Origin of the sequence: Rhizobium sp. SL42 (assembly GCF_021729845.1) — a bacterium.
Classification (GTDB): domain Bacteria; phylum Pseudomonadota; class Alphaproteobacteria; order Rhizobiales; family Rhizobiaceae; genus Allorhizobium.
Genome location: NZ_CP063397.1, coordinates 7,501 through 122,843, shown reverse-complemented (window position 1 = coordinate 122,843; position 115,343 = coordinate 7,501). Strand labels below are relative to the sequence as shown.

98 protein-coding genes (2 of these 98 only partly in view) are annotated in these 115,343 nt (G+C 61.2%); 26 read left to right on the top strand and 72 right to left on the bottom strand.

Annotated elements, in window-relative coordinates; all coding sequences use genetic code 11:
• Both IM739_RS00525 and IM739_RS00520 read right to left on the bottom strand, forming a co-directional pair.
• Nucleotides 1–329 carry the beginning of an ABC transporter substrate-binding protein gene (locus IM739_RS00525; protein WP_237369345.1) on the bottom strand. It extends 1,573 nt beyond the left edge of the window, so 329 of the gene's 1,902 nt are visible here — the first part of the coding sequence; its start codon is at nt 327–329; its stop codon lies beyond the left edge, outside the window.
• A complete protein-coding gene (locus tag IM739_RS00520) occupies nt 326–2,227 on the bottom strand; it encodes an ABC transporter ATP-binding protein (RefSeq protein ID WP_237369344.1) in 1,902 nt (633 codons plus the stop codon). Before IM739_RS00520 ends, IM739_RS00525 begins: the two co-directional genes overlap by 4 nt.
• A 204-nt stretch (nt 2,228–2,431) precedes the next feature.
• On the opposite strand from IM739_RS00520, the gene IM739_RS00515 reads away from it, so the two are divergent.
• A complete protein-coding gene (locus IM739_RS00515) occupies nt 2,432–3,394 on the top strand; it encodes a glycosyltransferase family 32 protein (RefSeq protein WP_237369343.1) in 963 nt (320 codons plus the stop codon).
• A 92-nt stretch (nt 3,395–3,486) separates the two neighbouring features.
• Nucleotides 3,487–5,346: a DNA helicase RecQ gene (gene recQ, locus IM739_RS00510; protein ID WP_237369342.1), complete on the top strand. Its 1,860-nt coding sequence runs from the start codon at nt 3,487–3,489 to the stop codon at nt 5,344–5,346.
• A 41-nt stretch (nt 5,347–5,387) separates the two neighbouring features.
• On the opposite strand, the gene IM739_RS00505 is transcribed toward recQ, so the two are convergent.
• The gene (locus tag IM739_RS00505) at nt 5,388–5,789 is read right to left on the bottom strand and encodes a (R)-mandelonitrile lyase (protein ID WP_237369341.1); all 402 of its coding nucleotides are present in this window, start codon (nt 5,787–5,789) and stop codon (nt 5,388–5,390) included.
• A 173-nt stretch (nt 5,790–5,962) separates the two neighbouring features.
• Between IM739_RS00505 and IM739_RS00500 the strand changes: the two genes are divergently transcribed.
• Both IM739_RS00500 and IM739_RS00495 read left to right on the top strand, forming a co-directional pair.
• On the top strand, nt 5,963–6,895 hold the full coding sequence (locus IM739_RS00500; protein ID WP_237369340.1) for an alpha/beta hydrolase: 933 nt from the start codon (nt 5,963–5,965) through the stop codon (nt 6,893–6,895).
• Nucleotides 6,892–7,302 (top strand): ACT domain-containing protein, encoded by a 411-nt coding sequence (locus tag IM739_RS00495; protein ID WP_237369339.1) that lies wholly within the window; start codon nt 6,892–6,894, stop codon nt 7,300–7,302. The genes IM739_RS00500 and IM739_RS00495 overlap by 4 nt, the downstream gene beginning before the upstream one ends.
• Here the strand turns inward: IM739_RS00495 and IM739_RS00490 are convergent.
• The 10 genes from IM739_RS00490 to IM739_RS00445 form a co-directional block, all read right to left on the bottom strand.
• Complete coding sequence (locus tag IM739_RS00490) at nt 7,295–9,298, bottom strand: CocE/NonD family hydrolase (RefSeq protein ID WP_237369338.1); 2,004 nt, start codon at nt 9,296–9,298, stop codon at nt 7,295–7,297. The two genes, IM739_RS00495 and IM739_RS00490, sit on opposite strands and share 8 nt — an antisense overlap.
• Before the next feature lie 115 nt (nt 9,299–9,413).
• The gene (locus IM739_RS00485) at nt 9,414–11,045 is read right to left on the bottom strand and encodes an ABC transporter ATP-binding protein (RefSeq protein ID WP_237369337.1); all 1,632 of its coding nucleotides are present in this window, start codon (nt 11,043–11,045) and stop codon (nt 9,414–9,416) included.
• Nucleotides 11,038–11,865, bottom strand: a complete 828-nt coding sequence (locus tag IM739_RS00480) for an ABC transporter permease (protein ID WP_237370925.1) — start codon at nt 11,863–11,865, stop codon at nt 11,038–11,040. The genes IM739_RS00485 and IM739_RS00480 overlap by 8 nt, the downstream gene beginning before the upstream one ends.
• Entirely contained in the window at nt 11,865–12,971 is a 1,107-nt protein-coding gene (locus IM739_RS00475; protein WP_442981074.1) for an ABC transporter permease, read from the bottom strand. The genes IM739_RS00480 and IM739_RS00475 overlap by 1 nt, the downstream gene beginning before the upstream one ends.
• Entirely contained in the window at nt 12,971–14,560 is a 1,590-nt protein-coding gene (locus tag IM739_RS00470) for an ABC transporter substrate-binding protein (protein WP_237369336.1), read from the bottom strand. The genes IM739_RS00475 and IM739_RS00470 overlap by 1 nt, the downstream gene beginning before the upstream one ends.
• A 124-nt stretch (nt 14,561–14,684) precedes the next feature.
• On the bottom strand, nt 14,685–15,467 hold the full coding sequence (locus IM739_RS00465) for a carnitinyl-CoA dehydratase (RefSeq protein ID WP_237369335.1): 783 nt from the start codon (nt 15,465–15,467) through the stop codon (nt 14,685–14,687).
• Between the two features lie 6 nt (nt 15,468–15,473).
• Nucleotides 15,474–17,528, bottom strand: coding sequence for an acetate--CoA ligase family protein (locus IM739_RS00460; RefSeq protein ID WP_237369334.1), 2,055 nt, complete (start codon nt 17,526–17,528; stop codon nt 15,474–15,476).
• A 268-nt stretch (nt 17,529–17,796) separates the two neighbouring features.
• Nucleotides 17,797–18,957, bottom strand: a complete 1,161-nt coding sequence (locus IM739_RS00455) for an acyl-CoA dehydrogenase family protein (protein ID WP_237369333.1) — start codon at nt 18,955–18,957, stop codon at nt 17,797–17,799.
• A complete protein-coding gene (locus IM739_RS00450) occupies nt 18,954–20,441 on the bottom strand; it encodes a carnitine 3-dehydrogenase (protein ID WP_237369332.1) in 1,488 nt (495 codons plus the stop codon). The genes IM739_RS00455 and IM739_RS00450 overlap by 4 nt, the downstream gene beginning before the upstream one ends.
• 68 nt (nt 20,442–20,509) lie before the next feature.
• The gene (locus tag IM739_RS00445) at nt 20,510–21,412 is read right to left on the bottom strand and encodes a 3-keto-5-aminohexanoate cleavage protein (RefSeq protein ID WP_237369331.1); all 903 of its coding nucleotides are present in this window, start codon (nt 21,410–21,412) and stop codon (nt 20,510–20,512) included.
• A gap of 103 nt (nt 21,413–21,515) precedes the next feature.
• On the opposite strand from IM739_RS00445, the gene IM739_RS00440 reads away from it, so the two are divergent.
• The 4 genes from IM739_RS00440 (at nt 21,516) to IM739_RS00425 (ending at nt 25,334) form a co-directional block, all read left to right on the top strand.
• Complete coding sequence (locus IM739_RS00440; protein WP_237369330.1) at nt 21,516–22,487, top strand: GlxA family transcriptional regulator; 972 nt, start codon at nt 21,516–21,518, stop codon at nt 22,485–22,487.
• Between the two features lie 415 nt (nt 22,488–22,902).
• Nucleotides 22,903–23,109, top strand: coding sequence for a hypothetical protein (locus IM739_RS00435; RefSeq protein ID WP_237369329.1), 207 nt, complete (start codon nt 22,903–22,905; stop codon nt 23,107–23,109).
• A 227-nt stretch (nt 23,110–23,336) separates the two neighbouring features.
• A complete protein-coding gene (locus IM739_RS00430; RefSeq protein WP_237369328.1) occupies nt 23,337–23,996 on the top strand; it encodes a peroxiredoxin in 660 nt (219 codons plus the stop codon).
• Nucleotides 23,997–24,110: 114 nt separating this feature from the next.
• On the top strand, nt 24,111–25,334 hold the full coding sequence (locus tag IM739_RS00425) for a M24 family metallopeptidase (protein ID WP_237369327.1): 1,224 nt from the start codon (nt 24,111–24,113) through the stop codon (nt 25,332–25,334).
• Here IM739_RS00425 and IM739_RS00420 read toward each other — a convergent pair whose 3' ends face one another.
• Genes IM739_RS00420 through IM739_RS00385 form a run of 8 tightly spaced genes read right to left on the bottom strand, consistent with a single transcriptional unit; the run spans nt 25,335 to nt 32,856 of the window.
• On the bottom strand, nt 25,335–25,682 hold the full coding sequence (locus IM739_RS00420) for a cupin domain-containing protein (RefSeq protein WP_237369326.1): 348 nt from the start codon (nt 25,680–25,682) through the stop codon (nt 25,335–25,337). It abuts the gene before it with no gap.
• A complete protein-coding gene (locus IM739_RS00415; RefSeq protein WP_237369325.1) occupies nt 25,675–26,343 on the bottom strand; it encodes a cysteine hydrolase family protein in 669 nt (222 codons plus the stop codon). The genes IM739_RS00420 and IM739_RS00415 overlap by 8 nt, the downstream gene beginning before the upstream one ends.
• Nucleotides 26,343–27,890: an ABC transporter ATP-binding protein gene (locus IM739_RS00410; RefSeq protein WP_237369324.1), complete on the bottom strand. Its 1,548-nt coding sequence runs from the start codon at nt 27,888–27,890 to the stop codon at nt 26,343–26,345. Before IM739_RS00410 ends, IM739_RS00415 begins: the two co-directional genes overlap by 1 nt.
• Nucleotides 27,887–28,588, bottom strand: coding sequence for a biuret amidohydrolase (gene biuH / locus IM739_RS00405; protein WP_237369323.1), 702 nt, complete (start codon nt 28,586–28,588; stop codon nt 27,887–27,889). Before biuH ends, IM739_RS00410 begins: the two co-directional genes overlap by 4 nt.
• 10 nt (nt 28,589–28,598) lie before the next feature.
• Nucleotides 28,599–29,615, bottom strand: coding sequence for a formamidase (locus tag IM739_RS00400; protein ID WP_237369322.1), 1,017 nt, complete (start codon nt 29,613–29,615; stop codon nt 28,599–28,601).
• Nucleotides 29,616–29,637: 22 nt separating this feature from the next.
• Nucleotides 29,638–30,564, bottom strand: a complete 927-nt coding sequence (locus IM739_RS00395) for an ABC transporter permease (protein WP_237369321.1) — start codon at nt 30,562–30,564, stop codon at nt 29,638–29,640.
• Complete coding sequence (locus IM739_RS00390; RefSeq protein WP_237369320.1) at nt 30,564–31,712, bottom strand: ABC transporter permease; 1,149 nt, start codon at nt 31,710–31,712, stop codon at nt 30,564–30,566. Before IM739_RS00390 ends, IM739_RS00395 begins: the two co-directional genes overlap by 1 nt.
• 19 nt (nt 31,713–31,731) lie before the next feature.
• On the bottom strand, nt 31,732–32,856 hold the full coding sequence (locus tag IM739_RS00385; RefSeq protein WP_237369319.1) for a BMP family ABC transporter substrate-binding protein: 1,125 nt from the start codon (nt 32,854–32,856) through the stop codon (nt 31,732–31,734).
• Between the two features lie 371 nt (nt 32,857–33,227).
• On the opposite strand from IM739_RS00385, the gene IM739_RS00380 reads away from it, so the two are divergent.
• Nucleotides 33,228–33,854: a GntR family transcriptional regulator gene (locus IM739_RS00380; protein ID WP_442981110.1), complete on the top strand. Its 627-nt coding sequence runs from the start codon at nt 33,228–33,230 to the stop codon at nt 33,852–33,854.
• Here the strand turns inward: IM739_RS00380 and cysG are convergent.
• From cysG to IM739_RS00300, 16 genes are all read right to left on the bottom strand, one after another.
• Nucleotides 33,851–35,353: a siroheme synthase CysG gene (gene cysG / locus IM739_RS00375; protein ID WP_237369317.1), complete on the bottom strand. Its 1,503-nt coding sequence runs from the start codon at nt 35,351–35,353 to the stop codon at nt 33,851–33,853. The genes IM739_RS00380 and cysG overlap by 4 nt on opposite strands.
• The gene (locus IM739_RS00370) at nt 35,325–37,985 is read right to left on the bottom strand and encodes a nitrate reductase (protein WP_237369316.1); all 2,661 of its coding nucleotides are present in this window, start codon (nt 37,983–37,985) and stop codon (nt 35,325–35,327) included. Before IM739_RS00370 ends, cysG begins: the two co-directional genes overlap by 29 nt.
• Nucleotides 37,986–38,001: 16 nt before the next feature.
• Nucleotides 38,002–38,331: a nitrite reductase small subunit NirD gene (gene nirD, locus IM739_RS00365; protein WP_136600248.1), complete on the bottom strand. Its 330-nt coding sequence runs from the start codon at nt 38,329–38,331 to the stop codon at nt 38,002–38,004.
• Nucleotides 38,332–38,491: 160 nt separating this feature from the next.
• Complete coding sequence (nirB, locus tag IM739_RS00360; RefSeq protein WP_237369315.1) at nt 38,492–40,939, bottom strand: nitrite reductase large subunit NirB; 2,448 nt, start codon at nt 40,937–40,939, stop codon at nt 38,492–38,494.
• Between the two features lie 5 nt (nt 40,940–40,944).
• On the bottom strand, nt 40,945–41,742 hold the full coding sequence (locus IM739_RS00355) for an ABC transporter ATP-binding protein (RefSeq protein ID WP_237369314.1): 798 nt from the start codon (nt 41,740–41,742) through the stop codon (nt 40,945–40,947).
• A 13-nt stretch (nt 41,743–41,755) separates the two neighbouring features.
• Nucleotides 41,756–42,667: a nitrate ABC transporter permease gene (gene ntrB, locus IM739_RS00350; protein ID WP_237369313.1), complete on the bottom strand. Its 912-nt coding sequence runs from the start codon at nt 42,665–42,667 to the stop codon at nt 41,756–41,758.
• 173 nt (nt 42,668–42,840) lie between these two features.
• The gene (locus tag IM739_RS00345) at nt 42,841–44,139 is read right to left on the bottom strand and encodes a CmpA/NrtA family ABC transporter substrate-binding protein (RefSeq protein ID WP_237369312.1); all 1,299 of its coding nucleotides are present in this window, start codon (nt 44,137–44,139) and stop codon (nt 42,841–42,843) included.
• 349 nt (nt 44,140–44,488) lie between these two features.
• The gene (locus IM739_RS00340) at nt 44,489–45,763 is read right to left on the bottom strand and encodes a CmpA/NrtA family ABC transporter substrate-binding protein (RefSeq protein ID WP_237369311.1); all 1,275 of its coding nucleotides are present in this window, start codon (nt 45,761–45,763) and stop codon (nt 44,489–44,491) included.
• 42 nt (nt 45,764–45,805) lie between these two features.
• The gene (locus IM739_RS00335; RefSeq protein WP_237370923.1) at nt 45,806–46,420 is read right to left on the bottom strand and encodes an ANTAR domain-containing response regulator; all 615 of its coding nucleotides are present in this window, start codon (nt 46,418–46,420) and stop codon (nt 45,806–45,808) included.
• Nucleotides 46,421–46,473: 53 nt separating this feature from the next.
• Nucleotides 46,474–47,874 (bottom strand): FGGY-family carbohydrate kinase, encoded by a 1,401-nt coding sequence (locus IM739_RS00330; RefSeq protein ID WP_237369310.1) that lies wholly within the window; start codon nt 47,872–47,874, stop codon nt 46,474–46,476.
• A complete protein-coding gene (rhaM, locus tag IM739_RS00325; protein ID WP_237369309.1) occupies nt 47,871–48,194 on the bottom strand; it encodes an L-rhamnose mutarotase in 324 nt (107 codons plus the stop codon). Before rhaM ends, IM739_RS00330 begins: the two co-directional genes overlap by 4 nt.
• Nucleotides 48,194–49,207: an ABC transporter permease gene (locus tag IM739_RS00320; protein ID WP_237369308.1), complete on the bottom strand. Its 1,014-nt coding sequence runs from the start codon at nt 49,205–49,207 to the stop codon at nt 48,194–48,196. Before IM739_RS00320 ends, rhaM begins: the two co-directional genes overlap by 1 nt.
• Entirely contained in the window at nt 49,204–50,196 is a 993-nt protein-coding gene (locus tag IM739_RS00315) for an ABC transporter permease (protein ID WP_237369307.1), read from the bottom strand. Before IM739_RS00315 ends, IM739_RS00320 begins: the two co-directional genes overlap by 4 nt.
• A 10-nt stretch (nt 50,197–50,206) precedes the next feature.
• Nucleotides 50,207–51,742 (bottom strand): sugar ABC transporter ATP-binding protein, encoded by a 1,536-nt coding sequence (locus IM739_RS00310; protein WP_237369306.1) that lies wholly within the window; start codon nt 51,740–51,742, stop codon nt 50,207–50,209.
• Between the two features lie 66 nt (nt 51,743–51,808).
• Nucleotides 51,809–52,804 carry a rhamnose ABC transporter substrate-binding protein gene (gene rhaS, locus IM739_RS00305; RefSeq protein WP_237369305.1) on the bottom strand — a complete coding sequence of 332 codons (996 nt, stop codon included), beginning with the start codon at nt 52,802–52,804 and terminating at the stop codon, nt 51,809–51,811.
• A 57-nt stretch (nt 52,805–52,861) separates the two neighbouring features.
• Nucleotides 52,862–53,674: a DeoR/GlpR family DNA-binding transcription regulator gene (locus IM739_RS00300; RefSeq protein ID WP_237369304.1), complete on the bottom strand. Its 813-nt coding sequence runs from the start codon at nt 53,672–53,674 to the stop codon at nt 52,862–52,864.
• Nucleotides 53,675–53,876: 202 nt separating this feature from the next.
• Here IM739_RS00300 and IM739_RS00295 point away from each other — a divergent pair, with 202 nt between their 5' ends.
• A complete protein-coding gene (locus IM739_RS00295) occupies nt 53,877–55,973 on the top strand; it encodes a bifunctional rhamnulose-1-phosphate aldolase/short-chain dehydrogenase (RefSeq protein ID WP_237369303.1) in 2,097 nt (698 codons plus the stop codon).
• A gap of 50 nt (nt 55,974–56,023) precedes the next feature.
• Here IM739_RS00295 and IM739_RS00290 read toward each other — a convergent pair whose 3' ends face one another.
• The gene (locus IM739_RS00290; RefSeq protein ID WP_237369302.1) at nt 56,024–56,182 is read right to left on the bottom strand and encodes a YqaE/Pmp3 family membrane protein; all 159 of its coding nucleotides are present in this window, start codon (nt 56,180–56,182) and stop codon (nt 56,024–56,026) included.
• Nucleotides 56,183–56,257: 75 nt separating this feature from the next.
• Between IM739_RS00290 and rhaI the strand changes: the two genes are divergently transcribed.
• A complete protein-coding gene (gene rhaI / locus IM739_RS00285; RefSeq protein ID WP_237369301.1) occupies nt 56,258–57,550 on the top strand; it encodes an L-rhamnose catabolism isomerase in 1,293 nt (430 codons plus the stop codon).
• A gap of 95 nt (nt 57,551–57,645) precedes the next feature.
• Here the strand turns inward: rhaI and IM739_RS00280 are convergent, their stop codons facing one another.
• The 4 genes from IM739_RS00280 to IM739_RS00265 form a co-directional block, all read right to left on the bottom strand.
• Entirely contained in the window at nt 57,646–58,365 is a 720-nt protein-coding gene (locus tag IM739_RS00280; RefSeq protein WP_007596635.1) for a Bax inhibitor-1/YccA family protein, read from the bottom strand.
• Between the two features lie 23 nt (nt 58,366–58,388).
• On the bottom strand, nt 58,389–59,162 hold the full coding sequence (locus tag IM739_RS00275; RefSeq protein ID WP_237369300.1) for an anti-sigma factor family protein: 774 nt from the start codon (nt 59,160–59,162) through the stop codon (nt 58,389–58,391).
• Complete coding sequence (locus IM739_RS00270; RefSeq protein WP_237369299.1) at nt 59,149–59,694, bottom strand: sigma-70 family RNA polymerase sigma factor; 546 nt, start codon at nt 59,692–59,694, stop codon at nt 59,149–59,151. The genes IM739_RS00275 and IM739_RS00270 overlap by 14 nt, the downstream gene beginning before the upstream one ends.
• A gap of 69 nt (nt 59,695–59,763) precedes the next feature.
• A complete protein-coding gene (locus tag IM739_RS00265; RefSeq protein ID WP_237369298.1) occupies nt 59,764–60,399 on the bottom strand; it encodes an exopolysaccharide biosynthesis protein in 636 nt (211 codons plus the stop codon).
• A gap of 206 nt (nt 60,400–60,605) precedes the next feature.
• Between IM739_RS00265 and IM739_RS00260 the strand changes: the two genes are divergently transcribed.
• Nucleotides 60,606–60,896, top strand: a complete 291-nt coding sequence (locus IM739_RS00260) for a hypothetical protein (protein WP_237369297.1) — start codon at nt 60,606–60,608, stop codon at nt 60,894–60,896.
• Nucleotides 60,897–60,978: 82 nt separating this feature from the next.
• On the opposite strand, the gene IM739_RS00255 is transcribed toward IM739_RS00260, so the two are convergent.
• Nucleotides 60,979–62,085 (bottom strand): DUF475 domain-containing protein, encoded by a 1,107-nt coding sequence (locus IM739_RS00255; RefSeq protein WP_237369296.1) that lies wholly within the window; start codon nt 62,083–62,085, stop codon nt 60,979–60,981.
• A 378-nt stretch (nt 62,086–62,463) separates the two neighbouring features.
• Here IM739_RS00255 and IM739_RS00250 point away from each other — a divergent pair, with 378 nt between their 5' ends.
• On the top strand, nt 62,464–62,901 hold the full coding sequence (locus IM739_RS00250) for a DUF1810 domain-containing protein (RefSeq protein ID WP_237369295.1): 438 nt from the start codon (nt 62,464–62,466) through the stop codon (nt 62,899–62,901).
• A 99-nt stretch (nt 62,902–63,000) separates the two neighbouring features.
• Here the strand turns inward: IM739_RS00250 and IM739_RS00245 are convergent, their stop codons facing one another.
• The 5 genes from IM739_RS00245 to IM739_RS00225 form a co-directional block, all read right to left on the bottom strand.
• On the bottom strand, nt 63,001–63,417 hold the full coding sequence (locus IM739_RS00245) for an OsmC family protein (RefSeq protein WP_237369294.1): 417 nt from the start codon (nt 63,415–63,417) through the stop codon (nt 63,001–63,003).
• An 84-nt stretch (nt 63,418–63,501) separates the two neighbouring features.
• On the bottom strand, nt 63,502–63,876 hold the full coding sequence (locus IM739_RS00240; RefSeq protein ID WP_442981073.1) for a hypothetical protein: 375 nt from the start codon (nt 63,874–63,876) through the stop codon (nt 63,502–63,504).
• A gap of 96 nt (nt 63,877–63,972) precedes the next feature.
• Nucleotides 63,973–66,060 (bottom strand): penicillin-binding protein 1C, encoded by a 2,088-nt coding sequence (pbpC, locus tag IM739_RS00235; protein WP_442981072.1) that lies wholly within the window; start codon nt 66,058–66,060, stop codon nt 63,973–63,975.
• Entirely contained in the window at nt 66,060–71,513 is a 5,454-nt protein-coding gene (locus tag IM739_RS00230; protein ID WP_237369291.1) for an alpha-2-macroglobulin family protein, read from the bottom strand. Before IM739_RS00230 ends, pbpC begins: the two co-directional genes overlap by 1 nt.
• A gap of 110 nt (nt 71,514–71,623) precedes the next feature.
• Complete coding sequence (locus tag IM739_RS00225; RefSeq protein WP_237369290.1) at nt 71,624–72,550, bottom strand: LysR family transcriptional regulator; 927 nt, start codon at nt 72,548–72,550, stop codon at nt 71,624–71,626.
• Between the two features lie 98 nt (nt 72,551–72,648).
• On the opposite strand from IM739_RS00225, the gene IM739_RS00220 reads away from it, so the two are divergent.
• A complete protein-coding gene (locus IM739_RS00220; RefSeq protein ID WP_237369289.1) occupies nt 72,649–73,836 on the top strand; it encodes an acyl-CoA dehydrogenase in 1,188 nt (395 codons plus the stop codon).
• 265 nt (nt 73,837–74,101) lie between these two features.
• Nucleotides 74,102–75,109, top strand: a complete 1,008-nt coding sequence (locus IM739_RS00215; protein WP_237369288.1) for a diguanylate cyclase — start codon at nt 74,102–74,104, stop codon at nt 75,107–75,109.
• A gap of 21 nt (nt 75,110–75,130) precedes the next feature.
• Here IM739_RS00215 and glgX read toward each other — a convergent pair whose 3' ends face one another.
• Nucleotides 75,131–77,209, bottom strand: coding sequence for a glycogen debranching protein GlgX (glgX, locus tag IM739_RS00210; protein ID WP_237369287.1), 2,079 nt, complete (start codon nt 77,207–77,209; stop codon nt 75,131–75,133).
• Between the two features lie 157 nt (nt 77,210–77,366).
• On the opposite strand from glgX, the gene IM739_RS00205 reads away from it, so the two are divergent.
• Both IM739_RS00205 and IM739_RS00200 read left to right on the top strand, forming a co-directional pair.
• Nucleotides 77,367–77,555, top strand: a complete 189-nt coding sequence (locus IM739_RS00205) for a DUF3008 family protein (RefSeq protein ID WP_237369286.1) — start codon at nt 77,367–77,369, stop codon at nt 77,553–77,555.
• Nucleotides 77,555–78,346, top strand: coding sequence for an SDR family oxidoreductase (locus tag IM739_RS00200; protein ID WP_237369285.1), 792 nt, complete (start codon nt 77,555–77,557; stop codon nt 78,344–78,346). The genes IM739_RS00205 and IM739_RS00200 overlap by 1 nt, the downstream gene beginning before the upstream one ends.
• 7 nt (nt 78,347–78,353) lie before the next feature.
• Here the strand turns inward: IM739_RS00200 and IM739_RS00195 are convergent, their stop codons facing one another.
• Complete coding sequence (locus IM739_RS00195; protein ID WP_237369284.1) at nt 78,354–78,839, bottom strand: MgtC/SapB family protein; 486 nt, start codon at nt 78,837–78,839, stop codon at nt 78,354–78,356.
• A 56-nt stretch (nt 78,840–78,895) separates the two neighbouring features.
• Complete coding sequence (locus tag IM739_RS00190; protein WP_237369283.1) at nt 78,896–79,297, bottom strand: hypothetical protein; 402 nt, start codon at nt 79,295–79,297, stop codon at nt 78,896–78,898.
• A 215-nt stretch (nt 79,298–79,512) separates the two neighbouring features.
• Between IM739_RS00190 and IM739_RS00185 the strand changes: the two genes are divergently transcribed.
• Nucleotides 79,513–79,920 carry a response regulator gene (locus tag IM739_RS00185; RefSeq protein WP_237369282.1) on the top strand — a complete coding sequence of 136 codons (408 nt, stop codon included), beginning with the start codon at nt 79,513–79,515 and terminating at the stop codon, nt 79,918–79,920.
• A 12-nt stretch (nt 79,921–79,932) separates the two neighbouring features.
• Here IM739_RS00185 and IM739_RS00180 read toward each other — a convergent pair whose 3' ends face one another.
• Nucleotides 79,933–80,553 carry a riboflavin synthase subunit alpha gene (locus IM739_RS00180; protein ID WP_237369281.1) on the bottom strand — a complete coding sequence of 207 codons (621 nt, stop codon included), beginning with the start codon at nt 80,551–80,553 and terminating at the stop codon, nt 79,933–79,935.
• A 233-nt stretch (nt 80,554–80,786) separates the two neighbouring features.
• Between IM739_RS00180 and IM739_RS00175 the strand changes: the two genes are divergently transcribed.
• The 5 genes from IM739_RS00175 to IM739_RS00155 all read left to right on the top strand — a co-directional run bounded on the left by IM739_RS00175 (nt 80,787) and on the right by IM739_RS00155 (nt 85,012).
• A complete protein-coding gene (locus IM739_RS00175; protein WP_237369280.1) occupies nt 80,787–81,710 on the top strand; it encodes a 1-phosphofructokinase family hexose kinase in 924 nt (307 codons plus the stop codon).
• Nucleotides 81,711–81,871: 161 nt separating this feature from the next.
• On the top strand, nt 81,872–83,068 hold the full coding sequence (gene exbB / locus IM739_RS00170) for a tonB-system energizer ExbB (RefSeq protein WP_237369279.1): 1,197 nt from the start codon (nt 81,872–81,874) through the stop codon (nt 83,066–83,068).
• Nucleotides 83,069–83,072: 4 nt separating this feature from the next.
• Nucleotides 83,073–83,546: a TonB system transport protein ExbD gene (gene exbD, locus IM739_RS00165; RefSeq protein ID WP_237369278.1), complete on the top strand. Its 474-nt coding sequence runs from the start codon at nt 83,073–83,075 to the stop codon at nt 83,544–83,546.
• Nucleotides 83,543–84,478: an energy transducer TonB gene (locus tag IM739_RS00160; protein WP_237369277.1), complete on the top strand. Its 936-nt coding sequence runs from the start codon at nt 83,543–83,545 to the stop codon at nt 84,476–84,478. Before exbD ends, IM739_RS00160 begins: the two co-directional genes overlap by 4 nt.
• 75 nt (nt 84,479–84,553) lie before the next feature.
• Nucleotides 84,554–85,012: a hypothetical protein gene (locus IM739_RS00155; RefSeq protein WP_237369276.1), complete on the top strand. Its 459-nt coding sequence runs from the start codon at nt 84,554–84,556 to the stop codon at nt 85,010–85,012.
• Here IM739_RS00155 and IM739_RS00150 read toward each other — a convergent pair.
• From IM739_RS00150 to IM739_RS00140, 3 genes are all read right to left on the bottom strand, one after another.
• Entirely contained in the window at nt 85,009–86,550 is a 1,542-nt protein-coding gene (locus IM739_RS00150; protein ID WP_237369274.1) for a bifunctional aminoglycoside phosphotransferase/ATP-binding protein, read from the bottom strand. The two genes, IM739_RS00155 and IM739_RS00150, sit on opposite strands and share 4 nt — an antisense overlap.
• 134 nt (nt 86,551–86,684) lie before the next feature.
• Nucleotides 86,685–88,226, bottom strand: a complete 1,542-nt coding sequence (gene amaB, locus IM739_RS00145) for an L-piperidine-6-carboxylate dehydrogenase (protein ID WP_237369273.1) — start codon at nt 88,224–88,226, stop codon at nt 86,685–86,687.
• A 38-nt stretch (nt 88,227–88,264) separates the two neighbouring features.
• Nucleotides 88,265–89,560 (bottom strand): NAD(P)/FAD-dependent oxidoreductase, encoded by a 1,296-nt coding sequence (locus IM739_RS00140; RefSeq protein WP_237369272.1) that lies wholly within the window; start codon nt 89,558–89,560, stop codon nt 88,265–88,267.
• 186 nt (nt 89,561–89,746) lie between these two features.
• Between IM739_RS00140 and IM739_RS00135 the strand changes: the two genes are divergently transcribed.
• Nucleotides 89,747–90,646, top strand: a complete 900-nt coding sequence (locus IM739_RS00135) for a LysR family transcriptional regulator (protein ID WP_237369271.1) — start codon at nt 89,747–89,749, stop codon at nt 90,644–90,646.
• 21 nt (nt 90,647–90,667) lie between these two features.
• On the opposite strand, the gene IM739_RS00130 is transcribed toward IM739_RS00135, so the two are convergent.
• The 10 genes from IM739_RS00130 to epmA form a co-directional block, all read right to left on the bottom strand.
• Nucleotides 90,668–91,084, bottom strand: a complete 417-nt coding sequence (locus IM739_RS00130; protein WP_237369269.1) for a DUF3307 domain-containing protein — start codon at nt 91,082–91,084, stop codon at nt 90,668–90,670.
• 172 nt (nt 91,085–91,256) lie between these two features.
• Complete coding sequence (locus tag IM739_RS00125; RefSeq protein ID WP_237369267.1) at nt 91,257–94,184, bottom strand: aminotransferase; 2,928 nt, start codon at nt 94,182–94,184, stop codon at nt 91,257–91,259.
• A gap of 155 nt (nt 94,185–94,339) precedes the next feature.
• A complete protein-coding gene (gene purU / locus IM739_RS00120) occupies nt 94,340–95,224 on the bottom strand; it encodes a formyltetrahydrofolate deformylase (RefSeq protein WP_237369265.1) in 885 nt (294 codons plus the stop codon).
• Between the two features lie 205 nt (nt 95,225–95,429).
• On the bottom strand, nt 95,430–97,904 hold the full coding sequence (locus tag IM739_RS00115) for a glycoside hydrolase family 2 protein (protein ID WP_237369264.1): 2,475 nt from the start codon (nt 97,902–97,904) through the stop codon (nt 95,430–95,432).
• Nucleotides 97,905–97,914: 10 nt separating this feature from the next.
• Nucleotides 97,915–98,880 (bottom strand): DUF1839 family protein, encoded by a 966-nt coding sequence (locus tag IM739_RS00110; protein ID WP_237369263.1) that lies wholly within the window; start codon nt 98,878–98,880, stop codon nt 97,915–97,917.
• 7 nt (nt 98,881–98,887) lie between these two features.
• Nucleotides 98,888–99,796, bottom strand: coding sequence for an amino acid--[acyl-carrier-protein] ligase (locus tag IM739_RS00105; RefSeq protein ID WP_237369262.1), 909 nt, complete (start codon nt 99,794–99,796; stop codon nt 98,888–98,890).
• 5 nt (nt 99,797–99,801) lie between these two features.
• Entirely contained in the window at nt 99,802–100,983 is a 1,182-nt protein-coding gene (locus tag IM739_RS00100; RefSeq protein WP_237369261.1) for an acyl-CoA dehydrogenase family protein, read from the bottom strand.
• Complete coding sequence (locus IM739_RS00095; RefSeq protein WP_237369260.1) at nt 100,983–101,234, bottom strand: acyl carrier protein; 252 nt, start codon at nt 101,232–101,234, stop codon at nt 100,983–100,985. The genes IM739_RS00100 and IM739_RS00095 overlap by 1 nt, the downstream gene beginning before the upstream one ends.
• A 153-nt stretch (nt 101,235–101,387) precedes the next feature.
• Nucleotides 101,388–102,434, bottom strand: coding sequence for a lysine-2,3-aminomutase-like protein (locus IM739_RS00090; protein WP_237369259.1), 1,047 nt, complete (start codon nt 102,432–102,434; stop codon nt 101,388–101,390).
• Entirely contained in the window at nt 102,427–103,494 is a 1,068-nt protein-coding gene (epmA, locus tag IM739_RS00085) for an EF-P lysine aminoacylase EpmA (RefSeq protein ID WP_237369258.1), read from the bottom strand. The genes IM739_RS00090 and epmA overlap by 8 nt, the downstream gene beginning before the upstream one ends.
• A gap of 141 nt (nt 103,495–103,635) precedes the next feature.
• Here epmA and efp point away from each other — a divergent pair, with 141 nt between their 5' ends.
• Nucleotides 103,636–104,205 carry an elongation factor P gene (gene efp, locus IM739_RS00080; RefSeq protein WP_237369257.1) on the top strand — a complete coding sequence of 190 codons (570 nt, stop codon included), beginning with the start codon at nt 103,636–103,638 and terminating at the stop codon, nt 104,203–104,205.
• Nucleotides 104,206–104,306: 101 nt separating this feature from the next.
• Here the strand turns inward: efp and IM739_RS00075 are convergent, their stop codons facing one another.
• Nucleotides 104,307–105,791, bottom strand: a complete 1,485-nt coding sequence (locus tag IM739_RS00075) for an NAD-dependent succinate-semialdehyde dehydrogenase (protein ID WP_237369255.1) — start codon at nt 105,789–105,791, stop codon at nt 104,307–104,309.
• Nucleotides 105,788–107,074 (bottom strand): 4-aminobutyrate--2-oxoglutarate transaminase, encoded by a 1,287-nt coding sequence (locus IM739_RS00070; RefSeq protein ID WP_237369254.1) that lies wholly within the window; start codon nt 107,072–107,074, stop codon nt 105,788–105,790. Before IM739_RS00070 ends, IM739_RS00075 begins: the two co-directional genes overlap by 4 nt.
• A 152-nt stretch (nt 107,075–107,226) precedes the next feature.
• On the opposite strand from IM739_RS00070, the gene IM739_RS00065 reads away from it, so the two are divergent.
• Entirely contained in the window at nt 107,227–108,057 is an 831-nt protein-coding gene (locus tag IM739_RS00065; RefSeq protein ID WP_237369253.1) for a MerR family transcriptional regulator, read from the top strand.
• A gap of 82 nt (nt 108,058–108,139) precedes the next feature.
• Here IM739_RS00065 and IM739_RS00060 read toward each other — a convergent pair whose 3' ends face one another.
• The 5 genes from IM739_RS00060 to IM739_RS00040 form a co-directional block, all read right to left on the bottom strand.
• The gene (locus IM739_RS00060) at nt 108,140–109,558 is read right to left on the bottom strand and encodes an efflux transporter outer membrane subunit (RefSeq protein ID WP_237370922.1); all 1,419 of its coding nucleotides are present in this window, start codon (nt 109,556–109,558) and stop codon (nt 108,140–108,142) included.
• Between the two features lie 145 nt (nt 109,559–109,703).
• Nucleotides 109,704–112,820: an efflux RND transporter permease subunit gene (locus IM739_RS00055; RefSeq protein ID WP_237369252.1), complete on the bottom strand. Its 3,117-nt coding sequence runs from the start codon at nt 112,818–112,820 to the stop codon at nt 109,704–109,706.
• 41 nt (nt 112,821–112,861) lie between these two features.
• Nucleotides 112,862–114,070, bottom strand: coding sequence for an efflux RND transporter periplasmic adaptor subunit (locus IM739_RS00050; protein ID WP_237369251.1), 1,209 nt, complete (start codon nt 114,068–114,070; stop codon nt 112,862–112,864).
• Between the two features lie 148 nt (nt 114,071–114,218).
• Nucleotides 114,219–114,770 carry a TetR/AcrR family transcriptional regulator gene (locus IM739_RS00045; RefSeq protein ID WP_237369250.1) on the bottom strand — a complete coding sequence of 184 codons (552 nt, stop codon included), beginning with the start codon at nt 114,768–114,770 and terminating at the stop codon, nt 114,219–114,221.
• A gap of 126 nt (nt 114,771–114,896) precedes the next feature.
• Nucleotides 114,897–115,343, bottom strand: the final stretch of a protein-coding gene (locus IM739_RS00040; RefSeq protein ID WP_237369249.1) for a phosphoribosylaminoimidazolesuccinocarboxamide synthase. The gene runs 504 nt beyond the window's last position; the window shows 447 of its 951 coding nt (coding positions 505–951); the start codon falls outside the window, past its right edge — the gene reads right to left on this strand; it ends in the stop codon at nt 114,897–114,899.

The following is a 115,343-nucleotide window of genomic DNA, read 5'->3' as shown; positions in this document are numbered from 1 at the left end:
TCGACCGTGAAGGATTGGAGAATGTCGGCCTGCAGCTGGAGATGCTCGTCATATCCGACGAGACGGGAATACCCGTTGATCGGAATCAGCCGCACGTCTCGCTGGCCGCCGATCAACATGCGGGCCGCGCCACCATGCGCGCCCGGTACGCGACCCATGGAATGCAGGTCGACGACGCGAGGCTGTTTCGGCAGGCGCTCGGCAACGGCTGGAAGTCGCCCGGCCTCGACGGCGGCGGTCAGGTATTCGGACTGGCTGTAGGCCGCGCGGGCCACGCCCGGCAGAATTGCGGAAGCCAGCATACCGAGGGCGGTTCGGCGCGTGATCACAGAGCCAGTTCCCGTATGTCCACATTCTTGCGGGCGAGGACGAAATGACCACCGCCAAGATCTGCCGGCGCCATGACATCTCCTTCATCGCCGTCGCAGAATGCTTTTGCCCAAGTGCTGCGCGACACGGAACTGGTCTTGCCAGCCGTGGCGAAGTTCAGAGGGCGATCAAGATCGGGGAAGGCGACTGCATCCAGCAACGCCTTCGTATAGGGGTGGACAGGTGCGGTCATGATCACTTCCCGAGGTGCAAGTTCGACGATGCGGCCGGCCCACATGACGGCGACCCGATCCGCCATGTAGTCGACGACGGCTAGGTTGTGGGAAATGAACAGGTATGTCAGGCCGAGGTCCTTCTGCAAGTCTTTCAGCAGGTTGAGGATCTGTGCCTGGACAGAGACATCGAGCGCAGAAACCGGTTCGTCGCAAATGATGAGGCTCGGCCCAAGAGCCAATGCCCGCGCAATGCCAATTCTCTGTCGCTGGCCCCCGGAGAAGCTGTGCGGGTAGCGGTTCAGGGACGCTTCGTCGAGCCCGATCGCCTTGATCAGCGCCTTGACCGCCATCTTGCGCTTGGCAACGTCGCCATGGCCGTGAATGTCGAGCGGTTCGCTGAGAATGTCACCGATCGTCATGCGCGGCGACAGCGAGGACAGCGGGTCCTGGAAGACCATCTGGATCTTGGTGCGCAGGGTGCGCAATTGCGATCCCTTGGCGTTCAGCACATCGATCGGGCCGTCGCCATCGTCGAAGATGACGGAGCCGGTATCGGGTTCGACAGCGCGCATGAGGATCTTGCTGACGGTGGTCTTGCCGCAGCCGCTTTCGCCGACCAGCCCCAGACATTCGCCTCTTCTGATGTCAAAGCCGACACCATCGACCGCAGGTGGGGTCTTCGGCTTTTCGCGGGCAAAGCCGGGAAGCTTCCAGTTGTCCTTGCGGGTCTCGAATGTCTTGCTGAGATTGTCGACCTTGAGAATGATGTCGGGGCCCGAGCGGGCCTGGAATGCCTTGCCGAGCAGGTTTTGCTGATTGACATGGATTTCCCGCAAGGGCTTGAGCCGGTCGCCCCGCTTCATGCCGAAATGGGGAATGGCCGCCATCAGGCCTTTCAAATACGGATGTTCGGGGCGGCGGAAGATCGTGTCGACAGGCCCGGCTTCCATGATCTCGCCCTGATAGATGACGACGACTTCGTCGGCGATATTGGCCACAACACCGAGATCGTGGGTCACAAGAAGGATGGCCATGTCCATTTCGGCCTGGAGATCGCGCAGAAGTTTCAGGATCTGGGCCTGGATGGTCACGTCGAGCGCGGTCGTCGGTTCGTCGGCAATCAAAAGCGCAGGGCCGCAGATCAGCGCCATTGCGATCATCGCCCGCTGACGCATGCCACCCGACAGCTCGAAGGAATACATGTCGAAGACCTTGCGCGGATCGGTGAAGCCGACGCGCGAAAGCATGTGCTCGCAGCGCTCGCGCACCTCCGCGCCCTTGAGGCCACTGTGGATATGAAGCGCTTCGCCGATCTGGTTGCCAATGGTGTGCAATGGCGAGAAGGAGGTCATCGGCTCCTGGAAGATCATGCCCATGCGGCCTCCGCGGATCGAGCGGATCTTCTGGCCATCATGGGGAAGGGGAAGGATATCGATCTGGCCACTGTCCGACAGGGAGTCGTCAAACAGGATCTTGCCCGATACGGTTGCCGTCGGCGCCTGAAGTCCCATGACGGTCTGGCTGATGACGGATTTGCCGGAGCCCGATTCCCCGACCAGCGCAGTCACCTTGCCCGGCAGTACCCGCAGGTTCGCATTTCTGACAGCGGTAATGCTTGCGCCCATGATCGAAAACGATACGTGCAGGTTTTCAATTCGCAACAGGTCCTTTGATGGGCGCATTTCGCTTGGACTCATATTTGCCTTCTCGCCCCTTGGATGCTTCTGCATTCCGCTTATAATGTTGCTTGATGAAGAGATTAGCGTGTGCTTCGTTTCTGTCCATGCCTTTCTTTTGTGCCACTTTTGTCCTTCGGGGCAAAGTGCGCAGGACGGGCGCCCAAGGTACCGCGCACCGATCACGGCCGATATCTTGAGGATTGCAACATGCCAGCCAAGCAAAGACTGAACGCTGTCCTGGAAAAGGCAGCGACGCTTCGTGACGCCGGGGCGTTCGACGCGGCGCGGGAACTGCTCGATGCGCTGACGTCGGATCCGGATCATGCCGCGATGGGACCGAAGACGTCGCTTGGCCTGCCACGGCGCCTGCATTCGGCGATGCTGAAACTTGCCAAGGCCGAGGGCGATGCGATCAAGCGTATCGGCTATCAGTTCCATCTGGTGCCGGCCCCCGAGCTTCTGGCGGCTCATGCGCGTTTCAGCACCGCAGAACGGCGCGAATTCGCCGAGGCCAACCGGCAGGCAATCCCGCCGATCATTCATCAGATCTGGATCGGTCCGAACGCGCTGCCGCCGTCCACGGCTGCCTGGGAAAAACACGCGGCGCAGCATGGCTACGGCTATTGTCTCTGGCGGGAGCAGGAACTCGAGGCCGCCGGAATTGCCGACAATCCGGCCTACCGGACGATGCTGCGAGACGGCGACTATCCGGGGGCGGTGGACGTGGCACGCTATATCCTGTTGGAGCAGGAGGGGGGCATCTATCTAGATTGCGACTGGTATCCGGCGCGATCCGATATCAGTTTCCACGACCTGTTGCCGATGACGGGATTGACGGCGATGCCGGAAGATATCCCCCGCAATACCGGGCGCGGCAGCGTGTTGCTGGCGAATTCCTTCATCGCAACGCCACCGCATCACCCGGCCCTGGTTCGACTGAACACGGTACTGTCGTCGATCGTCGAAAGTATGCACGGTGCGCCGGCCTGGTGGTCTACCGGACCATTGATCTTCACGTTGATCGGTCGCGGCGGTTCGATCGCGCTGGCCGATTCCGGTTTTGTCGCGGCCAACCTGAAAAGGGGCGCTGCATTCGAGGACGTCGAGGCTGCCTGCCGGGCGGCCGAAGCGGAGGATGGCGGCCTGCTTCTGGCGTGGAAATCCTGGTGACGGTTGCGCCCTGATGGTCGCAACGCCTGCGCTCGGCTCGAAAAGCGATGAAATCTGTGGCATGGTCGCCGCCCAGCCGAGAAAGCGATTCCATGCCGCAGAATGAAAGTCATACCGTTGCCCTGTTTGAAAACGAGGGAATGGACAGTCCCGTTTCGGTTCTGAAGCGGGTCTATGGCTATCCTGCTTTTCGGGGCAAGCAGGCTGCGGTTGTCGATCGGGTGGTATCGGGCGGCGATGCCGTCGTGCTGTTTCCCACCGGTGCCGGCAAATCGTTGTGTTTCCAGATACCGGCTCTCTGCCGCAGCGGGCTCGGCGTGGTGGTCTCGCCGTTGATCGCGCTGATGCGCGACCAGGTCGAGGCGCTGAAGCAGCTGGGCGTGCGGGCCGCAGCGCTGAATTCGTCGTTGTCGCGGGAGGAATTCGGCGACGTGCGCCGGGCGATCGCCCGAGGCGAACTCGACCTGCTCTATGTCACTCCGGAGCGTATCGTGACGGCGGCCTTCAAGGAAACGATCGGCAACGCCAAGATCGCGTTGTTTGCGATCGACGAGGCACATTGCGTATCGCAGTGGGGCCATGATTTCCGGCCGGAATATCGCGAACTCGGACGGTTGGCGGAAGATTATCCGGGCGTGCCGCGCATGGCGCTGACCGCGACGGCCGATCCGCATACCCGCGATGACATCATCGACAAGCTTCAGCTTCAATCGGCGGAAGTCTTCACCACATCCTTCGACAGGCCGAACATTGCCTACGAAATCGTTGAGCGTGACCAGCCACGCCAGCAGCTGCTCCGGTTTCTCGGGCGCCACAAGGGTTCGAGCGGGATCGTCTATTGCCTGTCGCGCGCCAAGGTCGAGGACACGGCAGAATGGCTGAACGCGCAGGGCATCCATGCGCTTGGCTATCACGCTGGTATGGATCGCGCGGTTCGTGACGCCAATCAGGATGCCTTCCTGAAGGAGGAGGATCTTTGCCTGGTCGCGACCGTTGCCTTTGGTATGGGCATCGACAAGCCCAACGTGCGCTATGTCGCGCATCTCGATCTGCCGGGTTCCGTCGAGGCGTATTACCAGGAAACCGGCCGCGCTGGTCGTGACGGGCTGCCGTCGGATGTGTGGATGGCTTACGGCATGGCCGATGTCATCCAGCGCGGGCGGATGATCGACGAGGGTTCGTCCGGCAATGACATCAAGCGGGTCGAACGCGCCAAGCTCAATGCATTGCTCGCCATCTGCGAGACTGCCGGCTGCCGGCGCCAGGCGATCCTCAAGCATTTCGGTGAAGCCCATGGCGGCCAATGCGGCAATTGTGACACCTGCCTCAAGCCGGTCGAGACCTGGGACGGAACCGAGGCTGCGATCAAGGCGCTGGCGGCGATCTACCGCACCGGCGAGCGCTTCGGTACGGGGCATCTGATCGACGTCCTGCTCGGCAACGAGAACGAAAAGACCAGCCGTTTCGGCCATGTCGACATGCCGGTCTTCGGTGCCGGCAAGGAGCTTGCGTCGAAGACCTGGCAATCGGTCTATCGCCAGCTTCTGGCCGCTGGCCTCGTCAGTGTCGACCATTCGGCCTTCGGCGCGTTGAAGCTGGAACCCGAGGCCCGGTCAGTCTTCAAGCGCGAGCGCGAGGTGCATTTCCGCAAGGATCGCCCGACGACCGGCAAGGCGTCGCGATCGACCTCCGTCAGTTCGGCCAATGCCAAGGCGGGGCTGGAAGGTGCGGATATGGAACTTTTCCAGGCGCTGAGGGCAAAGCGCATGGAGATCGCCAAGGATCTCGGCGTCCCGCCTTATGTCGTTTTCCCCGATACGACACTGGTTGCATTCGCCACCGAGCGGCCGTCGGATGAAGACGAGATGCTCGATATTTCCGGTGTCGGGCAATCGAAGCTGGAGCGCTATGGCGAGGCGTTTCTCGATGTCATCCTCGCGCATTCCCGCTAACTGGGTCGATTATCGGAGAAAGCGTCGCACGGATTGCCGTGTCAGCCCGCCGGCTGGTATTCGGCATCCGTGACATGCTCCAGCCAGTCCACCGATTTCCCATCCAACGCTTCATGAATAGCGATATGCGTCATCGCGACATTGGGCGAGGCGCCATGCCAATGTTTTTCTCCGGGGGCGAACCAGACGATGTCGCCGGGGCGAATTTCCTCGATCGGGGCGCCTTCGCGCTGGGCAAGGCCGATGCCCGAGACCACGATCAAGGTCTGGCCGAGCGGGTGGGTATGCCATGCCGTGCGGGCGCCCGGCTCGAAGGTGACAGTGGCCGTGCCCACCCGTGCCGGGTTCTCGGTCTGGGTGCGGGCATCAATGCGGACCGTTCCGGTAAAATATTCGGCCGGGCCTTTTGCCGAGGCGATGGAGCCTGCCTTGGTAATCTTCATGTCATTTTCTCCTGTCGTCGCCGTTCGGCACAGTGGATCTGGGAACCATAGAGCCGTCGGCTGCGATGCGCATCATCAATTGCCGAATGCGGTGGTTGCGAGTTGCTTCGTCGGCAAAAGCGCCTAGCATCATACGGACATTTCAAGACCGTTTGCCAAGATAGGCCGCATCCATGGATCTTCATCACAAGTCATTCCATCCGTCACGTCCAAGCGAGGCGGGGATCCTGGAGTTCCTGGAAATCTGCGACGGATTCTATCCGCCGGATGCGGTCGAGGCTTCGATCGCCCAGCAGCGCGCCTGGTATGATGCTCTGTGTGCCCGTTTCGACCGGCCGCTGCCGAAAGGCATGGCGACGGAAGACGGCCGGATCGGGGCGGTTGCGATCCGGCGATACATGCCGGCTGCAATTCGCACAGCGACCGTGCTCTACTATATTCATGGCGGCGGTTTTGTTGTCGGCTCGCTGGAAAGCCACCATGCGATCTGCGCCGAGATTGCCGATCGTGCCGGCGCCGAACTCGTGTCCGTGGATTACCGCCTTGCACCGGAGCATGTCTGGCCGGCGCAGACGGATGACTGCTTTGCCGTGCTGACGCATCTGCTGGCCGACGGACACGAGGTCGTTCTGATCGGCGACAGTGCCGGCGGCAATCTTGCCGCAGGGCTGGCGATCCGGGCGCGGGATGCCGGACTGTCCGGGATCGTCGGTCAGGCGCTGATCTATCCGGCACTCGGCGGCGACCTGGTGTCAGGTTCCTATGCGGAAATGGCCGAGGCGCCGGGCCTGACGACCGCGGATGTGGCCTACTACCGAGCGGTGCTCCAGGCGCCGGCGGATGATGTGGTGGCCTATCCGCTTCTGTCGGCATCGCTTGCCGGTCTGCCGCCTGCCTATATCACGGTGGCACATTTCGATCCGCTGCGGGACGACGGCTGGCACTATGCAGAGAGATTGAGACAGGCCGGCGTGGAGGCAACATTCCGCGACGAACCGCAGATGGTACATGCCTGGCTGAGGGCCCGGCACATGAGCGAGGGCGCGCGCCGCGGGTTTGATGCGCTTTGCGAAGCGATTACCGGCATGGCGGATGTTTCCGGATGAGCCGGGGGATCAGCGATCTTTCCGCGCTTCTGGCAGGCCTGGAGCCGATGCTGGTTGATGGCGAATTCGTCTATGCGACCGTATCCCCGGACATGCTTGCCGATTGTCTTGCCATGCAGCCGATCGGCCTGTTTCACGAGGCGGAAGGGTTGACGCTGATCCTGCCGAGGGAAGCTGCCGATGCGGTGAACCTTGAGGCGAGCGCCCCGCTTCGCTGCATCACGATCACGGTGCACTCGTCGCTGGAGGCCGTCGGCATGACCGCTGCACTGGCAACGGCACTGACCAGGGAAGGCATCAGTGCCAATGTGGTCGCGGCCTACTACCACGACCATATCTTCGTGCCGGTTGCGGATGCACACCGGGCCATTGAAGCGATCCGGGCGCTGTCGGTCTCGGCTACATGAGATCGCGGCGGATCGCCTTTTGCGGGAAGGTCTTTTCGAAAACCTGGGTTTCTCCCTCGTAAGCGACAACCGACGCACTGATCAGCCATTCCGTCTCGGTGCAGGCTATGCGCGAGGTCGATACCGTGCGCACCGACCAGCCGGGTCGCTGCATGTCGCAGGTCCAGACGGATGTTCCTGTCATCGACAAAGGATCTCCTGGCGAGATCGACCAGGTCTCGTCGCGCAGCTGGCGGGTCGAAAGCCCGGTGTCCGGATGCTCGAACAGGCCGGTATCCTCGTAGATCATATAGTCCGTGCGGTTGGCGGACATGTCACGGACGACCTTTCGCTCGGTCTTGCCCGGTGCATGCTCGATATAGGTTGGCAGCGGATTGGGATTGTCCGGCTGTTTCATCTCGAACGTTTCATGGATCCCGAGTTTCGGCATTGCGAGGCCGAGCGAGGCGATGTCGAGGGTGAGGCCGGCATCGGTCGGAGACGGCAGCACCATCGGCCAGTAGGCCGTCGAGAGCGACAGGCGGATGCGATGGCCTGGCTTGAATCGGTAGCCGCAGGCGTCCAGCAGCAGGCGGATCTGCGTCCGCATGCCGGGCTGCATCGGCTGCGGATCGCCATTGCCGTCGCGGTGGGTGAGGTTGAGCACGCCGAAGGCGACGCGCGTCGCCGAGCCGTCGGGATGGATGTCGACGATGCGGGCAATCAGGTTGGCCACAGGCGCGTCGCTGCTGAGGGTTATGGTAAGCTCCGGGCGACCAAAGAAATCATGTGCGGCCGATAGTGGTCCGGTCTGGAAGGTCAGCGAACCGGCGTCGTCGACACGCTGGTCGCCAGCGAGTTCCGCGTCGGGCTTCAGGGTGAACCATTCGCCGGCGGCGGTGCCGGTATCGAGCGGCGATTTCAGATAGACGTCATGGACCGGTGCATGCGGGATCGGCAGGCCTTCGGTAAGTGTGCCGAAGGCTTCGACGTAGAAGCATTGCATTTCAGGCCGCTGCCAGGTGTCCTTGGAGATCCAGAAGCCGGGATCGACATCGCGGCGCGGCGCAGGCTTGGGTCCTTCGAGGATATAGGCACGGGCTTGCGGCAGGTTTTCCACGCCGTTTTCCTCGCCGCGCAGCCAGCGATTCCAGAAGGCTATGGCCTCGCCGTGGAAGTCGGCGCGGGGCTTGGGCCAGGCAAAATGCGGATATTTGTGGACCCACGGGCCGATCAGGGCCTTGGCACGGTCGCTCATGCCTTCGACGGCCAGAAGGGGCGTGTTTCGATAGCCGTCGGCCCAGCCGGCGATCACCAGCGAAGGCACCTCGACAGCGCAGAAATTCTCGCCGATCGAGCCGTGTTTCCAGAATCCGTCACGGCGTTGGTGGGTGAGCCATTCCTCCATGAAGAAGGGCTCATTTTCCAGCCGTTCCCTCCACATGTCGCGCCAGCGATCACCGACGATCTCGGGGTCGGGCGCGCGTGACTGATAGGCGAGCATGGTTCCGGCCCAGGAGAGCTGGGCCGACAGATGCGTGCCGTTCTTGTAGTGAATGTCGTCATTGTAGCGGTCGGTGGTCGAGGCGATCGAGATGACGGCCTTCAATGCCGGAGGCCCGAGGGCCGCGACCTGCAGGCAGTTGAAGCCACCCCAGGAGATGCCCATCATGCCAACCGAGCCGTTCGACCAGGGCTGGTCCGCGATCCAGGCGATCAGTTCGCAGGCATTGGCGAGTTCCAGCTCGGTATATTCGCCGTCGATCACGCCGTCGGATTCCCCGGAGCCGCGGATATCGACGCGGACACCCGCGATGCCGGCAGCGGCAAAAACCGGATAGGTGGATTCGTCGCGCGGGCTGGTTCCGTCACGCTTGCGATAGGGCAGGAATTCGAAGACGGCGGGGACGGGGTCGGCGTCCGCACCATCCGGCATCCAAATGCGGGCGGCAAGCCGGGTGCCGTCGGCAAGAGTGATCCATTGGTTTTCGATGACGGTGAAGGGGCGGGCGGTCATGGAGTTGGGGACGTCTTTCTGAACTGGAACAGTCTATCGAGGCGGCAATCCGCCTCATGCCTTGATCCTCTTCCCGCGGGCGGGAAGAGGCGATTTGGTGGAGACGGCGGCAATCTCAGTTGCCGGCACTTGCCATCCTGCGGGTCGCCAGCACCTTTTCCAGCCAGCCGATTTCCATCTCCGGGACGGATTTCAGCAGCAGGTCGGTGTAGTCGTCGAAGGGTGGTGTGAGCACTTTCGATTTCGGACCGAAACGGACCAGATTGCCGCGATGCATGACGGCGACGGAATCGGCGATGGCACGGACGATGCCGATGTCATGGGTGATGAAGACGTAGGAAAGCTGTTCTTCCTGCTGCAGCCGCAGCAGCAGCTTCAGGATGCCTTCGGCAACCAGCGGGTCGAGCGCCGATGTCGGTTCGTCGCAGAGGATGAGTTCCGGCTTGGCAGCGAGCGCCCTTGCGATTGCCACGCGTTGCTTCTGGCCACCGGACAGTTCCGCCGGATATCGATCGACGAAGCCGGAGCCCATTTCAATCTGGTCGAGCAGTTCCTTTACCCGGGCGGTCTTCGCAGCGCCTCGCAGGCCGTAGTAGAAGGTCAGAGGTCGGCCGATGATGTCGCGCACCGTCTGGCGCGGGTTCATTGCCGTATCCGCCATCTGGTAGATCAGTTGGATGCGGCGCAGGTCCTCACGCAAACGGCTCTTCAGGGCCGGGGTCATCTGCATTCCGTCGAAGGTGACGCTACCTTCGGTATGCGGCAGGAGACCGGTGATGACGCGGGCAAGTGTCGATTTTCCCGAACCGGATTCGCCGACGATCGCCAGGGTCTGGCCTTTCGGCAGGTGCAGAGAAACATCGTGTAGCACCTTGAAGCCGTTCGAATACTGGGCGCTGACATGCTCGACCTTGAGCAGGGTGTTCGTCTGGTCGGGGGCTTCGTCGCGTGCCGTCTGGCGGACATTGACCAGCGCGCGCGTGTAGTCTTCCTTCGGCTGCTCGATGATCTGCTGCACCGGCCCGTATTCGACGGTCTTGCCGTGGCGCAGGACCATGATGTCGTCGGATATCTGGGCAACGACGGCGAGGTCATGGGTGATGTAAAGAGCGGCGGTCTGGGTTTCCTCGATCGCATGCTTGATGGCGGCCAGCACGTCGATCTGAGTTGTGACGTCAAGCGCAGTTGTCGGTTCGTCGAAGACGATCAGTTCCGGGTTCGAGCAGAGCGCCATGGCGGTCATGGCGCGCTGCAACTGGCCGCCGGAGACCTGGTGCGGGAAACGGTCGCCGAAGGTCTCGGGACTGGGCAGGCCGAGCACCTGAAACAGGTAGAGGGCGCGCTTGCGGGCTTCCTCGCGGCTCATCAGGCCGTGCATGACCGTTGCCTCGATGACCTGGTTGCCGAGCTTGTGGGCGGGGTTGAATGCGGCAGCCGCAGACTGCGCGACATAACAGACGCGGGCGCCTCGGATCTTGCGGATGCCATTCTTTCCCAGAGGCAGGATGTCGATGCCATCGAGGATGACCTGACCGCCGGTGATTTCCGCACCGCCCCGGCCATAGGCGAGTGCCGAGAGACCGATGGTCGATTTGCCGGCGCCGGATTCGCCGATGAGGCCGAGCACCCTGCCCTTGGCCAGATCGAATGAAACGCCGTCGACCAACGTCACGCGTCTGGGTGGTGCGCCGGGGGGATAGCTGGTTGCCTCGATCTTGAGGTTCCTGACGGATAGAAGTTCACGCATCTCCACGTCCTCCTTTCAGGCTGGACGTGCGCTTGAGCAGCCAGTCGACGACCAGATTGACACAGACCGCCAGGGCGGCGATCGCCCCGCCGGGAACGAGGGCTGCGGAAATGCCGAAAATGATGCCGTCCTTGTTGTCCTTGACCATGCCACCCCAATCGGCGGCCGGCGGCTGGATGCCGAGGCCGAGGAAGGAGAGGGTGGAGAGGAACAGGATCGAGAATGCGAAACGCAGGCCGAACTCGGCGAGCAGCGGCGAGAGCGTATTGGGCAGGATTTCGCGGAAGATGATCCAGATCTTGCCTTCGCCACGCAGCTTGGCTGCCTCGACAAATTCCATAACAGCCACATCGAGCGCCACGGCACGGCCCAGGCGGTAGACACGGGTCGAGTCGATCACCGCCATGACGGTGATCAGGATGAAAATGTTCTGCGGCAGGACGGCTAGGATAACAAGCGCCAGGATCAGGGCCGGCACCGACATCATCAGGTCGTTGAGACGTGACAGGATCTGGTCGACCACGCCGCCGGTGACTGCGGCGGTGAAGCTGAGGATCATGCCGAGCGAGAAACACAGGATGCTGGCTGCCAGCGCCACACTGATCGTCGTGCGGGCGCCGAAGATCAGGCGCGAAAGGAGATCGCGTCCGAGATTGTCGGTGCCCAGAAGGAAGTCGCCACCCATGGGCAGCCAGATCTCGCCGACAATTTCGCGTTCGCCGTAGGGTGCGATGAGATCGGCGAAGATGGCGGCGAATACGGCGATGGCGATGCCGAGAATGCCGATCCAGGCGCTGAGGGGGATTGCGCGAAATCTCATCATCTTGGATGCCTCAGCCGGGGGTTGGCAAGAATGGCGAGGATATCGGCTGCCATGTTGAGCAGGATATAGAAGGCGGCGAAGATCAGGCCGCAGGCCTGCACCACCGGCATGTCGCGCACCGTCACGGCATCGACCATGTACTGGCCCATGCCGGGATAGACGAAGACCACCTCGACCACGACGACGCCGACCACCAGATAGGCAAGGTTGAGTGCAACGACGGTGATGACGGGGGCAATCGCGTTTGGTGCTGCATGGCGGGCGATGATGCGCAGGCTCGACAGGCCCTTCAACTCGGCGGTTTCGACATAGGCGGATGACATGACACTGAGAATGGCCGCGCGGGTCATGCGCATCATGTGGGCGAGCACGACCAGAACCAACGTGGTGACCGGGAGCGCGATCGCCTTCAGCCTCTCGACGAAGGTCATGCTGTCATAGACGGTGGACGGGAAGGTCGCGATGCCGAGATTGACGGCGAAGAACAGGATCAGCAGGTAGCCGATGAAGAATTCCGGCAGGGAGATCGCCGCCAGCGAGACGATGTTGATGATGCGATCGGGCAGGCGGTTGCGGTATTGCACGGCGAGCATGCCAAGGCCGATCGCCAGTGGAACGGAGACGATGGCGGCAAAGAAGGCGAGGAAGAGAGAATTGCCGAGCCGCTTGCCGATCTGTTCGCTGACCGAATTTCGGCTGGCCCAGGACGTGCCGAAATCGCCCTGCACAGCCCCGCTCAGCCAGGTGACGTAGCGCTCGGTCAGCGGCTTGTCGAGGCCGAGATCCTTGCGGATGTTGTCAACCGCCTGGGGCGTTGCCGACTGGCCGAGATATGTCGTGGCGAAATCGCCTGGAAGGGCTTCGACACCGCCGAATATCAATATGGAGACGGCAAACAGCAACGCCACGCTGAGGGCGAGGCGTTGTAAGATCAGCGATGCGAGCGGGCTGCGCAGGAGCCGGATACCGCCAGCGGTGGCGCCCTTTGCTCCGCTCCCCGTCAGAAGTGCCGGTCCACCCGCAATGATCGCGACCCGGGGCTCTTCAGCCCCGGGCGCATCATTCGGCGTGGCCGGACCGTTTGTCGGTCCAGCGCCCGTCATCAGGCGTCGAGCCAGACGCGGGTTGCGACATAGCCATTCGACATGTCGTTGCCGATGTCGTGCACATAACCCTTCACCTGCTTGGAGGCGGCGTTCACGAAGTCGTTGAACATCGGCAGGATCAGGCCGCCTTCGTCGCGGACCATCATCGCCATGTCGCGATACATTTCCTTGCGCTTGGCCTCGTCGAGTTCCGAGCGGGCTTCCAGCAGGATCTTGTCGAAGTCGGGACGCAGGAAACGGGTGTCGTTCCAGTCAGCGGTCGAAAGATAGGCCGTGGAATACATCTGGTCCTGGGTCGGGCGACCGCCCCAATAGGAGGTGGAATAAGGTTGCACGTTCCAGACGTTGGACCAGTAGCCATCGCCCGGCTCGCGCTTGACCTCGATCTCGATGCCGGCCTTCTTGGCGCTTTCCTGGTAAAGAACAGCTGCATCGACAGCGCCGGGGAAGGCGACGTCGGAGGTGCGCAGCAGGACGGGGCCGCTGTGGCCGGACTTCTTGTAGTGGAAGGCGGCCTTGTCCGGATCATAGGCGCGCTGCTCGATGCCTTCGGGGAAGAGCGCATAGGTCTCGTTGATCGGGAAGTCGTTGCCGACTTTACCATAGCCGCCGAGGATCTTCTCGACCATGGTTTCGCGGTCCATCGAGTATTTCAACGCCATGCGCAGGTCGTTGTTGTCGAACGGCGCGGTGTTGCAATGCATGATGAAGACGTAGTGGCCGCGGCCCGAAGTCGAGAGAATTTCAACGGTCGGGGCGCGCTTCAACAGTGATACGGTCTTCGGATCGACGCGGTTGATATAGTGAACTTGGCCGGAGGACAGCGCCGCGATACGGGCGGTGGCGTCGTTGATGCCGATGATCTCGATCGAATCGACGAAGCCGCGATCGGTGCGCCAGTCTTCCTTGTTGCGCTCGAACGTGGCGCGGACGCCGGGCTCGAAGCTGGTCATCTTGTACGGACCGGTGCCGTTTGCCGAGCTTGGGTCGTCGTAGCCGCCGTTCGGCTGGATGACGAGGTGGTAGTCGGTCAACAGCAGCGGCAGGTCGGCATTGCCTTCAGTCAGGGTCAGCACGAGATTGTCGCCGTCGGCCTTGATTTCCTTGATCGACTTCATGACACCAAGCGCGCCGGATTCCGACTTTTCGTCGGTGTGGCGCTGCAAGGTCTTCACGACGTCTTCGATCGTCAGATCCTTGCCGTCGTGGAACTTGACGCCCTTGCGGATCTTGAAGGTCCAGGTCGATGCGTCGGCCGAAGGCTCCCAGCTTTCGGCCAGCGCCGGCACCGGCTGGCCGGTCAGAGGCTCGGATTCGACCAGCATGTCGCCCCAGCAACGGCCGATGCAGAACATCACCTGCGAGAGAAACTTGGCCGGGTCGTTGCTGTCAGTGGCCGAGCCGCCTTCGAGGCCGAGCTTGAGATGGCCGCCGCGCTTCGGCTCCTGGGCCTGGGCGCTGTCTGCGAAGAGCTGGCTTGCGACGGTCAAGGATACGCCGGCGGCAAGCGCACGACCCATGAATTCGCGGCGGCTAATGCCGCCGGTGGTGGCGCCCTTGGCGAGATATTTCAGATAGTCAGTCATTCCCCTGTTCCTTCGTTATTGTGCGTTGACAGAACTTTTTCGATCTTCCGCAGGGCAGGTTTCCTCTTCCGTCCGTGCGTCGTCGTTTTCATGCGGGAAAATGGTGCGGTTGCAGCCGCCCTTTTCACTTTCCTTTCCAGATCGGGTCGCGTTTCTCGGCGAAGGCCCTTGCACCTTCCTTCTGATCCTCGCTGCCGTAAAGCACATCGACCGTTGCCAGCTGCCTCCTGGTGACTTTGTTCATCACAGCCTGGAACGGTTCGCCCTCTGCCTCGCGGACGATTTCCTTGATTGCGGCATAGACAAGCGGCGGGCCGCTTTCGAGCAGGCGCGCCAGTTGCCAGGCGCGGTCCATGAGCTGGTCTGCCGCAACGATCTCGTTAACAAAGCCCCAGCGGTGGGCCTCGGCGCAATCGAGCCAGCGGCCGGTCAAAAGCATGTCCATGGCGATGTGATAGGGTATGCGCTTCGGCAGCTTGATCGAAGCGGCGTCGGCCACAGTGCCCGAGCGGATTTCCGGAAGTGCGAAAGTCGCATGGGCGGCGGCAATGATCAGGTCTGCCGACAGCGCGATTTCCAGTCCGCCGCCGCAGCAGATACCGTTGACGGCGCAGATGACCGGCTTGTTCAGGTGCCGCAGTTCCTGCAATCCGCCAAAGCCGCCAACGCCATAGTCGCCATCGACCGCATCGCCGTCGGCAGCCGCCTTCAGATCCCAGCCGGCACAGAAGAACTTCTCGCCGGTGGCAGTCAGGATCGCCACGCGCAGATCCGGGTCGTCCCGGAAGCGCTGGAAGATCAGGCCCATCTCACGGCTGGTCGCAAGGTCAATGGCATTGGCCTTCGGACGGTCGATCACGACCTCGAAGATGCCACCGTCGCGCCGGGTGCGGATCGGACTGTTCAACCTATGCTACCTCCTTCGCCGAACGAGGGCATCTGCCGCAACGGCACCTTGCCCATTCTTGAGGATCATCAATGGATTAAGGTCGAGTTCTTCCAGGGTTGCAGCGTTCTTTACGACATAATCTGCTGTCGCAGCGACGGTTTTCACTGTGGCGCCGAGATCGCCACCGGTTGTGTTGCGATAGCCATCGATCAGTTTTTTGATCTTCAGGGACGATAACGCTTCCAGAATGGCGTCTTCTGTCGTCGGAAGTGTCACAATCGCTGAATCCTGAAGCAATTCAACCAAAATTCCGCCCGCGCCAAGGGTAAGGACCAATCCGGCCAGGGGGTCGCGAATGGCGCCGACGATAAGTTCTGCAACTGGCCGTTCGACCATTGTCTCGATGAGAAAACGTGCTGTGATGGGGGCCATGCTATTGGCTGCCTCTTCAACCTGCTTATGATCGCAAAGGTTGAGAAACACCGCGCCTGCCTCGCTCTTGTGATCGATGCCGAGACCCTTGACGGCAACCGGGAAGCCGAGTTGAGCGGCACAAGCTGCCGCCTGTCCGGGGGAGTCGGCCACCATGCCGCGGGGCACTGGAACACCATAGCTGGCAAGTTCGATCTTGGCCTCGAACTCGTTCAATGTCTCGAGTTCGCCAGCGATCGGGCGTATGTCGAGCAGGGGGGCTGCCATCGGCTTTTGCCAAGCAGCGCCGATGGCACTTGCCACCGAAGCCGCGGTGATGGTCTCGTCTATTCCGCAGAACGGAACGATGCCCGCGGCCGAAAGTCGAAGCGCGATAAGCTCCGGCATGTTTTCCGGCAGTGTCGCGACGATACCGGCCAGCGCGCCGGTGTCGCCTGCCGCAGCCGCCACGGCATCAATTGTGGTGATCCAGTCGGCACCATCGCAGCGATCATCGCGCGGCAGGTCGAGAATCAGCAGATTGAGGGCGAAATCGCCCGCGAACATGGCCGAGAAAGCCTGTCTCTGACGCTCGAAGTCACCCCAGACGAAGGTGTGGTAGTCGAGCGGATTGGAGAGCGTGACCATATCGCCAAGGCTGTGACGCAGGGCTTTGAGCTGTTCGGAGTTCAGCGGTGGAAAAACGATTGCGCTGTCGCAGGCCGCATCGGCGACCAGCGAGGCTTCCCCGCCGGAGCAACTCATCGATGACAGCCGGTTGCTTGAAAGAGGACCGGCAATATGCAGCAGCTTCAGCGTTTCGATCAGTTGCGGCAGGGTGGAGACGCGGCCGATGCCGAGGCGGGCGAATACGGCCGAAGCGACGGCATCGCCACCTGCCAGCGAGGCGGTGTGCGAGACAGTTGCCCGGCGAGCCTGCTCCGACTTGCCGACCTTGAGAACCACGACCGGCTTGTTCAGGGCACGGGCGCGGTTTGCCAGTGCCTGGAGGGAGGTGAGGCTGTCGAAGCCTTCGACATGCAGGCCGACTGCCGTGACGCGCGGGTCTTCGAGGGCGGCCAGCGCCATGTCGCAGAGCCCGGTCTGCGCCTGATTGCCGGCGGTCATCAGATAGGCGATCGGCAGGCCACGGCGCTGCATGGAGAGGTTTATCGCAATGTTGGAAGACTGGGTGAGGATCGCCACGCCCTTTTCGACGCGGACGATGCCGTGCTGGTCCGGCCAGAGCAAAGCGCCGTCGAGGCCGTTGATCAGGCCATAGCAGTTGGGGCCGATGATCGGCATGGATCCTGCCGCCTCGACGAGGGCCGCCTGAAGATCGATGGCATCGGCGAGTTCGCCGGCGGCCTCGCTGAAGCCGGAGGCGTAACAGACTGCGCCGCCCGCCCCGGCGGAGGCTAGGGTTCGCACGATCTCGACGGTCGATATACGATTGACGCCAACAAATGCGGCATCGGGGGCTGCGGGCAGGTCGGCGACGGAGCGAAAGCAACGGCGCCCCGCGATTTCGTCGAGCTTGGGATGGACCGGCCAGATTTCGCCGGCAAACCCCATCCTGTCGCATTGCTCGATGACACGGCGCGCTTCGCGGCCTCCGAAGACGGCGATCGTGCGCGGGCGGATGAGGCGATCGAGGGAACGGGTCATAGGAGTGTCGTCCAAGGTACCCCGCTCTGGCCTGCCGACCATCTCCCCCTCAAGGGAGGAGGTCGATGGGGGCGCGATCTTTTTGCCACGGACAGGTCCGTGTTTGCAGAAGGAGCCGCGAATTCGCCTCGGCCGACGCATATGTTCGCGTTGGGAAATTTGGATGACGAGAAACGTCGGACGGTGGCGACCAACCGATCTTCCTCCTTGAGGGGGAGAGGGTCGGCAGGGCAGAGGGGGGTAGGTTCCAGCAATCCCAATTTTTCCATCAGGCCCCCATTGGCCGCAGCAGGTCGCGGCTGATGATGTGTCGCTGGATTTCAGATGTTCCGTCCCAGATGCGCTCGACACGGGCGTCACGCCAGAAACGGCCGATCGGCAGGTCATCCATCAGGCCCATGCCGCCAAAGATCTGGATGGCCTCGTCGGTCACCCTCGCCAGCATTTCCGAGGCATAGAGCTTGGCGGAGGCAATTTCTCGGTTGGCGCTCAGGCCCTCCTTCAGGCGCCAGGCGGCAGAGAGCGTCAGGAGGTCTGCGGCGTCGATCTCGGTGATCATGTCGGCGAGCTTGAAGGAGACACCCTGGTTGGCGCCGATCGGCTTGCCGAATTGCTTGCGTTCGGCGGCATAGGGCAGCGCCATGTCGAAGACGCGGCGGGCGCGGCCGACACAGGTGGCGGCCACCGTCAGGCGCGTGCCGGACAGCCATTCGTTGGCGATGTCGAAGCCGCGGTCCAGCTCGCCCAGAACCTGGGTTGCCGGAAGGCGGCAATCTGTGAAGGTCAGGATGCTGTTGTGGTAACCGCGATGGGAGAGTGAACTGTAGCCGGTGCGGATCTCGAAGCCCGGCGTGTCGCGATCGACGAGAAAGGCGGTGATCTTTTTCTTCGGACCTTTCGGCGTCTCCTCCTCGCCGGTGGCGGCGAAGACGATGACAAAATCGGCAAGGTCGGCATGGGAGATGAAGTGTTTGGTGCCGTTGAGGATGAAATCGCTGCCGTCACGGCGGGCCGAACATTTCATGCCGCGGACGTCCGAGCCTGCATCGGGTTCGGTCATGGCGAGGGCGTCGACCTTCTCGCCACGAATGGCCGGCAGCAGGTATCGCTCGCGCTGTTCGCCTTCGCAGGCCATCAGGATGCCGGAAGGGCGGCCGAAAAAGACGGTCAGGGCCATGGAGCCCCGGCCGAGTTCTCGCTCGACCAGGGTGAACATGACGGGGTCCAGGCCCGCTCCACCGAGTTCTTCGGGGAAGTTGCAGGCATAGAAGCCGAGATCGAGGCATTTGCGCTTGATATCGGCACCCAGGTCAGACGGGACTTCGCCCGTTCGCTCGACGAGATCTTCATGCGGATAGATTTCGCGTTCGACGAAATCGCGCACGGTCTTGACGATCAATTCCTGTTCCTGGGTCAGGCCGAAGTTCATTTTCTCTGTCCCACATGACGGCCGGCTCCATCTGGGGCGGGCAGGTTGGCATGGGCTGCCGCGATCGGCAGCAGCCTGGCGAGGATTTCAGCCGGCGCCGGCACGGTCTTGCCTGCTGCCGAGTTCACATGCAGCAGCATCTGCTCTGCCGTGGCAATCGGCATCCCGCTTGCGGTATCATGGAGGGTGTGAAAGACGTGCAGCCGCTTGTCGTCGGTCGAAAGCACCTGGCAGGTTGCATGGATCGCCTGGCCAAGTTTCGCTTCGCCAAGATGGCGGATATGGGTCTCGACCGTGTAATAGCTGTGCCCTGCCTCGACATAAGCAAGATCGGCGCCGATCAGTCGCAGGAGGGCATCGGTGGTATCGCCGAAGACCTGCAGATAGCGGTGCTCGGTCATGTGGCCGTTATAGTCGACCCAGGCAGGGTTCACCTTGGTTTCGACGAGGCGGAGCGGTTTTGCGAAATCCGGTTCGGTCTTGGAGCCGCCTTTCGCCCAGAGGCCCTGTTCGAATTCCTTGAGCAGCTTGCCGGCACCCCAGCCCTCGCCTCCGTTGCCGCCTTTCAGCGATTGCAGGATGCCGACCAGGTTTTCGTCACGGATGCGCTCCAGTTCGCGGATGGACAGGCCGTCCGCCTGTTGGTCCGATTGCTGGCCGATCTTTTCGACCAGGGTATCGTCGAGATCGACAACGTCGGTCAACTTGGTCCAGGGCCATTGCAGGCAAGGGCCGAACTGGGCGAGGAAATGGCGCATGCCGGCTTCGCCGCCGGCGATACGATAGGTCTGGAACAAACCCATCTGGGCCCAGCGCAGGCCGAAGGAATAACGGATGACATCGTCCAGCGTCTCGACGGTGCAGATGTCGTCCTTGATCAGCCAGAGTGCCTCGCGCCAGAGTGCCTCGAGAAGACGATCGCCGACAAAAGCTTCTATCTCGCGGGCGATATGCACACCCTTCATGCCGATGGGCGCAAGGCGGTCCATGGCAGCCCTGATCGTCTCGGCCGAGGTCTTTTCGCCGCCGACGATTTCGACCAGCGGCAACAGATAGACCGGATTGTAGGGATGAGCGACGAACAGGCGTTCGGGATGCTGCATGTCGCGCTGCAGGTCGGTTGGCAGCAGGCCGGAGGTGGAGGAGCCGATCAGGGCGTCGGGCCTGGCGGCAGCATCGATACTGGTCAGGACCCCCCGTTTCAGGTCAAGGCGCTCGGGCACGCTTTCCTGGATCCAGTCGGCGTCGGCGACGGCCTCTTGCAGGGAGGCGCAGAAGGTGAGCGTACCGCGTGGCGGCAGCGGCGCGCCGGTCAGCATGGCATAGGCGCGTTCGGCATTGGCGAGTACCTCGGCGACGATGCGCTTGGCTTCCGGATGCGGATCGAAGACCGCGACATCGATGCCGGCCAGCAGGAAGCGGGCGATCCAGCCGCCGCCGATGACGCCACCGCCTATGCAGGCTGCCTTGTTGATCTTGGTCATTATCGTGATCCCCGCTTGCATTTGTGAGGGTTCCTTCTCCCCGGAGGAGGGGTGAAGGTTAGTCGCGGTTATCGCTTTGTCAGCTTCAGCTTGTCGCGGACCTCGGCCGGCCCGATGATGCGGGCGCCCATGCCTTCGATGACAGTTACCGCTTTTTCGACGAGTTGCGCATTGGTCGCGAGCTGGCCCTTGCCGGCATATAGATTGTCCTCCAGCCCAACCCGGACATTGCCGCCGGCGAGCACGGCCGCTGCCGGATAGGCGAGTGCGTTGCGGCCGATCGAAAATGCGGAGAAGGTCCAGCTGGCCGGTACGTTGTTGACCATGGCCATGAAGGTGTTGAGGTCGTCAGGCGCGCCCCACGGGATGCCCATGCAGAGCTGGATGAGGACAGGGTCCTCGATCAGGCCTTCCTCGACAAGCTGCTTGGCGAACCAGAGATGGCCGGTGTCGAAGGCCTCGATCTCGGGGCGGACGCCAAGGGCGGTCATCTGGCGGGCCATTTCGCGCAGCATCGACGGTGTGTTGGTCATGACGTAGTCGCCGAGCGAAAAATTCATTGTGCCGCAATCGAGCGTGCAGATTTCCGGCAGGCATTCGGCGACGTGGGAAACGCGCTCCGTGGCACCGGCCATATCCGTGGCCTTCTCGTTGAGCGGGAACGGAGCCTCGACATTGCCGAAGACGAGGTCGCCGCCCATGCCGGCGGTAAGGTTGAGCACGACATCGACATCGGCGGCGCGAATGCGGTCGGTCACTTCCTTGTAGAGATCGTTGCGGCGGCTGGCAGCGCCGGTTTCGGGATCACGGACATGGCAATGCACGACCGCAGCGCCGGCCTTGGCGGCATCGATCGCGCTGTCGGCGATCTGCTTCGGGGTGATCGGAACGTGGCTGGATCTTGAGACCGTGTCGCCGGCGCCGGTCACGGCGCAGGTGATGAAAACATCGCGGTTCATCGCAAGAGGCATTGTTGTTCTCCCTCGTAGTTGAGGGCATTACGCAACAAGATTTCGATAGATGCTTTGCATTCTCAGAGGTATTTGATACATTCTCGGAGGATTGGAGGTCGTCTTGCTTCACCCTACTATCGACCGTCTCGACATCGATCTTCTGGTCCTTCCCGATACAAACCTGATCCTGATCGCCTCGGTGATAGAACCCTTGCGTGGCGCCAACCGCATTTCTGGCAGCGAACTCTATCGCTGGCGGGTGCTCACGCCCGATGGAGAGGCGGCAATGACGACGAGCCATGTACCGATGCCGGCCGATGGGGTTTTCCAGCAAGGCACCGAGACCGCGCCGCTTTTCGTGCTGGCAAGCTACAACTGGCGCAACGCCGCGACGGCTTCCCTGAAGCGGACACTGTCGCAAAGCGCACGTCACAGGTCGATCATCGCGGGCATCGAATCCGGCACATGGCTGATGGCCGAGGCGAGCCTGCTCGACAATTGCTCGGCAACCGCCCACTGGGAGGATTTCGAGGATTTTTCGCTGGCCTATCCGCAGGTTCGCGCCGTCAAGGACCGATTCGTCATCGATGGAAAGCGGATCACGACCGGTGGTTCGCTGCCGACCATGGACCTGATGCTGGACATCATCCGCCGGCGGCAGGGCTACACGCTTGCGCTCGAGGTCAGCCGGCTTTTCAGCTATGAACAGGGTGGTTTCCACAGCGAGACGCAGCATACACCCTCGACCATGGGTCTGAAGATGCGCGACCCGCGGGTGGCGCATGCCGTGCGGCTGATGGAAGAACATGTCGAACAGCCTCTGACCCTTGTCCGGCTGGCGCGTCGGGTCGGCATCAGTGCGCGCCATCTCCAGGTCCTGTTCCAGGATGATCTGGGCGCTGCGCCACATGTGCATTATCTGGCGCTCCGGCTGAACGCGGCACGCAGGAAAGTCATCGAGACCAAGGCGTCTTTTGCCGAGATCGCCGCCGAGACGGGCTTCAATTCGGCTTCGGCCTTTTCCCGCAGCTACCGTGCGAATTTCTCCGAAAGCCCTTCGGAAACGCGCCGCCGCTTGCGCCGGCGTTCATAGGAGGCGGGTCATCGGTGCCTGCCTTGTTGATCATTTTCCGGATTTTTCCAGGCGCAAGCTGCATGTGGTGAAGCCGATTGGGGATGAAGCCACGCGTTCGGGCTTCGGCCTGACCCACGTTTACTCGCTCGTTTCACCGGAACTCCCAAGGCGAGTTATGCATTCTGCATATACGGCGAAAGTTAGAATACCAATTTGGTAGTGATTGTTGACTCGGGGCCAAAATGTGACGAAACTGTGACTGTGAGTTCATGATGAACGCGATGGATGGAGGGATCGGCAATGCCCCATAGTGTGGAAACGCTTTCCTTCGATCTTTTCGGTCTCGCACGGCGGCTGGTTCCCTCGAGTAACAGGGTAGAGCGGGGTCGGGAGCCGAAACGACCGTCTGTTGCGACGCATGATGATGACACCGATGACGCCGATTGCAGGCGCCATGAGATCTTTTTCTGGGGCATGTTCCCAATCCTCTAGACCGGAGTCGATGATGGCGTTTGCAACCTGCCAGAATGAGCATCAGAAAACAGTGCGCCGGAGTGCAAAAATCTGGTCCGACAAATGCGCCCTGCTGGTGGCGTTTCTCTCGATCGGATTTATCGCCGGCCTGCTCTTCGTCTTGTAAATTACAAGCAAGACTGATTAGTTGTTCAAAGGCCTCCGGAGGGGGCCTTTTTCACGATTGGGTCCGATGCCGAACGTTCCGCCGCGCGGCGCTTTGAACGCGCGGGCAAAGGAGACGCAGACTGTGACGCTGGCCTAGGTAGCATCGGCCAATCACCAAGCGTCTTGCCTGTTTGCAGCATTCAACCCTGACTATACCGATCAACAGATATTTCACTGGAGCTGGACATGACACTTCGTATCAACCAAGCTGCGCCTGATTTTACTGCCGACACCACTCAGGGAGCCATCAGCTTCCATGACTGGATTGGCGACAGCTGGGCGGTTCTTTTCTCGCATCCGAAGAATTTCACCCCGGTTTGCACGACCGAACTTGGCGCGATGGCCGGACTTGATGGCGAATTCCGCAAGCGCAATGTCAAAGTCATCGGCATTTCCGTCGATCCGGTCGACAGCCACGTCAAGTGGAAGCAGGACATCAAGACCGCGACCGGTTTCGAGGTCGCCTATCCGCTGATCGGCGACAAGGATCTCAAGGTCGCAAAGCTCTACGACATGCTGCCGGATGATGCCGGCGACAGTTCGGAGGGCCGCACGCCTGCCGACAACGCGACCGTGCGTTCGGTCTATGTCATCGGCCCGGACAAGAAGATCAAGCTGATCCTTACCTATCCGATGACCACGGGCCGCAACTTCGACGAGATCCTGCGCACGATCGATTCGATCCAGCTGACCGCCAAGCACCAGGTGGCGACGCCGGCGAACTGGAAGCAGGGCGACGACGTCATCATTACGGCAGCTGTTTCCAACGAAGATGCGATCACCCGCTTCGGTTCGTTCGACACGGTTCTGCCCTATCTGCGCAAGACCAAGCAGCCGCAAGGCTGATCGACTTTTACAAGACGGAAGATAGTTGTGAAATCGCCCGGTCTCCGGGCGATTTTGCGTTTCAGCGGTCGCGGCAACATCGCTACAGTCCGGCAGATCAACAGGATGGATGACGTGAGCAATCTCGATCGCAAACGGGCCCAGCGACTACTTGAGGCCGAAGCCGCCGATGCGCTGGCCCTTTTTCAACCCGAGGCGTTCCGCTACGCGACAGGCGCCGCTGCCGGCGTGGCGACGATGTGGGGACGGGCCGGCTCGGCGATCGCGCTGGTGCCCGCGGATCCAGGTTTGCCGATTGCAGCGGTCGTCAGCGATCATGCCGCGGGCGCCGTGCGCCGAAGCATGCCGCAGGCGGATATCCGCAGCCATCGGATCTGGATCGACGGAGTTCATGTTGAGAGTGAATGCGATCTCGCCGGTATCAACGCCGCCTATCGGCGGGCTGGCAATGTCGGCCCAAGGCCGGAAACCTTCGACCGGGATGCCTGTTTCCATCTGCTCGGTGATCTGATTTCGGAACGGGGCCTTGCCGGCGCGCGGATCGCCGTCGATCTGGAATTCATGCCGGCGGCAGATTTCCTGGCGTTGAAGGCCATCTTGCCGGATGTGCACTGGATCGATGGCTCTCCACTCCTGAGACGGCTTCGCTCGGTCAAGACGCCTGCCGAAATCACCTGGCTGAGGCAGGCTTCACGAGCGGCTGAAGCCGGACTTTCCCGGATGCAGGATGCGATCGCGCCGGGCGTGCCGCTTTCGGCTCTGTCCGCAGCATGGCTCGAGGGTGCCCGTTCCGAGGCCGCCATCCATGGCTACGGGCTGAGCGGCCATTGGGATTATATCTCGGTCGGTGCCGACCTCTCGGACAGCCGTGCGGTCGTGGCACCCGGTGCGCTGATCAAGGCGGATGTCGGGACACTGGTGGACGGTTATTCGTCCGATGGCGCCCGTACCTTCTGCTGCGGCGAGCCTACCAGGCTCGCGGCCGAGATCTTCAAGGCGCTTGAGCAGGCTTTTGCCGCCGGGCTTGAAGAGGTTCGTCCCGGCAACTCGTTCGGTGCCGTGCACAAGGCGATGCTTGGCTCCATGCGCCGGGATGGCTTCGAGGAATATTATCGCGGCCATTTCGGTCATTCTGTCGGTGGCAGCGTCGGCATCGAGGAATGGCCGTTCTTCTCCCATGACAATGGCGAAGCCATCCAGCCGAACATGGTTGTTGCGCTGGAGGCTCCATTCTATGCGCAGGGGTTCGGTGCGCTGATGATCGAGGACCAGTTCCTTGTCACGGAGACCGGAGCCGAATGCATGAACAGCCTCAGCCGGGCGCTGATCTCTGTCTGATCAGTGTCCGCCGAGGATCTTCACCGGCCTGTCCCACTGGATCAGGACGACGCAGCCGGTGTCGCTCCAGACCGAATGCTCGCTGCCTTGCTGGTTCACGACATAAGAGCCCGGACCATAGTCGCCGGCCTCATCGGACTGGGTGCCCTGCAGGACGAGGATCGTCTCCAGCCCTTCGTGACGATGGCGCGGCACCGATGCGCCGGCTTCGTATTTCAACAGCGCCACGCCCGGCTGGTCGTCCTTGAACGGCGTGATCCAGTGAATCGTGACGCCATCGCGAAACAGGCTGAATTCCAGGCTTTTCCAGCCGCCACTGGTCAGGGATTCGCGGGTCGTTTCAGGCATGCTTCAGTCCTTCCAGCAAGTCGTCGAGATGGGTCGTCCAGCCGACAATGCCGCCCTGGGCGCGGATCATGTCGAGCGCTGCCTGCTTGAAATGCGGGAAATAGCTCGCCGTCGCCTCTTCGACGATGAGGCATTCATAGCCGCGGTCATTGGCTTCGCGCATCGTGGTCTGGACGCAGACTTCCGTGGTCACGCCGGCAAAGACCAGCTGCAAGATGCCGCGGGCCTTGAGTTCCTCGCCGAGCGGCGTGGCATAGAAGGCGCCCTTGCCGGGCTTTTCGATCACCAGTTCGCCTTCGATGGGCGCAAGCTCCGGCAGGATCGCGGTTCCGGGCTCGCCGGCAATCAGGATGCGGCCCATGGGTCCGAGATCGCCGATCCGAAGGCTCGGATTGCCGCGATCGCGCTTGGCCGGGGGGAGGTCGGAAAGGTCCGGGCGATGACATTCCTGGGTATGGATCACCGGCAGGCCGGCCTGTCGAAAGCCGTCGATCAACCGGCGCACGTCGGGGACAATAACCGAGACATGGCTCACGTCATTACCGAGCGTTTCGCCGAAGCCACCGGGCTCGGCGAAATCGCGCTGCATGTCGATGACGATCAGGGCAACCTGATCCCGCTTGAGCGGAAAGGCAAAGGGCATAGCCTTGATGTCCGTCATCAGTGATGCCCCGCCATGTGGGATCCGATCACGGAAATATCGGCGTCACGCGCCGGAGTTTCGTACACCAGCTTGCCATCCGACATGACGATGATGCGGTCGGACATTTCCATCAGCTCGTCGAGATCTTCTGATATCAGCAGCACCGCGGTACCGCCGTTACGGGCCTTCATGATGCGCGAGCGGATCTCGGCGACGGCGGAGAAATCGAGACCGAAACAGGGGTTTGAGACAACGAGGAGATCAACGTCGCCTGTCAGTTCGCGCGCGAGCACTGCACGCTGGACATTGCCGCCCGACAGTGAGGCAATCGGGGAGGCGGCGGAGGCGGTCTTGACCTTGAAATCGCCGATCAGCTGGCCGGCGCGCCGGCGCATGGTGCGACCGTCGAGCCAGCGGGTCTCCCTTCCATCCGTCTTCAGGTCGAAGGTGCGGAAGGCGAGGTTTTCCGACACGCTCATCTTCGGGGCGCAGGCGTTCTGCAACGGTTCCTCGGGGATGAAGCGGACATTGTTGGTGCGGGTTTCGGCCCGGGTCGCGCCATAGGGCTTGCCCTTGACCGCTACATTGCCGGTATCGGTCGGACGCTGGCCGGCAAGGATTTCGGACAGTTCCTTCTGGCCGTTGCCGGAAATGCCTGCGATGCCGACTATCTCGCCGGAATGGACGATCAGCTTGTCGATCTCGATGGTTTTCAGCCCGCTACGGTCAGGCGCCCTGACACTGTCAAGCGCCAGCACCTGTGTGGCTTTGCCATTGACCGGCAGGCGCGTATCAAGCTCGGCCAGCTTGACGTCGCCGATCATCATCGCGGCCATGTCGCGCGTCGACAGCTCGCCGGTCTTGCCTCCACCTGTAAGTTTTCCCTTACGCAGTACCGAGACGGCATCGGCGAATTTTGTCACCTCGTGGAATTTGTGGCTGATCATCAGCACGGTCAGTTCGCCGCGCTCGGTCAGGCCGCGGACAAGGCCCAGCATGTCGTCGGCTTCGGCCGGCGTCAGCACGGAGGTCGGTTCGTCGAGCACCAGAAAGCGCCGGCCCAGATAAAGCTGCTTGATGATCTCGAGCTTTTGTTTTTCGCCGGCAGCAAGCTCGCTCACCGGACGATGCAATGGTATGTCGAAGGGCATGGTTTCCATGAAGGCAGCAAGCGCCTTCCTTTCCCTTGCCCAGTTGATGACCGCCGGCACTTCGCTGCGGCTGATCACCAGATTTTCTGCGCCGGTGAGCGAGGGGACCAGAGTGAAGTGCTGGTAGACCATGCCCAGGCCAAGGGCTGCCGCATCACGGGGCGAGGCGACGGAGACCTCACGGTCGTCAACCATCAACTGACCGGATGTCTGCCGGTAGAAGCCCATGATGCATTTCACCAGCGTCGACTTGCCGGCGCCGTTTTCACCGAGCAGGGCATGGAAGGAGCCCGCCTCGACCCGGATGGAGACGTGGTCGAGGGCGGTGAAGGCGCCGAAGCGCATGGTCATGTCAACGGTCTCTATGCCGACGGCGGGGATGGTCTTGGCCGGGGGAAGTTCGCCGATGATCATGGCAGCTGGCTCACGAGCTTGGCGGAACTGGAGACGGAGCCGAATACGCCGCCCTGCATCTTGACCATGTTGATGGCGGCGAGGTGATTGCCGTAGTCGGTTGCGCCGCAGCAGTCTTCCAGCAAGAGGCATTCGAAGCCGCGATCATTGGCCTCGCGCATGGTGGTGGAGACGCAGACATCGGTTGTGATGCCGGTGAGGATAATGTTCTCGATGCGCTTCTGGTTGAGGATCAATTCCAGATCGGTGGCGCAGAAGGACCCCTTGCCCGGCTTGTCGATGATGGTCTCTCCCTCGATCGGATAGAGTTCCTCGATAATGTCCCAGCCGGGTTCGCCGCGCACGAGGATACGGCCGCAGGGGCCGGCATCGCCGATGCCGGCGCCGATGCGCTGCGAGCGCCAGCGCTTGTTGGCCGGCAGGTCGGCCAGATCGGGACGATGGCCTTCGCGGGTGTGGATGATGTGATAGCCCTTGGCGCGCATGGCGGCCAGAACCGCCTTGATCGGCTCGATCGGTGCCTGGACCAGCGACAGGTCGTAGCCCATGTGGTCGACATAGCCACCCTTGCCGCAGAAATCGGTCTGCATGTCGATGATGATCAGGGCGGTGTTGTCCGGGCGCAGCTTGCCGTTATAGGGCCAGTTATAGGGGTCGCCGTCGATATAGTGGGTCTCGGTCTCGATCATCGCATCCATCGATTTTCTCCTATTCCCCGGCCAGCTTGAAATTTTCGCCGTAGCGGCGAGTTGGCTTGTCGAACCCGCAGGATGTGCCATCGGTCACTTTGACCTGGTCCTCCCAGGGGAGGCGGTATTTTCCGGCGATCAGGTCGTGCATGTAGCTGTAAGGCGCATCCCGGGCGCCGCCGGCGACCGCGACATAGCCGCGATGGCCGAACTGGTAGATGTTGTTCTCGACGCCCCAGCCAAGGCGGGCCTCGCGCACCAGATCCGGGCGGACCTCAGCCGTGATGATCTCGTTGACCCGACCGCTGGTGCCATGGGCGATGATCGTGCCGTCGAAATTGCAGATCATTCCTTCGCCCATGCTGTCGAAGGTGCCGTCGGAGCCGCACATGCAGACATTGGCGGTGACCATCAGGTTGCAGAAGGCGTTCGACTGGTTGGTGAATTTCCAGCTGTCGCGGATCGGCGCAGTGTAACCGGCCGTGCGGATCATGATCTCGGCACCCTTGTAGGCGCATTCGCGGGCCATTTCCGGAAACATGCCGTCGTGGCAGATGATCAGGGCGAGCTTCGCACCTTTCGGCCCCTCGATAACGGGAATGCCGAAATCGCCGGGCTCCCACGGTTCCACCGGCACCCAGGGGTGCATCTTGCGATAGTAGAGTTTCAGTTCGCCCTGGTCGTCGATGATGATGCCGGAATTGTACGGCATGCCGCCGGGATTGCGCTCCATGATCGAGAAGCAGCCCCAGATACTGTTGGCCTTGCAGGCGGCCTTGAAGGCTGCGACTTCCGGGCCGTCAAGCGTGCACATGATCTCCGGATTGATGTCCATTGACAGGCCGTGCAGCGCATATTCCGGGAAGACGACGAGATCCATGCCCGGCTGGTTGCGCCGTGCCTTGCCGACGAGATCAACGATCACCTGGGTCTGGCGCGCCAGATCTGCCTTTGTCACCGTGTTGGGCAATTGCAATTGAACGAGGCCGATGCCAACGCCGTGTTCCGATTTGTTCAGTCCACCCAATCCGTTCATGGAAATCTCCCTTGTGGTCGAGTTACTTGGTCAGCGACAGCGCACCCGGCGCGCCTGCGAGCGAGCGCGTCGGCGAGGATGTCGCGATCATGATGATGAGGGTCAGCACGTAAGGCGCGGCGTAGAAAAGGTAGTAGCCCTCGGTGACGCCGACCGACTGGAGGGCCGGGCCGAGCGCGCCGGCGCCGCCGAAGAGAAGCGAGGCGAGCAGGCAGCCGACCGGGTTCCATCGGGCAAAGATGACCAGCGCCACGGCCATCAGGCCCTGGCCGGAAGAGATGCCTTCGTTCCATGAGCCGGGATAGAAGAGCGACAGATAGGCGCCGCCGACCGCAGCCAGTGCACCGCCGACGGCGGTCGCCAGCAGACGGATCGTGTCGGGGTTGAGACCCATGGCCCGTGCGGCATCGGAACTGTCGCCGACGACCCGGAGAATGAGCCCCATGCGGGTGTTGCGCAAAGCCCAGGAGAGAGCAAAGGCAAGGGCAATGCCGAGGATGAAGAGAACGTTGATGTTCAAGGCTGCCTGCACCTGCGGATAACTCGACCAGCCCCCAAAGGGGATCGACGGCAGCTTCGGCGCCGAGGGCTGGATGAAGGGCTTGCCGAGGAAGAAGGCGAGGCCGAGGCCGAACTGCATCATGGCGATGCCAATCGCGATGTCGTTGACCCTAGGGAATTTGCAGATGAAGCCGTGCAGCAGGCCGAAGAGCGAGCCGGCCAGCATGGCGGCCAGCACGCCGAGCCAGGGCGATCCGGTCATGACGGCGGTGCCATAGGCTGCCATGGCGCCGAAGACGAGTGTGCCTTCAAGGCCGAGATTGATGCGTCCTGAACGCTCGGTGATCATTTCGCCGAGGCTGACGAAGATGAAGGGCGTCGAGACGCGGATGGCGCCGGCGATGATGGCGAGCGGGATGCCCCAGAGGCCGATATCGGTTCCGTCCATCAGGCTGTTCCCTTGCTGGCGTCGGGCTGCTTCCAGAGATCGGGATTGAAGATCTTGAAGCGGCCATAGAGGGTTTCGGAAAAGAGCACGGCGATAAAGAGCGTGCCCTGGAGAACGAGCACAGTCGCATCGGGAAGCGCCATGCGGCGCTGGATCAGGCCACCGGAGGCATCGATCCCGCCGAGCAGGATGGCCACCGGAATGATTGCGAGCGGATTGTGGCGGGCAAGAAAGGCAACGAGAATGCCGGTATAGCCGTAGCCGGCGGCCAGAGAGCCATTGGCGCTGCCCTGTACCGCGGCGACCTCGATCATGCCGGCCAGCCCGGCGAAGGCGCCGGCGAGAGCGGTGAAGCCGACAATCAGCCTGCCGACGGGCAGTCCCTGGATCTGGGCGGCGCGCATGTTGCCGCCGGCGATGCGGGCGGCAAAGCCGCTCGTGGTCCATTCGATGACGATGTAGGAGATGATGCAGGCGACGACGCCGACGGCAAAGCCCCAGTGCACGTCCATGCCGGGGATCTTGCCGAGCATGTATTCGGCCGGGATTGGCGTGGTGGACGGCTTGTTGAGGCTGGCGGGATCGCGCAGCGGTCCCTCGATCAACTGGTTCATCAGCGCGATGGCGATATAGGCAAACAGCAGCGAGGCGATGGTTTCGTTGACGCCGCGATAGTGGCGCAGGAAACCCGACAGGCCGATCCAGATGCCGCCGATCACCATGGCGGCAATGCCCATGATGATCCAGAGCAGGAGGGGCGGCACTAGGCCGACGAAGGGCAGGGCGATGGCCGCGCCAGCGAGCCCGCCCAGCACGACGGCGCCCTCGGCGCCGATAACGGTCAGGCCGAGGCGTGCGGGTAGCGCCACGCAGAGCGCCGTGAGCAGCAGCGGCGCTGCGCGGCTCAGCGCGTTCTGGATCGAAAACCAGCTGCCGAAGCCGCCGGCATACATCAGTTGAAAGAGCTGAAGCGGCGACTTGCCGATGGCGGCAATGAAGACCGAGAAGATCGCAAGTCCAACCGCCACCGCAAACAGTGCAATGGCGAGGGGTTCTGCGCGTCTCGCTGCCCATTCGATGGCAGGCCGGAAATCTCCGGCCCGCACCGGGGGTGGAACGAGGCTCTGACTGTTTATTTCCAAGGTCATGGCCGCCGCTCCCGCTGCTTCAGGATGTCGAGCCGATCACGCCCTCGACCAGATAGCCCATGCTTTCGAGTTCGATCGCGTCTTCCGCAAGGTCGGCGGTGACGACGACAGTGCCCTTGTTGTCCTTCAGGCCGCTCTTGAAGACGGAGAAGCCGCCCTTCATCATCTCCGCCTGTATCGCTTCGAACTTGGCGCGGGCTTCAGCGGAAACGGCGGGGCCGAGCGGGCTCATCTTGACGAAGCCGTCCTTCAGGCCGCCGCGGACGAAATTGCCGAGCTTTTCACCGGCCTGGGCCTTCTTGACGAAATCGGTATAGACATTGCCCCAGGCCCATTCGGCACCGGTCAGATATTTTTCCGGCGCCAGAGGGCTCTGGTTGGCGTGGTAACCGCAGACGAATGCGCCACGGCCGGCGGCGGTCTCGACGACGACCTTCGGGCTGTCGACGTGGCAGGTGATGACGTCAGCGCCCTGGTCGATCAATGCGTTGGTCGCTTCCGCTTCCTTGACGGCCAGCGACCACTCGCCGGTGAAGATCACCTGGCAGGTGATGGACGGATCGACCGAGCGCGCGCCGAGCAGGAAGGAGTTGATGTTCTGCACGACCTGCGGGATCGGCTTGGCGGCGACGAAGCCGATCTTCTTGCTCTTCGAGGCATAGCCGGCGGTGATGCCGTTGAGATACTGGCCCTGGCCAATATAGCCGAAATAGGAGCCGGTGTTCATCGGGTTCTTGCCCTCCTGCCAGAGACCACCGCAATGGCGGAACTGGACGTCGGGATACTTTTCAGCCATCGCCAGCATATGGGGGTCGAAGTAACCGAAGGATGTCGGGAAGACGAGGGTTGCGCCATCAAGGTTGATCATCGATTCCATTGTCTTCTGGACATCGACGGTTTCCGGCACGTTTTCTTCCTCGACGACGGTGACGCCGGCCATGCTTTTCAAAACAGCTGCACCCTCGGCATGGGCCTGGTTGTAGCCATAGTCATCCTTCGGGCCGACATAGATGAAGCCGACGGTGAGGGCGGCCTGGGCCATCGCGGGCGAGAAGAAGGCATTGGGTGCAAGGGCGGCGCCTGCGACGCCGGCGGCGGAAGTCTTCAGGAATGTTCTGCGGGTAACGGACATAAGCTTGGTCATCGAAGTTCCCCTTATCTGGCTTTTGCCATTCTTGAATTCAGCAAGAAAGTGTATGCAATCGGCGTGCCAGAGACGTAAGTTGCTGATAAGGCTTGGTTCGATATTGGTGGCTTTGCCTCAAGCTCAAACTGCATGCAGTTTGGATGGCGGCATGGTTAGGAAATAGGCAACCATTTCTGCACATGGGCGGCTCATGGTCCGCCCATCATCGACGCCTGGCCGGCGCTGTGCAGGAAGGCGGCCAACATGCCGATGCGCAGGTTTGACTTGAGCGAGGTGCTTTGGCATGTGTATGCAGTAACAAAGTGGGATCGCCTGTGGACAAGCCTGAGAAGAAACCCGTCATTCGTGCCGGTACGACCGTCGAGCAGATGGTGCGGGCGATCGCGGACCTGATCATTACCGGCATCCTGGAGCCTGGCGAGAAGATGGACGAAGGGTCGCTTGCGGCACGCTTCGAGGTGTCGCGCACACCGGTGCGCGAGGCCTTGCGGGAACTCTGCGCCATGGGTCTCGTCGACCGCCAGCCGAACAAGCGGGCCGTGGTCACCAATGTCAGCGGCAGTTCTCTCAATTCGATGTTCGAAGCGATGGCCGAGCTCGAAGGTATCTGCGCGAGGCTGTCCGCCGAACGCATGACCGTTGCGGAGCGCAAGCATCTGGAGGACATGCACCAGGCTTCCAGCAGGATCGTTCGTGCCTCGGCCGACGAGGACTACGCGGCCTACAACATCGAGTTTCACACCCAGCTCTATCGCGGGGCGCACAACGACCATATCCTGGAACTGGTGACCCAGACGCGTGCTCGGCTTTCGCCCTTCCGGCGCGCGCAGTTCCGTCTTGAGGGGCGCTTGGCGAAGTCGTGGCGCGAGCATGACGAGATCGTCACGGCTATCCTGCGTGGCGACGCGCTCGCTGCGGGCAAGTCAGCCTATGATCATGTCTCGATCGTCAGCGAGGCAAGCGCGACCTTTGCGCGGCCGGGCGTGCCTGCCTAGGCGCTTTGCGCCACCCGCATCTCCCGAAGATCCGAAGGTGGGACCGGCATTTCAACCGGCGCCTTTGACCTTGCGGCAAAGGCATTGCCGATGCCGATCAGGATCGGTTCGTCGACGCCGATGGTGGCGACGGCTTCGGCAAGCTCATCGAGCGAGCCGGACCAGCGACGCTCGTTTGGTCGGGTGACGGAGGTCACGATAACGGCAGGGGTCGAAAGCGGCATGCCGCTCGTGGCAAGCGCTTCGCGGATTTTTCCGGCTGTGCGGCCGCCCATATAGAAGACGGTAGTGACTGCCGGATCGGCAAGTGCTGACCAATCGGTATTGGCCGGCAGGTCGCCATGGCGCGAATGGCCTGTGACGAAGCGGACCGATTGCGCGTGGTCGCGGTGCGTGAGCGAAATGCCCAGCGCCGATGCCATGGCGCTGGCAGCGGTAATACCCGGTACGACATCAACAGGAATGCCTTCGGCCTCCAGGCGGGCGATCTCCTCGCCGGCACGGCCGAAGATCATCGGATCGCCGGATTTCAGGCGAACCACTCGCTTTCCAGCCTTGGCGAAGTTCACCATCATCGTGTTGATGTCGTCCTGCTTGCAACTCTCGCGACCGCCCCGCTTGCCGACCAGCATGCGCTTGGCCTCGCGCCGGGCCAGTTCCAGCACTTCGGAGGAGACAAGGTCATCGAAGAGAATGACGTCGGCCGATTGCAATGCGCGCACTGCCTTCAGCGTCAGCAGTTCGGCGTCGCCTGGTCCCGCCCCGACCAGAGTCACGCGACCGGTGGCGGGCGCTTCCGACAGGCTTTCGACCTCTGTCAGAAGCGCCCGCTCGACGCCCTCCTCCGGCGATTGGTTACTGGTGAATGTGTGGTCGACAAAACGCTCCCAGAAGGTCCGGCGCTGGGGGCCTGGTGCCAGGCGTTGATTGACCCGGTCGCGAATGTCGCGTGCAAGTTCCGCCCAGCCCTTCAAGGCATGCGGCAGAACGGTCTCGATGCGGCGTCTGATGGCCTGTGCCAGAATGGGGGCGGCGCCATCGGTGGAGATCGACACGATCACCGGGGAGCGATTGACGATCGAGCCGAACTGGAACTGGCAGAAGGCTGGCTTGTCGATGACATTGACCGGCACGCCGGCCGCGCGGGCAGCCGTGTGAAAGGCTTCAGCCTCTTCGTCGGTTTCGCAGTCAGCAAGAGCGAGTGCCGCGTCGTCGAAGATGCCTGAGTGCCAGTGGTGCGGATGGTGGGCGTAGCGACCGTCGGCGTGGTCCGTCGCCAGCAATTCGCGAAAGACATCGGAAAGCTCGTCCGCAGGGCAATGGACGTGAACCCGCGCTCCGCAAGCCGCCAATAGCTCGGCCTTCCAGGCGGCACCGTCCGTGCCGCCGGCAACGACCACCTTTTTGCCTTCGAGCGACCAGAAGACCGGAAGCTTGGCAAGCGGCGCGACCCGCGCGGGCCGCCGGGGCTCATTCCGCTGCGAGGACGTGGCAAGCATCGATGATCCTCCTGATTTCGGAGCGGCATGAACCGCAGTTGGTTCCAGCGGACAATGCGGCGCCCACCGCCTCTACGCTCGCGCAGCCCTGACGAACGGCGCCTGTGATCTGGTTGGCGCCGACCGAGAAGCAGGAGCAGACGATCGCGCCGGGGTCGGGGCGGTCGGCGCTCGGCCGACCGGCAATCAGGGCATAACGTCTGGCGGCTTCCGTCTGCTGCTCCCGCAATTGGCCGACCAGCCAGTTGCGGGACACGGCCACGGGGCTGGCGGCAACGAAGAGGGCGCCGAGGAAGCGCTGTCCGGCAAAGAAAGCAAGACGGGTATCGCCGCTTCTGGCATCGGCATAACCGGTCACCTCGATGCTGGTCGGAATGGCGAATGCCTTTCGTGCCCAGGCTTCCCAGTTCGTGTCGGCGTCATCGAAACCGAGCTCGATGCGCCAGCCGCCATCTGCCTTGGCGACCACCCAGTAAGCGGCGTCAAGTCCTTCCGGCTTCTCGACACTGACGGCAAAGCCATAGGCCTTTGCGGCATAGCGGCGCATGGTGACGGGCACATGCTTCAGAGCGGGCTGACCAGACACCGGGTCGACCAGCGCGGGCACGAGCGCATCGACCCGGCCGAGCGAGGATGTCTCGTCGGTCCAGTGCATCGGCACGAAGACAGAGCCGCGGCTCTGGCGTTCAGTCAGCAGTGCCCGGACAATGATGCGGGCACCGTTTTCCACGGAGAATTCGACGAGATCCGCGTCTGCGATCTGATAACGCGCGGCGTCGAGCGGGTGGATTTCGGCAAAGGGCTCGGCGATGTGGGCCGATAGCCTGGCGCTTTTTCCGGTGCGGGTCATCGTATGCCAATGATCACGCACGCGGCCGGTGTTGAGGATCAGCGGGAAGTCGAGGCTGGTACGCGACGGCAGTTTTGAAGGCGTTGCGACGAAACGGGCGCGGCGGTCCGCATGGTAGAAGTGGCCATCGGCAAAGAAGCGTTTCTCACCGGATGTCTTGCCGTACTGCTGCGGCCACTGGAAGGGGCGCAGCTTGTCGTAGTCGTCTTCTGCGATCGCGCCATGCGCGCCAATGTCAAAATCGCGCTCCCCGTCGTTTTCGAAAGCGGACAAGGCGGCATGTTCGGCGAATATGTCGGCCGGTGATGTGTAGGTGAAGGCCTGTTCGAAGCCCATGCGTTTGCCGACTTCGGCCAGTTGCCACCAGTCGGCGCGTGCTTCGCCTGGATGTGGCAGGAAGGGACGCTGGCGTGAAATTCGGCGCTCGGAATTGGTCACCGTACCGGATTTCTCGCCCCAGCCGGTGGCCGGCAACAGCACATGGGCCAGGCGGGCCGTGTCGGTATCCTTCATGATGTCGGAGACGACGACGAAGGGGCAGGCCTCGATGGCTGCCTTGACGCGGTCGGCATCCGGCATGGAGACGACCGGATTGGTGGACATGATCCAGAGCGCCTTGATGCGACCATCGGCGACGGCTTCGAACATGTCGACGGCCTTCAGGCCGGCCTTGTCCGAAATCGCCGGCGATTGCCAGAAGCGCTGGACCTTTTCGCGATGGTCCGGATTTTCGATCGCCATGTGCGCGGCGAGCATGTTGGCGAGACCGCCGACCTCACGTCCGCCCATCGCATTGGGCTGGCCGGTCAGCGAGAAAGGTCCCATGCCGGGCCGGCCGATGCGGCCCGTCGCCAGATGGCAATTGATGATAGCATTGACCTTGTCGGAGCCGACAGAGGACTGGTTTACGCCCTGGCTGTAGCAGGTGACGACCTTTTCGGTGGTCTGGAAGAGATGGAAGAACTGGCGGATCTGCATGGCCGGAAGGCCGGTCGCCTCGATCAGGTCGGCCATCGACGTGTCCGCCGCGGCGAAGGCCTCGGCAAAGCCCTGCGTGTGGGCGGCTATGTAGCTCTGATCGATCGCATTCTCGTGGACAAGATGACCGAGCAGGCCATTAAAGAGTGCGACGTCGCCGTCCGGGCGGATGGAGAGATGGAGGTCGGCGATATCGGAGGTTGCCGTGCGGCGAGGATCGATGACGATCACTTTCAACGCGGGACGCGCCGCCTTTGCCGCCGCCAGTCGCTGATAGAGGACCGGATGGCACCAGCCCATGTTGGAGCCGACCAGCACCACGAGATCGGCGAGTTCCAGGTCTTCATAACATCCGGGCACAGTATCGGATCCGAAGGCACGGCGGTGGCCGGCGACGGAGGAGGCCATGCAGAGACGGGAATTGGTGTCGATATTAGCCGAGCCGATGAAGCCCTTCATCAGCTTGTTTGCGACGTAATAGTCCTCGGTCAGAAGCTGACCGGAAACGTAGAAGGCGACGGAATCGGGACCATGCGCGGCGATGGTCTGCGCGAAGGTGCGGGCCACCATGTCGAGAGCCGTGTCCCAGGTCGTGCGCTCGCCCATGATTTCCGGGTAGAGCGCGCGACCGTCTAGATCGATGGTTTCAGCGAGGGCGGACCCCTTGGAACAGAGCCTGCCGAAATTGGCCGGGTGATCCGGATCACCCTTGATGCTGACCGAGCCGTCGTCTTCGACCCTTGCGATGACCCCGCAACCGACGCCGCAATAGGGGCAGGTGGTTTTGGTTTCAGTGGACGCCATCACCAACCTCATTTCCTTATTCGGCCGCAACCAGCATCGCGTCGAGTGCGATGGAGAGTTGACCGTCGATATTGCGGAGCGGGATGGTTCTGACCTCACCCTCATCGGCGCCGAGTGCCTTGCCGCTTTCAAGCGAGATGACGAAGTTGTGCAAGGGGCAGGTGACGGCCTTGCCGTGCACGATGCCCTGGGAGAGCGGTCCGCCCTTGTGGGGGCAGTGGTCTTCGATGGCGAAGACCTCGTTTTCGGCGGTGCGGAAGACGGCGATCTTGCCCTCTGGCGTCTTCACGCAACGGGCGCCGCGCAGGGGAATGTCGTCGATATGGCCGATGGCGATCCAGTTCATGAGCTTCGTTTCCTTGTTTCCTCAGGCGCTTCAGGGTGGCCACCCTCCCCTTGAGGGGGAGGGTCGGACCGCAGGTCCGGGGTGGGGTGATGGCGGTGGGTGCCAAAGGTCACCCCCACCCGCGCGTTCCGCGCGACCTCCCCCCTCAAGGGGGAGGTGTTCACTCCGCTGCCGCCGAAAATCCGACGGTCGCCATGGGCTTGAACTCGTGTTTGTCCTTGCCGGAGACACGTTCCGACCAGGGGTCTACCTGGGCGAAGGACTGGCTGAAGACGAAGCGCTCATAGTAGCCCTTGCGCTTTTCCTCGTCGGTCATGATCTGGCGGCGGATCTCGTCCAGGCCGATGCGCTTGGCCCATTTGTAGATCCGCTCGAGATAGCGGGCCTGCTCGCGATACATCTGCGTTAGCGCGACGATGTATTCGAGGGCTTCGTCCTCCGTCTTCACGAGGCCGAGCACTTCGGTGCCCTTGATGTCGAGGCCGGCCGCACCGGCGAAATGGATCTCGAAGCCTGAATCGACGCAGATGACGCCGATATCCTTGCAGGTGGCCTCGGCGCAGTTGCGCGGACAGCCCGAGACGGCAAGCTTGAGCTTGGCCGGCGTCCAGGAACCCCACATGAATTTCTCGATGCGGATGCCGAGACCGGTCGAATCCTGCGTGCCGAAGCGGCACCATTGTTCGCCGACGCAGGTCTTCACGGTACGAAGCCCCTTGGCATAGGCCTGGCCGGAGACGAAGCCGGCCTTGCCGAGATCGGACCAGACGGCGGGCAGGTCTTCCTTCTCGATGCCGAGCAGGTCGATGCGCTGGCCGCCGGTGACCTTGACCAGCGGGATTTCGAATTTGTCGACGACATCGGCAATGGCGCGCAGTTCGGCGGCATTGGTGACGCCGCCCCACATGCGTGGCACGACGGAATAGGTGCCGTCCTTCTGGATGTTGGCATGCACGCGTTCATTGATGTAACGCGACTGGTAGTCGTCGGCATATTCGTCCGGCCAGTCGCAGACGAGATAGTAGTTGAGCGCCGGCCGGCACTTGGCGCAGCCGCACGACGTTTTCCACTCCAGTTCCTGCATGACGGCGGGAATGGTCTTCAGTCCCTTGGCCTTGATCAGGCGGCGAACGTCGTCATGGCCGAGTTCGGTGCAGGTGCACATCGGCGTGACGGCGGCCGGGTTGTAAGCGTCGCCCAGCGTCAGGGCCATCAGCTGTTCGACGAGACCGGTGCAGGAGCCGCAGGAGGCGGAGGCCTTGGTGTGGGCGCGGACGTCGTCGAGTGAGGTCAGGCCCTTGGACGAGATCGTGGATGTGATCTTGCCCTTGCAGACGCCGTTGCAGCCGCAGATTTCTGCATCATCCGGCAAGGCTGCAACGGCCGCCATAGGGTCCAGCGGGGCACCCCCCTGGTAGGACTGGCCGAAAATCAGGGTTTCGCGCATTTGCGAAATGTCGGTCCCGCGCTTCATCAGGTCGAAGAACCAGGAGCCGTCAGCGGTTTCACCGTAGAGCACGGCACCGAGGATCTTGTTGTCCTTCAGCACGAGACGCTTGTAGACGCCGGCCGAGGCATCGCGCAGCACGATTTCCTCGCGGTCGGGGGCTTCCGCGAAGTCGCCGGCGGAGAACAGGTTGATGCCGGTGACCTTGAGTTTCGTGTTGACGACGGAGCCGTGATATTCGTTGGTGCCGCCGGTCAGGCGATCGGCGAGGACGCGGGCGGCTTCATAGAGCGGTGCCACCAGGCCGTAGCAGGTGCCGCGATGTTCGGCACATTCGCCGAGCGAATAAACGTTCGGGTCGGAGGTCATCATGCCGTCGTCGACGACGATGCCGCGGTTGACGGCGATGCCGGCTTCCTTGGCGAGGTTTGAAGCCGGGCGAATGCCGACGGCCATGATCACCATGTCGCCCTCGATCACGCGGCCGTCTTCCAGCTCGATGCCCTCGACCTTGTCGGTTCCGAGGATCTGCTTGGTGTTGGCCTTGGTGATGATGTCGATGCCGCGTTCGGTCAGCGCCTTTTCCAGCAGATAGGCGGCGGCCGGATCGAGCTGGCGCTCCATGATGGTCGGCATCAGGTGGATGACGGTGACGTCCATGCCCTGGCGCTTGAGGCCGTAGGCTGCTTCAAGGCCCAGAAGACCGGCGCCGATGACGATGGCGCGACCTTTGCCTTCGGCGATCTTCAGCATGTTGTCGACATCGTCGAGATCGCGATAGGGCAGGACGCCGGGCAACTGGTGGCCGGGTACCGGGATGATGAAGGGCAGCGAGCCGGTGGCGATGACCAGCTTGTCGTAAGAGGCGGTGATGCCGTTGGCCGAGGTCACCGTCTTGGCATGGCGGTCGATCTCGGTGACCTTGGCGCCCTTGTGCAGGGTCACGCCATTGGCCACATACCAGTCGTCATTGTGGATGACGATATCTTCATAGGCCTTCTCGCCTGAAAGCACCGGCGAGAGCATGATGCGGTCATAGTTGACGCGCGGCTCGGCGTTGAAGATCGTCACGTGGTAAAGGCCCGGCGCCCTTTCGAACAGTTCCTCCAGCATGCGACCGGGCGCCATGCCGTTGCCGATGATAACGAGTTTTTGCGTCATGTCGGTTACTCCGCGGCTTCGACGAAGCGGTGGCGTTCGTAGAGGAACTTCAACACGGCTTCGCGGGATTTGAGGTAGGTTCGGTCGGCGGCGAGCGCGATGCGGTCGCGTGGACGCTGGATCGGGACTTCCAGCACTTCGCCAATGCGGGCGGCCGGGCCGTTGGTCATCATGACGATGCGGTCGGAAAGCAGCACGGCTTCATCGACGTCATGGGTGATCATGATCATCGTGTTCCCGAGGCGGGAATGGATCTCCATCACCGCATCCTGCAGGTGGGCGCGGGTCAGTGCATCGAGTGCGCCGAAAGGCTCGTCGAGCAGCAGGATCTTCGGTTCCATGGCGAGCGCGCGGGCAATGCCGACACGCTGCTTCATGCCGCCGGAGATTTCCGCCGGGCGCTTGTCCTTGGCGTGGCCCATCTGGACGAGATCCAGATTGCGCATCACCCAGTCATGCTTTTCCGCCTTGCTCTTCCTGTTGGCGAAGACTTTGGACACGGCGAGGTTGACGTTTTCATAGACGGTCAGCCAAGGCAGAAGCGAGTGGTTCTGGAAAACGACGGCGCGTTCCGGGCCGGGGGCGTTGACCTCGACGTTTTCGAGCAGGACGGCACCCGACGAGACCTTAGTCAGGCCGGCGATCAGGTTCAGCAGCGTGGACTTGCCGCAGCCGGAATGGCCGATGATCGAGACGAACTCCCCCTTTTCGATGGTCAGGCTGACGTCTTTCAGAACCTCGGTCGTCTGGCCGCCACGTTCGAAGCTTTTGTCGATATGGTCGATCTTGAGATAGGCGCTCATGGGTCTCGTCTCCTCAGTTCTTCGCGGTGCCGCGGGTGATGACACTGCCGAGGAGGGCGACGAGCTTGTCGAGGACAAAGCCGGTCACGCCGATGTAAGCGAGCGCCACGATGATGTCGGAGAGACGCGAGGAGTTCCAGGCATCCCAGATGAAGAAGCCGATGCCGACGCCGCCGGTGAGCATTTCTGCCGCCACGATGGCGAGCCAGGACAGGCCGATGCCGATGCGCAGGCCGGTGAAGATGTATGGGGCTGCGGCCGGCACCATGATGCGGATGAAGAATTCCAGCGGGTTGAGGCGCAGCACCCGGGCGATGTTGCGATAGTCGTCCGGAATGTTGCGCACACCGACGGCGGTGTTGATGATCACAGGCCAGATCGAGGTGATGAAGATCACGAAGATCGCGGAGGGATTGGAATTCTGGAAGGCGGCCAGTGACAGCGGCAGCCAGGCGAGCGGCGGCACGGTGCGCAGGATCTGGAAGATCGGATCGAGGCCACGCATGGCCCAGACCGACTGGCCAACCACGGCGCCGAGGAAGACGCCGACGATGGCTGCAAGGCCGAAGCCAATTGCCACACGTTGCAGCGAGGTCAGCACGCGCCAGGCAAGGCCGATATCCTGCGAGCCATAGTCGAAGAAGGGAAAGGCGATCAGGTCGTAGCTGTCGATCCAGACCTGGGAGGGTGGCGGCAGGGTCGCGCCGGGATGCGAGCAAGCAATCTGCCAGATGGCCAGAAGTGCGATCAACACCACGAGCGGCGGAAGGACGTTACGACAGACGTTGGTTCCGACACGCTGGATATTGAGCTTGCGGGCCGGGCGTTGCGCCATCATGACGACTGTCACGCTTTTGTCGGTTGCCTTCGGGGCCGCCGCTGCCGGTGTCGCCGTCTGGTCTGCCTTGCGGGCTGTTGCGGTCATTCTCTGATCCTCTCGGGTGGTCATTTGTTGGCAGCGGCACCCTCCCCTTGAGGGGGAGGGTCGGACCGCAGGTCCGGGGTGGGGTGACGTTCGAGTGCGCCAAGGCCACCCCCACCCGCGCGTTCCGCGCGACCTCCCCCTTCAAGGGGAGGTAAGTTCGTCTGCGTCTGCCCCTAAGACGTGGCCTTGATCGACAGGCTGTCGAGATAGGCTTTCGGGTTTTCCGGATCGAAGACCTTGCCGTCGAAGAAGGTTTCGACGCCGCGCGATGTCGAGGCCGGGATATCGGCCGCGGCCACGCCCAGGTCCTTGGCGGCTTCGCGCCAGATGTCCTCGCGGTTGACCTTGTCGACGAGGCCCTTGAGGTCGTCGTCAGCCTTGAACTTGCCCCAGCGGACATTCTCGGTGAGGAACCAGAGGTCATGGCTCTTGAACGGATAGGAAGCTTGGCCCTGCCAGAACTTCATCTGCAGGCCGGTGTTTTCGGCAATGCGGCCGTTGCCGTAGTTGATATTGCCCTTCAGGCGGCCGAGCACGTCCTTCGGCGGCACGTTGAACCACTGGCGCTTGCCGAGAATGGTGGCCATTTCGTCCTTGTTGTCCATGCTGTCGGCCCACATCTGGGCTTCCATGACGGCCATCATCAGGGCCTTGGCGGCTACCGGATTCTGTTCGATCCATTCCGTGCGCAGGCCGAGCGCTTTTTCCGGGTGCCCCTTCCAGATTTCGCCGGTGGTACAGGCGGTGAAGCCGATGCCCTGGTTGACGAGCTGCTCGTTCCACGGCTCGCCGACGCAAAAAGCGTCCATGTTGCCGACCTTCATGTTGGCGACCATCTGCGGTGGGGGCACGACGATGGTGGAGACATCCTTGTCCGGGTCGATGCCGCCGGCTGCCAGCCAGTAGCGGATCCAGAGATCATGCGTGCCGCCGGGGAAAGTCATCGCGACCTTGATTTCCTTGCCTTCGGCCTTCTTGGCGGCGAAGGCGTCCTTCAGCTTGGAGGCGTCGAGGCCGACGCCGGTACCGGCGTATTCCTGCGCGACCGAGATGGCCTGGCTGTCGAGATTGAGGCGGGAAACGATGGACATCGGCACCGGAACATTGTTCTGAGTCACCTTGCCGGTCTGCATCAGATAGGGCATCGGGGTCAGGATGTGCGCGCCATCAATACCGTTTGCGGCTCCGCCGAGCACCAGGTTATCGCGCGTGGCGCCCCAGGATGCCTGCTTCAGAACCTCGACATCCGGCAGGCCATGCTTTTCGAACAGCCCCTTTTCCTTGGCGATGATCAGGGCTGCGGCGTCGGTGAGGGCGATGAAGCCGAGCTTCAGTCCCGTGACTTCCGGGCCGGCACCGGCAGCAAAGGCGCCGGAGGGGAAGGCGGAGCGGACCGCGCTGACCAAGGCGGCCGCAGCGGTGGTCTTTAGGATATTGCGGCGGCTGATGCCCATTCCTGTAGTCTTCGTCATTGTACGTGTCCCTCTGGTGGTGACGGAGATCCGGAAAAACAAAAAAAGCCGCTCGGATTTTGCGTCCACGGGATAGGAGGAATCCCGGAATGCAAGACCAAGCGACTTCGATGTCTCTGGTGAACGCTTTTGCGCTCTTGTTCGCCCGGTCGCCGTTGACCGGATGAGAATAGCGAAGCAAGCGGCGTGCCAGTTTGTGGTTGCGACGATTTAGTGTTTGTTTTTATTTCGCAAAATTATCCTGGAGGGGGAGATTGCGATGTTCTGCTTATCTGCTGTGACTGCGTAAAACTTGGGCTATTGCTCGCAATGCACAAAAAACAGCGGCGCAGCTTTAAGCAGTGATGACTTAAAAATCATGCGGCGCGGAGGTCTGTGACTGGCGATTGCCAACCGGAAAAGCCTCGACATAGGCATTGATGTCGGCAGGATCGAATACCAGCGAGTCCATGAAAGTGTCGCCCGGTCGATTGCCTTCGATGCGGATGTCGGCATCTGTCGGGGCTGCGGCGTCGCCGAGTGCCTGACGGTAGATGTCCGGGCGGAAGGCGCCGGCCGCCTGTTTTCGACCCGCTTCGCTAAATTCGGTCTGCCCCCAGCGGATCATCTGGCTGTAGATCCAAAGCGCCTGGCTGGGGCGGGGATAGTTGGCGTTCTGGCGGTGGAAGACGAAATAGTCCGGGAGCAGGCGGCGATTGCCCTTGGCGTCCAGGCTGAATTCGCCGGCGAGCACACGCCGGATGATGCCGACGGGTGCGGCAATGTAACGGTTGTCCGCCAGGGTTTCTGCGAGCTGGTCGTGGTTGTCCGGATTGTCGCACCACCGGGCGGCACCATCCAGGGCTACAATCAGGCGGGCGACGGTGTCCTGGTTGGCTTCGGCCCAATCGGGACGCATGCCGACAACCTTTTCCGGCGCAGATGGCCAGATGTCCTGTTTGGCGGCGACAATGCGGCCGACTCCCCGCTCGGAGGCGACCATGTTCCATGGGGCGCCGACGCAGAAGCCGTCGATGGCGCCGGCGGCAAGCGCATCGGAGGTCAGCGGTGGTGGCACGACGACGAGCTTCACGTCACGGTCGGGATCAATGCCGCCGGCAGCGAGCCAGTAGCGGAACTCATAGTTGTGCGAGGAGAAGGGGTAGGTCATGCCGAGTGTCGGCGCCTGTTCTCCGCGCGCGCGCATGTCGGCTAGGACCGCAGCCAGCGCCGTGGCGTTTTCGAGCGCGGACGCATTCTCGCCAATGCCGGTCAGCGCGCGCATCCGCTCGAAAAGCCTCAGCGACAGGGTGATAGCGTTGCCGCCGCGACCAAGCGAGAAGGGGCTGATGGTCGGCGAGGGATTGGAGCCGAGGCCGAGCATCGAGGCGACGGGCATTGGGGAAAGCATGTGGGCGATGTCGAACTGCCGGAAGGCGAGGCGATCGCGGACGTTGGCCCAGGAGACGTCACGGACGAGGTCAAGCGTCAGACCCTCGCCGGCGGCAAAGCCGAATTCTGCGGCCGCGACAAGCACCGAAGCATCCATCAGCGGAATAAAGCCGGCGCGCAGAACGCGCTGTTGCCGGTCGGAGCCGATTGTCGGTGCGGCGAGGCCGCCGGCATCTCTCTGGCTGCGTGTCATGTCACTCACTCCGGTTCCTCCGGTGTCGGCTCCCGTATCGCATCACAGCAGGAGGCCTGCGGCTGTGACAATGCTCTGGGCAATGTCGGCCAGCCGCTTCTTCTCGTTCATCGCGGTCTGGCGAAGCAGGGCGAAAGCCTCTTCCTCGCTCAGGCCGCGCATCTTCATCAGGATGCCCTTGGCGCGTTCTATGACCTTTCGCTCCTCCAGCGCATTCCTCGCCTCAGTCAGTTCGCGCTGCAGGCGGCTGAAGGCGTTGAACCGGCTGACGGCCATGTCGAGGATGGCCTTGACGCGTTCCTTCTTCAGGCCGTCGACGATATAGGCCGATACACCTGCATCGACTGCGGCCTCGATCGAGGCCGTATCGGAGCGATCGACGAACATTGCAATCGGTCGCTCGACGGTACGGGTCAGTTGGAAGAGGTGTTCCATCATGTCGCGGTTGGGATTTTCGATATCGATGATGATCACGTCGGGGGCGAGCGTCTCGATGATCCGGGCAATGCCGTTGACCTCATGGACGACGGTGACGTGCATGTGGCCCGCCTCGCGCAATCCCTCCTCAATGATCGCCGCACGAACGGCGTTCTCATCGATCACGAGGATGGTCAGGTCGGTATTGCTCATGGAGGCATTGATGGCGCAGCGCAGCATGTTTGACAAGCTGCGCTGCACAAAACAAAAGCAAAAATAAAGATGGGTAAAATTTAGACGGATGCGCCTCGGGCATCGGCCCGTTCCCGCCAGAGGCTGGCATAGCTTGCCAGACCTTCAAGCTCACCGGAAACCGCATGCATGGGAACCTGGAGCTCCAGACCGGTGAGGAGGGCTGCGCCGATGGCAGTTCCTGTCGTTGCTTCCGAAGCAAAAACGTCTCGCTGCGTCAGATTGTGCAGGGCTTGGAGATAGAGTGCATTCTTGGCGAACGGCCCCTCGACGATCACGGGGCCTGCCGCTCCGATCAGCTCCAGGCAGGTCACCGTCATCATGGCTTCATAGAGGCTTGCCGCGACGCGACGCTCGGCCGGATTTTCCGGTTCGAGGATCCATTCTGCCTTGCTGTCCGGATAAGGTCCCGTCTTTTCAACCACGCTCGGCAACAGCAGCAGGCCTTTCTTCAGCACAGAGCGCAGGGCCAATGCCTCTTCTTCCGATGTCGATGACGGGAGGTCGCGTGTCAGGATGTCCCATTCGCGGCCTCCCATATAGCGCGCCGTTGGAACGGGACTGCCATAGGCATCGACATTGACAAGGTTGTCGCGGTTTGGGTCGAGATGATCCGGCTTGGCGCCAACGCCAAAGCTGATGACCCATGTGCCGGTTGAAATGACGGAACAGGGCGAACCGAAACCGAGCAGGTGCGGCAGCAGCGAGGCATTGGAATCGTGGATGCCGCAATAGACAGGCACGGGCCTTGTCAGGCCCAGGCGTCCCGCTAGTTCCGGCTTGATGGCGCCGAGCGCATCGAAGGCGGAGCGGACCGGAGCAAGTTGCTTTCGGATGCCGAGGCGATCGACCAGACTGGAATAGCTTGCCGCGAAGGGTTGCCACAGGTCCGTGTGGCAGCCAAGCGAGGTTCCCTCATTGGCCGCGACGCCGGTCAGGCGATAGGCCCAGTATTGCGGGTAGACAAGAATGGTGGCGACCCGGGCAAAATCGGCCGAAAACGCCGTCTGCTGATAGTGCAGCTGTGCGCCGACATTCAGGCCGCCGGCGAGCTTCGGCGAAAAGGTCTCAGCAAAATCCGGTCGCAGGGCCGCGTAGGCGGACTGGATATCCTGCGGATAGAGATGCTCGTAGTCGAGAACCGGCAGGGCAAGCGCGCCGCTTTCATCCAGCAGGGCGGCACAGGCGCCATGCGTGGTGATGGACAGTGCGTCGAAGCCCGGCTCCCTGGCGAACTCCGTCAGTGTTTCGAGAATGAAACGCCAGAGCGCCTCGATGTCGAAATGCGGATAGGGCGGGCCGGCAAGCACCGTATTTGCGGTTTTGCGAACCGCGATCTCGGCACCGGTCGCCGCATCGACGACAACCAGCTTTGCGTTGGTCTTGCCGATGTCGATGACAGCAACATGCGGATAGTTCGGCCGCTCGTTTGACGTGGTCATGGCAGATGAAAAACCGTGACCAGATCCTGGGCGACAGGCGAATTGTCGGGGTTGGATGCCATGATATCCGCCATATGCGCCCACCAGCGTTTCATCACCGGGTGGTCGGGTAGTGCTGCCATCTTGTGATCGAGCGGGCGGGTCAGCACGCCGAACAGCGTGTTGGTCTCCGGATCGAGGTGGATGGAGTAGTCGCTGACGCCAGCGTCATGCAGGAGATCAACCAGGTCCGGCCAGATCTCGTCATGCCGCTTGCGGTATTCGGCCTCCATGCCGGGATTGAGCTTCATCTTGAAGGCATGTTTCTCAAGCTGGGCCATCAGGCTTTCCTTGCATTCTTGATCCGGCGCGCGACGATCGGCAGCGCGATGGTGATGATCAGGAGCAGGCCGATGAAGATCGACATGACGATACCGGGTACATTGAGCAGACCAAGGCCGAAGGTGACGAGGCCCATGACGAAGGCGGCGATGACGACGCCGACGATGGTGCCGGCACCGCCAAGGATGGAGACGCCGCCGAGCACAACCATCGTGACGACTTCCAGTTCCCAGCCTTGCGCGATCGATGGGCGGGTGGAGCCGAGGCGCGAGGTGAGGCAGACGGCGGCGATGCCGCTCATCAGGCCGGTCAGCAGGAAGAGGATGAATTTCACCCGTTCGACCGGAATGCCCGAGAAACGGGCGGCCAGCGGGTTGTTGCCGATGACATAGACGTGGCGGCCGAAATTGGTCCTGTGCAACAGGATGCCGAAGGCCAGCGCCATGGCCAGGAACAGGACGAATTCGAAGGAGAAGACCCAGAAAACATAGCCCTGGCCGAAATAGGCGAAGTCGGACGGGTATTTGCCAAAAGCCTGGTCGCCGAGCACGACATAGGAAATGCCGCGGAACAGGCTCATCGTGCCGATGGTGACGACGATCGAGGGCAGGCGCAGGACCGCAACGAGAAAACCATTGAAGGCGCCGCATGCCAGACCCGTGGTGATGCCGATGGCAACGAGGCCCGGCGTGCTCACACCCATCTGCACGGCATAGCCCATGGCAGTCGAGGCCAACGCGATGATGGCCGCGACCGAGAGATCAATTTCACCGGCGATGATCAGCAGCGCCATGGCAAAGGCGATCATGGCCTTTTCGGTGAAGTTGAAAGTCGCGTCCGACAGGTTCCAGGCATCGAGGAAATAGGGTGATGCGAGCGAATTGGCGATAAAGATCAGGACGGCGACGCCAAAGAGCAGCACTTCCCAGCTTGCCAGGACGCGGCGGATGGGTGTTCCCAGGCGATCGGGGATGACGCGCTTTTCGCGCGGTTCGATATGGGTGGTGCTCATGCCGTCACCTCGGACTTGGGCGCGCGATCGCGCAGGATGATACGGCCCTTCTTGCGCTCGGCGCGGGCATTGAAGACGACGGCAAGGACGATCACGATGCCGGAGATCGCCATTTGCGCGAAAGGCGAGATGCCGATGACCGGCAGCGCATTCTTGATGACGCCGAGGAAGAGGGCGCCGAGCACGGTTCCGATGACGGTGCCGATACCGCCGGCAATCGAGATGCCGCCGATGACATTGGCCGCGACGCTATCCAGTTCGAAGCCGCCTGCGATATCGACATAGGCGACGGCGTAACGCGAGACCCAGAGATAACCGGAGAGGCCGGCAAGCGCGCCGGAGAGAACGAAGGCCAGGAACCGGGCGCGGCCGACATCGATGCCGGCATAGACGGCGGCGACCGGGTTGCCGCCGGCGGCATAGGTCGAGCGACCGAAGGTCGTGCGGGTCAGGATGAAGGAGACCAGGATGACGATGCTGATCGCGACCCAGGACAGGATGGGCAGGCCGAGCACCGTCATGCGGGGAAAGCCGAGGAAGTCCGGCTGCATCTGGTGGGCGTTGACCCAGGCACCGCCCGACAGCACGAAGGTCATGCCGCGATAGATGGTGAGCGTGCCGAGAGTGACCACAATCGGCGGGATCTGCAGAGCCCAGACGAGAAAGCCGTTGATGGCGCCAAGCGCCGCGCCAATGCCGATGGCCAGCACGATCAGCAGTGCCAGCGGCAGGCCGGGATAGGTGGCGTCCAGCATGGCGACGGCCATGCCGGTAAATGCAAGGTTGGCGGCCACCGAGAGATCGATCGACTTGGTCAGGATGACGACCATCTGGCCGAGCGCCAGGATGATCAGGATCGAAGTGTCGTTGAAGATATTGGCGAGATTGCCGGGCGAGGCGAAATTGTCGGCGCGGGTCGAGAAGCCGAGGATCATCCCTACGATGATCAAACCCAGCAACAATTCGCGGTTTTTAAGCAGATTTTGCATGACGTGATCCTTACGCATTGCCAGTCGCGGCACGCACCAGCGTTTCTGCCGTCAGCCCTTCGCGTTCATATATGCCGGCGGACAGGCCTTCGCGCATGACCATGACGCGGTCCGACATGCCGAGAATTTCCGGCAGTTCGGACGAGATCATGATGATCGACAGGCCTTCGCCGGCGAGTTCGGAAATGAAGCCGTGCACGGCGGCCTTGGAGCCGATGTCGATGCCCTTGGTCGGTTCGTCGAGAATGATGACCTTGGGGGCGGTTGCCAGCCACTTGCCAATGACGACCTTCTGCTGGTTGCCGCCTGACAGCGTGCCAACTGGAACGGAGAGCGCGGCTGCGCGGAGATCGAGGCGCTCAGCATATTTGCGGGCGAGCTTCAACTCGTTGGCGGCCTTCAGGAAGCCGGACACCGAGGTGCGGATGAGCGAGGGCAGCGACATGTTCTGGTAGATCGGCATTTCGAGCGCAAGACCATGGCGGCCGCGCTCTTCCGGAACGTAGACGATGCCGGCGGCGATCGCATCGGCCGGAGAGTTGATGCTGATCGGCTTGCCCTCAAGCGACAGCGTGCCGGAGGCGGGGCGGGTGATGCCAAACAGGGACTGACAGAGCTCGGAACGGCCAGCGCCGATCAGGCCATAGACACCCAGGATTTCGCCCTTCTTCAGGTCGAAGGAGATGTTGCGGAATTCCGTTTCGTGGCTGTAGCCCTGAACGGACAGAACCGAGGAACCGATCACGGCCGGCGTCTTGGGGAAGACGTCATGCACGTCGCGTCCGACCATCAGGCGGACGATTTCGCCCTGCGGAGTGGACTTCAGAACACCTGACCCAACCATGCGTCCGTCGCGGAAGACGGCGTAGTTGTCGGCGATTTCGTAGAGTTCGTCGAACTTGTGGCTGATGAAAAGGATGGCCTTGCCTTGGCGCTTCAAGCCTTCGACGATGCGGAAGAGGTCGTCGATCTCCTTGCGGGACAGGGCGGCCGTCGGCTCGTCCATGATGACGATGCGGGCTTCGACGGACAGAGCACGGGCGATCGCGACCAGATGGCGCTGGGCGATGGAGAAATCCTTCAGCTTGGTTGTCGGATCGATGTCGCTTTCCAGCGCCTGCATCAGCGTGCGGGAGCGTTCGTTGATCTGGCGCCAGTCGATCAGGCCTAGCCGTGTTTTCGGCGCATGGCCGAGGAAGATGTTTTCCCCGACAGTTAATTCGTCGAACAGGACCGTTTCCTGGTGAATGGCGGTGACGCCGGCGTTGATTGCGTCCTGGGCATTGGTGAATGCGGTCGGTCTGCCGTCGATCAGGATCTCGCCCTCATTGGGGCGATAGATGCCGGTCAGGATCTTGACCAGGGTTGACTTGCCGGCACCGTTTTCGCCGATCAGGGCGGTGACCTTGCCGGGATAAAGCGCAATGTTGACGCCATCGAGCGCCTTTACGCCCGGAAAGATCTGCGAGATGCCGCGCATCTCCAGAATGGGCATGTCGGCGGGCTCGGCATTCGTGCCGACTTTTGAAGCTTGAACGGTCATCATTCCGTGCACCAGAAAATGGGAGAAGTCCCGGCGGCTTGCGCCGCCGGGTGGCATGCAGTCCGGAAATCAGAAGATCTTCGAGAACTGGTCGATGTTCGAGGCGTCGTAGACGAAGGGATCGGCCATCGCGGCTTCGCCATTGTCGCCGATCTTGATCTTGCCCATGCGGCCAGCTTCGATTTCCGAGCCCGGTGCGCCGTCGGTGTCACCCTTTACCAGATGATACGAGATCTGGGCTGCCGAGTAACCGAGGTCGATCGGGTTCCAGATCGCGAATTCCTTGGTCGCGCCGGACTTGATGGCGCCGGCCATTTCGGACGGCAGGCCGAGGCCAGTCACATAGACCTGACCGATCTTGCCGGCATCCTTGACGGCCTGCGAGGCGGCGAGAACGCCGACGGTGGTCGGAGCGACGATGACCTTGACGTTCGGCTGCGAGGTCAGGAGGCCCTGGGCTTCGCGGTAGCTCTTGTCTGCGAGGTCGTCACCGTAGACGGTGGTGGCAAGGTTGAGGCCGGGGAAGTCCTTGAGCTGCTTCTTCATTTCCTCGATCCAGATGTTCTGGTTGGTCGAGGTCGTGGTGGCCGACAGGATGGCGAAGTCGCCCTTGCCGCCTTCGAGGTGGTTGGCGGCGAGCTGCAGGCACATCTTGCCGATCAGTTCGTTCGACGACGGGTTCAGGTGCATGATGCGGCCTTCGGCTGCAACGCCCGAATCCCACGAAATCACCTTGATGCCGCGCTGGGCAGCCTTCTTGAGTGCCGGAACAACGGCGTCCGGATCGTTCGCCGAGATCGCGATGGCATCGACGCCCTGGGCGATCAGCGAGTTGATGACTTCGATCTGGCCTTCAGCCGTGGTCGAGGTCGGGCCGGTATAGATGATCTCGACGCCGCCGAGTTCCTTGGCGGCTTCTTCCGCACCCTTGTTGGCAGCTTCGAAGAAGCCGTTGCCGAGCGACTTGACGACCAGAGCGATCTTCATGTCGGCAGCCTGTACGGCCGAGCCCATGGAGGCGATGGCAAAAACCACGCCCGCCAGCAATGTCTTAGACAGTTTCATATTTTTCCTCCCAGGTTGATGAACTGCTGAACTCCTCCTCGCCAGCCGCTGAAAAAGTCAGGCGACTGACGTGGTATCCTCCTTTTCCGATGAAGCCAGCGGCTTCACCGTAATCAGCTTGATGCCGGCGTCGGTGACCATGTTGGCCGCCTCGTCGGAAATCTTGTCGTCGGTGATGATGGTCGAGACCTTGTCGAGCGGGCAGAGGATCAGGCTCGAGCGCTTGGCGAACTTGCTGCTATCGACCATGACGATCAGCTCTTCCGCCTGGCGAACCAGTTTCTGCTCGCTCTGGATGACCAGGGCATCGGATTCCATCACGCCGAGGGCGTTGATGCCTTGCGCGCCAATAAAGATGCGGCGGGCGTAGAAATTCCGGATTGCGTCGTTTTCGAAAGGCGACAGGATCAGGCTCTGGTCGCGGTATATCGCGCCGCCAGGCACCGAGACATTGCATTTCGAGTGTTTGACCAGATGTTCGGCAATGGCGAAGGAATTGGTCATCACCTGCAGCCGGCGGGCCGACATGAAATGCACCATCTGGAATGTCGTGGTGCCGCCATTGATGATGACGGAATCACCTTCCTCGCACAATTCGACGGCGGCGCGCGCAATTGCGCGTTTCTTGTCGATGTTGACTGATTCGGAAACTCGGAAGGGGCGCGCGGCCAGATTGCCCAGCTGCGGCGGATGCACGGCCTCGGCGCCGCCGCGGACGCGGCGAAGCTTTCCCTGCACATGCAGAGAAGCGATGTCCCGCCGGATCGTGGCTTCTGATGCCTCGGTCAGTTCAGCGATATCCTGCACCGTGACAACCGGCTTTTCCTGGATCGCGCTTAGTATGATGCGATGGCGTTCGCGTTCGTGCATGGGGCTCCTCCTGATCCTGATTTATTCGGATTGTTTTTAACCTGTCAATCAGAAACGATCAAAAAAGATAATATTGCACCGCACAATGAAAACTAATGATCGAAATTGATTGACAATCGGCGATCTGATGCGCGATACCCTTCGACAAGAAGGAGATGGGTCCGTGTGTTTCGGCCCATGAACAACTACCTGGGAGGATGTCATGACGGGCCAAACCCGCCTTCTCGATAATCGTTGGGACGATGCTTATGCTGCCAAGCTGGATGAGCCGGGCAAGCTGCTTTATCGCTCGAATCTGCTCGGTGCCGACAAGCGCATCACCAATTATGGCGGCGGCAACACCTCTGCAAAGGTCATGGAAACCGATCCGCTGACCGGCGAAACGGTCAAGGTTCTATGGGTCAAGGGCTCGGGCGGTGACGTCGGGACGATCAAGCTCGATGGCTTCTCCACCCTCTACCAAGACAAACTCGAAGCCTTGAAGGGCATCTACAAGGGCGTGGCAGACGAAGACCGCATGGTCGGCTTCCTGCCCCATTGCACCTTCAACCTGAATCCGCGTGCAGCCTCGATCGATACGCCGCTGCATGGTTTCGTGCCGTTCACGCATGTCGATCACATGCATCCGGACGCGATCATCGCGATTGCGGCCTCCAAGAATTCCAAGGAACTGACAAGCAAGATCTTTGGCGCCGATATCGGCTGGTTGCCCTGGCGCCGTCCGGGCTTCCAGCTCGGTCTCGATCTCGAAGCCTTCGTCAAGGCGAACCCGACGGCCAAGGGCGTCGTGCTCGAAAGCCACGGTCTCTTCACCTGGGCGAATGACGCCAAGGATTGTTACCTGCTGACGCTCGACATCATCAACAAGGCGATCGAGTGGTTTGCCAAGGAAACCGAAGGCAAGGTGATCTTCGGCGGTGCGGTCTCCAAGAGCCTGCCGGTTGCCGAGCGCCGCGCCATCGCGGCAAAGCTGATGCCGGAAATTCGCGGCCGGATCGGCAAGGCGGAGCGCAAGCTCGGTCATTTCGACGATCAGGATGCCGTGCTCGAATTCGTCAATTCCAAGCAGCTTCAGCCGCTTGGCGCGCTCGGCACGTCCTGCCCCGACCATTTCCTGCGCACCAAGATCCGTCCGCTGATCGTCGATTTCGATCCGGCCAAGCCGGATGTCGATGCCGTTCTTGCCGGTCTCGACAAGGCGCTTGAGGACTACCGTGCCGACTACACGCGCTATTATGAAGCCTGCAAGCACGACAACTCGCCGAAGATCCGCGATCCCAATCCGGTGATCTTCCTGGTGCCGGGCGTCGGCATGCTGTCCTTTGCCAAGGACAAGGCGACGGCCCGCATCGCCGGCGAGTTCTATGTGAATGCGATCAACGTGATGAAGGGTGCCTCAACGGTTTCCGAATATCAGGGCCTGCCGGAACAGGAAGCCTTCGACATAGAATACTGGCTGTTGGAAGAAGCAAAGCTCCAGCGAATGCCGAAGCCGAAGAGCCTGGCCGGCAAGGTCGCCTTCGTCACCGGCGGCGCCGGCGGCATCGGCCGCGCCACGGCCGAACGGCTGGTCGCAGAAGGTGCCTGCGTCGTGCTGGCGGATATCGATGCCAAGGCGCTCGCGGATACGACGGCGGATTTTTCCAAGCGCCATGGCGGCGATGCGGTGCGTTCGGTTCAGCTCGACGTGACCAAGGAAGACGCGGTCCTGCAGTCCTTCCTCGAAGCGTCTGTCGAATTCGGCGGCGTCGACATTCTCGTCTCGAATGCCGGCATTGCCTCCTCGGCACCCGTCGAAGATACGACGCTTGCCATGTGGAACAAGAATATCGACATTCTCGCGACCGGCTATTTCCTCGTGTCGCGTGAAGCCTTCCGCCTGTTCCGGCGTCAGGCGCTTGGCGGCAATGTCGTCTTCGTCGCGTCGAAGAACGGCCTTGCCTCGTCGCCGAATGCCTCGGCCTACTGCACCGCGAAGGCTGCCGAAATCCATCTCGCTCGGTGCCTGGCGCTAGAAGGGGCGGATGCCGGCATTCGCGTGAACACCGTCAACCCTGATGCGGTTCTGCGCGGCTCGAAGATCTGGAATGGCGAATGGCGTGAACAGCGCGCGGCGTCCTCGAAGATCGAGGTGGACGATCTCGAGGAGCATTACCGCAAGCGTTCGATGCTGAAGCTCAACGTCTTCCCGGAAGATATCGCTGAAGCGATCTACTTCCTGGCGTCCGATCTTTCGGCCAAGTCGACCGGCAACATCATCAATGTCGATGCCGGCAACGCCCAGAGCTTTACCCGTTAAGCTATCCTCCCAAGTCCCGCAGCGGCGCAAATGCCGTTGCGGGGCCGTGCTTACTTCCTCAGGATGACCCAGATTGCGTGGATGACGCCCGGTACATAGCCGCACAGCGTCAGCAGGATGTTCAGCCAGAAATGCAGGCCGATGCCGACCTGGAGGAAGACGCCGACCGGCGGCAGGATGATGGAAAGCAGAATGCGTAGAACGTCCATGATGACTCCGGTTCTCTGGATTGGTTCAGTTAAACGCGGATGGAACAAAATCGTTCGCGTGAGGAGGAAGAAACAATGACGGATAGCAAGATTTCTAGCGATTTCATCGCCGAAGATAATGACAAGCGCGCAGCTGCGCTCAAATCCGACTACGCGGCACTCGGCGAGAAGCTGGCGCGCAGCAATATCGACATCAACGCCATCACCGACAAGGTTGCCGAATTCTTCGTCGCCGTTCCGTCCTGGGGCGTGGGCACCGGTGGAACGCGCTTTGCCCGCTTTCCGGGGCTTGGCGAACCGCGCAACATCTTCGACAAGCTCGATGACTGCTCTGTCATCAACGAGCTGACGCGCGCGACACCGACAGTTTCGCTGCATATACCGTGGGACAAAACGGATCCTAAGGAACTGAAGGCCAAGGGCGACCAGCTCGGTCTCGGCTTCGACGCGATGAATTCCAACACGTTCTCGGATGCGCCGGACCAGGCGAACTCCTACAAATACGGCTCGCTCAGCCATGTGGACGCGGCGACCCGCGCACAGGCTGTCGAACACAATATCGAATGCATCGAGATCGGCAGTGCGATCGGATCGAAGGCGCTGACGGTGTGGATCGGCGACGGCTCGAACTTCCCCGGACAGAGCAATTTCACCCGCCAGTTCGAGCGTTATCTCGCCTCGATGGCGGATATCTACAAGGCGTTGCCGGATGACTGGCGGCTGTTTTCCGAGCACAAGATGTACGAGCCGGCCTTCTATTCGACGGTGGTGCAGGATTGGGGCACGAATTTCCTGATTGCCCAGACACTGGGCCCGAAGGCTTTCTGCCTGGTCGATCTCGGCCATCATGCGCCCAACACCAATATCGAGATGATCGTGGCCCGCCTGATTCAGTTCGAAAAGCTTGGCGGCTTCCATTTCAACGATTCGAAATATGGCGACGACGATCTCGATGCCGGTTCGGTCGAGCCCTACCGTCTGTTCCTCGTGTTCAACGAGCTGGTCGATGCCGAGTATCGCGGCGTCAAGGGTTTCCATCCGGCGCATATGATCGACCAGAGCCATAATGTGACAGATCCGATCGAAAGCCTGATCTCCAGCGCAAACGAAATCCGCCGCGCCTATGCCCAGGCGCTGCTGGTCGATCGTGCGGCGCTTACCGGCTATCAGGACGGCAATGATGCGCTGATGGCGACCGAGACGCTGAAGCGCGCCTATCGCACCGATGTCGAGGCGATCCTTGCCGAAGCGCGTCGTCGTACCGGTGGTGCGATCGACCCGATCGCGGCCTATCGTGGCAGCGGCTACCGTGCCAAGGTCGCGGCCGAGCGGCCGGCGGTCAAGGGCGGCTCCGGCGGTATCGTCTGATCCTTCCAAACATTCACGGCAAATGAAAACGCCCGGACCGTGAGGTCCGGGCGTTCGCTCTTGGATGTTTCTCCCGACGCGCTTGTCGCGTTCTTTTATTCTTCGCGCTGGCCGGTGAGGCTCAACAGCATCTGGAACAGGTTGACGAAGTTCAGGTAGAGCGAAAGTGCGCCGAAGACGGCGAGCTTCTGCTGGCTTTCCTGGTCGACGTTCTCTGCATACTGTTCCTTGATGTTCTGCGTGTCGTAGGCGGTCAGGCCAACGAAGACGACGACGCCGATGACCGATACTGCGAACTGCAGGGCGCTCGAGCCGAGGAAGATGTTGACGACCGAGGCGATCACAATACCGATCAGGCCCATCATCAGGAACGAACCCATCTTCGCCAGATCACGCTTGGTCGTGTAACCATAAAGGCTGGTTGCGCCGAACATGGTGGCGGTGATGAAGAAGGTGCGTGCGATCGATGCGCCGGTGAAGACCAGGAACACCGATGCCAGCGAGAGGCCCATCACTGCGCAGAAGGCCCAGAAGGCCATCTGGGCGCTCGATGCCGACATCGTCTGGATGCGGAACGAGAAGAAGAAGACGAAGGCAAGCGGTGCCAGCATCACGACCCATTTCAAAGGGGACGAGAAGATCGGCACATAGAGGGCTGGCGTCGAGCCGACGAAGTAGGCGACCAGGCCGGTGATGGCCAGGCCAAGACCCATGTAGTTGTAGACGCGCAGCATGTGCTGGCGCAGGCCCTCGTCGAAGAGGGCCGCAGATTGTGCCTGGCTACCGTAGCCGAAGCGGTTCTGGATAGGATCCATAGTCAAGTTCCTCCTTGGTGAGTTCAGTAAAGGGTGCGAGCGAGTTTGCGGGCTTTGTCGGCCAGCGCATCCGCATTCGGGGTTTCGGAAATCAGTGCGTAGGCGACTTCGCCGATCTGCCAATAGGCTGCCTGCGTTTCACCTTCCTGGCGCATCAATACTTGCTGCACGGCGAAGGTGCCTGGGCGAACGGCAAAAAGAGACAGACGCTCGCCCTTGCCTGCCTCGACTTCGAGTTCAACGCTCGGTCCGTAGGTCGAGGGGAAAATCTGCGCATCCCGGATCGACCAGTGCGCCGGCATCTCTGGCAATACGATCGCTGTTGCCGATCGGATATCCGCCGGGTCGAAGGAGCCTGCCTCCGACTGCGATGGCATCTGTTCGCGCAGTTCCGCCGTCTGGTGGGCGCGAATGGCTTCCTCGACAAAGGCAGGCGGCGGCACGGATGCCACGACCTCACCGACGCCTAGCGGCGCGATCCAGCCATGGGCGGCCCATCCGGCGCCGACGAAGAGCGTTATCATCGCGGCACGGCGAAACAGGTCCAAGGTGCGGCGGCGGCTGAACGCTCTTTCCAGCATTCGAGCGGCGTCACGGGTCTCGATCTTGCTGACGCTCGGGAGGCCGGCAAGAGACAAGCGCAGTTCGTCGCGAACCCGGAGGTCGGCCATGACCTGGGCCGCCACTTCCGGGCGCTCCGACAGATAGGCTTCCACTTCGATACGGCGCCCGACATTGAGCTGATCATCGACATAGGCGTGAAGGTCGGCTTCGATTACGGGATCATTGCTGGTCATCGGGGGGGCCTCCAACGATGCGTAGGTGGGTCACCGGAGCGATCCCTTGCTTGTCCTCAATTGCGCGAAGTCGCGCTCTGGCCCGTGAAATGCGTGACATCAGCGTTCCAACGGGAATGCCAAGCACGTTTGCGGCTTCCTGATAGGAAAGCTCTTCCATGGCCACAAGATGCAGGGCTTCACGCTGATCTTCCGGCAGAGCCAGAAACGCGTTTCGAACCTGTTTGAGCCGAACGGAATGCTCCTGTTCGGCCGGTATCGATTGTGCCACCAGATCCAGCGTTGCGGCATCGCGTCTCGCGGTGGCGCGCTTGTAGCGCAAACGGTCGATATGCGTGTTGTGCAGTACCGAAAGCAGCCAGTTGCGGAGATTGGCGCCTGTGCGGAAAGTCGACTGCTTTTCGAGCGCGCGTACCAGTGTGTCGTGCACCAGATCTTCTGCTTCATCCGGATCGCGCGCCAGAGACCGCGCATAGCGCCGCAAGGCTGCCAGCTGTCCGATCACGTTAAAAGGGTGCGTTCCGGGTTTCATGCCTGAGTATACGAACCCCGGATGGGATTTATTCCCTGATGACGAAAATTATTTGGGGTCGTTGGATGGTCAGCCGATCGCCCAGCCGAGACCGCGCAGCGCGCCATAGACCAGGCCGCCGGACGTTGCCAGGGCAATGATGCCAAGCGCCACCCCAAGCATGACGATCAAGCCATCCCGTTCCATCAGACCAAGGGCGATCATCACCAGAGCCGCAACCGGCAGGAAGTTGCCGAATGGAATGGGCAAGGCGACCGCAATTGCCAGCAGGAAAACCGGGATACCAAGCAGCGACTGCGCCGTACGGCCGGCAAAATGGCGCATGCGGTCGCGGCGCAGGATCGTTTCAACCCGCGCCACCAGAGGGCCGGTGTAACGGACCACAAGGCTGATCACCTGTGCCGAAATACGCCGCCGACCGAGAAAGCGGGGCAACCAGATACGCTGGTAGCCGGCCATGATCTGTACGGCGATAATGGCCAGGCAGGTGCCAAAGACCATGCCGAAGGGACCGGGTATCGGGGTCAGCGCGGGTAGCGACAAAATCAGGATGGCGAAGGCGATGCTGGTTCGGCCCATGGCTGCCAGCAATTCGTCAAGGCTGACCGACCCCGCGGTATCCGCATGGATGACCAGCATCGCCAATCGCGAGGAAGCGACGCCGGGTTTGCGGTCATCGTTCGGGGACATGTCAGGGTCGCTCATCTCATTTCCTGCTTGTTTCGACGTGGGGACATGTAAGATCGGCAGACGTCAGGACAAGGCAAGGCGGGACGACTCTGTTGTGTTGTGTCGACGGCAGCTTCCGCTCCCCCCGGTCGCCAAGGGCGCATATCAGGCCCTGTTATATGCAACGGAACTCTTTGGCGGTCGCCGTGTTTTCTCAGGTGGCAACAGAGGAGATACACACCATGGCCGATGTTGAAGAAACAAAACATCGCAACGGACAACCGCCGACGACTAGCGGTCCGGTCGCAGGCCCGCAGGCGCATCTCGCCGAACAGAGCGGCAGGATCTCAGCCGATCGCGATCCTTCGCGCGAACACAAGGGGGCGGTCGTCGAGGATGAAAAGCGAACGAAAAGCAGTGGGCCCGTTGCGGGGCCGCATGCGCGCAAGGATTTGCAGGATGACATGAAGACGCCGGGGACCGGAGCATTGCCTGATTCCGGTGCTCGCGAAATGGATGTCGGTCCCGATTGATCGCAACCTCTTGCGGAATTTCGGTCCTGCAAGCAGGCCGGCGGGTCGCCGCCGGCCTGCTTCAGTCATGCGTATCTACCGATCAGATATTGTCGGCAACCGCTTCATGGGCCATTCGCGCCTCTTCCTCGCGTTCCCGTCTGTTGTAGCGGATCGAAGACCAGAGCGAGACACCGATCAAGGCGGCGCCGCCAAGGCCGGTGATCACTTCGGGGATATGCACCAGCGTCTGGAAATACATGATCACCGAGAGGATCAGGATGGCGTAGAAAGCGCCATGTTCCAGATAGCGGTATTCCGCCAATGTGCCCTTTTCCACCAGCATGATGGTCATCGAGCGCACATACATGGCGCCGATGCCAAGGCCGATGGCGATGACGAAGAGATTCTGCGTCAGGGCAAAGGCGCCGATCACGCCGTCGAAGGAGAAGCTTGCGTCGAGCACTTCGAGATAGATGAAGGCGCCGAGGCCTCCCTTGGCCGCTTCGCTCATGGCTTTCTGAGAGGCGTCCAGCAGGCCCCCCAAGACTTCAACGGCCAGGAACGTCACCAGGCCATAGATGGCCGAATAGACAAAAGTGGTCGCATCTTCGCCTTCCAGAAGATTGGAAAAGACGAGGATCAGGATCAGGACAAACGCGATTTCTATGCCCTTGATCGAGGCCGAGCGCGCCATGTGCTTTTCGATGACCTCTATCCAGTGCACGTCCTTCTCGTGATTGAAGAAGTAGGTCAGGCCGACCATCATCAGGAAGGTGCCGCCGAAGGCCGCGATCGGGAGGTGTGCGTCGTTCATGATGCGGGCATATTCGGCCGGCTCGCGGGCCGCCAGTATCACCGCTTCTATCGGGCCGATCTTTGCCGCGATGACCACGATGAGTAGCGGGAATACGATGCGCATGCCGAAGACGGCGATGATGATGCCCCAGGTCAGGAAGCGATGCTGCCAGACGGGCGTCATGTCTTTCAACTTGTTGGCATTGACGATCGCGTTGTCGAAAGACAGCGAGATTTCCAGAACGGCGAGCACCGCGCAGATAAAGAAGACGGTCGCCATGCCGCCGATGGTGCCGGTCGATTGCCAGCCCAGCACGCCACCCAGGACGAGGCCGAGGAACGTGACGATGAAGGCCCAGCGGAAATAACCCAGGGTGCTGGTGCCGCTATTGGGTGAGAGGGGAGCGTTCATACCACTATCTCCTTCGCGGGAGACAGGGATATGCACGAATAGGGGGGATGGACGTCGCGCAACGCATTAGGCGCACACGCAAAGAGCATGATCCAAGTGTTCATTTGTTTTGAATCCGCCGGCTTGTCTTGCTGGCGGTACCGACATCACGAGAGCGCCGTAAACTCTCGCCAGAGGGGCCCGGCACCAGGTTCGACGGCGACGAGAGTTGGGCTTCGTCGCGCAATGTCACTTGTCTGTGAATATGTATTAAACGTCAAGTGCTGCGGAGTTGGTGCGTATCGTGAGATTTTGGCGCCGACCACCCACAACGAACAATATCGTGAGCGATCGGTTAGATATAGACTGTGCTTTTCTGGCTGAGGTTGGAGGCTTCAGATGGGCGATGCGAAGATGTTCGACAGCACTCGTTTCCTCGAAGCCCAGGCGCCCGTACTGGAAGCCGTCAAGGCGGAGCTCGGCGCTGGACGAAAGCAAAGTCACTGGATGTGGTTCGTCTTTCCGCAATTGCGGGGACTTGGGCTTTCACCAACGTCGTTGCATTACGGTCTTGCCTCTGTCGCGGAGGCTCAAAGCTACCTCGCGGATGACCAGCTCGGGCCGCGGCTGGTTGATTGCACGAGGTTGGTGATGTCGATCGAGGGGCGCTCGCTACACGAGATTTTCGGCTCACCGGATGATCGCAAGTTCCAGTCCTGCATGACCTTGTTCTCACTTGCGGCGCCGGACGAACGTGGTTCTATATTTCGCCAGGCTCTTGATCGGTATTGCGGTGGCAGGCTTGATCACCGCACGCTGGAAATCCTGTCGCTTTAGAGCATTTTCGGCGAGAACGGAGTCGCCTTTAATGCTCTATCTCTTTGTTTTCACGCAATTCCGGACGCAAAACCGGTTCCCACTTTTGCTGGAGTTGCTCTAGAATTCGCCGATCTCGATCACCGGTCTTGATGCAAGACTGTTGCTGACGGTGCAGATCTCTTCGGCGCGATGGACTACAGCCGACTGTTGTTGTGGCGTGAGAGTGCCTTTGAAATGCATGTTGACGTGAAAGCGCGCAATACGGGAAGGCCCATCCTTTGCCTTGTCCCCCGTTACCCTGGCCACGACTTCACTGAGACTATCCGCCAGACCAAGCTCGCGCACTGCAATGCGTGCGCTCATGGTCAGACATGCGGCCAAGGCGGCGTGTAGCAGGTCAATGGGATTAAAGCCCGGTTGGGATGCCCCCGTGGCGATTTCGAGCGTACCGCCGGTGTCGGATACGAGGTGCGGGTAGCCGGTTCTGCCAAGTGTTGCGGTCGCACCGACCGGTCGCGTCTTCAGTCCTGACACCTGATCACTCCGAGTTTCGTCGTGACGTCAGGATAGAATGCCAGGAGCCGATGTCAAAACACGGATGCCGTTAGTCGGGTGGCGTTAGATCTCGTTTCCGATCCGGGCCGTTCCGGTCTCGCCGTTGTCTCTCGTCCACTTCAGCTGCGTGTCGTCGATCCGTTGCAGCTCGAAGCACATGGGCGCTCCCTTGTACCAGCTGGTGAACTGCTGGCAGAGGCGGTCGCCATCGATCCACCATTTCCCGGTGTCTTTCGGCTTGGCGAAGCGGCCAAGGCCCAAGGCTTCTCCAGTCCCGTCAACCTGTCCATTGGACCTGTAGTTCAGCGGAAATTCGCCGCCCATCGGTACGGCGAGATAGATACGCTTGCCGATGATGTCGTCGCGGATATCGGCTGCGGTGAAGCGCTCGTTGGCCAAGGCGCTGAAGGTGCCAAGCGTCAGGGCTGCGATTGTCATGATGGATGTTCTGATTGTGCCTTGCATCAGATGATCTCCCGTCCGAACCGGCTGCATGAAAACGTTACGCTTTCAGAACGGGGCTGGATCAGTCGCCTATGAGCGAATGAAGATATTGACGCTGGCTGCTCGACCATCGGCATCGATGACGGTCAGGGTGGATTGTCCGGTGCCTTCCGGTTGCCATGCGCCCGTGCGGCGGCGCGTCGATGCTTCCATTGGCTTGCCATTGGCCAGCCAGCGAAAAGGTGCGCGTCCGGCCTGCATCTTGACGATCAGCGGTAGGAAAGCACCACTTGCATCCTTGCCGAGTTCGATCTGGGCGCCTTCCGGCGGATAGATGATCTGTGGCGGTCGCTCGCGGGTTGAGGTGGCAACCAGTCCGTTCGTCCCTGTCGAGAAGCGGCGCAGGCTGACCGGCAAGTCGGATTGGGCGAGGCGGGCTGCGCCAGCGGGTGCGCGGGGCAAGGGAGTGCCGGCAAGACCCGACTTGGCAAAGGCTTCAAAGAGAACCGGTGCGGCGGTGGCATAGCCGGAGATCCCGGGGACGGCGGCATTGTCGGGGCGGCCGATCCAGACGCCCAGGACGTATTTTCCGTCATAGCCGACCGACCAGGCGTCACGGTATCCGTAACTGGTGCCGGTCTTGTAGGCGATGCCGGCCGGTGGACTGCCGGCCGGCGGCAGGACGGCACCAAGGATGTCGGCAATATTCCACGCCGCCATCGGTTCGAACAGCGGCTGGTTTTCCAGCAAGGCGGGTTGCTCGCGGATCCCGTCGCCCAGTTGCACCGGCTGATCGCGATTGGCGAGACCGGCATAGAGCTGGACGAGGTCCTTCAAGGCAATGCCCACGCCGCCAAGGGCGATTGCCAAGCCGGGCGCCTCATTCGGCGGCAGCAGCGGCCTGACTTCCGCACGGCGCATGCGCACCATCAGTCGCGAGGGGCCGACACCGTCCAGCAGGCGCACGGCTGGAACGTTCAGCGACAATTGCAGGGCCTGGCGGATGCTGACGTCGCCCTGGTAGTGCATGTCGAAATTCTTGGGGCGGTAGCCGAAGAAATCTGCAGGGCGGTCTTCGACAATCGTTTCCTGCGCCACCAGACCTTGCTCGAAGGCTAGGCCGTAGATGAAGGGTTTCAATGTCGAGCCGGGCGAGCGCTGGGCGCGGGTCATGTCGATCCAGCCGGACCGGCTGGCGTCGAAATAGCTGGCGGCACCGACTTCGGCAACGATCTCGCCGGTGGTGGCGTCTGCCATCAGCAAAGCGAGCGAGACCTTCGGATCGAGTTCGCGGACCGCCTTGAGTGCCACCTGCTCAAGCTTGGCCTGAACGGGGCGCAGGATCGTCGTCTGGTGCCTTTCTGCCTGTGGCGCCTTGCGGCGCGCGGCTTCTGCGAGGTGAGCGGCAAAGGCCGGAAGTTGCCTGCGCTGTCGCGGCAGTTCGGCACTGGCGGCAAGGGCGATTTCATTTTGGTCGAGCGCCTTCGCATCGGCGGCTCGATCAAGGACACGTGCGCGGGCCTTCAAGGCCTGATCCGGGAAACGATCCGGTCGTCGGCGTTCGGGAAGTTGTGGCAGGGCGACAAGAAGTGCCGCTTCCGCTGTCGTCAGGCGTTTCGGCTCCTTGCCGAACCAGGCAAGGCTTGCGGCACGCACGCCCTCAAGGTTGCCGCCGTAGGGAGCGTGAGTCAGGTATAGATCGAGGATCTGCTGTTTCGACAGACGCCGTTCCAATTGCAGGGCGCGGGCAATCTGGATCACCTTTGCCGTCAGCGAGCGTTCGCGACGGGGCTCGATCAGGCGTGCGACCTGCATGGACAGCGTCGAGGCGCCGGATACGACCCGTCCATTGGTCAGCAATTGCCAGGCTGCGCGGCCGAGCGCCAACGGGTCCACGCCGGCATGGCTTTCGAAACGACGGTCCTCATAGGCAAGCAGCATCCGGATCAATGCAGGATCGACGTCTTCGGTTGTGGTCTTCAGTCGCCAGAGGCCATCCCGGGTGGCAAAGGCACGCAGCAATTCGCCGTTGCGATCGAGGATTTCGGTGGACACGAGGCGGGCCGTACCGATCGGTGGCGGATAGTAATGGTCGGCTGTGTCGAGCACGAAGAGGGCCATGGCCGTCATGCTGACGGTCATGGCCGCTGCTCCGATCAGGGCGCGCCAGCCGGGCATCACTCGGCCGCGGATACGCTCATGTTACCGGCCGCCGTGCGCGCCGACAACTGGGGGCGATACATGTCCTCGACCGAGGCCGCCGGGAGTGCGAATGTGCCTGGCGATACAGCGCGCACGACGTAAGCGAGGGTGATTTCGCTGTTGTCTTCGGCCTGGCGGTCCAGTGCCGCGACGAAGCGATCGCTGCGAAATTCGAGATGGGCAGCCTGGGTTTGCCCGATCCATTCGAAATTGGCGAGTGTTGCGCTGTCGACGAGACTTGGATTGTCGATCTCGAAACCTGCCGGCAGCAGGTCGGTGACCAGCAGCTGGGCCGGCCAGTCATCCGATTCCGTGACGGTCAGGACAACGACATAGCGCGCGTTCTGCTGTGTTTCGGTGATGTTGGCTTCCTCACCATCCAGCGTGTAGTAGGTTCGCGTGATGTCGAAGCCGTTTCCGCCCGCCGCCGGAGCCTCGAAGGGAGCCGCGACCGTGGTGATTGCGGCACTGACCGGATCATTGCTGCGGTTGGTCAGCGTCACCGGCGATTGCAGAAGCGCTTCACCCGGCATTGTCGCCGCATAGGCACCATCGCGGGCACCGCCGTTGACCTCAAGTTCCAGACCGGCGTCGTCCTGCTGCAGCGCGCGCGCCGCGAGCAACATCCAGGTTTGCTCCTGTGTGCTGAGTACCTGCTTCTCGTTCCATTCATCGGCCACGAGCTTGGCGAGGACAGGCACAACCGGCGGAACCGGACGGCTTTCAGCGGCAAGGGCCAGAACACCGGCGCTGTCGCGCAGCTGCGAGCCGTAGTCCGAGCGGACGAAGCTGACCTTGGAGATCCTCGCCTGTTCCGACATGCCGGCTGCTTCGAGGAAGGTGCTGCTGGAGCGCTCTGCGTCACCATAGAGCGACAATGCGGCGGCCAGATGCGCCTTGGACAAAGGGGTCGGGAAGTCCTGCAGCATCGTGTCGGCATAGTAGCGCAGGTCGCTCAATGACGCCTTACGATTGCGGGCCAGCACGTAGAGCGAATAGGCGATCTCGTTGCCCCGGCTCTTGATGTCTGTGTCATAGGCGATGCGGTTCTGCAGGTTCTGCAGTGCCTGAACCAGGGCTTCTTCCGGCACGTCGTACTTCTTTTCGCGGGCGCGGGTGAGGAAATCGGTGACATAGGCGTCGAGCCAGAGGCTTTCAGAGCCCGGTGCCCACAGGCCGAAGGAGCCGCTGGACGACTGGTAGGCGAGCACGCGGTAGATCGCATCCTGCACGCGCTTGCTGATCGCCTCGTCTTCCGGCAGGCCGGAAAGCTTGGCCAGTTCGTCGAAATAGAGCAGGGGCAGGGCACGGCTGGTCGTCTGCTCGGCGCAGCCATAGGGATAGCGGTCGAGTGCCATCAAGAGCGCCGGCACGTCGAAGCTGGCACGCGAGACGTTGAGGCTGACGGACGCACCCTGCAGGATGCTGTCGGCGAGCAGATCGCCGCTGACCGTCAGGCTCTGGCCGGGGGCAAGTGCCACGACCTGGCGCTCGGTGATCGGCAAGGTCGAGGGGCGTACGGTCAGGTCAAGCGACTGGCTGACGGCAACACCGTCGGCGCCGGACAGCGCAATGTCGAGCTGACCCTGTCCCGTGGTTGCCGCCGTCAGCGGGATGACCACGGTGCTGGTCTCGCCGGCAGTCAGCGCAATCTGTTGCGTCGCCCCGGATGGATCAACTTCGACGGCGTCGTTGCTGCTGATGGCCAGCGTGTAGTTGCCGGTCGGGGCATCGGTTGCGGCGATGTCGAGACGCAGGTTGGCATCGTCTCCGGGCGCAAGGAATTTCGGCATGCTGGCGGTGACGACGACCGGATCACGGATCACGACATCCGTTTCGGCATGGCCGACCCCGGTCTTCGACCATGCGACCGCCATGACACGGGCTGTGCCGTTGAACTGCGGGATGTCGAAGGAGACAACCGCCTTGCCGTCGGCGCCGAGCTTCACCGGACCGGAGAAGAACGCGACCAGCTTTTCACGCGGCGGATTGCCGGACAGGGCAACCTGTCCTCCATCGCCGCCCATGCGCAACCGACCCGTCGCGCCAAGCGAGCCGTCGATCAGCCGACCGTAGAGGTCACGCAGTTCAAGGCCGAGACGGCGCTGGCCGAAATAGTAGGTTTCCGGATCGGGCGTCTCGTAGCGCGTCAGGTTAAGGATGCCGACGTCGACGGCCGACACCATCACATAGGCTTCTTCGCCGATGCCGGCGCCGGCAACCTCGATGGGAATTTCCAGCGGTTGGCGGGGCAGGGTCTTTGCCGGCGGTGTCAGCGTCAATGCAAGCTTTTCACTGCCGGGATCGACGGTTAGCCAGGTAATGCCGATGGCGCGGGCGGGCATGCGGCTTTCCTCGGCGTCACCGGGACGAAACAGCGTGGCAGTGACATAGGAACCAGCGCCAAAATCGGCGGTCACCGGCACCTCGATTTCCGTACCACCCGCCGGAACATCGGCCGTCTGCGACGTGACGAGGCTATCGGTGCCGATGGTTACCAGGACCTGGCCGGCAAAGCGTGGCGAGATCTTGAGCCTGGCTGTGTCGCCGACCCTGTAGTTTTGCTTATCGAGGCCGATTTCCAGGGCGTCCGGGGTCTCGGTGGAGCTTGCCGAGACAAACCAACCGGCATCGAATTGGGTGCTGGAGGCCGCACCATTTGCGCCTGCCTGCTCGACCTCGAGACGATGACGACCCCAAGCGACAGGAACGGAAAGGGCGGTGCCCTCGGCGGCGATGTCGATCGTGCCATCGGCGACCTGCGTGGTCGTGGTGATCGGCTCATATCGCCAGGACGAGCCCTCGCGATACCATTGGTAATTCTGCTCGAGCTTGACCAGCTTCCAGTGGGCTCCGGGCATGGCCTGTTTCTGGCCATCGGGACCAACGGCAATCAGATTGAACTGCGCGTTGGTGTTCTCCGCAAGTTCGCCGGTGAATTCCGGCTTGATGCCGATCAGGGCCGTTGCCGACTGGACTGGCATAGTAAGCTTGCGCTCGACAGCCCGGCCGCCGCCTTCGCGCAGGCGCAGAACCACTTCAGCGTTGAGCATCCTGGTGGTTGACGGCAGATCGGACACGGCTACGTCAATGTCGGTCTTGCCATCATCATCGAGCGGTTCCAGGTCTTCCAGCGGGATACGAACATCCTCAGCCTCTTCCTCATCGGACAGGCCGAAGACGTAGCGCTCATAGGCCGGGTTGCTGCTGGTCGGGCGGATATTTATTTCGCCTTCCAAGCCAAGGCCCGCTGCCGGAGCGCCGTAGAGATATTTCCCATCGACAGAGACAGTGAAAGTCTCATCAGGCGCAACGCTCTTGGCTTCGCTGGTCATGTCGAAATCCAGGCGATCCGGAACAAAGTCATCGACCAGGAAGGACGATTGCGCGATCGCAGTCTTTTTCGGATCGGTGTGGATCGCAACCGTCCAGGTGCCTCGCATGGAGTTTGCCAACAGCGGCAGATCCACGGCGTAGCCACCCAGGGTTTCGCTGGTCACCGCCATGCGGCGAAACTCGACGCCGTCGGGGCGAGAAAAGACGAATGTCAGCGGCAGGTCACCGATCGCATCGGCCTGGGTGTCGCGGGCGAGCGCTGCCGCATGCACGGTTTCGCCGGGGCGATAGATGCCGCGCTCGGTCCAGGAAAGGATGTCCACCGGGCCGGGGGCGGGGCGGCCGGTGACGCCCCGGTCGGAGAGGTCGAAGCCGGCGCGGGTCATGTCGAGAAAGACGTTGTCGTCACCGCCCTTGCGTGCGGCAATGACGGCCGGCGCAAGGGCGGCGCCCGAGCGCATCAGGCCGGCATCGAAACTCGCCTTGCCATCGGCATCGGTCGTCGCCGTTGCCAGAATCTCGTTGTTCTTGGCAATCAGTTGCAGTTCAACCCCTTCAAGCGGCGCGGCGGATGCCAGCGAGCGGGCAAAGACATGCAGGGCGTCGGTACCGGCAAAGGTCGAGAGGCCAATGTCGGAGACAACGAACCACTGGGTGGCGCGGCTATCCCAGTCTTCGCTGGTCGAGGTGGGTGAGACGGCAGTCAGCACATAGATGCCGGGCTTGCGCGTCGGCAGCGCCTCATCGATCGGAATGCTGGTGACGACTTCCTTGTTGATGTCATTGGCGATGTCGACCGTGCCCTGCCAGACCAGTTCGCCGGTCTCGTCGCGCACGCGGCTTGCGCCGTAACCGTCGAGCTGGGTGAGAAACTGCGAAGCAGCCAGAAGCGGAGCGATGTTGCGGTCGCCAATACGGAAGAGTTCGAGCTTGGCGCTGTCGCTGTTGACCGACACCAGCGGGATGCCGCGACGGGCCGTGGATGGTAAGACGAAACTGTCACCGGTGAAGCGCACGGTAGCCGTGCGGTCGCGAACATAGAGATCAAGCTCGACCGGTGCGTCCAGGCTTTCGTCGACGGAAGAGGGCAGGCCGGCGCGAATTGCGAGCTTGTAGCGGCCGCCATGCTCAAGACCTTCGACGCAGATCTGGCTGTTCTTGGCTTCGAGCGCTTTCGGCGCCTTGCCGTCGAGCGTCACGAAAGGCGCATAGTCGACGCCGCGTTTGACCAGTTGCTCCGAGAATTCGACGCAGACACGCGGATTGGCACTGTCGGAATCGACCGTGTTGCCAACGACGCGAAATCCCTTGCGGGCGCGCAACTCGCCGAGTTCCGCCTGGACCGCCGGGCTGGATTCGAGTTCGAGGCTCGCTTTGTATGCGTTGATCGCGGCGCGGTAGTTTTCCGAGTTGTCGAGGCCTCTGGCCATCGACGCCAAGGCTTCGGCGCGTACGGAAGCACCACGGGTCAGCTGATAGCCGTTGATCGAGGCCATCACGGCTTCGCCGGAATAGCTGGTGTTGCCGGTGACGGAATTGGCGAAGCGGGCCATTTCGAGCCAGGTTGCTGCGTCGTCGGGATCGATCGACAGAGCGCCTTTCAGGGAGAAAATTGCCGCGTCGAGATTGCCGCTGGTGAAAGCCGCACGTGCCGTATCGATCAGGCTTTCACGACCGAGGCCGCTCTGTTCGTCCGACAGCGTCAGGTTGGCGCGCTGGTCGCGTGCATCGGTCAGGAGCTGTTCCGAGAGGAATGTCAGGCGGGGCGGGGCGCCGATATCGGCTTCGGCCACGTTTTCGACGATGCGACCGGCAATGGCGCCGACGAATGTGTTCAGTTGATCGTAGTCAGACTTGAGAAAGCACCATTGTACCTTGGGATTGTAGGTAAAGGCGCGGCAGGAACCGTCGGCAATGCAGCTCGCTTCGCATTCGTCCAAAGAAACGTTCTTTTCCGTGCGAAGGTCAAAACCGAAATAGTCGCCGTCCTGGACGGTTTCTATGCGGCGGCTGTCCTGGGCGCCCGCCATCGGCGCAAGGAAAACCATACCCAGTGCGAGCGCGAGGATGGCCTTTGCAAGGTGCTTTAACATGGTTCTCTCCCGAAGGCTTCTGCCAGCCTATTCGAAAGTACTCTTGGTCCATGTCAGTGGCTTGTCAATCGGCACAGGCTACAGTCCGGGGATGTGACCTGGAAAGGTCCCTAGATCTTCTGCGTCTCGTTGCGGGCTGCGCTAAACTCCCTTGCCTGTTCAAGAATCCATGCTGAAAAGGCACTTGCCGGTGCATAGGCCATCTTCGACAAGGGTCGAACGAGATAATAGGCGCTGGCACTTTTGACTTCGTGTTTCCAGGCACGCACCAGCTGGCCGCCGGCGAGTTCGGGCTCGATCAGGAAGGTCGGAACAAGGGCAATGCCGAGGCCGGCCAGGCAGGCCTGCACCACATTGGAAAACTGCTCGAAACGCATGCCGCCGCCCCGTCCGTCGGCGATGTCGAGGCTTGCGAACCACTGTTGCCAGGCGCGCGGGCGCGAGGCCATGTCGAACAGCGGTTTGCCCAGAAGGTCTTCCGGCCGCTTTACCGGATTGTGATCCAGAAAGGCGGGGCTGCAGACAGGTGCGACCATTTCCTGCATCAGGAATTGGCAATCGGTGCCGGGCCAGTTCGGCTCTCCGATATGGATGGCGGCGTCGAGGCCCGATCCCTCGAATTCGAACTGACCGATACGCGTGGCGAAGTCGATGATGACCGCGGGGTTGCGTTGCAGGAAGTCAGGGATGCGCGGCATCAGCCAACGGGTACCGAAGGTTGGAAGGATGGCGAGCCTGAGATGGGTGTCGTCGCGGGTGGCCATTGCTTCCAGCGAGAGGGTGCGGATGGTCGCCAGCGCATCGCCAATGCCCTTGGCATAGTTGCGGCCAATGGCAGTCAATTCGACGCCGCGATTGGTGCGTTCGAACAACTTGACGCCAAGCTGGTCCTCCAGCAAGCCGATCTGGCGACTGATCGCGCCTTGCGTCAGGGCGAGTTCGCTGGCGGCGGCGGAGAAGCTCCCGAGCTTCGCAACGGAATCGAAGGCGGCAAGCGCGCTGGTCGAAGGCAGGAAACGGCGTTGATGTGTCAGCATTCGTCATGATTAGACCTAATAGCTGCATGAGTAAACATGGCTTGTTTTTGCATCAGCCATGAGCAAAATGCTGCCAAACCGAATAAGGATACCAAGCCATGAGCGAGATGCAGCCCTTTTCCTGGAGCGATCCCTTCCTGATGTCCGATCTGCTCAACGAAGACGAGCGGATGATCCAGGATGCAGCCGCAGCTTTCGCCAAAGCGGAGCTCGCGCCCCGTGTCAACGAAGCCTATCTTGGTGAAACGGTCGAGCCGGAGCTGTTCAAGCTGATGGGGCAGGCGGGTCTGCTCGGCGTAACGCTGCCGGAAAAATATGGCGCTGCGGATGCCAATTACGTGTCCTACGGCCTCGTGGCGCGCGAGATCGAACGGGTGGATTCCGGCTATCGCTCGATGATGAGCGTGCAGTCCTCGCTGGTGATCTATCCGATCTATGCCTACGGCTCGGAAGAACAGAAGGACAAGTATCTGCCGGGTCTCGTCTCTGGCGAGCTGATCGGCTGCTTCGGCTTGACCGAACCGGATGCCGGCTCTGACCCGGGCGGCATGAAGACACGTGCCGAGAAGATCGAAGGCGGCTATCGCCTCAAGGGTTCGAAGATGTGGATCTCGAACGCACCGATCGCCGATGTTTTTGTAGTCTGGGCGAAATCGGAAGTGCATGGCGGAGAAATTCGTGGCTTTGTGCTGGAAAAGGGCATGAAGGGTCTGTCAGCCCCGAAAATCGGCGGGAAGCTTTCACTGCGCGCTTCGGTGACTGGTGAAATCGTGCTGGACAGCGTCGAAGTCGGCGAGGATGCGCTGCTTCCGAATGTCTCCGGCCTGAAGGGTCCGTTCGGCTGCCTCAACCGCGCCCGCTATGGCATTTCCTGGGGTGTGCTTGGCGCTGCCGAGGATTGCTGGCATCGTTCCCGCCAGTATGGCCTTGATCGCAAGCAGTTCGGCAAGCCGCTGGCCGGCACGCAGCTCTTCCAGAAGAAGCTCGCCGACATGCAAACCGAAATCTCGCTGGGTCTGCTCGCGTCCCTGCGTGTTGGTCGCCTGATCGACGATCACAAGTTCGCCCCGGAAATGATCTCGATCGTCAAGCGCAACAATTGCGGCAAGGCTCTCGATATCGCCCGCATGTCGCGCGACATGCATGGCGGCAACGGTATCCAGATCGAGTACCACGTCATGCGCCACGCGCAGAATCTCGAGACGGTCAACACCTACGAGGGAACCCACGACGTGCACGCTCTGATTCTGGGTCGCGCCCAGACAGGCATCCAGGCATTCTTCTAGGAGCAGGATTGAATTTGTTGTTTTTTCGGCACCAGTTTCTTTTTAGGGGTTCTGGTGCCGAAGTGTAACATTCTTGCGTCTATCAGTGAAAATATATATATAAATTTCGCCATTCTACGTGCTCCCGCCCTTGGAATTCTGGTCTGATACTTGGCATAACCTCCGGGCAGAGTGGGTTCGTCCGAGACTTGAGCATGCGGGATTTCCGGGACCGCATTGCAGAGCCATCTCCGCTTCATCGTCACGCGATTGTATAGGAGAAGGCATGTATGCCGTTGCGGTTCTGAATAGTGAGGCGCTGGCGGCGTTCCGCAGTGAATATCCCTGGCTCGACTTTCCGGAAGACATCTGTGAGGTCAGCCTGTTTCTCGATGACAACCGTGCTCCAACCCGGCTGACTGCATTCAAGCAGGATGCGCTCGGTGCAAGGCATGCGGCCAATGTTGACGATTTCGGTGTCGAGACCATCCTGGCGTTGGTCCGCTATGCACCCCAGGTCGGTTCGAAGCTGGAAAATTCACCCGAGGAAGCGCGTTTCTGGTCCCTGCTCGAAAATCTCCCTATAGCCGACGGCGTAACGCCGATCGAAGAGGTTGAGGAGCAGCGCAGGCTGAAGCTGGAGGCTGCCTACAGGCTTACACGCCAGATTGCGGTTGAGCAGTTCGACAATCTGATGGAAGCCGACTCCGTAAAGCATGACGCCGCGCGGCTGCAAAAGCTGATTGCTCAGTTGCCGGAAACCTTGAGTGCAGTCGATGAGGGCCATAAGTCACTGTTTCTCGAAGTGGATCTCTGGCGGCTTGTGGCAGTCCTACGCGACGAGCTGTCGCTTCCGGCAGACTACGACCTCATACAGCGCGATGATGCGGATGGGTATTCCCCAGCGTATATGGAACAAGCGGAAGCGGCAGCCATGTCCGATCCGGTCATACAGGTGCTGTTCGACCTTTCTCCGGTTGCGTTTTCCATCTCGACCATTGGCCAGAATACCTCCCGCTACATCAGGGTCAACAAGGCTTACCTCGACCTCGTCGGCCATAGCTGGGAAAACATTCGCGGGCATGAAATGGTTGCTTCCGGCGTAGTGGTCGGAAGCGAGAAGCGAGCCTACAGGCTGATGTTGCTCGATCGCGACGCGGGCTACGATGGCCAGATTGCCGAAATTCACAATGCGGCGGGCGAAACCGTACCGGTGTCGATTTCGGCGCGACGTCTGTTCGTGGCGGGCCAGTTCTACGACTTCGAGGTTTTGACCCGGGTGGCGGAGGCGTAACGCGTCCGCCACCCGGTTGCTTCATACTCTGCGAAAGAGTGCAAGCGATCGTGCCTGAAGCAGGAAGGGCTGGGTTTCCCGGGCGACGTCGCCGGCGCGGTTCGGGTCGAAGGTCGTCATTTCCAGGCGCCAGTCGCGACCATCGGTCTTCGGCAGGGTGAAATCGATATCCTGGTCAACCGGATTGAACAGCAACAGGATTTCCGGCCAAATCCCATCTTGGTCGGCGAGATCCTCACGCCAAAGCTTCAGCGCAAGCGGATTTCCATCAAGCCAGTGTTCCGGCCGCTGTACGCCGCCGGTCACGTTGTACCAGTCGATGACGGTGCCGTCGCGCCAGTTGGCACGGCGCAACAGGGGCTGGGCCTTTCGAAGCGCGATTAGGCGACTGGTGAAATGGCGCAGCTCGTCACAGGTCGGCGGCAGGTTTTCCCAATGCAGCCAACTGATCTCGCTATCCTGGCAATAGCCATTGTTGTTGCCCATCTGCGAGCGGCCGAACTCGTCCCCGGCCAACAACATCGGCGTGCCATGGGAGAAGAAGAGCGTCGCCAGAAAATTGCGCTTCTGCCGTTCGCGGAGCGCGATGATGCCCTCGTCTTCCGTCGGTCCCTCGGCGCCGTAGTTGTGGCTGCGGTTGTCGTTGTGGCCGTCGTTGTTGTCTTCGCCATTCGCCTCGTTGTGTTTGCCATCATAGGAGACGAGATCGTTCAGCGTGAATCCGTCATGCGCGGTGATGAAATTGACACTTGCCCAGGGGCGGCGACCGCGAAGATCGTAGATATCGCCCGAACCAAGGAGGCGTGCGGCAAAGTCGGGCGCGCAGTTGTCGCCGTTCAGCCAGTATTCTCGGGTTGAGTCACGATACTTGTCGTTCCACTCCGCCCATCCGGGCGGGAAGCCCCCGACCTGATAACCGCCAGGGCCGATATCCCAAGGTTCGCCGATCAGCTTGACCTTGGACAGAACGGGATCCTGGCTGATCGCATCGAAAAAGCCGCCGCGCTGGTCGAAGCCTTCCGGCTCGCGGCCAAGAATCGTGCCGAGATCGAAGCGGAAACCATCGACATGCATCTCTTGCGTCCAGTAACGCAGGCTGTCCATGACCATCTGCAGCACCCGCGGATGGGAGGTGTTGACGGTGTTTCCGGTGCCAGTGTCATTTATATAGTAGCGGTGATTGTCGGGCAGGGTTCGGTAATACGAGAAATTGTCGATGCCCTTGAACGACAGGGTCGGGCCGAGTTCATTGCCTTCGGCAGTGTGATTATAGACCACATCGAGAATGACCTCGATGCCGCCGTCGTGGAAGGCGCGCACCATGTCGCGGAAGCCAGTGAGGCCATTCGGGCCGTAATAGCGGCTTGCCGGCGAGAAGAAGCCGATTGTGTTGTAGCCCCAGTAGTTGCGGAGATCCCGGTCGAGAAGATGGCTGTCATCCGGAAACGCATGGATCGGCAGAAGCTCGACCGAGGTGATGCCAAGGCTTTTGACATAGTCGACCGCCGCCTTATGGCCCAGGCCCTCGAACGTACCACGCAGATGTTCCGGAATGGCCTTGTTGAGCTGGGTGAAGCCTTTCACATGTGTTTCATAGACGATCGTGTCTGCCCATGGGATCCTGTTGAAGCCGTTGCTTGCGCGACTGGCACTCGGGTCAATGACCCGGCATTTCGGCATCACCGAGGCGCTGTCCAGAGTGTTGAAGGACAGGTCCTTCTCGTCGCTCTTCATGTCGTAACCGAAATGAGCCTCCGACCAGGCGAATTCGCCGACGATTTCACGTGCGTACGGATCGAGCAACAGCTTGTTGGGATTGAAGCGATGACCGTTGCCCGGATCATACGGGCCGTGAACCCGGAAGCCGTACAGCATTCCAGGACCGACACCTGGCAGGTATCCGTGCCAGATTTCGTTGGTGTATTCGGGGAGCTCGATCCGTGCGATCTCGGCGCTGCCGTCTTCGTTGAAAAGGCAGAGTTCGACGCGTTCTGCATGGGCGGAGAACAGTGCGAAATTTGTGCCTTGCCCATCATAGACGGCGCCGAGTTGCTGCCAATCGCCGGCCTGGACGGAAAAATGCTTGCTGCTGGCGTCCATGAAAATTCCTTGAATGGCTGGGGTTGCGCTGCTTAAAGCGCCGATCGCGTTTTTTGTTCCCGAAGCTCTGTCCCGGGGCGGAACATTCAATACGCTTGCCGGTTGTGTGCTCATGCCAATCGGGCGCCGCACTTGCCCTCGTGTTCGGAGTGACATCATGCCAGCAAAGTCGAAAGCTCAGCAGAAGGCAGCGGGCGCTGCATTGGCTGCCAAACGAGGCGACATTAGCAAATCCGATCTCAAAGGCGCTTCTCGTGACATGGCTGAGGGCATGACGGAAAAGGAGCTGACGGATCTGGCGTCGACCAAGCACAAGGGCAAACCCGAGCACGTCGGTGGTCGTTGATGGCAACGAAAAAGGAGTTCGGGCAACGGACTGCACTGGTAACCGGCGCCGGATCCGGCATCGGCATGGGCGCTGCGCTGAGACTTGCACGCGAAGGCGCCTTTGTCGGGCTGCTCGGGCGCACGAGAGATGAGTTGCAGGCGGTACTGCGGAAAATCGAGGCGATCGGCGGTCAAGGCATGCTGCTGGTCGCTGATGTCAGTCGCGACGCGGAGATGGCCCAGGCCGTCAAGGCACTGGTTGATGCGCGTGGGCGGCTGGACATCATTGTTGCAAATGCCGGGATCAACGGGACCTGGGCTCCGATAGACGACATCAAGCCTGAAGAGTTCGACCGGACGATTGCGGTCAATCTGCGCGGAACCTACCTGACACTTCACTACGGCGTGGCGCATATGAAAAGCACCGGCGGTTCGATCGTCGTCGTATCATCGATCAATGGCACCCGGACGTTCACGACACCTGGAGCGACGGCCTACTCGGCGACGAAGGCTGCCCAGCTTGCGATGGTCCAGCAACTTTCGCTTGAACTCGGACGGCATGGGATCCGGATCAATGCCGTATGCCCCGGTTCCATCGATACCGAGATCGACGACAATACCCAGATGCGCAAGCGCAAGCAGACGGAAGTGCCAGTCGTCTTTCCGAAAGGGGATATTCCCCTCACTGGTGGCGACGCCGGCACGATCGAGGATGTGGCGGAAGTTATCGCCTTCCTGGCCTCTGACCGTGCCCGTCACGTGACCGGTACGCCCGTCTGGATTGATGGTGGCCAGAGCTTGCTTCGCTAAGCGGAGTTCACGTGTCGTCACTGCTCGGTAGCTTGGCACCAACGAAGTGCAGCAGCCAAAGGACAACCAGCGCAAAGGTGCTGGCAATCAGGCCGATCTGCCAGAAGCCCAGCCCGCAGGCCAATCCGATCGACCCGGCAAACCACAGGCCAGCCCCCGTCGTCAGGCCCTGAACCTCACCCTTGGAATAGACGATCATTCCTGCGGCGAGAAATGCGACGCCGGCGGTGACCGCTTCAATCAGTCGAAGCGGGTCCATTCTGACTTCCTCACCCTGGAAGATGTCGTAGTGCACGATTTCAATGGTGAGAAGGGCAACGATCGCGGCTGAAAGGCAGACAAGGATGTGTGTGCGAAGCCCGGCGGCACGGCTGCGCCATTCTCGCTCGAACCCGATAGCACCACCGCATATCATGGCGACGAAAAGGCGCAGCACGATGGACGACAAAGGAAGACTGGTCTCGGTCCCGAAAGACAAAAGTTCGCTTGGCATGACGCCTCAATCCAAAAATGGGCAGCGATCCGTCATGATCGTCACCCTTACCTGTTTCAGTGGTTGTGTTCGGGCTTCTGTTCGGTCGCGGCCGTCGACGTGTACGTCGCGGAAACAGGATCGCTTGCCGGAAAACTGTCTTCGAGGCCCTCCTGCAAGGCGCTGCCGCTGCGGTTGTCGTCCTTGCGTTCCTGGTTCAGGCTTTTGACGGCTTCGCTGGCTTCGGAGGGGGCATCGCTGTCCTGTTTCCCCTCGCCACCCTTCTCGGTCGGGTTGAAGGAACCCGCCTGCAGCAGGATGACGCGGGCCTTCTGCACGGCGTTTTCGCGGGTCAAGGCATTGTTGCCGCTCTGGGCCATCTCGACCGAAATGCGCTCATTGCCATCGCCAATGAAATCGACTGTGAAGCCCGCCTTCACACCATTTCCTTCGCGAACCTGGGTTTCAATGATCTGCATGGCTGTTCTCCTTTTTACACACAGTGGCAAAACGTGCGAGAAAAACGCAGACTGTGACCCGGAGTTCCATCGAGCTTTTCTATGGCATCTGACACCGTTGCCGCGACGGTTTCACGTCGAAGGCCTTAAGGCCTTGTTTACCATGACATTTGGCATTTTAAGAAAATCTGAACAAAGCCATTGGCAGCACGTTGTGTTGTCGAAGGAGATCAATGATGCCAGCAGGACAAGCCTTAGCGATCGATACCATCCTCATCGTCGAGGACGATGTATTCATATCGATGGATGCCGCCGATGCCGTCGCACGGGCCGGCGTCAATGTCATCACGACGGAGAGTGTCAGCGACGCGCTCGACATTCTCGAGCAGGAACATATTTCCGGGGCGATCCTGGATTTCCAGGTCCGCGATGGTGCGGTCACGCCGCTGGTGCAGCGTTTGCTCCGCCAGGGCATTCCCTTCCGCATCGTGTCAGGTTCGGCGATCCGTGAAATTGAGGAAAACGGCATCCCCAAGTCGCTCTGCGCTCCAAAGCCTGCGGACTATGGCAAGGTGCTCAGGGCCCTGATGGGCGACGGCTCGCCAGGGCATGGTTCGGCAGGGCAAACGCAGGGACAGCACTGATGAAAGGGAAGGTCAATGTGCCTTCGTCATAAGCCGTTCCAGAGTACGCTCCACGACATCGACCATGACCATCGTCTGGTGGTCGATTTCGATGTTCAGAGGGTCGCCTGGTTTGTAGCGCGGAAAAGTGGTCTGGCGCAGTGTCTCGGGAATGAGGTTGATGGTGAACATGTCTCCCTCCGCTTCTGCGACAGTGAGGCTGGCGCCGTTGACGGCCAGGTAACCCCGCTTGAACACGTATTTCGCCCATTCTTCCGGGACGCGGAAACGGATAAACGCGCCGGGCATGTCCATCTTCGAGGCGACGAGTTCTGCCGTCGATGCGATATGGCCGGCAATATTGTGTCCGCCATTCTCGTCAGTCGGCTTGGCTGAACGCTCGACGTTGACGCCGTCGCCAATCGTCAAGATGCCGAGGTTGGTCCGATCAAGCGTCGCATCCATGGCGTCGAAGGTGACGCGGTTGCCGGTGATGGTGGTGACGGACAGGCAGACGCCCTCGATCGAGACACTTGCGCCGATCTGGAGGTCGGCCATCAGCCGCTCGGGCAATTCCACATGGAATTGCGTGTAGCCGTCATGGCGAACGATGTTTGTGACCGGGGCCACGGTTTGAACGATACCGGTATACATGGGCGTCTTTCCTTCGGCGATTGTGCGGAACGTAATGTCTCTTTGCGCAAACACAATCCCCGTTTTCCGATCGCAGCGTTCAGTATTCGGGTTAAATGCGATGCGACGCGCGCCACTAGATGACGCCGCTGGGTTCGGGCACCCGTCTTTCGACCGGGTTGCGGCGGCCAAATGCCTGGCGATATAGATCGTGCGGGAAATTTCTCCTGTCTCGAGAAACGGTCGATTGCACCATGACGAAAATTCTCTGCATTGCGCTCAACCCGGCCATCGATATTTCCAGCGATGCTGACGTCGTGCGTCATACCCACAAGACGCGGACGTTCAATCAGCAGCAGTTTCCGGGCGGTGGCGGCGTCAATGTCGCGCGGGTGATCAGTGAACTCGGCGGCAAATGCGAATTGATGTTCCTGTCCGGTGGCGCCACCGGGCAGTTGCTGGAGACGATGTTACTGCCGCTGGCAATTGCAGGTCGCGCCTTCCCGATCCACGATCCGGTGCGGGTCGCCTATGCGGTGCACGAGCTGTCGACAAATATGGAATATCGTTTCGTGCCGGAAGGGCCGCTGGTCAGCGACGCTGAACTCGAGCCTGTTTTCCAGGCCGTCTCGACGTCGGATGCCGATTACATCGTTGCCAGCGGCAGCCTTCCCCGTGGAGTGCCGGATGATTGTTATGTGCGGCTGGCCGAACTTGCTGCAGCCAAGGGCGCACGGTTTGTGCTCGATACGTCCGGCCCGGCTCTGGCGGCAGCGCTTGCGCGGGCGCGCATGTTTCTGGTTAAGCCGAGCCTTCGGGAGTTCGAAGCCTTCCTCAGCCGGACGCTCGATCACGACAGTGTCGGACCGGCGGCGCAGGACTATGTGCGCAAGGGATGCGCGCAGTATATCGCTGTGACCCTCGGAGCCGATGGCGCCATACTGGTGTCTGCAGATCAGATTGTCAGGGTGCCGGCGATTTCCGTGCCTGTTCAATCGGCTGTCGGGGCCGGGGACAGTTTTGTCGCCGGCATGACCTGGTCCCTGGCAGAAGGACATGGCATCGACGAGGCATTCCGCTTCGGGCAGGCGGCGGGCGCCGCTGCCGTCATGACGGCCGGCACCGAGCTTTGCCGTCGTCAGGATGTCATCGATCTCTTCGCTCGGCGCGCAGATTGACGCCGGCAGATAACCTGCGTGCAATCATCCGCTTTTTTGATTTGCCGCCATCATTATTACTTGTCACAAGTAGTCAGGTTTATTAAGGAGAGGCAGCGCAACCGGCGCGGCTCGATCCTTGCCGGTCCTTTTAGCACAGAGTTACATATAGGGAGCTCCCAATGCCTCTCACTCATTCGGGACCTTCGATCAGGATGATGGGTCTGGCCGCGCTGGTCGGCTTGGCTGTAAACACGGTGGTTCTAGCCCAGGAAAACAGCACGCCGGCCATCGCACCAGCTGCCTCAGTCGTGCAGAATTCTCCGGTCGTACCCAATGTCCCCGCGGCTGCACAAAGTGTCGCGCCGGCCGCCGCCGCTCCCTCGACTGATGCTGCCTCTCCGGTACAGGCGCCGGCAGCCAGTGAACCAGCGGCCAGTGTGCCGCCTGCCGATGTCCCTGCACAAGCGCCTGCATCTGCGGCAACGGCTTCGCCCGCGGTCGGCACGCCTGGTGCCGAGCCTGCCGTCAACGCTCAAGCGCCGGCGCCGGCTTCCGGCGAACCTGCCGCTTCGGCTTCACCCGCACCTGCACCATCCGCCGAAACAGCGCCGGTCGATGCGGTTGCGCCTTCGGATGCATCGGCAGCCGCGATCCTGCCGCACGACCTTTCGCCCTATGGCATGTTCATGGCGGCGGATTGGGTGGTAAAGGCGGTCATGCTGTCGCTGGCATTCGCCTCTCTCGTCACCTGGACCGTCTGGGTTGCCAAGACCCTGCAGTTGTTTGGCGCCAGGCAGCGTGCAAATCGCGGATTGAAGGCCGTGGTCACGGCCCGCTCGCTGCAGGATGCGCTGACTGTACTCGAACGCCGAGGCGGCGTCGTTGCCTCCATGGTGCGTGCGGCCAAGCATGAAATGTCGCTGTCGGATGCGGCGATCGATCATGCCGGCGGTGCCGGCGTGAAGGAGCGCGTGTCGTCTGCACTGGGCCGGATCGAGGCCCGCGCCGGGCGGCAGATGGCCAAGGGCACAGGCGTTTTGGCCAGCATCGGCTCGACTGCGCCGTTTGTCGGTCTGTTCGGCACGGTCTGGGGCATCATGAATTCGTTCATCGGGATTGCCGAAACCCAGACGACCAATCTCGCGGTTGTCGCACCCGGTATCGCCGAGGCGCTGTTGGCCACGGCTGTCGGTCTGGTCGCGGCCATTCCGGCGGTTATCATCTACAACGTCTTTGCCCGCTCGGTAACCGGCTATCGCCAGTTGCTGTCCGACGCGTCTGCCGGCATCGAACGGCTGATCAGCCGCGATCTGGATTTCCGCAAGACGGCCCTTAGGGGTGGACGCGCCGAGACCGTGACACTGGCTGCGGAGTAAGATAATGGCCGGCGGTATTCGCGACAACAATTCGGGTGACGATCTCAGCGAAAATCATGAGATCAACGTCACGCCGTTCATCGACGTCATGCTGGTCCTGCTGATCATCTTCATGGTGGCGGCGCCGCTTTCGACCGTCGACGTCAATGTCGACCTGCCGGCCTCCACGGCCAAGCCGGCACAGCGGCCGGACGAGCCGGTCTATGTTACCCTCAAGGGCGACATGAGCCTTGCGCTCGGCAATGACGTGGTGACGCGTGAAGCGCTTGGCGGTGCCCTCGACCGCCTGACGACCGGCAACAAGGACGCGCGGATCTTCCTGCGTGCCGACAAGACGGTCGACTACGGCAACTTCATGGAAGTGATGAACCTGCTGCGGGACTCTGGCTATCTCAAGATCGCACTCGTCGGGCTCGAGACCCTGCCCATGCCGCAGAGCGCAGATGAAGCTGCGCCAACGGCGGAGCCGCAGCAATGAATATCAACGGCGAGCCCAGGTCTCCAGCACGGGTGGTCGGCGAATGGCTGCTCTGGACAACGGCGGGACTGACGGTTCTTGCCGCTCATGCCGGTGCCGTTGCGCTGATGCTGCGCGAGCCGCCGATGGAGCTTGCCGATGGAACTCCGCCTGCGGCCATCATGATCGAACTTGCGCTGGAGCCGGAAGCGGTGGTCACCGAGGAAACCGAAGTTTCGAGCGAGACGGTCGATGCCGAGGAAATCCAGACGGCGTCCAACGAACCTCTGCCGGAACCGATGGAAGAGCCGCCGGTCCAGCCCTTGCCGGAGCCGCCGCCACCTGAACCTGTCGTAGAGGAAGAGGTGGTCGAGCAGATCGTCGAGCCGCCGCCTGTCATACCTGAGCCTCTGCCGGAGCCCGTGGAAGAAATCGATCCGATCGAGGAGATGGTGATGGCGCAACTCGACAATGTCGAGGTGCCGATCCCCATGGTGCGGCCACCGGTGCCGCAGCCGTCGGTGGAGAAGAAGCAGGAAGCTAAGCCGAAGAAAGTGGTGAAGAAGCAGCAGGCGGCGCCTGCATCTCAAGCCGCTCGCCAGGCCAAGGCGGATGTCACCCAGTCCAATCGTACCGCGGCACAAGCGGTCAGCAGCGGCGCCGGACGCAGCGTCTCGCCGGCCAAATGGCAATCGCGCCTGATGTCTCATCTCGAGCGGCGGAAGAAATATCCGGCACAGGCGCGTCGCAACCGCGAGGAAGGTACCGTTTATGTGCGTTTCCGGATCGATGATTCCGGCAATGTACTCTCGGTGTCCCTTTCGCGCTCTTCCGGTTATCCGTCGCTCGACAATGCGGTCCTAGGGATGGTGGAGAACGCATCGCCGGTTCCGGCCCCACCGCCAGGTGTCAACAAGACGATCACCGTCCCGTTTTACTTCAAGAATGGCTAAGCTCCAATTTACTGACTTGTGCCGGCTTTCCTGTTCATCCAGTCTGAGGGGATCAGGAATGTGGGCGAGGTCTGAATGAATTTGCTGCAGGCGTATGAAGCCGACTATGCGCTGATCGAAAGTTGGCTGGATGAAGTCTTTCCAAGGGCCTGCGCCGATGCCAGACTTGCGATTGCTCCCGATGCCCCACCGCGCCATGTGACGGCAGTTTCGCGCGACGAACGCTGGTGGCGGATCAACGAGGGCGATGGCGTCGAGGCAGTGTTGCTGGTCCATGCCAATACAACGCGCTGTACTGTGGCGGTCCTTGCCGGAAACTCGGTCCCGGCGACATTCCTTGCAGACAAGGTGGCGGCGACCACTGTCGGGGCGACGGAGATTGGCTGGCGCTTTCATGCCGTCGACAGCCACCGGCTTGTCTGTTTTTTCGAGGACATGGATCTCGGCGCCTCCGGCGGGCGCAATGGCAGCTGGGTGGCGCGTGATCTTGCCCGCATGCTGCGTTGGCTGCTGTCCGACGGTACAGCTTTTTAGCCTGTCTTGGACGGTCGGGCGTCGATCCTTGTCTTGATGTCGTCAACGAGGACGCCGATCGCGCGGGTGGCATCGAGCTTGTGCCAGGTGATGGCGCCGGTGTCATGGGTGAACTGCAGATCCAGAATGTCGGTTGTGGCATCGGAATCGCCCTTGGGCCTTGCCAAGACCCGTGCCCGCAAGATCTCGGCATCTGCCGTCAGCCAGATGCCGACGAACGGCACCTTGCGTTCGGCGGCGACCGCTTCGATCGCCTCGCGATCGGTCTGGCGATCGAACACCGCGTTGACAAGGACGCTGCCCCCGGCCGACACAATCGTCCGCGCCTTCTCGTTCAACTGATCGTAGACCTTGATGGATATTTCCGGGCGATAGGCCTGGGGAGGAAGGGTGTCGCCGCGTTTGGTCGAGAACATCGCCTTGCGAATGCGGTCGCTTTCGAGGATACGGGCGCCGGGCGGTGCGCCGAGCGCCGGGGCCAGGGCATCGGCCAGCGTGGATTTTCCCGAGCCACTGAAGCCGCCGATCGCCACGAGGCACGGCCTGTTATCGGCGAGCAGTCGGTTCGCAAGCTGAAAGTAGGAGAGGGCGCTAGCCGTCGCCGCGCCCGTGGCATCACCGATCTCGGCAATCTGCGTGGCGGTCACATGGGCGCGAACGGCGGCGCGTATGGCCATGAACAATGGCAGTAGCGAGAAGCCTGCCTCGTCCCCGGTGCGATCCAGATAGCGGTTGACGACGACATTGGCGAAATGCGGAAAGTCGCGATGCCAGAGATCCATCAGCAGGAAGGCGAGGTCATAGAGCACGTCGCACGTGGCAATCTTTTCGTTGAAGTCGATGCAGTCGAACATGCGCGGGCCTTCAGGGCCGAGGAAAAGATTGCGCAAATGCAGGTCGCCATGGCAGAGCCGTACCTTGCCGTGTCTCTCGCGTTGATCCAGCAGGGGCGCATACCGGTTCCAGGCGTGCCTGAATGCAGCCGTCACTGCCGATAGCGCGGCTGGCTCGAAGATCGTGCCGGTGGCAAAGCCCGCTTCGTTGATGTCGAGCACGCCCGCCATGTTTGCCGCGCCGGGTTCCGCGTGGCTGACCGGGGCGTCTGCATGAAAGACGGCAATGCCTTCTGCGGTTTGCTCCATCAGCGCCATCGTCAATCGTCCGTCAACGGCCATGCGGTCAAAAAGGTCGGCCTGTGCAAATCGCTTCATCTCGACCACATGGTCGAGCGGCGTGCCTTCTTGGCCAAAATGCAGCCTGCCGTCTGAAGTCCGTCTGATTGTTCGAACGCCAAGATAGATTTCTGGCGCCGCCCTGCTGTTGAGTTCCAGCTCGCGTTCACAGAACTGGTGACGCAGTGCGCAGGTCGAAAAATCGGCATAGGGCAGTTTGACGGCGCGCTTCAATTTGAAGGCGCGGTCTCCGACCAGAAAGACGATCGATATATGGGTTTCGATGATTTCGACCGGATCCGAAGCGGCGTAGCTTTCCGGCTTGCTGAGAAATGCAATGACGGCCGATTGGTCCTGGATTTCCATATGCCCACCTGCAGCGCATTCCGATTGCTGGAGCTTCGCTGATTTCAGCGGTGATGGCCAGAGCGAGGCGCAGCCACTTTCGTTCAGATGGAACACGGTCCGGCGATATGGAATGCCGCCGGACCGATCTTAGGTTATTCGATGTCGAACTTGACGCCCTGGGCCAGCGGCAGGGTGCGGCCGTAGTTGATGGTGTTCGTCGCACGGCGCATATAGGCCTTCCAGCTGTCCGAACCGGATTCGCGGCCACCGCCGGTTTCCTTTTCGCCGCCGAATGCACCGCCGATTTCGGCGCCGGACGGGCCGATGTTGACGTTGGCGATGCCGCAATCGGAGCCCCGGTCCGAAACGAAGGCTTCGGCTTCGCGAATGTCATTGGTGAAGATCGACGAGGACAGGCCCTGCGGAACGGCGTTGTTCAGCGCCAGTGCGTCGTCGAAGTCCTTGTACTTGATGACATAAAGAATCGGAGCGAAGGTTTCGTCGACGACGGGACCCACCTGTTCCGGCATTTCCACCAGTGACGGGCGCACGTAATAGGCGTCCTGCGCATCGTCGGCGAGAACGCGCTCACCGCCGGAAACCTTGCCGCCAGCTGCCTTGGCTGCGTCGAGAGCCTTCTGCATCCGGTCATAGGCGCCTTTGTCGATCAGCGGGCCGACCAGCTTGCCGGCTTCCAGCGGACTGCCGATGGTGACCGAAGCATAGGCCTTGATCAGGCGCGGAACGAGCGTGTCATAGATGCTTTCGTGGACGAAGAGGCGGCGCAGAGACGTGCAGCGCTGGCCGGCGGTTCCCATGGCGGCAAATGCGACCCCACGCAGCGTCAGGTCCAGGTCGGCGCTCGGAGCGACGATCGCCGCATTGTTGCCGCCCAGTTCGAGGATGCTGCGGCCGAAGCGCTGCGCCACGCGCGGGCCGACGGTCCGACCCATGGCGGTCGAGCCGGTGGCGGAGATGAGCGGTACCTTCGGGTTGTCGACGAGGATCTCGCCGATATCACGGCCGCCGATCAGCAGGGTCGAGAGATTGGCCGGAGCCTTGCCGCCCTGGGCAATGTAGCGCTTCACGGCCTTCTCGAAGATCGCCTGGGTGGCGATCGCGGTCAGCGGAGTCTTTTCCGACGGCTTCCAGACGGTGGAGTTGCCGCAGACGAGGGCCAGAGCCGCATTCCACGACCAGACGGCGACCGGGAAATTGAATGCGGAGATAATGCCGGTGACGCCCAGCGGGTGCCAGGTTTCCATCATCCGGTGCTCGGAGCGCTCGGTGGCGATGGTGAGGCCGTAGAGCTGGCGCGACAGGCCGACAGCGAAATCGCAGATATCGATCATTTCCTGGACTTCGCCCAGACCCTCGGACGTAACCTTGCCGACTTCGATCGACACGAGGCGGCCAAGCGCATCCTTCGCAGCACGCAGTTCCTCGCCGAGCAGGCGGATCAGTTCGCCACGCTGCGGGGCCGGCACCAGGCGCCATTCAAGGAATGCCTGATGGGCGGAGTCGATGGCCGTCTTCGTGTCGGCAGCCGAGATTTCAACGAGGGCGGCGAGTTTTTCGCCATTGATCGGCGAGCGAACGGCGAGGGTGCCGCCTACCAGCGCCTTGGCGTCGACGCCAAAGGTAGCCATCAGCGAGACGGTTTCGGCCGCAAGGTTGAGGTTTGCGAGGGTCATGGTGGTCCTTCCGTCAGGTCTTTTCAGATCGAGTGAATTCAAAATCGTGCGCCGGCCAGATGCGCAACCTGGGCGCCGGCTTCGTACCATGCTTCCTTCAGCGTGCGGAAGGCAGGCGCTTCCGGATCGGTCAGGGGCAGCGGCAACTGGTCTTCGCTTATTTGGCCGAGAATGTGGCCAGCCAGTGTCTTGCCGAATACGGTGCCGGGCGCGATCCCGCGGCCATTGTAGCCAGAGAAGCCGATGATACCTGGAGCAAACTTGTGGAAGCGCGGCAGGGCGTTGCTGGTCATGCCGATCTTGCCATACCACTCGCATTCAAAGGCGATGTCGCCTATCTGCGGGAAAATCGACTTTAATGCCCGGCGGGCCCAGGATTTGTGGATGGCTAGGCCAGTGCCGCGCAAGGCGCCGACACTGCCGAACACCAGTCGCCCTGCCTTGTCCATGCGAAACGAGGACAGGACCTCCTTGGTGTCCCAGCAGCCCTGGCGCTCGGCAAGAAGGGTCTTGCGCAGGTTGTCACCGAGCGGAACGGTGGCGAAATTGAAATAGGGCAGGTGGACCTGCTCTTCCCGGACGGCCTTGAACGGGCCTTCGCTATAGGCATCTGTCGCAACGATCACCCATTGCGCCGTGACACGACCGTCGGCGGTCACGACGCGCCAGCCATCGCCGTTCGTGTCACTACGACGGTCGTAGCTCACGACTGGGCTTGATGTATGGAGCGTGGCGCCTGCCTTGATGGCGGCCGCTGCCAGACCGCGGGCATAGGCGAGCGGTTGCAAGGTGCCTGCCCGTTTATCGAGCAGTGAACCGGCATAAACGCCGGTGCCAATCTTGCGCTCCGTCTCGCTGGCATTCAGCAGTTCCACCGGCGCGCCGCGACGCTGCCACTGTTCGGCACGCGCCTCGATTTCTTTCTGGCCGGTGGCGCCAACGGAACAATGCAGGGTGCCGGCGCGCTCCAGTTCGCAGGAAATGCCATGCCGTTCGATGATGTCCATCACAACGCCTGGACCATTGCCCAAGAGATCCAGCAGGCGCTCGCCATGGATTGCGCCAAGTTCACCCGGCAGATCGTCGGGCATGACCCACATGCCGGCATTGATCAATCCGACATTGCGGCCTGCGCCGCCGAAACCGATTTCCTTGCCTTCGAGCAGGATAACGCTGGTGCCGCTTTCGGCGAGATGCAGAGCGGCCGAGAGGCCGGTATAGCCGCCGCCGACGATGACCACGTCGGCCTTGTGGTCACCCACCAGTTTCGTTGTCTTCGGGGCGGCCGGAGCGGTCTTTTCCCAAAGACCGTGGGATCGCGGATCATTCAGCATGGCGGGCCTTGGGGTCAGCAGGTGTGGCGTCGGTCGCAGGCAAAAAGCCGGGTCGAAAATGTCGAGATCCGCCTGCGGATTTTTGGCGACATCATTCCGATCCGTGCAGTCCTGAGATATCTAGAAGAGGAAACTAACGCATTCCAGCGATAATTACTCAAGAGATCATTCCCAAAAGGCATAACCATGCTGTCGCCCCGGCGCTTTCTTCCTTCCTTGTCATTGCTCACGGCATTCGAGGCCGCGGCCCGGACCGGCAGCATCACTGCGGCGGCGCGCGAGCTTGACCTGACGCAGAGTGCTGTCAGTCGCCAGATCAAGGCGCTGGAAAACCAGATCGGCGTCGAACTCTTCCTGCGCGAACGCCAGACCATTCGATTGACGATGGCCGGCGAGAGTTACGCGCGAGAGATCCGCGAGGCGCTTAGGCGCATTTCCAGCGCTTCGCTGAACCTGCGCGCCAATCCAAATGGCGGCACGCTGAACCTGGCGATCCTGCCGACCTTCGGCGCGCGCTGGCTTGCTCCACGCCTCGGGCAATTCCTCGCCACGCACCCGGGTATCACGATCAACCTGGTTACGCGGCTTTCGCCGTTCGACTTCCGTCTGGATTCAATCGATGCAGCCATTCATTTCGGCGATCCGGTCTGGCCTGGCGCCGAGATGACGTTTCTGATGCAGGAAAAGACCTTGCCGGCCTGCAGTCCACAATTCCGTCAGGCGCATGGCATTGTCGAGCCGGCCGATCTGTTGTCGGTGCCCCTGCTGCATCTGACCACCCGGCCGGATGCCTGGGAACGCTGGTTCACCGAAAACGGCGTCAGTTTCGCCAGTGTGCATGGAATGTTGTTCGACCAGTTCGCAACAGCCTCCCAGGCGGCCATCGGCGGACTTGGGGTGGCTCTGCTACCGACGTTTCTTATCCAGGAAGAATTGAGACGGGGAGAGTTGGTCGCGGCCGTGGATCGCCCGATGCAGAGCGCCCAGCGGTACTATCTCGCATTTCCGCGGGAGCGCGCGACCTATCCGCCGCTGCTCAAGTTTCGCGACTGGATCGTGCAGGAACTTGCAGCCACAGTGGCATAGGGGTGCATTGGCGCGGGGGCTTCATGCGACCAGGCTCGCGGTCTTCGTTGCAGCGAGCAGGAGCGCGAAGACCAGATGGGTCAGATGATGCAGAGTCTGGTCGATGCCGAGCAGCCACCAGAAACAGGAGCGATCGGGCGTCATGGTCATGTGCAACTGGATCCGTGCCTTACCGCGATCGATCAAGCCGTGAATGACGATGTCGACAAGAGCCAGCCATGCGAGGCCGGGTGCGATCGCCAGCGTGATCAGCAGCGTTGCCAGCCCATGGATGCAAACATGAATCGCCAGCGGCAAAACCCAGCCCGAGGAACGCTCCTTACCCTTGGCCATCCATGCCGTTTGCAACAGGAAGTCAGCCACCCATTGCTTGACGAGGAACAGTGCGAGGGCCCCGACCATCCAGTGGGTCGAAATTTGCTCGGGCAGTATGGGCATTCGGTGTCTTTCGTCATGTCGGTCGGAGATGACGATAGACCACAGTTTGAAGCGCTGTGAAGATCGCTTTTCGTCTCGTCTGGTTCTAGCTTTTCGCTTTGTTTCGTCGATCAGCGCATTTCGCCGACCGATGTTAGGCGATTGGAAGCATTTGACGGGCTGCCATGCCGGCTTACCAGCCCTCGGAAAGCACCTTTTCCAGCATGTCTGCAAAGAAGTCGGCGCTTTCGACTGTCAGGCACAGAGGAGGCTTTATTTTCAGAACGTTAAGATGATCGCCCGTGGGTTGCATGATGACGCCCAGGTTCAGCAAACGGTCGCATATGTTTGCCGTCTCGTCGGTCGCCGGTTCGAGCGTTTCGCGGTCGCGGACAAATTCGAGGCCGAGATAGAGGCCCATTCCGTGAACGGCGCCCACGAGAGGGAAACGCTGGCCAAGTGCCTCAAGCCGTCGCTTGAGGTGATCGCCGACATCGCGGGCATTTTCCTGCAGCTTTTCGCTGGCCATGATGTCGAGCACGGTCATGCCGACGACGCAGCTGACCGGGCTGCCGCCCGACGAGGAGAAGAAATAGCCTTCCTTTTCCAGGCTGTCGGCTATCTCGCGCCGGGTGATCACTGCGCCGAGTGGCTGGCCGTTTCCCATGCCCTTGGCGGTGGTGATGATGTCCGGAACGACGCCCTGCTGCTCGAAACCCCAGAAATGATGACCCAGGCGGCCATATCCGACTTGGACCTCGTCGGCGATGCATACGCCGCCGAGCTCACGGATTCTGGCATAGACCTGATGAAGATAGCCCGCAGGGAGCGGAATGCCGCCAGCATTGCCATAGACGCTTTCTGCGATGAAGCCCGCCAGACCCTGGCCGCTTTGTTCGATCTCGGCGAGTTTGTCCTCTACCGCTGTCACATAACCTTCGGTCGCGTTCTCGCCACGGAATTTGCCGCGATATGTATTGGGCGACAGGACCGGATGTACCCAGCCTGGACGGGTCTCCAAGGCGCGTGGATTATCAGCAATCGACGTCGAGACGGCGTCGCTGGCGACGGTCCAGCCGTGATAGGCTTCCAGAAGGCTGACGATATTGCGGTGTCCGCTATGCGCCCAGGCGAGCCGGAGGGCCAGATCAACGGCTTCGGAACCGCTGTTGACCAGGAAAACCGTGTCCAGACCATCGGGAGCGAGCGCGGCAAGGCGATCGGAGAATTCCGCGACAGCCGCATAGTGAAAGCGGGAATTGGTGTTGAGCATCGACCATTGCCGACCGGCGGCCGCGGCAAGCTTCGGGTGACCATGGCCGAGAATGGTGACGTTGTTGACCATGTCCAAATAAGACCTGCCCTGGACGTCGAACATATGCTCCCTCCAGCCGCGTTCGATCTGCGGCGGATCGGCATAGTAATTCTTCTGTGGCTTGGCGAAGCTCTTTTGCCTGCGCACAAGCAGAGCCTCGCTCTGAATGTCGGGTGCATCGACGCCGACGCCAAGAAGCAGGGAGGGTGAGGGGCAGATCTTGCGCCAGACTTCGCTCTGGTGCGGCTTGGCAAACAACGGCGGAACGAGATCCGGATCGCGGCAGAGTTGGATACGCAATCCGCCGATGCCGCCCTCGGCCCCTGCTACCGCGCCGATGCTGTCGCCGGCATTTACCGTGGCGCCTTCTTCCAGGCCGCAGTCGATGCCATCGAGATGCAGGGACACGTTCTGGCTCGACAGGATGAGATGGTGGCCGTCGCGAATGATGGTTGCATCGAAAGGGGCGACAGCTTCGGTCGCAGCCGGCAGGCAGATGTCGATGTGAAGCGCGAAGGTTGCCGGAGCCACGGCGGACAGGGTGCGGGTATAGGATAGCCGATATTCGCCGTAACGTGTCGAGGCTATGCCAGTTTCGGCGGCGGCGCGCGCCAACAGCTTCCAGTCGATTTCCTGATCGGACCAGTTGTCGCGCAGGAGATCGGGGCTTGTCACGCTGAGGTCGGTCAAGCGCATCTGGTCGGGAGTGATGCCAGGCAACAGCGTGTGGGCAAAGACCAGTTCGGGGCCGGTCAATTCAAAACCGGCAGCCTTGAGAATCGCCGTTTCCATCAACGAGAACGGAGCGGAGGTTGCGACTTCGAACATCTCCCGCTCATGGGCCGCATTGCCGACCACATATTCATTGTCGGGATCGATGGCCAGTTGCTGCTCGGTGCTGGCGACCAGAACGCCGGACCGTGCGACAATCAACGGCCAGAGTGCCATCAACTCCTCCTTGGTCAGGGGGTAGCGTTCCTGAAAGGCCGTGACGGCGGGGAGAATGTAGAAGGGATCGCCATCGGCGTGATGAAGAAGGGCCGTGCAGGTCACGGCGAGATCGGCGACCAGCCAGCCGTTGAGGATGTCACCAAAATCGATGACGCCATCGGGAATCAGACGACCATTGGCATTGCGGCGCGTGACCACATTGTCGTCGGTTATGTCATGGTGGATGGGCTGGATGCGCAGGCTGGCTGCGAGTGGCTGTATGTGCTTGACTGCGAGGATCATGGCCTTGGCAATCTGGTCGCGGCGCTTTTGGTCAGTCACCGATTTCAGCAGATGCAGTGCGACGGGACCGGCCCGTCGCAGATCCCATTGCAGGTCGCGATCGAGGCCCGGATGTGAAAAATCGCGCAGTCCGAGTGCGACGGAGGCCGCGACATCGCCGAATGCCGCCACGACTTCCGGTGCCAGGTGCTTGTGGCGGGTGAGGGGCTCCCCATCAAGATAGGTCAGCACACGGGCCCGGTAGTCCTCCCCGTTGACCTCCACGGCGAGGATTTCCTCTCCGGTGAGTGCTGGTATCAACTCGGGTACGCGCAGATCGAGACCAGATTGGGCCAGATGGCGCATGGCTTCATTCTGCGCCTCAAGCTCGTCGCCTGCATATTCGGCACGGCAAATCTTGAGGACGAAGCGCTCCGCCCCGGTATCGATCAGATAGTTGCGGTCCTGCTGGCTGCCCAATTCGCGGATCGGGCCGTTGAAGCCGTAGATATCGCTCAGGATACGGGTCGCATCCGCTTCCGAAAAATTAGGACGTGGAAGCTCTGCACGCTGGAAGAGAGCGGAATCGGCCATGCTTGTTTTCCCTCGGAATCACAATCGAGAGATTAGCAGAGAGCGGGCCTGCGTCTATCCCGCTCATTGAGGCTGCCGTCCGTGGCTGCATGTTGCGGATATGAGCAGGATCGGCAGGGCGGCAGAGGCACATTGGCCTCTGCCTGGATAGCGCTTCAGCCCATGCGCTCGGAGGCATAGGAGCCCGGGCTTGCCGGGAAGACGACGGTCCGGTTGCCGTTGATGAAGGTTCGGTGATGGATATGGGCGTGGATGGCGCGGGCCAGCACCTGGCTTTCGACATCGCGTCCGATCGAAACATAGTCTTCCGATGACTGGGCATGGGTGATGCGGGCGACGTCCTGCTCGATGATCGGGCCTTCGTCGAGGTCGGCAGTGACGTAATGGGCAGTGGCGCCGATCAGCTTCACGCCGCGCTCGAAGGCCTGCTTGTAGGGGTTGGCACCCTTGAAGCTCGGCAGGAAGGAATGGTGGATGTTGATGATCCGGCCGGACATCTTCTGGCACATCTGGTCGGACAGGATCTGCATGTAGCGGGCCAGCACGATGAGCTCGGTACCGCTCTGCTCGACCAGCTCCATGATGCGGGCTTCGGCCTGGGGCTTGTTGGCCTTGGTGACGGGAATGTGGTGGAAGGGGATGTCGTGGTTCACGACGACCTTCTGGTAGTCGAAATGGTTGGAGACGACGCCGACAATCTCGATCGGCAGGGCGCCGATTTTCCAGCGATAGAGCAGGTCGTTGAGGCAGTGGCCGAAGCGCGACACCATCAGCATGACTTTCATGCGGTGGGTGCTGTCGTGTATTTCCGCGGTCATGCCGAATTTTTCGGCGATCGGCGCAAAACCCTGGTCGAGTTCCGCGCGGCTGGTCCCCTCTTCGGAAATGAAGGAGACGCGCATGAAGAACATGCCGGTTTCGAGATCGTCGAATTGCGAAGAATCGACGATGTTGCAGCCTTTGCCGGCCAGATAGCCGGAGATCGCGGCGACAATCCCGCGCGTAGACTGGCAGGAAACGGTCAATACATGGCTCGTCATAGGCTCTCTTCTCCTGGACCCGGGCTGCGTCGTGTTGTCTATCGCAGTTGCGTCACACCGGAAAGGTCCGGTGGATCGCATCTGGCACGTGCCTTCCCGCCTCGATATGCGCAAGCTTATGCGAGGCGAAGGAAAATTCCGTTCCCGTTGCGTCTTCGGCAAGCGCATCCCCGTCGTTGTTTGACGGGAGGCGGCTGCCATTCGGTCAGGAGAAATGGTGCAGGTTGGCCGTGCCGAGCTGGCTGATCGTGCCGGCTGGCGCGTGTGTCGGGTCGGCGCTTTGTCTCGGCAGTAGCTTGAGCCGACGCGTCAAACCGGGCGCGAGGTGGAACCAGTCATCCTCGGCGCAGTGGTGTTCCATGTCCAGATGAAGCGATTGGGCTAGAGTGCTGGACGACAATTCCAACAGCCATGCACCATTTTCCTGCACCAGCTTGTGGTCGAAGTTCGCGTCATGCAGAGCCGCAGCCCTGCCCAACGGAAAATGAAAAGCTTCTGCCAGCAACGTTCCATCCGCAGCTCGCAGTCTGGCAACCGATACGTCATGCGATGGTGGACCGAAACGGAAGGCATAGGATGTGTCGAAGAAGGCACCGAAAAGATCGGTTGCAGGGATGCGCTGGTTGCTGCGCGCCGCCAGTGTCAGCTCGCGCTTGCCGCTGATCACGGTCTGTCTTCCGTCGCGCAGGCAGACGAGCTCCAGCGTGACCGGTTCGTCCTCTGCTGTTTCGTTGATGACGTGGACATCGAGACCGTTCGTACCTTCGTCCGTCAGCATTACCTGTAGCGGACGGAAGGCGCGCTTGAGAGCGTACCAGACGGATTTGCGCTCGCCGGTCGAATCGATCAAACCCCAACCCGGCCCGGCCGAGAGATCCTGAAACGTCCATGTGAGAGCGCCGCGGCAAGACGATGTCGTCCGGCGCCATTCGGCATAGGTTTCGGTTACGACTTCGGCGGTCACCGCGCGCGAGAAATTCAGATAGCGGCCGCCATCCTCGCGGCGCAGGCGCGCCGGATCAAAACCGTAGAGATCCTGCAGATAGTGGTCGCGGATGTCCTCGAAGTCCCAGGATGCGCCGCGGTCGCGGGGGACACGGGCCTTCCAGCGCGGATCGTGAACCGGCGCGACGGGCAGGTGGGTGTCGAGGGTGCGCTGTTGCGGGACATGGGCAAATGCGAGGCATTCGGCGGCAAAGCGGACTTCGGCGCGGCGGGCGTCTTCCAGCGGTTTCTGATAAGCGCCGACGCCATAGTAGTGGGTGATGCCCTCATTCGGCGAAAAAGGCATGGCGCCGCCGCAGGGTGAGTTCGCGACATAGGCGGCGTCCGGTCTGAGTGTCGCCGTCAGGTGCGCCAGTGTCTCGTTGAAGAGGTCACCGCTCCAGATCCGTTCGGGAAGACCGAGCATTGCACCCTGCTGGAAGATTTCGCTGCCACCGCAGACGACGGCCAGCGATGGATGGCCTTGCAGCCCGGCAAGGAGTTCGGTCACTTCGCGGGAGACATGCGCTGCGAAACGCTCGTCTGCCGCCGGATAGTCATAGTTGGCGAACATCAGGTCCTGCCAGACCATGATACCGAGCTGGTCGCAAAGGCGGAAGAAATCCTGGCTCTCGTAGGTCATGGTGCCGCCGATGCGGATCATGTTCATGTTCGCTTCTGCGACCTTCACCAGCCAGGGTGCGTAAGCTTCTGCCGTGCCCGGCAGGCGCAGGATATCGGCATTGGTCCAGACTGAGCCGCGACAGAAGACAGGCTGGCCGTTGACCTTTATGCCGAAGCCCTTGCCATCTGCCCCCCGGTCGATTTCGATGCGGCGAAAGCCGACCAGGCCTAGGGAATGGGGGCTGCCGTCGATGATCAGGCGAAGGTCGTGCAAGGCAGGATGACCATGGGTCCTCGGCCACCAGGCTTCAACGTTCGGGATTCGCAATTCGGCGGTGACCCCGCCGTCAGCAGACAGGGTGAGTTCAAGACGTTGGGCGCAGCATTCGATGGCTACATTGTCTGCGTGGCCTTCCAGGCGGAAGTTGGCCGTCAGAAGGCCGTTGCCCTCGTCATCGCGATCGGCGTCGATGCGGAGGTCGGATATCCGGTTTTGCCCGGCTCGAATGAGGGAGATCGGCCGGAAGGGGCCGACAGGATGAATCTCCGGACACCAGCCCGGCATGTGGCCGAGAACGGTCGTCCGTGTCAGGCGCAGGCCCTGATGGTCCATCATCTGTGGGCGCCAGCGGGCACGGGGTCCCCGTTTTTCGAGATGCGGGGTGAGCGCGCGAAAGCAGATTGCCAGATCGTCGCGACCTGTGATCTCAATGGCGAGATCATTGGCTTCGAACATGCTCTCCGATGACAGCCGCAATTGGCCGTTGAGGTAGACTTCGGCAATCGTCGCCAGGCCTTCGAAACGGAGCAGGGCAGGCCCGGCTCTTTCGCCTTCGAGCGAGCGAAAATACCAGGCGTCCTTGTCATGCAGAGGGTGCGGATGCTCCGGATCGAACAGGCCTGCATCAGCCAGTGCGCCGGCGACCGTTCCGGGGACCGGTGCCGGAATGCGGGCAGCCGGGCGATGGACCTCCGCCGGATTGGCGTAGCGGCCGGCTTCGGTAACCAGCAAGGTCCAGCCCATTTCCAGCGGGCGAATATCCGCTCCCAGATAGATCGTCCCCGCCGCCATATCTTTCCCCTCAGCCGAGCCTTGTGCCCAGATCATCCATCAGCCGATCCCATGCTGCGATCGCGGGGTCAAGGGTTGTGGCCAGCGGTTCGAATTTCCTGCGGGCAATGGCGCGGGCAAGTTGGAATTGGGCCGTCTTGGCGCATTCGCTGATCTTCAGTGCTTCAGCAATCGCCGTGTCGTGACTGGTGGCATCGAGCCACTTTAGATGGCTGGCCAGCAGTTCGAAATTCGCGCCGAACTGGCGCAGCGTGTTGAACGCATATTTGTGGAAGTAGCCGAAGGGCTTTTCGGCAACGACCTCGACCTGTCTCGGGAAGACTTCAGCAAAAGCTGCAATCGGATTGGCATCCGGTCGGCGGATGAAGTGTCGTTTCAACAGGCGGCTTGCGACCTCGTGCTGATGGGCAATCGTGGCTGCCTGCCGGGGGAACTTGGCGAATTCGGTGTAAGGCAGGAACGGCAAGGCTCCTTCCGGCAGATCGTGTTGGAATACGCCGTCGAAATCCTCGCCTTGCAGGCGAAAAAAGCCGCCATTGTGGAAGTAGTCCATCGATCGGCCGACTAGATCCAGCCGGTTGATGCCGACGGTCGTCTTGCCATGCTCGTTGCGGTAGCCGACCCCTTGGGTGTCCGGCATGAAATAGCTGTCCATCTCGACCAGGCAGAGACGGCCACGCGCGATCTGCTCGCCAACATGGGTCTCGACGCTGTCGAAGATCGCCAATTCGGTGACGCGGATGTCGTAGAGCGCCTCGAGGTCTTCCAGCGGCACCTTGAAAAAGGTGAACTGGTCGCCTTCGAAGTCCTGAGTGAGCGTGAAGCCGAGCATCGCCTCTGGTGCCAGCCCCTGTGCAGCGAGCACCTCGATCCAAAGATCGACATAGCAATTGGTTTCGGGCCACATGCGCTCGCTCGAATGGAGCGCATGTCGTGCGTAGTTTGCCGGATCCAGCCCGGGAAAGACGGCTATCATGAATGGATCAGCCCCAGAGCGCCTTGCGAACGTTTTCGGGCCATTGATCCGTCTCCAGGCCATGCTGGGCAAAGAGCGCCAGAGCGATGCGCTCCAGACCGAAACCAACGCAGGCGGTGTGGGCGACCGAGCCGTCGGCAAGGTTGAGGCCCCATTTCGTGCCGAACGCGTCCTGATGGTAGTTGAAACTCATGCAGGCAGTCTTGTTGGTCTGCGAGGTGACGGGGATCAGCAGTTCGAATTTCAGGTTCTGGTCGCGCTGATTATTGGCGAGCAGGCGACCAGCCCTACCGAAGAACGGGTCGTTTGCGACGTCCAGTTCGACGTCCAGACCGACGGCCTTCATCATCTCGACGCCGCGATCCATCCAGGTCTGACGGAAGGTGGTGACATGGGCTTCCGTGCCCATGCACACATATTCGCGCATGCGGAACAGCTGCTGGCGGGCCGGATCCTTGGACGGCTCATGGCGGAAGCAGTAGGACTGCAGGTCGTAGAGACCGCCTTCTGCCGGCAATGGGCCGCGCTTGGCAATTGTCGGATACAGCGGATAGCATGCGGCCGGGGTGAGAGCGATATCGGTCGCCTTCTGTTCCTTGGCCCAGTCCTTGCCCTCTTCCATGCACTGGAGCAGGCTCAGATGGTCGTGGTCGTTGCCGCAGAAGGAGTGCACGGTGCCGGCGAGCTGCGGGAAGCTCTTCATGTAGCCGCTTTTTTCGAAATAGGCGCGGTTCATGCCCGGCGGGAAGCGGATGGCCTCGGCGCAGTCGCCGCCACCGAAGGTGTCGATCAGGCGCTCGAATGCGGCGATCACGTCTTCAAAGCGGCCGCTGCGGCCGTAGAGCCCATCAACACCCGTCTCTATCAGAAGACCGCTCTCGAAGAGACGGTCCAGAAAGCTTACCTGCATATCCATTTCCGTTACCCCAAAAGTCCGGTTTCTTGTTTGTGGACGAGAAGCATCGTCGACGTATTGCCGAGGATGCGGTCGTTGGAAATCATCAGCTCTGCCGAATGGGCATCGCGCAGGTGGCGGCCGAGGCTGAACGGCGTGCCATTCTTGTAGCCCATGATGCCGCAGATCCTCAGCGCCTGGTGGATGACCGGCAGGATCATCTCCGACGAGGCGATCTTGACGTTGTTCATCGCAACGGCGAAGCCCATCGAGGACAGCCGGTCGGGATCGCTCAGAGCCTGCTCATAGTTGCCGAGACCAGCCTTGATGTTCGAGCGAATGACCTGCAACTGGCTCGACATTTCCGCAAGCTGCACGAGGCCCGGAGGTGTCGTGCCGGGCGCCTTGCGGGCGGCGGCGCGGACGAATGTCTGGGCCTTTGTGAAGGCATCGACCGCGATGCCATACCAGAGAGCGCTCCACAGCAGATGCGAGCTTGCCAGCATCGATTGGGCAGCGATCTCCGCAAACGGCTTCGGCAGGATCTGTTCGGCAGGTGCCTCACCCTTAAAGAGGAAGCCGTCCGAGCAGGTGCCGCGCATGCCGAGCGTGTCCCAGACATGGGTCTGCTCAAGCGTATACTGGTCTTTCAGGAAGGCTGTCATGACCTGGTCGGTCGGCGGCGCATCCTTGTGGCTGCGCGAGGTGATCAGAATGGCATCGGCGTGCTTGCCGTAGGAAATGACGGTTGCATCCTTTTCCAGCCGGCAGCGATCGCCATCGACCTCGATCGCGCAAATGGAATTGCGCAAATTCCCGCCAATCCCGCCCTCGGTCGTCGCCGAGCCGAGCAGGAGTTGTTCGTTGCAGATCTTCTGCATGAAAGTACGATGCCATCCGGCGTCGACGCCATGGGAGACGAGGCTGGATACCTTGATCTGGTGCATGGCGAAGATCATCGCGCTGGCGGCGCAAGCCTGTGCGATGATGGTGCACAGTTCGGCGATCTCGGAAGTGCTGCGGCCCTCACCGCCACAGTCGACCGGGATCTGGATTCCCATCAGCCTTTCGGATTTCAGTGCATCGATGGCTTCGGCTGGAAAGCGTCCCGCCTTGTCGACTTCATCGGCATAGGCGGCGGCAATGGCTGCAACACGCGTGGCGCGAGCCTTGAGACTCTGGTCTGCCACCTTGGTGGAGAGGTCCATCAGGCGACCTTTCTATCCTCGAGGATCGATTGAACCGTTGTCTCGATCGCCGAGATACTGGCGAAGGACTTTCTGTTGAGAAGATGGTCGGGGAATTCCATGTCGAAGGTTTCTTCGAGGCCGAGCATCAGCTGTACGGAAGCAAAAGAGGAGAGGCCGACGGCATACAGGTCTGCACTGTCGGTGATGGTGTCCACTGCGACAGGCAGTCCACCAAGCTTGGCAAGAAGCGTGCGAATGGTCTCGTTCATCTATTTCCTCCATAGCGAATGCTCAAATCTATTGAGCGATTTCTTACAGAGGAAAGACGAAGGTTTCGCTAAGTGGTTTAGTAAAATTAGACTTACTTTCGGCGGTTGCACGCGCCAATTGCAGTTTTACCGGAAAAGGGTCCGGTTTCGCTTCTATATTTCGCGATATTCTTGTTCGTTCCCGTGCCGGTCCAAAATTGTGTATCGATCTGGCGCAGTTTCGTGCAGGGCGTTTTCGCCTGCGGCAACCTTGCCGAAGCCTCCGGGTAGATCGAGGATGTAGTGCGGTATGCAAAGGCCTGACACCTTGGATCGCAGCTCGCGCATGATGGCCTGGCCTTCGGAAATGGGCAGGCGGAAATGGCCCGTGCCCGGCGCCATGTCGGGATGATGGAGGTAATAGGGCTTGATGCGGGTTTCGACAAAGGCGCGCATCAGGGCCGCAAGGATGTCGGCGTTGTTGTTGATGCCCTTGAGCAGCACGCTCTGGCTGACCATGGCAAGACCCGCATCGATCAATCGGGCGCAAGCTGCGCGGACTTCCGAGGTCAGTTCGCGGGGATGATTGGAGTGCAGCGCGACATAAACCGTCTTCCCGCTGGCGTTCAGGGCGTCGATGAGTTCGGGGGTGATGCGTGCCGGATCCACGGCAGGGACCCGGGTGTGGATGCGGACCATCTTGACGTGTTCGATCGTCGAAAGCATGCGCATGACGTCGCGCAATCGACGCGGCGAGAGGATCAGCGGATCACCGCCGGTCAATATCACTTCCCAGATTTCGGAATGGGACCGGATGTAGTCGAGCGCAACAGCGAGTTGCTCCGGCGACATACTTCCATCCCCTTGCGGCCCGACCATTTCGCGGCGGAAGCAGAAACGGCAATAGACCGGACAGACATGCACCAGTTTGAGCAGTACCCGGTCCGGATAGCGGTGCACGATGCCTTCGACCGGGGAATGCGCATAGTCGCCGATCGGATCGGCGCGCTCGCCTTCGGTCTCGACGAGCTCGGCGGGTTGCGGAACATATTGTGCGGCGATCGGGTCGTTGGGATCATTCGGGTCAATCAAACCGGTGACGGTCGGCGTCAGCGCGATGGCATAGCGTGCAGCAACTTCTTCAAGCGCATCCGTCGCGTCGGCGGCAACAAGGCCCGCCGCTTTCAGGTCTTCGACACTGCGCAGCGATGTTTCAATCAAGGTGGGTCTCCGCGACGGGTGCCCAGATGACCTGTTCGATGCGCAAGGCGCCGGTTGCCAACATGACGAGGCGATCAAAGCCAAGCGCGATGCCGCAGGCTTCCGGCATGATGGCCAATGCGTCAAGGAAATCTTCGTCCAGCGGGTAGGTTTCGCCGTATACGCGCTGTTTTTCCTGCATTTCTGCTTCAAAGCGGCGACGCTGCTCGACCGGATCCGTCAATTCGCCAAAGGCATTGGCCAGTTCAACGCCGCAGGCATAAAGCTCGAAGCGTTCGGCGACGCGTGGATCGTCGGCGCAGGGGCGGGCAAGGGCGGCTTCAGCGACCGGATATCGGTCGAGAATGGTGGCGCGGCCGATGCCGAGCTTGGGTTCGATTTTCTCGACGATCACACGGCTGAACAGGTCTGCCCAGGTGTCGTCGTCGGCAATGCGGATACCGGCGAGGCGCATCTGATCCGCAAGGGCCCGCCTGTCGGTTTCACCGCTTGCCGAAATGGTGGCGAGCAGATCGATACCGGCATGGCGTTCGAACGCAGCCGCGACCGAAAGACGCTCGGGTTCGGCAAAAGGATCGACACTCATGCCGTTGTAGGTGAAGCTTGTGGTGCCGGTGGTCTTTGCCGCGAGTGTCAGGAGATCGCCGCAATCGGCCATCAGCGTTTCGTAGCTCTCCCCGACGCGGTACCATTCCAGCATGGTGAACTCTGGATGGTGGCGGGGGCCACGCTCCCGGTTTCTGTAGACATGGGCGAAGCAGGCTATGCGGGTCTCGCCCGCGGCCAGCAGTTTCTTGCAGGCAAACTCCGGCGACGTGTGCAGGTAAAGCGGCGCGGACGTTCCGTCATTGCCGATCGCGCTGGTCGCGAAAGCATGAAGATGCGCTTCATTGCCGGGAGAAACCTGCAGCGTTGCTGTGTCGACCTCGATGAAATCGTGCTCGGCAAAATGACTGCGGAATGCGGCCTGGATGCGGTTGCGGCCGAGCAGGAAAGGCCGCCTATCGGCATGGGCCGAGGGGGTCCACCACGCAGGCGACGAACGGCGACGGTCGGTCATTCCGGTTTCTCGGTCCTTATCTCAACACGGGCTGGCTATTTTGCCGAATTTAGGTTACGTGCGCCCAAGAAATTCGAAGACGTCACTACGGACGGCGGGTCGTCCTTTACGACGGGTCTATCGCAGATACAAGGAATTCCAATGGTCAAGGTTATCGCCTCTTCTGTCCGCAAGGGCAATGTCATCGACGTCGACGGCAAGCTTTACGTCGTTTTGACTGCCGAAAACTTCCACCCCGGCAAGGGCACACCCGTGACCCAGGTCAACATGCGCCGCATCGTCGATGGCGTGAAGGTGTCGGAACGCTGGCGCACGACAGAGCAGGTCGAGCGGGCTTTCGTCGAAGACGTCAACCACCAGTTCCTGTACGAAGACGGTGAAGGCTTCCACTTCATGAATCCGGAAAACTACGACCAGGTTGTCGTCGATGCGGAAACCATGGGTGACCAGAAGGCCTATCTGCAGGAAGGCATGGTCTGCATTCTGTCGATGCACGAAGGCATCGCCCTCGCGCTGCAACTGCCGCGCCACGTAACGCTCGAAATCACCGAGACCGAACCGGTCGTCAAGGGCCAGACGGCGTCTTCGTCCTACAAGCCGGCCATGCTGTCGAACGGCATCCGCACCAGCGTACCGCCGCATATCGACGCAGGTACCCGCGTCGTCATCGCGACGGAAGACAATTCCTACGTCGAGCGCGCCAAGAACTGATTTCGGTTCAACGAGCCTGAATTAAAAAACCCGGCGTCCTGGACGCCGGGTTTTTTCGTTTCGATGCATCCCGCTTCTGTTCGAAGCTGGATCGGTTGACATCAATTGATGCCGCCGAGGCACATGTACTTGATCTCGGTATAGTCATCGGTGCCGTATTTCGAGCCTTCGCGGCCGAGACCGGACTGCTTGATGCCGCCGAAGGGTGCTGTCTCGGTGGAGATCAGGCCAGTATTGATGCCGACCATGCCATATTCCAGGGCTTCGGCGACGCGGAAGATCTTGGCCATGTCCTTGGAATAGAAATAGGAGGCAAGGCCGAACTCGGTTGCGTTGGCCAGTTCAATGACTTCCTCTTCGGTATCGAACCTGAACAGCGGTGCGACAGGACCGAAGGTTTCCTCGGTCGCGACCTTCATGTCGGTCGTGACGCCGGTCAGGATCGTCGGTTCGAAGAAAAGATCACCTGCCGCCGAGCTTTTCCCGCCGAGCGCGACCTTGGCGCCCTTGGAGACGGCGTCAGCGACGTGTTCCTTGACCTTCTTGATCGCATTGCTGTCGATCAGCGGACCGGTCGTCACGCCTTCGGCGAAGCCGTCGCCGACCTTCAGCTGGTTGACCTTCTCCGCGAGCTTGGCGGCGAAGGCATCGTAGACGCCTGCCTGCACGTAGAGGCGGTTGGCACAGACGCAGGTCTGGCCGGCATTGCGATACTTGGAGATCATCGCGCCTTCGACGGCCGCATCGAGGTCGGCGTCGTCGAAGACGATGAAGGGTGCATTGCCGCCAAGTTCCAATCCCAGCTTCATGATCTGATCCGCACCCTGGCGCATCAGGATCCGGCCGACATTGGTCGAACCCGTGAAGGTCAGCTTGCGGACCTTGTCATTGGCGCAGAATTCCTGACCGACCATTGCGGCATCCGTGGAGGTCAGCACCGAGAACAGGCCGCCGGGCAGGCCGGCACGCTCGGCGAGAATGGCGATGGCCAAAGCCGAAAGCGGCGTTTGGGCAGCCGGTTTGGAGACCATGGCACAGCCGACCGCGAGCGCCGGTGCGACCTTGCGGGCCAGCATGGCGTTGGGGAAGTTCCACGGCGTGATGGCGCCGACGACACCGACGGGCTGCTTGACCACCAGAATGCGCTTGTCAGGCTGATGGCCGGGGATGACGTCGCCATAGACTCGCTTGGCTTCCTCGGCGAACCATTCGACGTAAGATGCGCCGTACAGGATTTCGCCGCGGGCCTCCGGCCATGGCTTGCCCATCTCCATGGTCAGGATCGTGGCGAGGTCGTCTGCATTGGCAACCATCAGGTCATTGAGCTTCCTGAGGACGGCAGCACGTTCCTTGCCGGTTTTTTTCGCCCATGCCTTCTGGGCGCTATGGGCGGCATCAATGGCCTTGACCACCTCGGTCTTGCCGAGATTGGGCAGCGTGGCGACAATTTCGCCGGTTGCCGGGTTGGTGACGTCGAAAGTCTTGCCGTCCGATGCCTTGGCGACCCATTCGGCGCCGACAAGCGCCTTGTCGGTGACCAGGGTCGGGTCTTTCAGTTTTGAGGTCAGGAGGTTCGAAATGGTCATGCCTTTGCCTCCGCCGCGACGGCGCGGATCGATGCTTCGATGATGTCGAGCGCTTCGTTGAACACCTCGTCCTGTATGGTGATCGGCGCAAGGAAGCGCACCACATTGCTGTAGACGCCGCATGTGAGAAGGATGAGGCCCTTGTCCAGCGCCTTCAGGCGTACGGCATTGGTAAAATCGGCATCCGGCTTGTGCGAGTTCGGCAGGCCGAACTCAACCGCATTCATGAAGCCGAGGCCGCGGATGTCCATGATTTGCGGAATGTCGCCGCGCAGGCTTTCAAGGCGCTGCTTGAGGCGGTTGCCGAGTTGGTTGGCGCGGTCGCAGAGTTTTTCTTCCTCGATGACGTCCAGAACTGCGTGGGCGGCGGCGATCGCCAATGGATTGCCGGCATAGGTGCCACCAAGGCCGCCGGGGCCGGGCGCGTCCATCAGTTCGGCGCGGCCGGTGACTGCCGAGAGCGGGAAGCCGCCGGCCAAGCTTTTCGCCATCGTGGTCAGGTCCGGGACGACGTCATAGTGGTCCATGGCGAACATCTTGCCGGTTCGCGCGAAACCGGTCTGGACCTCGTCCGCCACCAGCAGAATACCATGCTGGTCGCAGATCTCGCGCAATGCCTTCATCAGCGAGCGTGGAACTTCATAGAAGCCACCTTCGCCCTGAACGGGTTCCAGAATGATCGCCGCAACGCGCTTGGGATCGACATCGGCCTTGAACAGCTTGTCGAGGACATCGAGCGAGGTTTCGACATCGATGCCGTGCAGTTCAAGCGGGAAGGGGACGTGGTAGACGTCGCCCATCATCGGGCCGAAGCCAACCTTGTAGGGGACGACCTTGCCGGTCAGCGACATGCCGAGGAAGGTGCGGCCGTGGAAACCGCCGGTAAATGCGATGACTGCGGAGCGGTTGGTGGCGCAACGGGCGATCTTGATGGCGTTTTCTACCGCTTCGGCGCCGGTGGTGGCGAAAATGGTCTTCTTCTCGAAGTTGCCCGGTGTCAGCTTGTTCAGGCGCTCGGCCAGCGCGACGTAGTTTTCGTATGGCACGACCTGATGGCAGGTGTGGGTGAAGCGGTCGAGTTGCTTCTTGACCGCCTCGATCACCTTCGGATGACGATGACCAGTGTTGAGCACGGCGATGCCACCGGCGAAGTCGATATAGCGGTTGCCTTCAACGTCCCAGATCTCCGAGTTCTCGGCCTTGTCGGCATAGATCTGCGTCGTCATGCCAACACCGCGCGAGATGGCGTCGTTCTTGCGCGCTGAAATTTCGGAATTCTTCATCGTAAAGGTCCTCTCTGGATGGGCCATCGGCGTCGGTTCTTCGGTCCGATCATTGCTCTTGCATATTTCCTACATTTTTTCTGTAGACTTGCAATATGGTTTGCCGCAATTATTACCGGGCGCAGTGACGTCGTGCGGTAGGACCTGAACTCATGGATGATATCCGTTTCAAGATTGCTGAGGCCGCGAGGATGGCAGGCGTATCGCCGTCAACTTTGCGGCTTTGGGAAACGCAGGATCTGATCCAGCCGATCCGCACGCCGAAAGGCCAGCGGCTTTACGATCGCGCACTGGTGGACCGGTTGAAGACAATTTCCTGGCTGCGGAGCGAAAAGGGACTGAATCCGGCTGCAATCCGGGAGAGCTTGCGCGGCGAGGCTGTCGCGGTGGAACCCGAGATCACATCATTCGAGCCGGAAGATGCCGGCGATCCCGCCAGTTTTCCTGTTGGCCTGAAGATTCGCCGCTTGCGCCGAGAAGCCGGCAAGACCCTGGAGGCCGTCGCGCAGAAAACCGGCGTGTCGGTGTCGCAGCTTTCAACATTCGAGCGCACCTCGCAAGGGCTGTCCTTCACGGCCTTGCATGAGGTCGCCAGCTGTCTTGGCACCACCGTCGCGTCCCTGAGTGGCCAGGAGCAGGGGCAGGGAGGCGAATCGCTCATTCGGGACGGAAAGTGGCCATCCTGGCCTGCAACGTCATCCGGCGTTGCCATCCAGGTGCTGGCCGAGGGACGCAACCAGATGGAGTGCAATCGCTTCCAGCTTGCGCCTGGCGCGTCAAGCGAAGGAGCTTATCAGCACGCCGGCGAAGAATTCATCCACATGCTGTCGGGCAGCCTGGAAATCATCCTGGATGGAGACTGCTTCTTCGAACTGCATGCCGGCGACAGCTTCTATTTCGAAAGCCGCAGGCCGCATTCCTGGCGCAACACGGCAAGCAGCGAGACGGTTCTGATCTGGATCAATACACCCGCGACATTCTGATCGGATGCTTCTGTTGCCATTTGGCACATAAAAAAAGCCCGGCTGCCATTTCTGGCGCCGGGCTTTTTCGGATGCATGTCTATTACATCGTCTTGGCGGTTTTCGCGTCGAAGGCGTAGCCGCCGCCGATCGCAACGTTCAAGTTGACATAGTCGGTGGCCATCTGCTGGACGGCGGCTGCCAGATTTGCGCGGGCGCTATCGACCGAGCGCTGAGCGTCGAGAACGTCGAGCAGCGACGATGCGCCATCACGGTAGCTTGCCGTCGAGAGGGACAGGGCTTCCTGGTAAGAATTCACCGTCGCGTTGAGTGCGGACACCGTCCGGCGCGTACGGCTGATCGAAGCCAGGGCATTTTCCACGTCTTCAACGGCCGAGAGTACGGTCTGCTTCCAGGCCAGATACTGTTCGCGGGCCGAAGAGTTGGCAATGTCGACATTGGCCTTCAGGCGGCCGCCGTCGAAGATCGGCAGGGTCAGGCTCGGGCCGAAGGACCAGGGGGTGACGCCGCCGCTTGCCGCGCTGGTGGCGATGATGCTGGACGAGATCGTGCCGCTGAGGGAGATCGACGGATAAAGCTGTGCCTCCGCGACGCCGATCTGGGCAACGGCTGCGGCCAGATTGCGTTCTGCGGCGCGGATGTCCGGACGATTGCGAACCAGGTCGGCCGGGACGCCGGCGCTGACACTGCGACGTGCGTAAGGCTGCGATGCACCCTTCTGCAGATCGGCGACCAGCGAAGATGCCGGAAGACCAAGCAGCAGGGCGATGCGATGTGCCGATGCGCGGAAGCTTGTTTCGAGGCCCGGGATTTCAGACAGGGTCGAATTCACCAGACCTTCGGACTGAACAACATCGAGACGCGATGCAGCGCCTGCCTCAAGCTGAAGCTTGGTCAGGTCCAGCGTTTCGCGGCGGGACGCCAGGCTCTTTTTGGCAATGGCGATTCGCTCCTGGAAGAAGCGGGCATCGATATAGGCTGTGGCAATGCTGGAAAGATATGTCAGGCGAGCAACGTCGGCGCTGGCGTAGGCTGCATCGAGTGTTGCCTTGGAGCTTTCCTTGGTCCGGCGATACTGGCCGAACAGGTCAAGCACCCAGGAAGCGCTCAAGCCGCCGGAGCTGGTCGATGTTGTGGCCTGCGATTGGCCGGAATAGGCACCGCGGCCTGTCTGACGCGAGGTTTCCTGCGACGCGGACAGGTCAAGCCGGGGCTTGGCGCTCGCATCGGCGGCAAGGTAGCTCGCTTCGGCGGCGGTAATGCGTTCAAGGGCCTGGAGCACATCGAGGTTCTGGTTCATGCCCTGCTCGACCAGCGAATTCAACCTTGGATCGTTGAATGCGGTCCACCAGGCAACGGTCGACACGTCGCCATTCGCTTCTTTGCCGCCTTCGGCAAACTTGCCCGGCAACGGGGTCTCTGGCGCGGTGTGATCAGGACCGGTCACGCAGCCGGAAAGTAGAAGCATCGCGAGGGGAGCGGCTATGCGAATAGAACCCATCATCTTTTCCTAGATCTTTCACCCAAGTTACGGACCGCAGCCTGATTCGTTCATGAGAGCGCGGTTGCGTGAATTTATGCTTAATTATTATGTCGGCTTTCCCCGAAAGCCGACACAATGTTTCCTTAACCTATCAACACAGAGATCAAGATGACAGGGGGGGCGTGCGTTTTTCCCTGCTGGAAAGCTTGCGAATGATGACAAAGAACGATGGCACGAAGAAAATTCCGAGTGCCGTCGCAGTCAGCATGCCGCCAAGTACGCCAATACCGATCGAATTCTGCGCTGCCGAACCGGCACCCGTTGCGATTGCAAGTGGCACAACCCCAAGAATGAAGGCCAGCGATGTCATGATGATCGGGCGCAGACGAAGCTTTGCGGCTTCGAGTGTCGCTTCGATCAGGCCAACACCCGCCGCTTGCCTGTCCTTGGCAAATTCCACGATGAGAATCGCGTTCTTTGCCGCAAGGCCGATCGTCGTCAGCAGGCCCACCTTGAAGTAGACGTCGTTCGACTGGCCGAACAGTGAAGCGGCAGCTACGGCGCCGAGAACGCCGACCGGCACAGCCATGATGACCGAGAACGGGATTGACCAGCTTTCGTAGAGGGCTGCCAGGCATAGGAAGACGATCAGTACCGAAAGGGCATAGAGCATCGGTGCCTGAGATCCCGACAGACGTTCCTGGTAGGAAATGCCCTGCCAGGCCACGGTATAGCCGCCGCCAAGTTCGGCGGTCAGCTGTTCCATTGTGTCCATCGCGGTGCCCGAGCTGACACCCGCACCGGCCGCGCCCTCGAGCGAGATTGCGCCGATCCCGTTGTAACGGTCGAGGTTCGGTGCGCCGGTGATCCATTGCAGGTTGGTGAAGGCCGAGAAGGGGACCATCTCGCCGGTGCCGTTGCGGGCAAACCATTCGTTGATGGAATCCGAGCGCATGCGATAGGGCGCGTCACCCTGAACGATCACCGGCTTCAGCTCGCTGTTGAGCGTGAAGTCGTTGACATCGCGTCCGGCAAAGATCGTCGACAGCATCGAATTGACGGTGGCGAGATCGAGCCCCATCGCTCCCATCTTTTCCTGGTCGAGGAGGATCTTCAGCTGGCTTTCGGACGGCGGGCTGTTGGAACGCAGCGAGCTGACATTCGCATTGCTTCCGCCGGCCTGGATCAGTTTCTGGGACGCTGCCGTCAGGGCTTCGGTACCATTCTTGCCGCTGTCGACGAGATACATAGAGAAGCCGCTCGAATTGCCGAGACCCGGAATCGCCGGAGGCTGCAACGGGAAGACCATCGCGTCACGCAGGGTGAAGAAATAGCCCATCGCGCGCTGGACCACTGCAGACGCAGCCTGGTCCGGCGACTTTCTCAGGTCGAAGTCCTTCAGCTTGGCGAAGACCATCGCGTAGTTCTGGCCCGAGCCGGTAAAGCTGAAGCCGGATACCGCGAACACGTCCTGGATCGAGTCCTTTTCCTTCTCCAGATAGAAGTCCTCGATCTTCTTGATGACTTCTTCCGTCCGCGCAGTTGTGGCGCCGTTCGGAAGCTGGACAATCGTCATCAGCACGCCCTGGTCTTCCTGTGGCAGGAAGGAGGTCGGCATGCGGATGAAGAACCAGGCGCACCCGGCGATGACGACAGCAAACATCAGCATCACGCGCATTGGGCGCTTCAAGAGATAAGCGATCGACGAAACATAGCTGTTGGTCGTCTTTTCGAAGTTGCGGTTGAACCAGCCGGCCAAACCGCGCTTTTCCGCCGTGTGGTCGATTGGCTTCAGCATCGTGGCGCAGAGTGCCGGCGTCAGCACGATGGCAACGAGTGCCGACAGCAGCATTGCCGATATGATGGTCACCGAGAACTGGCGATAGATGATACCGGTCGAACCGCCGAAGAACGCCATCGGGATGAAGACCGCGGTGAGCACCAGCGCGATGCCGACGATGGCACCGGTGATTTCACCCATGGACTTCTCGGTCGCTTCAAGCGGCGACAAGCCTTCTTCCGACATGATGCGTTCGACGTTTTCGACGACGACGATCGCGTCGTCGACGAGAAGGCCGATGGCCAGCACCATGGCAAACATCGTCAATGTGTTGATCGAGTAGCCCGTCAACGCGAGGATGCCGAAGGTTCCCAGCAAAACGACAGGTACCGCAATCATCGGAATGATCGTTGCGCGCAGGTTCTGCAGGAAGATCAGCAACACGAAGAACACCAGCACGATCGCTTCGATCAGCGTGTGGACAACCTTCTCGATCGAAAGCTGAACAAATGGCGTCGTGTCGTAGGGGTAGGTGATGACGACATTTTCAGGCAGGCTGGCAGTTACCGCACCCAGGGCAGCCTTGACGCGGGCAGCTGTGTCGAGGGCATTCGCGCCGGTAGCTAGGTTCACGGCAAAGCCGGTTGCCGGCTTGCGGTTGGAGCGGGTGTTCGTCGAATATTCTTCCTGGCCGATCTCGATACGCGAGACATCGCTGAGGCGGACGGTTGCGCCGTCGGTTTCAACCTTGAGAATGATCGATTCAAAATCGGCAACCGTCTGCAACTGGCTCTGCGCCGTGACCGTGACATTCAGCTGCTGACCCTGAGCGACCGGCTGGCCGCCGATCGAGCCGACGGATACCTGGGTATTCTGGGCCTCGATGGCGGACGTGATGTCGCTTGGCGTCAGCTGGAACTTGTTGAGCTTGAGCGGGTCAAGCCAGACGCGCATGGCGTAGCCGGTGCCGAAGATCTGGATGCTGCCGACGCCTTCCAGCCGCTTGATCTGGTCCTCGATCTGGCTGGTGAAGATATCGCCGAGTTCAACCGGGCTGCGCTTGCCGTCGGTCGACACGAGCGCGCCAACCAGCAGAATGCTGGAAGTCGACCGGGTGACCGAAAGCCCCGTCGTCTGAACCACATCCGGCAGCTGCGACTGCACGAGTTGCAGCTTGTTCTGCACCTGGACCTGGGCGATGTCCGGGTCGATGGTGTTGCCGAAGGTCAGCGTGACGGTTGCGGATCCAGTGCTCGATGACGAGGTCATGTAGGTGAGATCATCAAGGCCGGTCATGCCGTCCTCGATGATGGATGTCACCGACTTTTCAACTGTTTCGGCGCTGGCGCCGGTATAGGTTGCGGAAATGCGAACCGTCGTCGGCGCGATTTCCGGATATTGGGCGATCGACAATGTCGAGATCGCCAAAGCGCCTCCCAACATGATGATGATCGCGATCACCCATGCAAAGATCGGGCGACGGATGAAATACTTGGCCATTGGTTATCCCTTAACGCCTGTTGTGCCTAGCCGGAGCGCGATTACGGTTGCGCTGCAGGGGCGGCGGCGGGCGCCGCGGTTTCAACGACGAATCCCTGATCATTGATTGTGGCTTCGACCGGCTGGACAGGCGCGCCGTCACCGATCCACTGGAAACCGTCCACGATCAGCTTGTCGCCGTCCTTGATGCCGGAAGCCACCAGCCAATTGTTGCCGGAGATCTGGCTGTCAGCGAAGGTGCGGGTTTCGACCTTGTTCTCGGCGGTGACGAATTTCGCGTTCAGTTCGCCCTGGGCGTTGCGGGTGGCGGCGCGCTGGGGAATGAGGAAGCCGTTTTCTGTGCCAACCGTGACCGTGGCGCGGACATACATGCCGGGCAGGATGAGGTTGTCCGGATTGTCGAACACTGCACGGATGGAGAAGGTACCGGTCGTCTGGCTGACCGCCATTTCCGACATGTCGAGCTTGCCGACGATCGGATACTGCTGACCATCTTCCAGCGTGAGGCGGATATCGGCCCTCTGGTCGCCCGACTGATCGACGCGGCCTGCCTTGATGGCTTCGCGCAGGCGCAGGAGATTGACGCTGGATTCGGTCAATTCAATGTAGATCGGGTCGAGGCGACGCAAAGTCGTCAGGGCATCTGTCTGGTTGGCCGTCACAACGTTGCCGATGGAGAAGGCCGATACGTTCGTGACACCTTCGAAAGGAGCACGGATCTCGGTCAGGTTGAGATTGATTTCGGCGGCGCGCAGGGCGGCTTTCGCCTGGGCCACATCGGCCTGGGCCTGCAGAAGCGTTACGCGGGCATTTTCAAGCTCGACCTGCGTTGCACCGCTGTTGACCAGGCGTTCCTGACGGGCCAGGTTCGACTGTGCGGTCGGTACGCTGGCTTCGGCCTTTTCAAGGCTTGCCTGGGCCTGGGCGACTTCCGCGCGATAGCTGTCGTCTTCAATCTTGAAGAGCAGGTCGCCGGCCTTGACTTCGCTGCCTTCCTTGAAGGCGATTTCCTTGATCACGCCGCTGACACGCGGGCGGATTTCCGCAGTCTGGAAAGCGGAGGCGCGGCCGGGCAGGGTGGATGTCAGGGGATGAGGCGCCTGCTTCATCAGCACCACGCTGACCGGTGACGGTGGCTTTTCGCCGCCGGGTGCGCCCGCGGCATTCTGTTCTGTGCCGGAATCGCTGCAGCTGGCAAGCGCCGCCGCGCAGAGTACGAGGACGGATGTGAGCTTAAGACGTCGTGTCATAGGGGGTTCCAAAGCGAGAATGACGAAAGGCATCTTGCGAAGCAAATCCCATGCCCATTCCGGAGCCTTGAGAGCTGCTACGCCCGATGCCGCGACTGCCGCCCCGTCCCAAGGGCAGCAAATGTGAAGTGACGTATGTTAAGTTTCATCACTTGGCAAGAGGTGAGCGCAAGGCGATGTCAATAAGATTGACGACTTCCTTACACCGTGTTGCCAATTTATCGGCATTTTCCATCCCGAGCATGACAGGGTGGATCACACATGCGAGAGCATCAAACGTGGCGCCGGCATACCGGTGAATGTCCGTGACATGGTACAGGCCTTGGCTTTTGCCGGCGCGAATGATCTCGGCGATTGTCTCGACCACCATTTCGCGGAAGCGCTCGCCGCAATCTAGTTCTTCCCGGATGGTCACCTGGATCATCTCGAAGACGAAGGGTGCGTCTTTCTGGTCAGCAAGATGCTCGTCCATCAGGTGACGGGCAAGCTCATAGAGCCGAACGGGGGCGGGCTTGTTTTGATCAAGGACCTTCAGTTCATTGATGGTTTCCTGGATCGCGCGGGTTGCAATCGCGTCCACCAGGCTTGCCTTTGTGCGAAAATGCTTGAAGACATTGGCCGGCGACATCGACAGTTCTGCTGCGATGTCGGCGATCGTGACGCTGGCATAACCATGTAGGCGAAACAGGTTTTCGGCCATGTTCAGAATATCTTCGCGCGTTTCCTCTGCAGGTCGGCGCGAACGGCGCGGCGCTGGGTGCCGCTCAGGCATAGCCTGAGCAGAACTGTTCTTCATGCATTTGTCGAAGCCTGATGACACGATTGCTCATATCTCCGGAAAGTAGCTGGCAAGATTTTCACGGACCCGATCCTTCGGTGTCGCGCCGCGATCGTCGGGGACAAATGTCTGTCCTGTGATCGCTTCATAGGCTTTTATATAGACCCTCGACGTATCTTCGACCAGCGCCTGCGGAATTTCGGGGATTTTGTCCTTGTAGGGATCGCAGCGTTCCGCAACCCAGGCGCGGACGAAATCCTTGTCAAAGCTTGCCGGCCGGGTGCCGTCTTCAAAGGCTTGCTGATAGCTGTCGGCGATCCAGTAACGGCTGCTGTCGGGCGTGTGAATTTCATCCGCAAGGATGATGGTGCCATTCTCGTCGGTGCCAAATTCGTATTTGGTATCGACCAGGATCAGGCCCCTGGCGGCTGCGAGCTTCTGGCCCCTGGCAAAAAGCGCCAGCGCATATTGTGAGAGCGTCTGCCACTGTTCGAC

Excerpts from the sequence above, each read along its gene's own strand:
- IM739_RS00310 (WP_237369306.1), bottom strand. The coding sequence starts at position 51,742 with ATGATGACCGTTCAAGCTTCAAAAGTCGGCACGAATGCCGAGCCCGCC.
- IM739_RS00300 (WP_237369304.1), bottom strand. The coding sequence starts at position 53,674 with ATGCACGAACGCGAACGCCATCGCATCATACTAAGCGCGATCCAGGAA.
- IM739_RS00460 (WP_237369334.1), bottom strand. The coding sequence starts at position 17,528 with ATGACCCGTTCCCTCGATCGCCTCATCCGCCCGCGCACGATCGCCGTC.
- IM739_RS00395 (WP_237369321.1), bottom strand. The coding sequence starts at position 30,564 with ATGGACGGAACCGATATCGGCCTCTGGGGCATCCCGCTCGCCATCATC.
- IM739_RS00050 (WP_237369251.1), bottom strand. The coding sequence starts at position 114,070 with ATGACACGACGTCTTAAGCTCACATCCGTCCTCGTACTCTGCGCGGCG.
- nirD (WP_136600248.1), bottom strand. The coding sequence starts at position 38,331 with ATGAACTGGATCGCCATCGGCCATATCGACGACATTCCCCTGCGCGGC.
- IM739_RS00370 (WP_237369316.1), bottom strand. The coding sequence starts at position 37,985 with ATGGCGTCCACTGAAACCAAAACCACCTGCCCCTATTGCGGCGTCGGT.
- IM739_RS00445 (WP_237369331.1), bottom strand. The coding sequence starts at position 21,412 with ATGCCTCTTGCGATGAACCGCGATGTTTTCATCACCTGCGCCGTGACC.
- IM739_RS00270 (WP_237369299.1), bottom strand. The coding sequence starts at position 59,694 with ATGAAACCCGGAACGCACCCTTTTAACGTGATCGGACAGCTGGCAGCC.
- IM739_RS00105 (WP_237369262.1), bottom strand. The coding sequence starts at position 99,796 with ATGGATATGCAGGTAAGCTTTCTGGACCGTCTCTTCGAGAGCGGTCTT.
- epmA (WP_237369258.1), bottom strand. The coding sequence starts at position 103,494 with ATGACCGACCGTCGCCGTTCGTCGCCTGCGTGGTGGACCCCCTCGGCC.
- IM739_RS00410 (WP_237369324.1), bottom strand. The coding sequence starts at position 27,890 with ATGATCATCGGCGAACTTCCCCCGGCCAAGACCATCCCCGCCGTCGGC.
- exbB (WP_237369279.1), top strand. The coding sequence starts at position 81,872 with ATGCCTCTCACTCATTCGGGACCTTCGATCAGGATGATGGGTCTGGCC.
- IM739_RS00140 (WP_237369272.1), bottom strand. The coding sequence starts at position 89,560 with ATGCTGAATGATCCGCGATCCCACGGTCTTTGGGAAAAGACCGCTCCG.
- IM739_RS00330 (WP_237369310.1), bottom strand. The coding sequence starts at position 47,874 with ATGACCACGTCAAACGAGCGGCCGAACTATCCGCATGTTGCTGTCATC.
- IM739_RS00345 (WP_237369312.1), bottom strand. The coding sequence starts at position 44,139 with ATGACGAAGACTACAGGAATGGGCATCAGCCGCCGCAATATCCTAAAG.
- IM739_RS00045 (WP_237369250.1), bottom strand. The coding sequence starts at position 114,770 with ATGGCCGAAAACCTGTTTCGCCTACATGGTTATGCCAGCGTCACGATC.
- IM739_RS00070 (WP_237369254.1), bottom strand. The coding sequence starts at position 107,074 with ATGAAGAATTCCGAAATTTCAGCGCGCAAGAACGACGCCATCTCGCGC.
- IM739_RS00115 (WP_237369264.1), bottom strand. The coding sequence starts at position 97,904 with ATGGCGGCGGGGACGATCTATCTGGGAGCGGATATTCGCCCGCTGGAA.
- IM739_RS00295 (WP_237369303.1), top strand. The coding sequence starts at position 53,877 with ATGACGGGCCAAACCCGCCTTCTCGATAATCGTTGGGACGATGCTTAT.
- IM739_RS00420 (WP_237369326.1), bottom strand. The coding sequence starts at position 25,682 with ATGCCTGAAACGACCCGCGAATCCCTGACCAGTGGCGGCTGGAAAAGC.
- IM739_RS00415 (WP_237369325.1), bottom strand. The coding sequence starts at position 26,343 with ATGACGGACATCAAGGCTATGCCCTTTGCCTTTCCGCTCAAGCGGGAT.
- IM739_RS00455 (WP_237369333.1), bottom strand. The coding sequence starts at position 18,957 with ATGAACTTCGGCCTGACCCAGGAACAGGAATTGATCGTCAAGACCGTG.
- IM739_RS00060 (WP_237370922.1), bottom strand. The coding sequence starts at position 109,558 with ATGGGTTCTATTCGCATAGCCGCTCCCCTCGCGATGCTTCTACTTTCC.
- IM739_RS00100 (WP_237369261.1), bottom strand. The coding sequence starts at position 100,983 with ATGGACCTCTCCACCAAGGTGGCAGACCAGAGTCTCAAGGCTCGCGCC.
- IM739_RS00435 (WP_237369329.1), top strand. The coding sequence starts at position 22,903 with ATGACGCCGATTGCAGGCGCCATGAGATCTTTTTCTGGGGCATGTTCC.
- pbpC (WP_442981072.1), bottom strand. The coding sequence starts at position 66,060 with ATGCCCGGCTGGCGCGCCCTGATCGGAGCAGCGGCCATGACCGTCAGC.
- rhaS (WP_237369305.1), bottom strand. The coding sequence starts at position 52,804 with ATGAAACTGTCTAAGACATTGCTGGCGGGCGTGGTTTTTGCCATCGCC.
- IM739_RS00175 (WP_237369280.1), top strand. The coding sequence starts at position 80,787 with ATGACGAAAATTCTCTGCATTGCGCTCAACCCGGCCATCGATATTTCC.
- IM739_RS00065 (WP_237369253.1), top strand. The coding sequence starts at position 107,227 with ATGGATGATATCCGTTTCAAGATTGCTGAGGCCGCGAGGATGGCAGGC.
- IM739_RS00380 (WP_442981110.1), top strand. The coding sequence starts at position 33,228 with ATGGTGCGGGCGATCGCGGACCTGATCATTACCGGCATCCTGGAGCCT.
- IM739_RS00320 (WP_237369308.1), bottom strand. The coding sequence starts at position 49,207 with ATGAGCACCACCCATATCGAACCGCGCGAAAAGCGCGTCATCCCCGAT.
- efp (WP_237369257.1), top strand. The coding sequence starts at position 103,636 with ATGGTCAAGGTTATCGCCTCTTCTGTCCGCAAGGGCAATGTCATCGAC.
- IM739_RS00185 (WP_237369282.1), top strand. The coding sequence starts at position 79,513 with ATGCCAGCAGGACAAGCCTTAGCGATCGATACCATCCTCATCGTCGAG.
- IM739_RS00430 (WP_237369328.1), top strand. The coding sequence starts at position 23,337 with ATGACACTTCGTATCAACCAAGCTGCGCCTGATTTTACTGCCGACACC.
- IM739_RS00135 (WP_237369271.1), top strand. The coding sequence starts at position 89,747 with ATGCTGTCGCCCCGGCGCTTTCTTCCTTCCTTGTCATTGCTCACGGCA.
- IM739_RS00075 (WP_237369255.1), bottom strand. The coding sequence starts at position 105,791 with ATGACCATTTCGAACCTCCTGACCTCAAAACTGAAAGACCCGACCCTG.
- IM739_RS00255 (WP_237369296.1), bottom strand. The coding sequence starts at position 62,085 with ATGAACGCTCCCCTCTCACCCAATAGCGGCACCAGCACCCTGGGTTAT.
- recQ (WP_237369342.1), top strand. The coding sequence starts at position 3,487 with ATGCCGCAGAATGAAAGTCATACCGTTGCCCTGTTTGAAAACGAGGGA.
- IM739_RS00265 (WP_237369298.1), bottom strand. The coding sequence starts at position 60,399 with ATGAGCGACCCTGACATGTCCCCGAACGATGACCGCAAACCCGGCGTC.
- IM739_RS00355 (WP_237369314.1), bottom strand. The coding sequence starts at position 41,742 with ATGAGCGCCTATCTCAAGATCGACCATATCGACAAAAGCTTCGAACGT.
- IM739_RS00215 (WP_237369288.1), top strand. The coding sequence starts at position 74,102 with ATGTATGCCGTTGCGGTTCTGAATAGTGAGGCGCTGGCGGCGTTCCGC.
- IM739_RS00495 (WP_237369339.1), top strand. The coding sequence starts at position 6,892 with ATGAGCCGGGGGATCAGCGATCTTTCCGCGCTTCTGGCAGGCCTGGAG.
- IM739_RS00335 (WP_237370923.1), bottom strand. The coding sequence starts at position 46,420 with ATGCTGCGCTGCGCCATCAATGCCTCCATGAGCAATACCGACCTGACC.
- IM739_RS00515 (WP_237369343.1), top strand. The coding sequence starts at position 2,432 with ATGCCAGCCAAGCAAAGACTGAACGCTGTCCTGGAAAAGGCAGCGACG.
- IM739_RS00200 (WP_237369285.1), top strand. The coding sequence starts at position 77,555 with ATGGCAACGAAAAAGGAGTTCGGGCAACGGACTGCACTGGTAACCGGC.
- IM739_RS00275 (WP_237369300.1), bottom strand. The coding sequence starts at position 59,162 with ATGACCAGCAATGATCCCGTAATCGAAGCCGACCTTCACGCCTATGTC.
- IM739_RS00290 (WP_237369302.1), bottom strand. The coding sequence starts at position 56,182 with ATGGACGTTCTACGCATTCTGCTTTCCATCATCCTGCCGCCGGTCGGC.
- IM739_RS00385 (WP_237369319.1), bottom strand. The coding sequence starts at position 32,856 with ATGACCAAGCTTATGTCCGTTACCCGCAGAACATTCCTGAAGACTTCC.
- IM739_RS00205 (WP_237369286.1), top strand. The coding sequence starts at position 77,367 with ATGCCAGCAAAGTCGAAAGCTCAGCAGAAGGCAGCGGGCGCTGCATTG.
- IM739_RS00485 (WP_237369337.1), bottom strand. The coding sequence starts at position 11,045 with ATGCGTGAACTTCTATCCGTCAGGAACCTCAAGATCGAGGCAACCAGC.
- IM739_RS00225 (WP_237369290.1), bottom strand. The coding sequence starts at position 72,550 with ATGCTGACACATCAACGCCGTTTCCTGCCTTCGACCAGCGCGCTTGCC.
- IM739_RS00240 (WP_442981073.1), bottom strand. The coding sequence starts at position 63,876 with ATGACAATCGCAGCCCTGACGCTTGGCACCTTCAGCGCCTTGGCCAAC.
- cysG (WP_237369317.1), bottom strand. The coding sequence starts at position 35,353 with ATGCTTGCCACGTCCTCGCAGCGGAATGAGCCCCGGCGGCCCGCGCGG.
- biuH (WP_237369323.1), bottom strand. The coding sequence starts at position 28,588 with ATGGATGCGATGATCGAGACCGAGACCCACTATATCGACGGCGACCCC.
- IM739_RS00130 (WP_237369269.1), bottom strand. The coding sequence starts at position 91,084 with ATGCCCATACTGCCCGAGCAAATTTCGACCCACTGGATGGTCGGGGCC.
- IM739_RS00470 (WP_237369336.1), bottom strand. The coding sequence starts at position 14,560 with ATGACTGACTATCTGAAATATCTCGCCAAGGGCGCCACCACCGGCGGC.
- IM739_RS00400 (WP_237369322.1), bottom strand. The coding sequence starts at position 29,615 with ATGAACGGATTGGGTGGACTGAACAAATCGGAACACGGCGTTGGCATC.
- IM739_RS00520 (WP_237369344.1), bottom strand. The coding sequence starts at position 2,227 with ATGCGCCCATCAAAGGACCTGTTGCGAATTGAAAACCTGCACGTATCG.
- IM739_RS00475 (WP_442981074.1), bottom strand. The coding sequence starts at position 12,971 with ATGACGGGCGCTGGACCGACAAACGGTCCGGCCACGCCGAATGATGCG.
- glgX (WP_237369287.1), bottom strand. The coding sequence starts at position 77,209 with ATGGACGCCAGCAGCAAGCATTTTTCCGTCCAGGCCGGCGATTGGCAG.
- IM739_RS00095 (WP_237369260.1), bottom strand. The coding sequence starts at position 101,234 with ATGAACGAGACCATTCGCACGCTTCTTGCCAAGCTTGGTGGACTGCCT.
- IM739_RS00110 (WP_237369263.1), bottom strand. The coding sequence starts at position 98,880 with ATGATAGCCGTCTTTCCCGGGCTGGATCCGGCAAACTACGCACGACAT.
- IM739_RS00230 (WP_237369291.1), bottom strand. The coding sequence starts at position 71,513 with ATGTTAAAGCACCTTGCAAAGGCCATCCTCGCGCTCGCACTGGGTATG.
- IM739_RS00505 (WP_237369341.1), bottom strand. The coding sequence starts at position 5,789 with ATGAAGATTACCAAGGCAGGCTCCATCGCCTCGGCAAAAGGCCCGGCC.
- IM739_RS00055 (WP_237369252.1), bottom strand. The coding sequence starts at position 112,820 with ATGGCCAAGTATTTCATCCGTCGCCCGATCTTTGCATGGGTGATCGCG.
- IM739_RS00190 (WP_237369283.1), bottom strand. The coding sequence starts at position 79,297 with ATGCAGATCATTGAAACCCAGGTTCGCGAAGGAAATGGTGTGAAGGCG.
- IM739_RS00450 (WP_237369332.1), bottom strand. The coding sequence starts at position 20,441 with ATGACCAAGATCAACAAGGCAGCCTGCATAGGCGGTGGCGTCATCGGC.
- IM739_RS00155 (WP_237369276.1), top strand. The coding sequence starts at position 84,554 with ATGAATTTGCTGCAGGCGTATGAAGCCGACTATGCGCTGATCGAAAGT.
- rhaI (WP_237369301.1), top strand. The coding sequence starts at position 56,258 with ATGACGGATAGCAAGATTTCTAGCGATTTCATCGCCGAAGATAATGAC.
- IM739_RS00315 (WP_237369307.1), bottom strand. The coding sequence starts at position 50,196 with ATGCAAAATCTGCTTAAAAACCGCGAATTGTTGCTGGGTTTGATCATC.
- IM739_RS00160 (WP_237369277.1), top strand. The coding sequence starts at position 83,543 with ATGAATATCAACGGCGAGCCCAGGTCTCCAGCACGGGTGGTCGGCGAA.
- IM739_RS00260 (WP_237369297.1), top strand. The coding sequence starts at position 60,606 with ATGGCCGATGTTGAAGAAACAAAACATCGCAACGGACAACCGCCGACG.
- IM739_RS00480 (WP_237370925.1), bottom strand. The coding sequence starts at position 11,865 with ATGAGATTTCGCGCAATCCCCCTCAGCGCCTGGATCGGCATTCTCGGC.
- IM739_RS00195 (WP_237369284.1), bottom strand. The coding sequence starts at position 78,839 with ATGCCAAGCGAACTTTTGTCTTTCGGGACCGAGACCAGTCTTCCTTTG.
- IM739_RS00220 (WP_237369289.1), top strand. The coding sequence starts at position 72,649 with ATGAGCGAGATGCAGCCCTTTTCCTGGAGCGATCCCTTCCTGATGTCC.
- IM739_RS00180 (WP_237369281.1), bottom strand. The coding sequence starts at position 80,553 with ATGTATACCGGTATCGTTCAAACCGTGGCCCCGGTCACAAACATCGTT.
- IM739_RS00125 (WP_237369267.1), bottom strand. The coding sequence starts at position 94,184 with ATGGCCGATTCCGCTCTCTTCCAGCGTGCAGAGCTTCCACGTCCTAAT.
- IM739_RS00150 (WP_237369274.1), bottom strand. The coding sequence starts at position 86,550 with ATGGAAATCCAGGACCAATCGGCCGTCATTGCATTTCTCAGCAAGCCG.
- purU (WP_237369265.1), bottom strand. The coding sequence starts at position 95,224 with ATGACGAGCCATGTATTGACCGTTTCCTGCCAGTCTACGCGCGGGATT.
- IM739_RS00340 (WP_237369311.1), bottom strand. The coding sequence starts at position 45,763 with ATGACACGCAGCCAGAGAGATGCCGGCGGCCTCGCCGCACCGACAATC.
- exbD (WP_237369278.1), top strand. The coding sequence starts at position 83,073 with ATGGCCGGCGGTATTCGCGACAACAATTCGGGTGACGATCTCAGCGAA.
- IM739_RS00280 (WP_007596635.1), bottom strand. The coding sequence starts at position 58,365 with ATGGATCCTATCCAGAACCGCTTCGGCTACGGTAGCCAGGCACAATCT.
- IM739_RS00390 (WP_237369320.1), bottom strand. The coding sequence starts at position 31,712 with ATGACCTTGGAAATAAACAGTCAGAGCCTCGTTCCACCCCCGGTGCGG.
- nirB (WP_237369315.1), bottom strand. The coding sequence starts at position 40,939 with ATGACGCAAAAACTCGTTATCATCGGCAACGGCATGGCGCCCGGTCGC.
- amaB (WP_237369273.1), bottom strand. The coding sequence starts at position 88,226 with ATGACCCTCGCAAACCTCAACCTTGCGGCCGAAACCGTCTCGCTGATG.
- IM739_RS00490 (WP_237369338.1), bottom strand. The coding sequence starts at position 9,298 with ATGACCGCCCGCCCCTTCACCGTCATCGAAAACCAATGGATCACTCTT.
- ntrB (WP_237369313.1), bottom strand. The coding sequence starts at position 42,667 with ATGACCGCAACAGCCCGCAAGGCAGACCAGACGGCGACACCGGCAGCG.
- IM739_RS00250 (WP_237369295.1), top strand. The coding sequence starts at position 62,464 with ATGGGCGATGCGAAGATGTTCGACAGCACTCGTTTCCTCGAAGCCCAG.
- IM739_RS00500 (WP_237369340.1), top strand. The coding sequence starts at position 5,963 with ATGGATCTTCATCACAAGTCATTCCATCCGTCACGTCCAAGCGAGGCG.
- rhaM (WP_237369309.1), bottom strand. The coding sequence starts at position 48,194 with ATGGCCCAGCTTGAGAAACATGCCTTCAAGATGAAGCTCAATCCCGGC.